The sequence below is a fragment of the Reichenbachiella faecimaris genome (assembly GCF_900176375.1).
GTDB classification, from domain to species: Bacteria; Bacteroidota; Bacteroidia; order Cytophagales; family Cyclobacteriaceae; genus Reichenbachiella; species Reichenbachiella faecimaris.
The window spans coordinates 1,326,446-1,441,788 of sequence record NZ_FWYF01000001.1 but is presented as its reverse complement, the minus strand read 5'-3'; the positions used below and the strand labels follow the sequence as shown (position 1 = coordinate 1,441,788).

The 115,343-nt window shown below is 40.2% G+C and carries 74 protein-coding genes, 4 tRNA genes and 1 pseudogene (2 of these 79 running past the window's edge); 51 read left to right on the top strand and 28 right to left on the bottom strand.

Translation table 11 applies throughout. The features are described 5' to 3' along the window. The 3 genes and pseudogenes from B9A58_RS05955 to B9A58_RS05945 all read left to right on the top strand — a co-directional run. Positions 1 to 541 carry the 3' portion of a TIGR00645 family protein gene (locus B9A58_RS05955; RefSeq protein ID WP_084371490.1) on the top strand. 62 nt of this gene lie to the left of the window's left edge, so only the last 541 of its 603 coding nucleotides appear in the window; its start codon lies beyond the left edge, outside the window; it ends in the stop codon at positions 539 to 541. A 124-nt stretch (positions 542 to 665) separates the two neighbouring features. Further along, a pseudogene (locus B9A58_RS05950) lies at positions 666 to 1,167 on the top strand (NUDIX domain-containing protein). A 34-nt stretch (positions 1,168 to 1,201) separates the two neighbouring features. Further along, positions 1,202 to 2,542 carry an MATE family efflux transporter gene (locus B9A58_RS05945; protein ID WP_245826996.1) on the top strand — a complete coding sequence of 447 codons (1,341 nt, stop codon included), beginning with the start codon at positions 1,202 to 1,204 and terminating at the stop codon, positions 2,540 to 2,542. On the opposite strand, the gene B9A58_RS05940 is transcribed toward B9A58_RS05945, so the two are convergent. Together B9A58_RS05940 and ffh are read right to left on the bottom strand one after the other, a co-directional pair. Beyond that, positions 2,529 to 3,215 carry a class I SAM-dependent methyltransferase gene (locus B9A58_RS05940; protein ID WP_084371488.1) on the bottom strand — a complete coding sequence of 229 codons (687 nt, stop codon included), beginning with the start codon at positions 3,213 to 3,215 and terminating at the stop codon, positions 2,529 to 2,531. The genes B9A58_RS05945 and B9A58_RS05940 overlap by 14 nt on opposite strands. Before the next feature lie 3 nt (positions 3,216 to 3,218). Next, entirely contained in the window at positions 3,219 to 4,547 is a 1,329-nt protein-coding gene (gene ffh, locus B9A58_RS05935; protein ID WP_084371487.1) for a signal recognition particle protein, read from the bottom strand. A gap of 192 nt (positions 4,548 to 4,739) precedes the next feature. Here ffh and B9A58_RS05930 point away from each other — a divergent pair, with 192 nt between their 5' ends. Next, entirely contained in the window at positions 4,740 to 5,207 is a 468-nt protein-coding gene (locus tag B9A58_RS05930) for a hypothetical protein (protein WP_139793762.1), read from the top strand. A 584-nt stretch (positions 5,208 to 5,791) separates the two neighbouring features. Here the strand turns inward: B9A58_RS05930 and B9A58_RS05925 are convergent. Then, positions 5,792 to 11,170 (bottom strand): DUF4832 domain-containing protein, encoded by a 5,379-nt coding sequence (locus tag B9A58_RS05925; RefSeq protein WP_084371485.1) that lies wholly within the window; start codon positions 11,168 to 11,170, stop codon positions 5,792 to 5,794. 434 nt (positions 11,171 to 11,604) lie between these two features. On the opposite strand from B9A58_RS05925, the gene B9A58_RS05920 reads away from it, so the two are divergent. The 6 genes from B9A58_RS05920 to B9A58_RS20330 all read left to right on the top strand — a co-directional run bounded on the left by B9A58_RS05920 (position 11,605) and on the right by B9A58_RS20330 (position 19,081). Further along, positions 11,605 to 13,584, top strand: coding sequence for a DUF4832 domain-containing protein (locus tag B9A58_RS05920; RefSeq protein WP_084371484.1), 1,980 nt, complete (start codon positions 11,605 to 11,607; stop codon positions 13,582 to 13,584). A gap of 43 nt (positions 13,585 to 13,627) precedes the next feature. Then, positions 13,628 to 15,139, top strand: coding sequence for a DUF4832 domain-containing protein (locus tag B9A58_RS05915; protein WP_139793761.1), 1,512 nt, complete (start codon positions 13,628 to 13,630; stop codon positions 15,137 to 15,139). A gap of 1,062 nt (positions 15,140 to 16,201) precedes the next feature. Then, entirely contained in the window at positions 16,202 to 17,554 is a 1,353-nt protein-coding gene (locus B9A58_RS05900) for a Gfo/Idh/MocA family protein (RefSeq protein WP_084371480.1), read from the top strand. A 62-nt stretch (positions 17,555 to 17,616) separates the two neighbouring features. Then, entirely contained in the window at positions 17,617 to 18,498 is an 882-nt protein-coding gene (locus B9A58_RS05895) for an EamA family transporter (protein WP_084371479.1), read from the top strand. A 266-nt stretch (positions 18,499 to 18,764) separates the two neighbouring features. After that, entirely contained in the window at positions 18,765 to 18,932 is a 168-nt protein-coding gene (locus B9A58_RS20335) for a hypothetical protein (RefSeq protein WP_176214691.1), read from the top strand. Further along, positions 18,923 to 19,081, top strand: coding sequence for a hypothetical protein (locus B9A58_RS20330; protein WP_176214690.1), 159 nt, complete (start codon positions 18,923 to 18,925; stop codon positions 19,079 to 19,081). Before B9A58_RS20335 ends, B9A58_RS20330 begins: the two co-directional genes overlap by 10 nt. 232 nt (positions 19,082 to 19,313) lie before the next feature. On the opposite strand, the gene B9A58_RS05885 is transcribed toward B9A58_RS20330, so the two are convergent. The 5 genes from B9A58_RS05885 to B9A58_RS05865 form a co-directional block, all read right to left on the bottom strand. Further along, the gene (locus B9A58_RS05885; RefSeq protein ID WP_084371477.1) at positions 19,314 to 21,407 is read right to left on the bottom strand and encodes a glycoside hydrolase family 36 protein; all 2,094 of its coding nucleotides are present in this window, start codon (positions 21,405 to 21,407) and stop codon (positions 19,314 to 19,316) included. Further along, positions 21,379 to 22,371: an amidohydrolase family protein gene (locus B9A58_RS05880; protein ID WP_221407818.1), complete on the bottom strand. Its 993-nt coding sequence runs from the start codon at positions 22,369 to 22,371 to the stop codon at positions 21,379 to 21,381. The genes B9A58_RS05885 and B9A58_RS05880 overlap by 29 nt, the downstream gene beginning before the upstream one ends. A gap of 79 nt (positions 22,372 to 22,450) precedes the next feature. Next, a complete protein-coding gene (locus B9A58_RS05875) occupies positions 22,451 to 23,272 on the bottom strand; it encodes a class II fructose-bisphosphate aldolase (RefSeq protein WP_084371475.1) in 822 nt (273 codons plus the stop codon). Continuing rightward, on the bottom strand, positions 23,269 to 24,216 hold the full coding sequence (locus tag B9A58_RS05870; protein WP_139793760.1) for a carbohydrate kinase family protein: 948 nt from the start codon (positions 24,214 to 24,216) through the stop codon (positions 23,269 to 23,271). The genes B9A58_RS05875 and B9A58_RS05870 overlap by 4 nt, the downstream gene beginning before the upstream one ends. Positions 24,217 to 24,262: 46 nt before the next feature. Then, positions 24,263 to 25,411: an SIS domain-containing protein gene (locus tag B9A58_RS05865; RefSeq protein WP_084371474.1), complete on the bottom strand. Its 1,149-nt coding sequence runs from the start codon at positions 25,409 to 25,411 to the stop codon at positions 24,263 to 24,265. 184 nt (positions 25,412 to 25,595) lie between these two features. On the opposite strand from B9A58_RS05865, the gene B9A58_RS05860 reads away from it, so the two are divergent. Further along, positions 25,596 to 26,369, top strand: a complete 774-nt coding sequence (locus tag B9A58_RS05860) for a DeoR/GlpR family DNA-binding transcription regulator (protein WP_084371473.1) — start codon at positions 25,596 to 25,598, stop codon at positions 26,367 to 26,369. A gap of 144 nt (positions 26,370 to 26,513) precedes the next feature. On the opposite strand, the gene B9A58_RS05855 is transcribed toward B9A58_RS05860, so the two are convergent. Next, on the bottom strand, positions 26,514 to 27,467 hold the full coding sequence (locus B9A58_RS05855) for a PKD domain-containing protein (RefSeq protein WP_176214689.1): 954 nt from the start codon (positions 27,465 to 27,467) through the stop codon (positions 26,514 to 26,516). A gap of 414 nt (positions 27,468 to 27,881) precedes the next feature. Between B9A58_RS05855 and B9A58_RS05850 the strand changes: the two genes are divergently transcribed. Continuing rightward, complete coding sequence (locus B9A58_RS05850; RefSeq protein WP_176214688.1) at positions 27,882 to 30,905, top strand: SusC/RagA family TonB-linked outer membrane protein; 3,024 nt, start codon at positions 27,882 to 27,884, stop codon at positions 30,903 to 30,905. A gap of 3 nt (positions 30,906 to 30,908) precedes the next feature. After that, positions 30,909 to 32,378: a RagB/SusD family nutrient uptake outer membrane protein gene (locus tag B9A58_RS05845; protein WP_084371470.1), complete on the top strand. Its 1,470-nt coding sequence runs from the start codon at positions 30,909 to 30,911 to the stop codon at positions 32,376 to 32,378. A gap of 252 nt (positions 32,379 to 32,630) precedes the next feature. Here B9A58_RS05845 and B9A58_RS05840 read toward each other — a convergent pair. Beyond that, positions 32,631 to 32,704 (bottom strand) — tRNA-Pro (locus B9A58_RS05840). Positions 32,705 to 33,596: 892 nt separating this feature from the next. Between B9A58_RS05840 and B9A58_RS05835 the strand changes: the two genes are divergently transcribed. The 3 genes from B9A58_RS05835 (at position 33,597) to B9A58_RS05825 (ending at position 35,492) form a co-directional block, all read left to right on the top strand. Further along, positions 33,597 to 33,809: a hypothetical protein gene (locus B9A58_RS05835; RefSeq protein WP_084371469.1), complete on the top strand. Its 213-nt coding sequence runs from the start codon at positions 33,597 to 33,599 to the stop codon at positions 33,807 to 33,809. A 132-nt stretch (positions 33,810 to 33,941) separates the two neighbouring features. Then, entirely contained in the window at positions 33,942 to 35,270 is a 1,329-nt protein-coding gene (locus tag B9A58_RS05830) for a sugar porter family MFS transporter (RefSeq protein WP_084371468.1), read from the top strand. Between the two features lie 42 nt (positions 35,271 to 35,312). Continuing rightward, positions 35,313 to 35,492 (top strand): hypothetical protein, encoded by a 180-nt coding sequence (locus B9A58_RS05825; RefSeq protein ID WP_084371467.1) that lies wholly within the window; start codon positions 35,313 to 35,315, stop codon positions 35,490 to 35,492. A 125-nt stretch (positions 35,493 to 35,617) separates the two neighbouring features. On the opposite strand, the gene B9A58_RS05820 is transcribed toward B9A58_RS05825, so the two are convergent. After that, a complete protein-coding gene (locus tag B9A58_RS05820; protein WP_176214687.1) occupies positions 35,618 to 39,667 on the bottom strand; it encodes a hybrid sensor histidine kinase/response regulator transcription factor in 4,050 nt (1,349 codons plus the stop codon). A gap of 543 nt (positions 39,668 to 40,210) precedes the next feature. Here B9A58_RS05820 and B9A58_RS05815 point away from each other — a divergent pair. From B9A58_RS05815 to B9A58_RS05790, 6 genes are all read left to right on the top strand, one after another. After that, complete coding sequence (locus B9A58_RS05815) at positions 40,211 to 41,305, top strand: carbohydrate binding domain-containing protein (RefSeq protein WP_176214686.1); 1,095 nt, start codon at positions 40,211 to 40,213, stop codon at positions 41,303 to 41,305. A 41-nt stretch (positions 41,306 to 41,346) separates the two neighbouring features. Continuing rightward, entirely contained in the window at positions 41,347 to 44,478 is a 3,132-nt protein-coding gene (locus B9A58_RS05810) for a SusC/RagA family TonB-linked outer membrane protein (RefSeq protein WP_084371464.1), read from the top strand. Between the two features lie 19 nt (positions 44,479 to 44,497). Further along, positions 44,498 to 46,024: a RagB/SusD family nutrient uptake outer membrane protein gene (locus tag B9A58_RS05805; RefSeq protein ID WP_084371463.1), complete on the top strand. Its 1,527-nt coding sequence runs from the start codon at positions 44,498 to 44,500 to the stop codon at positions 46,022 to 46,024. Positions 46,025 to 46,237: 213 nt separating this feature from the next. Beyond that, a complete protein-coding gene (locus B9A58_RS05800) occupies positions 46,238 to 48,091 on the top strand; it encodes an alpha-1,3-galactosidase-related protein (RefSeq protein WP_139793759.1) in 1,854 nt (617 codons plus the stop codon). A gap of 116 nt (positions 48,092 to 48,207) precedes the next feature. Continuing rightward, positions 48,208 to 49,119, top strand: a complete 912-nt coding sequence (locus B9A58_RS05795) for a sialate O-acetylesterase (RefSeq protein WP_084371461.1) — start codon at positions 48,208 to 48,210, stop codon at positions 49,117 to 49,119. Between the two features lie 212 nt (positions 49,120 to 49,331). After that, positions 49,332 to 51,521, top strand: a complete 2,190-nt coding sequence (locus tag B9A58_RS05790) for a carbohydrate-binding protein (protein WP_139793758.1) — start codon at positions 49,332 to 49,334, stop codon at positions 51,519 to 51,521. A gap of 583 nt (positions 51,522 to 52,104) precedes the next feature. Here the strand turns inward: B9A58_RS05790 and B9A58_RS20475 are convergent. The 3 genes from B9A58_RS20475 to B9A58_RS05780 all read right to left on the bottom strand — a co-directional run bounded on the left by B9A58_RS20475 (position 52,105) and on the right by B9A58_RS05780 (position 54,839). Next, the gene (locus B9A58_RS20475) at positions 52,105 to 52,416 is read right to left on the bottom strand and encodes an NAD-dependent epimerase/dehydratase family protein (protein WP_084371459.1); all 312 of its coding nucleotides are present in this window, start codon (positions 52,414 to 52,416) and stop codon (positions 52,105 to 52,107) included. A 4-nt stretch (positions 52,417 to 52,420) separates the two neighbouring features. After that, positions 52,421 to 52,510 carry an NAD-dependent epimerase/dehydratase family protein gene (locus B9A58_RS20780; RefSeq protein ID WP_221407817.1) on the bottom strand — a complete coding sequence of 30 codons (90 nt, stop codon included), beginning with the start codon at positions 52,508 to 52,510 and terminating at the stop codon, positions 52,421 to 52,423. Positions 52,511 to 52,649: 139 nt separating this feature from the next. Further along, on the bottom strand, positions 52,650 to 54,839 hold the full coding sequence (locus B9A58_RS05780) for an RICIN domain-containing protein (RefSeq protein ID WP_176214685.1): 2,190 nt from the start codon (positions 54,837 to 54,839) through the stop codon (positions 52,650 to 52,652). A 421-nt stretch (positions 54,840 to 55,260) separates the two neighbouring features. On the opposite strand from B9A58_RS05780, the gene B9A58_RS05775 reads away from it, so the two are divergent. Beyond that, positions 55,261 to 59,223 carry a T9SS type A sorting domain-containing protein gene (locus tag B9A58_RS05775; protein ID WP_084371457.1) on the top strand — a complete coding sequence of 1,321 codons (3,963 nt, stop codon included), beginning with the start codon at positions 55,261 to 55,263 and terminating at the stop codon, positions 59,221 to 59,223. 246 nt (positions 59,224 to 59,469) lie between these two features. On the opposite strand, the gene B9A58_RS05770 is transcribed toward B9A58_RS05775, so the two are convergent. The 8 genes from B9A58_RS05770 to B9A58_RS05735 all read right to left on the bottom strand — a co-directional run bounded on the left by B9A58_RS05770 (position 59,470) and on the right by B9A58_RS05735 (position 67,997). Beyond that, a complete protein-coding gene (locus tag B9A58_RS05770) occupies positions 59,470 to 60,912 on the bottom strand; it encodes a glycoside hydrolase family 32 protein (protein ID WP_084371456.1) in 1,443 nt (480 codons plus the stop codon). A 684-nt stretch (positions 60,913 to 61,596) separates the two neighbouring features. Next, a tRNA-Pro gene (locus B9A58_RS05765) sits at positions 61,597 to 61,670 on the bottom strand. A 139-nt stretch (positions 61,671 to 61,809) separates the two neighbouring features. Further along, a tRNA-Arg gene (locus tag B9A58_RS05760) sits at positions 61,810 to 61,883 on the bottom strand. A 35-nt stretch (positions 61,884 to 61,918) separates the two neighbouring features. Then, positions 61,919 to 62,005, bottom strand: a tRNA-Ser gene (locus B9A58_RS05755). A gap of 200 nt (positions 62,006 to 62,205) precedes the next feature. Then, positions 62,206 to 62,556 (bottom strand): arsenate reductase (glutaredoxin), encoded by a 351-nt coding sequence (arsC, locus tag B9A58_RS05750; protein ID WP_084371455.1) that lies wholly within the window; start codon positions 62,554 to 62,556, stop codon positions 62,206 to 62,208. 4 nt (positions 62,557 to 62,560) lie between these two features. Further along, entirely contained in the window at positions 62,561 to 63,907 is a 1,347-nt protein-coding gene (locus B9A58_RS05745) for a 1-acyl-sn-glycerol-3-phosphate acyltransferase (RefSeq protein ID WP_084371454.1), read from the bottom strand. Next, positions 63,904 to 65,193, bottom strand: coding sequence for an MFS transporter (locus tag B9A58_RS05740; protein WP_084371453.1), 1,290 nt, complete (start codon positions 65,191 to 65,193; stop codon positions 63,904 to 63,906). Before B9A58_RS05740 ends, B9A58_RS05745 begins: the two co-directional genes overlap by 4 nt. A gap of 20 nt (positions 65,194 to 65,213) precedes the next feature. Next, on the bottom strand, positions 65,214 to 67,997 hold the full coding sequence (locus B9A58_RS05735) for a response regulator (RefSeq protein WP_084371452.1): 2,784 nt from the start codon (positions 67,995 to 67,997) through the stop codon (positions 65,214 to 65,216). Positions 67,998 to 68,309: 312 nt separating this feature from the next. Between B9A58_RS05735 and B9A58_RS05730 the strand changes: the two genes are divergently transcribed. From B9A58_RS05730 to B9A58_RS05710, 5 genes are all read left to right on the top strand, one after another. Beyond that, positions 68,310 to 70,742, top strand: a complete 2,433-nt coding sequence (locus B9A58_RS05730; protein ID WP_176214684.1) for a TonB-dependent receptor plug domain-containing protein — start codon at positions 68,310 to 68,312, stop codon at positions 70,740 to 70,742. 66 nt (positions 70,743 to 70,808) lie between these two features. Next, positions 70,809 to 71,813: a hypothetical protein gene (locus B9A58_RS05725; RefSeq protein ID WP_084371450.1), complete on the top strand. Its 1,005-nt coding sequence runs from the start codon at positions 70,809 to 70,811 to the stop codon at positions 71,811 to 71,813. Positions 71,814 to 71,947: 134 nt separating this feature from the next. Beyond that, positions 71,948 to 72,106, top strand: a complete 159-nt coding sequence (locus B9A58_RS20325) for a hypothetical protein (RefSeq protein ID WP_176214683.1) — start codon at positions 71,948 to 71,950, stop codon at positions 72,104 to 72,106. A gap of 165 nt (positions 72,107 to 72,271) precedes the next feature. Beyond that, positions 72,272 to 74,671 (top strand): ABC transporter permease, encoded by a 2,400-nt coding sequence (locus tag B9A58_RS05715; protein WP_139793757.1) that lies wholly within the window; start codon positions 72,272 to 72,274, stop codon positions 74,669 to 74,671. 84 nt (positions 74,672 to 74,755) lie between these two features. After that, positions 74,756 to 77,200: an ABC transporter permease gene (locus B9A58_RS05710; protein WP_084371447.1), complete on the top strand. Its 2,445-nt coding sequence runs from the start codon at positions 74,756 to 74,758 to the stop codon at positions 77,198 to 77,200. Positions 77,201 to 77,263: 63 nt separating this feature from the next. Here B9A58_RS05710 and ilvC read toward each other — a convergent pair whose 3' ends face one another. The 4 genes from ilvC to B9A58_RS05690 form a co-directional block, all read right to left on the bottom strand. After that, the gene (gene ilvC, locus B9A58_RS05705; protein WP_084371446.1) at positions 77,264 to 78,745 is read right to left on the bottom strand and encodes a ketol-acid reductoisomerase; all 1,482 of its coding nucleotides are present in this window, start codon (positions 78,743 to 78,745) and stop codon (positions 77,264 to 77,266) included. A 272-nt stretch (positions 78,746 to 79,017) separates the two neighbouring features. Next, the gene (locus B9A58_RS05700) at positions 79,018 to 79,881 is read right to left on the bottom strand and encodes an AraC family transcriptional regulator (protein WP_084371445.1); all 864 of its coding nucleotides are present in this window, start codon (positions 79,879 to 79,881) and stop codon (positions 79,018 to 79,020) included. 246 nt (positions 79,882 to 80,127) lie between these two features. Continuing rightward, positions 80,128 to 81,375: an ATP-binding cassette domain-containing protein gene (locus B9A58_RS05695; RefSeq protein WP_084371444.1), complete on the bottom strand. Its 1,248-nt coding sequence runs from the start codon at positions 81,373 to 81,375 to the stop codon at positions 80,128 to 80,130. Positions 81,376 to 81,429: 54 nt separating this feature from the next. Then, positions 81,430 to 81,837 carry a hypothetical protein gene (locus tag B9A58_RS05690; protein ID WP_084371443.1) on the bottom strand — a complete coding sequence of 136 codons (408 nt, stop codon included), beginning with the start codon at positions 81,835 to 81,837 and terminating at the stop codon, positions 81,430 to 81,432. A 260-nt stretch (positions 81,838 to 82,097) separates the two neighbouring features. On the opposite strand from B9A58_RS05690, the gene B9A58_RS05685 reads away from it, so the two are divergent. From B9A58_RS05685 to B9A58_RS05600, 18 genes are all read left to right on the top strand, one after another. After that, the gene (locus tag B9A58_RS05685) at positions 82,098 to 82,952 is read left to right on the top strand and encodes a universal stress protein (protein ID WP_084371442.1); all 855 of its coding nucleotides are present in this window, start codon (positions 82,098 to 82,100) and stop codon (positions 82,950 to 82,952) included. A gap of 191 nt (positions 82,953 to 83,143) precedes the next feature. Beyond that, complete coding sequence (locus B9A58_RS05680) at positions 83,144 to 83,578, top strand: sll1863 family stress response protein (RefSeq protein WP_139793756.1); 435 nt, start codon at positions 83,144 to 83,146, stop codon at positions 83,576 to 83,578. An 84-nt stretch (positions 83,579 to 83,662) separates the two neighbouring features. After that, on the top strand, positions 83,663 to 85,648 hold the full coding sequence (locus tag B9A58_RS05675) for an aconitate hydratase (protein WP_084371440.1): 1,986 nt from the start codon (positions 83,663 to 83,665) through the stop codon (positions 85,646 to 85,648). 25 nt (positions 85,649 to 85,673) lie between these two features. Next, positions 85,674 to 86,135 (top strand): hypothetical protein, encoded by a 462-nt coding sequence (locus tag B9A58_RS05670; protein WP_084371439.1) that lies wholly within the window; start codon positions 85,674 to 85,676, stop codon positions 86,133 to 86,135. A gap of 90 nt (positions 86,136 to 86,225) precedes the next feature. After that, a complete protein-coding gene (locus tag B9A58_RS05665; protein ID WP_084371438.1) occupies positions 86,226 to 86,588 on the top strand; it encodes a response regulator in 363 nt (120 codons plus the stop codon). Between the two features lie 9 nt (positions 86,589 to 86,597). Next, positions 86,598 to 87,989, top strand: a complete 1,392-nt coding sequence (locus tag B9A58_RS05660; RefSeq protein WP_084371437.1) for a sigma-54-dependent transcriptional regulator — start codon at positions 86,598 to 86,600, stop codon at positions 87,987 to 87,989. A gap of 73 nt (positions 87,990 to 88,062) precedes the next feature. Continuing rightward, the gene (locus B9A58_RS05655; protein WP_084371436.1) at positions 88,063 to 89,514 is read left to right on the top strand and encodes an ATP-binding protein; all 1,452 of its coding nucleotides are present in this window, start codon (positions 88,063 to 88,065) and stop codon (positions 89,512 to 89,514) included. A gap of 144 nt (positions 89,515 to 89,658) precedes the next feature. Beyond that, the gene (locus tag B9A58_RS05650; RefSeq protein ID WP_084371435.1) at positions 89,659 to 90,174 is read left to right on the top strand and encodes a Dps family protein; all 516 of its coding nucleotides are present in this window, start codon (positions 89,659 to 89,661) and stop codon (positions 90,172 to 90,174) included. 70 nt (positions 90,175 to 90,244) lie between these two features. Beyond that, a complete protein-coding gene (locus tag B9A58_RS05645; RefSeq protein ID WP_139793755.1) occupies positions 90,245 to 90,505 on the top strand; it encodes a YtxH domain-containing protein in 261 nt (86 codons plus the stop codon). Positions 90,506 to 90,588: 83 nt separating this feature from the next. Next, on the top strand, positions 90,589 to 91,536 hold the full coding sequence (locus B9A58_RS05640) for a mechanosensitive ion channel family protein (RefSeq protein ID WP_084371434.1): 948 nt from the start codon (positions 90,589 to 90,591) through the stop codon (positions 91,534 to 91,536). Positions 91,537 to 91,758: 222 nt separating this feature from the next. Further along, complete coding sequence (locus tag B9A58_RS05635) at positions 91,759 to 93,660, top strand: tetratricopeptide repeat-containing sensor histidine kinase (RefSeq protein ID WP_084371433.1); 1,902 nt, start codon at positions 91,759 to 91,761, stop codon at positions 93,658 to 93,660. A 3-nt stretch (positions 93,661 to 93,663) separates the two neighbouring features. After that, complete coding sequence (locus tag B9A58_RS05630; protein ID WP_084371432.1) at positions 93,664 to 94,380, top strand: LytR/AlgR family response regulator transcription factor; 717 nt, start codon at positions 93,664 to 93,666, stop codon at positions 94,378 to 94,380. A 180-nt stretch (positions 94,381 to 94,560) separates the two neighbouring features. After that, positions 94,561 to 96,222 carry an alpha/beta fold hydrolase gene (locus B9A58_RS05625; protein ID WP_084371431.1) on the top strand — a complete coding sequence of 554 codons (1,662 nt, stop codon included), beginning with the start codon at positions 94,561 to 94,563 and terminating at the stop codon, positions 96,220 to 96,222. A 193-nt stretch (positions 96,223 to 96,415) separates the two neighbouring features. Further along, entirely contained in the window at positions 96,416 to 97,198 is a 783-nt protein-coding gene (locus B9A58_RS05620) for a hypothetical protein (RefSeq protein ID WP_176214682.1), read from the top strand. Between the two features lie 73 nt (positions 97,199 to 97,271). Continuing rightward, on the top strand, positions 97,272 to 97,817 hold the full coding sequence (locus tag B9A58_RS05615; RefSeq protein ID WP_084371429.1) for a YceI family protein: 546 nt from the start codon (positions 97,272 to 97,274) through the stop codon (positions 97,815 to 97,817). 5 nt (positions 97,818 to 97,822) lie between these two features. Beyond that, positions 97,823 to 98,686, top strand: coding sequence for a DUF5777 family beta-barrel protein (locus B9A58_RS05610; RefSeq protein ID WP_084372025.1), 864 nt, complete (start codon positions 97,823 to 97,825; stop codon positions 98,684 to 98,686). A gap of 127 nt (positions 98,687 to 98,813) precedes the next feature. Further along, positions 98,814 to 99,671 (top strand): hypothetical protein, encoded by an 858-nt coding sequence (locus tag B9A58_RS05605; RefSeq protein ID WP_084371428.1) that lies wholly within the window; start codon positions 98,814 to 98,816, stop codon positions 99,669 to 99,671. Between the two features lie 297 nt (positions 99,672 to 99,968). After that, positions 99,969 to 102,482 (top strand): BspA family leucine-rich repeat surface protein, encoded by a 2,514-nt coding sequence (locus B9A58_RS05600; RefSeq protein ID WP_084371427.1) that lies wholly within the window; start codon positions 99,969 to 99,971, stop codon positions 102,480 to 102,482. 348 nt (positions 102,483 to 102,830) lie between these two features. On the opposite strand, the gene B9A58_RS05595 is transcribed toward B9A58_RS05600, so the two are convergent. Further along, positions 102,831 to 103,046, bottom strand: a complete 216-nt coding sequence (locus B9A58_RS05595; protein ID WP_084371426.1) for a hypothetical protein — start codon at positions 103,044 to 103,046, stop codon at positions 102,831 to 102,833. Positions 103,047 to 103,295: 249 nt separating this feature from the next. Between B9A58_RS05595 and B9A58_RS05590 the strand changes: the two genes are divergently transcribed. The 5 genes from B9A58_RS05590 to B9A58_RS05570 all read left to right on the top strand — a co-directional run bounded on the left by B9A58_RS05590 (position 103,296) and on the right by B9A58_RS05570 (position 112,580). Next, complete coding sequence (locus tag B9A58_RS05590; protein WP_084371425.1) at positions 103,296 to 107,969, top strand: cadherin domain-containing protein; 4,674 nt, start codon at positions 103,296 to 103,298, stop codon at positions 107,967 to 107,969. 370 nt (positions 107,970 to 108,339) lie between these two features. Next, positions 108,340 to 109,347, top strand: a complete 1,008-nt coding sequence (locus B9A58_RS05585) for a glutamine synthetase beta-grasp domain-containing protein (RefSeq protein ID WP_084371424.1) — start codon at positions 108,340 to 108,342, stop codon at positions 109,345 to 109,347. Next, entirely contained in the window at positions 109,287 to 111,014 is a 1,728-nt protein-coding gene (gene glsA, locus B9A58_RS05580) for a glutaminase A (protein WP_176214681.1), read from the top strand. Before B9A58_RS05585 ends, glsA begins: the two co-directional genes overlap by 61 nt. Before the next feature lie 4 nt (positions 111,015 to 111,018). After that, complete coding sequence (locus B9A58_RS05575; RefSeq protein ID WP_084371422.1) at positions 111,019 to 112,224, top strand: ammonium transporter; 1,206 nt, start codon at positions 111,019 to 111,021, stop codon at positions 112,222 to 112,224. Between the two features lie 53 nt (positions 112,225 to 112,277). Continuing rightward, positions 112,278 to 112,580: a hypothetical protein gene (locus tag B9A58_RS05570; RefSeq protein ID WP_084371421.1), complete on the top strand. Its 303-nt coding sequence runs from the start codon at positions 112,278 to 112,280 to the stop codon at positions 112,578 to 112,580. 323 nt (positions 112,581 to 112,903) lie between these two features. Here B9A58_RS05570 and B9A58_RS05565 read toward each other — a convergent pair whose 3' ends face one another. Further along, positions 112,904 to 115,343 carry the 3' portion of a hybrid sensor histidine kinase/response regulator transcription factor gene (locus tag B9A58_RS05565; RefSeq protein ID WP_084371420.1) on the bottom strand. It continues 1,901 nt past the right edge of the window, so only the last 2,440 of its 4,341 coding nucleotides appear in the window; the start codon falls outside the window, past its right edge; the stop codon is at positions 112,904 to 112,906.

Below are 115,343 nucleotides of genomic sequence, written 5' to 3'. Positions count from 1 at the left end.
GGTGCAAGCCCCTATGTATGGAGGCCTGATTATAGGCGCATTTCTCTACATGGCTAAGTTCTTTCAAGAACTGGCTCACATGTACCATCAAGTGGTAGGTGGTGATATCGAATCCAAGGTTATGCTTACCCTTTTGAGTTTAGTTGATATTTCAATGGTAATGAACCTAGTGGTAATGGTTACAATCGGGGGATATTCAATTTTTACCAGTAAGATTGATGTGGATATGCACGATGATAAGCCGCTCTGGTTAGAAGGTTTGGATGCAGGGATGCTGAAAATAAAATTGGCGACTTCATTGGCTTCTATTTCTGGGGTGCAGTTGTTGAAGACTTTTGTAAACTATAGGGAAGCTGCAGAGAAAGCAGGTTCTGAGGGTATTATTATAGAAATCGTAATTCACATGGTATTCATTTTCTCAGCACTCCTATTAGGTTATACTGAAAAAATCATTCATTCTTATCCTCATGGTCTAACAGGTCATGGCCACGTTGATGAAGAGGAAGAACATAAAGAAGACGAACATAAAGAGGAAGTTTAATATTTTCTGACTGAAAAAATTGAAGTCCCGATTTATCGGGACTTTTTTTGTTACTATGCTACAAGACAACACTCAAAATCCTTGGAAGAAAATTTCTGGTAAGCAGGTTTATGACAATTCATAGATCTCAATAGAAGAGCATCAAGTGATTAATCCATCTGGAAATCAAAGCATTTACGGCAAGGTTCATTTTAAAAATAAAGCTTTGGGAATAGTGCCTCTTGATGAAGAATTAAATACTTGGCTGGTTGGGCAATATCGCTATACGCTATACATTGGACGAATATTCATGGGAAATCCCAATGGGTGGAGGGTCACTTGATATTGATATCTTGGAATCTGCTAAAAGAGAACTCAAAGAGGAGACGGGAATAATGGCGAAAAGTTGGGTGAATATTCTGCGCATCCATACTTCCAACTCTGCTACAGACGAGGAGGGATTTGTATATGTGGCTCGTGACTTGACTTTTGGAGAAACTGAATTTGAAGATACAGAAGATTTGAAAATAAAGAAACTCCCACTTAAAGAAGCCGTTAGGCTGGTGATGGAAAGTGAAATAACTGACAGCTTGAGTATAGCAGGGTTATTAAAAACTAAAATACTGATTGATGAAGGAAAACTTTGATTAGAGCTGATTTGCAAACAACAACCCCAAACGATTGACCTTAAAAGAACATTTCCGAACGAATATCACCTTGGCTTATCCTGTGATGTTGAGTCAGATGGGACACATATTAGTGTCTGTAGCTGATAGTATGATGGTAGGCCGATTGGGTACTGTGCCGTTGGCATCCGTGTCGTTGGCTAATAGTGTGTTTTCAGTGATTATGCTATTTGGGCTTGGTGTTTCTTATGGTATGACGCCATTGATTGCCTCGGCTGATGGGGCCAATGATAAGCGCATGGGAGCCAAATTCTTTAAGCATGGCGTGTATCTCAATTCTGCTTTAGGAGTTGTGCTTTTGGTGATCGGTTTGGTAGTTGGAGAAGGCTTGATTTTACTAGATCAGGATCCTGAGGTTTTGGCTGGCGCACTGCCGTATTTTAATACTTTGGTTTTTAGTCTTGTACCCTTGATGGTTTTTCAGGCATTTCGCCAGTTTGCAGAAGGACTGTCTATGACACGTCAAGCCATGTATATCTCTGTATCTGGCAATGCTTTGAATGTTTTCTTTAACTATGGGTTGATCTATGGAGAACTGGGAATGCCAGAGCTAGGGCTGGTTGGTGCTGGTTGGGCGAGCTTAATCTCGCGAGTCATCATGGCCATTGCGATGGCCACCTTTGTGCTGACCTATAAGCCATTGCGTAGATATGTAGTGCTTTGGTCTAAGATTAAGTTAAGGCCATTCGTCATGCGGAGAATTCTGAATATTGGCATACCTTCAGGCTTGCAGTATATTTTTGAAATCGGGGCGTTTAGTACGGCTGCTGTCATGGTAGGATGGATAGGAGCAGAGGCACTAGCCGCGCATCAAATTGCATTGAACTTGTCTGCCATTACTTATATGATTGCGACGGGAATTTCTGCAGCTGGAGCTATCAGAACTGGAAATCAATTGGGAAGAAAGGACTATCCTACACTTCGAACTGCAGGTATGACCTGCTTTGCTATGGCAGCTATAATGATGGCATTTTTTGGGGCAGGGTTTATATTTGGGAATACCTATTTACCTACCTGGTACATTGAAGATGCTGTGGTGATAGAGATGGCTGGCAGTTTATTGATCATAGCTGCTTTTTTTCAAATCTCTGATGGGGTACAGGCTGTTGGGCTGGGTGTGTTGCGCGGCATTGCAGATGTAAAAGTCCCAACTTTTGTGACACTATTTGCCTATTGGTTTATGGCAATTCCTTTGGGCTATGTATTCGGAATATACTTAGACTGGGGTGCGATTGGTATCTGGGTGGCTTTATTGATTGGACTGACTTTAGCGGCAATTATGCACTTGACAAGATTTCATGTCTTGTCAAATCGTTATATCCTTAGAAACCAGTAATCCGAGCTAAGTATTGGTCGAATTCATCAGTCATCAGAATTTCAGTTTTAAGCCCGAGGGCTTCAGTTTCTTTAATAAGCAAATCAGAATCAATATATAACCAGTCGAACCAATCACCTTTTTTGCCTTTATATTCGTACTGGTATCGAATTTCTCCAAAGTAATGATCTGGTTTTTCTAACCCATCAGTATAGAGATAGGTGATGTCTGAGGAATCTAGAATAAGTTGGCCTGCTGGATTGAGAAGATTTTTACAGTGATTGAAGAAATAGGGTAAGTTTTCCAGCTTTCCTGCTAAGCCTAAGCCATTCATAAGAAATAGCAGTGTATCGTATTTTGCTTGGTGTGCAAAAAAATCCTCGTCTACTATTTTCTGCATGCCCGAATGCCGCAACGTTTCGATACATCCAGGGGAATGTTCCAGCGCAGTCGCATCCATTTCGAATGCCTGCATGAAAAGGGCGTGAGCGCCCGCTCCTGCACCTACATCTAGGATTTTTCCTTCACATGAAGTAATGGCGAGATTTTCCAGATCTGTAAAATCTTGATGATCTCTAAAGAAAACCTCTACAGGCATTTCTTCTGGCGCACCATAAGAATTATAGGTTTTTAGGACTACAGAATGGTCTCCTTTATAAAAATCAAAAATTGCTTCGCCGTGTACGTCTTTCAAAGCTTATTTGAACATGTTCATTCCTGAGAGCGCTCTTTTGGCTCCTCCCATCTTATTCATGGTCTTCATCATTTTGCGCATCTGATCGAATTGCTTGAGCAGTTGATTGACTTCTTGAATCGAGGTGCCACTGCCTTTAGCAATTCGCTGTTTTCTGCTACCATTGAGCAGGTCGGGCTCTTCCCTTTCTTTGATTGTCATGGACTTAATAATGGCCTCAATTGGCTTTAAGGAATCATCATCAATATCTACGTCCTTGATTGCCTTACCTACACCAGGAATCATGCCCATCAAATCTTTTAGATTACCCATTTTCTTGATTTGTTCAAGCTGGGAAAGGAAATCATCAAAACCGAATTGGTTCTTACGAATCTTCTTCTGGATTCTTTTGGCTTCTTCCTCATCAAAGGTGTTTTGTGCCTTCTCCACAAGAGAAACCACATCGCCCATCCCCAGTATTCTATTGGCCATCCGGTCTGGGTGGAATACGTCCAGCGCATCCAACTTCTCACCTGAGCTAATGAATTTGATAGGCTTGTCCACTACTTTGCGGATGGTCAAGGCAGCTCCTCCCCGTGTATCACCATCTAATTTTGTAAGCACAACGCCATTGAAATCCAGACGATCGTTGAAGGTCTTTGCGGTATTCACAGCATCCTGACCAGTCATCGAATCCACTACAAATAGGGTCTCTGCCGGGTTAAGGCCTTTTTTGAGTGCCTCAATCTCATTCATCATTTGTTCATCTACAGCCAGACGGCCGGCAGTATCGACGATGATGGTCTTTTTATTATTTTCTTTAGCGTATTTAAGTGCATTTTTAGCAATCTTAAGTGCGTCTTTGTTGTCAGGCTCAGCGTATACATCAACTTCGATTTGCTCACCCAATACTTTCAGCTGATCTATAGCTGCAGGTCTGTAGATGTCGCAAGCAACAAGCAGTACATTTCTGTTTTGCGCTTTAAGGTGACGAGCCAGCTTTCCAGAAAAAGTGGTTTTACCAGAACCTTGAAGACCTGAAATTAGAATGACATTTGGGTCGCCCTTGAGGTTGATTTCCTCAGTGCGTCCGCCCATCAGCTCAGTCAATTCCTCAGAGACAATTTTCGTTAATAATTGACCTGGAGATACTGCAATTAATACATCTTGTCCGAGTGCTTTTTCCTTGATGGAATCTGTGACTTCTTTCGCTACTTTAAAGTTAACATCAGCGTCTATCAGTGCCCGTCTAATTTCCTTGACGGTCGTAGCCACGTTAATTTCAGTTATCCTTCCTTGCCCCTTCAGGTTTTTAAAGGCCTTGTCGAGCTTTACACTAAGATTATCAAACATAGTTCTTGATTCGTATTAATTATTCTGCAAAACTAATGATTCCCCTTCAATGATAGAAAGGGAATGTTAAATGTTCTGTATGGAATGTTTTGAAAACAAATATTTCTGGTCTGTGTAACTTTTTTTGAACTTCATCAGTATTATACAAAAGATTGTACCTTGTATAACATAGTAATGAAAACGAAAAAGCTCATGAATAAATTTATAATACTTGCTGGCCTATTGATTGGATTTCAATCGGCTGATGCTCAAAATGGTAGGGTACGCGAAAGTGACCTTGAAGGTGTTTGGAAAATGAAAATTTCTCTGGATGAGGATGTTTTCGAACAAGAAATTAGTGATGAAGACAATGCTTTTGCCAGATTGATACTTAGAGCAACTGGCAACTTGGTCGAAGGAATTCTGGATGAAATTGATATCGAACTAGAATTCCGTGATAATCACGAATGTAGGATATATGTATCTGCCTTTGGTGAGGAGGAAGTTGAATACTCGGAATGGTATATTAACAGCAGGGGAGAGCTATATATAGATGACTCTGACTCATTTCAGATGGGAGACGACGAGTACTGGATTTTCGAAGATGGTGTTTTAGTCGCCTATGAAGATGGAAGGCCCTTAGATGATGATGCTGCGGTTTACATGGTGAGGGTGGAGTAATAAAACATATTTCTTATTTAAGAATAGACTGAGGCACAAGCCTCAGTTTTTTTGTTAAAGAGGTTGATAAGTGACCAACCCTTAAACTATCGAACTAATATCTCAAAACACAGCCAATAGAAGCTTTATGGCAGCATTACACACACTAAATACACATCTGTTACAAGTACAGCATATTTGCATCAAGAAGTCAGCCAGGGCGATAGGCCACAAAATCTTAACCTGTGCCTATTTTATACTTCTTGACATGAACCAGAACTCAGTGAGCAAGCACTAGAGGAAAGAAATGAAGTAAGAATCCAACGATTACAATCCAAGTTGACCATCTCAAGAAATCTGCGTCCAATAGTTAAAAGGTCGTCTTTTTTTAGTGGCATTGTGACCTCGCAAACAAAATTGATAAAAGACGCTAAGCATCAACGATTGTTGCCTGAGAGCACGTAGAAAAACTTTTCTTTAAGAAATGTGCTTGGTAGATCTATTTAAACGACGTAAAAGGGACTTTAAAAAAAAGGCCGTCTAGAGCATTTGCTCAGACAGCCTTCTGGTTGTGTGGTTAATAAATTAACCGCACATTATTAATATTATTTTACTAGTAGTTTGTGAGTATACACTTTACCATGAGCCTGTATTCTCAAAATAGCTATTCCTTTAGGTACGTGTGATATGGCAATTGATCGTGCGTAATGACCTTCCACAAACACTTCACTTTGGGAAAAATGCTTTTGACCATCTAGACCGTAAATCTCGATACTCACTGATCCTTCTTGATTGATTTGATAAGCTATATTAAGATTATCAAATACAGGATTAGGATATGTATTATATTCAAAGGTCGATTCAATGACCTCCTGCTCTACGCTTATTGTGCCCGAAATTTTAATTCTTGCCCCAGCCTGATACACTTGCTTGCCTTTAATAACACCAGCACTATCGAGCACGAAAAAGCCGATCTCTTCGTTGGTATGATTGGTTTCAAAATCGGCCGACTTTTCCTCTTCTACCTTGAACTCAACCACATCTTCGTCCAGATTATCGTACCTCAAAGCACAGGCATCACTACCGTATGAAGTTTGCATATGCGCAAAGAGTAGAGGGTCGTCGTAAGTGTTGGTCAGATATTTTTCGAAGAAAATATGATCATAGTTCCGGGACGTACCATTTACCTCATAAGTTCGGCCAATATTGCCCACACCTTCAGATAGCGCTAGCCATGCTACTGTTTCCAGAGCATGTTCATTGTCGCTACCCTCTTCTTCTTGCACTTTCAAGTCAAATGCTTCATTATCAATCCAGCGAATACGCGTGGTAAGTGCTGCGGCATCATTGTATGTCACCGTTTGCGCAAATACCAACGGCGTTGTACTAAAGCTCTCTGTAAAAGCGACACTGGCCCAATCGTCGTCCGAAGAGGTAGCCCCTGCCTGCAAAGTTACGCCTCCATCTAACTCATAAACACCCGCTTCTACCACCAGATAGAAGAAATTTTCTTCACTGTGTGAGCCGTTCAGATAGTCCCATTCATCTATTTGATATTTAAAAGAACTGGATGTAACATCTTTAACTCTCAAAGTAGCTGGTTGTCCATTTTCGTAGCTCAATGGACTCATGATTACCACTGGGTTAGTGTAGGTATTAGTCAACGAAACTGAAGTCCATTCACTACCATCGACCTGATCGTTGGTAATCTTGCCCACTTCACCAATTGTCAATTCTAAAGGCGTAAGTACATAGGCCAACATATCTCCATCAGCAGGAAGTTGTGCCACGATGTTACCTCCACTAGTATTTCCATATCCAACACTTACAGTCAGCGTGGTGCTGGCAATAGCTGCTCTAGGAACACTGATTTTTCTTTGGTGCAAGCCACCTCCAAGGTCAGTGTCTTGTATAGCCACACTATTTGCGCTGCCAGTCCAACCCCATCCATTACTAGTTCCGGAGTAATCATACAACGTCCCATTCTGTACCAAAAGGTCTGCACCAGAGGCATCCCATGCTGGTACATAATAGCCTGTGGTCGCATTTTCATCACTATTGATAAAAAGGTCATAGGTGGAGGCAAGGTTACCTCCCTTGACAGTAATGTAAACGCTATCCTGATCATCCGTAATGACTATTTCCTGAAGGTCGGACACATAAGAATTCGATACCGTATGTGGCTTCATCCCACCAGTACCCGGTATGTATGCCCCTAGATCAATTCCAATAATATTTCTATAACCCGAGGTAATGATGTCATCGATCACAAGAGTGGACATAGAAACCCTGGGAATGGCAATCTCTCTTTTGTTGACATCAACGGTCAACTGAGTATTGATCACATTAATAGCCGAAGGGACACTTGTCCAACCCCATTCGTTGCTACTACCAGAATACTGGTAAAGTAGGCCATCTTTGATTAGGTAATCTGCTCCCATGGTCGTCCATGTGGCATCTATATATCCTGTAGTTGTGTTATTATCGATATTGATAAAGGCCTCATAAGTATCCGTCACATTTGATCCTTCTACTGTGAGGTAAATATTGATTCCATCATCGGAAATAGTATAGGTTTCTAGTTCTGGGATATAGGCTTTCACGGTAACGTAACTCTCCATTCCAGATTCAGGTAACCTTGCGGTTTCTGCAAAACTAACTGTACTCTTATAAACCAATCTGATGGTAGCACCAGACGATGTCAAATTCAAACCTGACTTAGGGACAGATATTTGTCGCTGAGAAATATTTGGGTCAATCTCTGAGTCTGTCACTGTAATTGTAACTCCAGTAGTGTTCCATGCCCAAGAAGTTCCATCGCCACCGTAGCTATATAGAATCCCGTTTTGAATCAAGTAATCTGCTCCACTTACGCTGGCTCCATCGGAATAACCAGTACCTGCACTGTTATCAGCATCAAGTAGTGCATCATAGGTCGTAGTTATTACGCCACCTTGAACCGTCAACGTGAGATTAGTAACATCATCGGAAATGATCAGGGATTCCAGATCCTCAACATATGGTGTTTCTATAGCGTATCTGGCCAAGCCTCCAGACGCTGGTAGTTTGTGCACAACCGTACCTGAATTTATTTTTCTGTATCCAATATCTACAAATGATCCAATACTGAGTTCATTCAATAAACTTTTAGGAATAATAATCTCCCTTGTACTTGAGTCCGAAGCCGTTTGAATAGTTGGAGATGCACTAGCAACAGTCCAGGCCCAGGCATTTGGGTTTCCTCCATTATTCGCCTTTGACGTCACCGAATCATGCTCATAGATCACCCCAGAAAGAAGTGCGTAATCCAGTCCCGTGGTAGACCAAAAACCTGGATCTATCAAACCTGTCTGTGTACTGCCGTCAGTATTCATATACATATCATAATTTGATGTGACATTTGTCAAATCACCTTTTACTAGTACATAGATGTTAGTTTGATCATCAAAAGCCTTAAGAAGTTTAAGTGTTCCAGAGGTTTGCACCAAAGGATCTACATAGGCCCAATCAGCTGAGCTGCCATCGGCAGTGATCGCAATCGCAGGCCTTGGTACGGAAACAGCATAATCAAGCGCATAAGAAAACAAGTTTCCGGCTGAAGGAGCCTTGCCTGAACTCACTTCACTAACCAAATTCTCATAACCCACTTTGACGGTTTCGTCTAATCCGTATAAAAGATTTTTAGGAATCTTTACCTCAAAAGAGGTCGAGTTTTGGACATAGGTGATTGAGCTGGCGATTTCAACCCAAGACTCATCAAATTCAAAACGATAAAGTTTGTCGGCAGACAGTTTATAATCAGCGCCTTCTGACCACCCCTCATACCCTGTGTAACTTTGTCCATCGGCATCTATATATAAATTAAACCCATTCCCCAACGTTCCCGCCGCAGAGACAAACAAAGTATCCGCAATATCGTGTGCTTTGACTGCACCTACGGCTCCTGTGCCTATACCAATAGCGTCTACATTTGACCAATCTGCCAAACTTCCATCTACTACTATAGTAGGTACTGATGGTGAGCCAGCACTTGTAACTTCGGTCGATAAACTCAAATCATTGTATCCTGTAGTCGGCTCCCAGGTACTCTGATTTGCAAAACGAATGCTATAATTAACATTACTAGCCAAAGATGACGACGCATCCGGAAGGTTTAAGAATAGTTTGTAAGTCCCAGTCGGTACCGAAGCTGGTACTACTAGCGATTCGTTGAACACGGTATTGCCAGACAACCACATACGAACATCAGATGCAGGGCTTTCAAACGGGATACTATACTCGGCAGACGTGATCGAGTCTCGCAGTACCAGGTAAAGCGGTCTTAATCGAGCCGGGGCTGCATAACCCTGATTGGTAATATCTAGCGAAACAAAAAGCTTACTACCTGCAGCTACTGATCCTTGTATTGAAGCCGCATTCAATTTGATCCGATAGCCTAATTCATTTTCAATATCATCCAGACATCCCTGAGTTTCCCATTTATCCAACACATCTGGCTGATAGAGGCTATTCAAATATGTATACTTATGAAGGGCCAATCTTGCCTCAGACTTGGCGCAATCGTTTTGATTGGTCGGCAAACAGGTTTCACCACCTTGGATGACATAGTTGCTATCGTCGGCCACCCAGCTGATGTCGTCTGTGGTCACGAAAGTTCCCTGATCATCAAAAGAATCCGTGTATGCCAAAGTAGAACTAATGGTAGAACTTGAAGCATTCCAGGTAAACCCGCTACCACTTCCAGTATGCTGATTTAAGGTCACAGACGCATCTAAATACTTCTGTATCAGATAGTCTGCCCCTGATGAAGTCCAAAAGGTAGCGTCTGCCCATCCTGTACTTATATTTTCGTCGGTATTGATCAAAATATCGAATCTCAATTTCCCTGACGCGAGATAGCCACTTTCGGCTACTCTGATGTAGAGATTGGTACCATCGTCCGCCATTTTAAATTCCTGCACGGTTCCATTGACAAAAGTCACCAAATTAGGTAGGGCATCCCATCCACCAGAAATACTGTTTGAACCCAATACATATTGAGCCAACGGATCCGAATTAATTGGCAACTGGCTTTGTGTACTATTCGCCCAGAGTGTAGTATCAGCAGTTCCGTAAGTATCCCACATTCCTCTATAGCCAACAAACAAGGTGTCGGCAAGGCTAGAAAAATCACTCTTTGGTATGGTTATTTCATGTACTCTACCATCTGGCGTGGAAAGAACACAGTCATTGTGATGACCCAGGCGTGCTTTCACCAGTGCGGGATTATATGCCTCCGAAGCGGATATTGCACTGGTACTTTCTCCGATAGCCTCCAAATATCGTCTCTTATAATCGGGAGTTCTCAATTGTACAGCAACACCTGCAGGCACATTGTCCAACAGTGAGGTGATTACCTGAAACCTTTTTTCATAGTCAGCAGCTGAAATCGACCCTGCATTTCCGAAGTTATTGGTATAATACCATTCTCCCCAAGTCCCAATCAATCCCGCCTGGACCACAAGAATTATGTCCTGATTGGCAGCCAATATAGACTTGACAGACTGAAGGTGCCCATCAATACGCTCTGGAGTAACATTCAGGTCTAATGAATCTTGAATGTTGCTATACGCAAATCTTACGATAGCTTTCATACCCTTTTGTCTCAAAAGATCAAAATCCGTTTGCATTTTGGTCTGATAAGCCTGGCTAATGGTATCTACATTTGCAAATTCGTGAATGTAAAACAGTCTTAAGACAAGCGAAATGTTCTCAGACAAAAAACCGTCAAGTTGCGCTGAAGACAATTGAGCGTATGAGTTAACAAAGACAGATGGAAATCCGTTGTGCGACTCGGTGTGTTTGTAAAATCCTCTTTCTGGATTCAGAATGGCGTCAAGATCCTCAGAATAGGAGGATGATTTTAAGGTTTGACCATACATTTTCTGCGTACTTAAATTAATAAGGTTGAGGAAAACAATAATCAATAGTAGTGTTTTTTTCATGTGAGTTTACTTTAAAAGGTTAGTAAAAAAAGTAAATATAATTAAAAAGAAAGAAATAAAAAATATATAACTTTCGTTTAGCTTTTTTGTAGGTGAAGAAAAATAAAATAAAATATTTAGTCGTTTATTTATTTCAAGATGTGTGATCGCCTGTTATCTGGCACTAAAATGGACTTTTGATGTAATAGGGGCTATTTTATGAGTGCTGGCGCAACCTTGAGAGATTTAGCTATAAATCACTTATGGATAATTTGTTTGTTACTATGCGTTACTATTTCGAGTCAATAGTTTTCGATTTAATTTATTTCGCGAGATAATTGACTTGACAAACCATTAAAAGAAAGTAAATAAAATAAATAAACTTGTGAAAACTTATTATATTGCGTTTATAAGTAAGATTATGTTGGTTTATTATAAGGTTAGGACTATTCGTTATGAATTTCAGAAGAGTTAGGAAATATCTATCTGCGTGCTTGTTTTTATATGAGACTTTTGCGGGCACATACGGCTACACGCAAAATATAATCACTCAGTATGTGTCATCATCATCTGAGATTGCTAATCCGGAAAGGGGCTGGTATGATGACTATTATAGTTTTACTGGAGGAAGTAATCTTTCAGGTGATTACATTCCACTAGCTGTCGACGAGCTAACAAGGAACAGAGTTGAAGACAATATTACATTAATTCTACGCCTGTTTTACCTTCATCAATTTTTAGATGAAAGTGAGGTAGGTGCTGTGTATTTGGAGAAAATGCAAGATGATTTTGATGCTATAAGAAGTGCTGGAGTGAAATGCGTTATACGCTTTGCTTATAGCGCATCTCAAGATGCTGAGATTTGGGATGCAACACCCGAAATTGTCCTAGCGCATATTGCTTCACTTAAACCTGTGCTCACTGAGAACAGTGATGTAATTGCAGGCATTCAAGCTGGATTTATTGGTGCCTGGGGTGAGTGGTATTACACTGAAAATTTTGCTGGAGCAAATTTCATTGCTTTTGAGGAGGATCAGCAGAACAGGCGAATGGTGATTGAAGCACTTTTAGATGCTGTCCCTGAAAATATTGCTGTGCAAGGAAGAACACCAGCTATTATTCAAAATGCCACACAAAGTGATCAGCCTATTTCTGATGATGAGGCTTATGACGGCACTAACAAATCAAGGATTGGCCATCATAATGATTGTTTTTTAGCCAATGCATCCGATTATGGTACATATACAAATTTGGACGAGGATATTAGCTATTTGAGCCAGTCAACAAAATATACCATTTCTGGAGGGGAAACTTGTGATGCTTCTAATGAGTATAGTGATTGCGAATTGAGTGTTCCAAGAATGAAGGAATTGCATTGGACCTATCTGAATAGGGACTACAACAGGCAGGTCTATACCAAATGGAGAGAACAAGAATGTCATGACGAAATCAACTTAGCGTTGGGTTATAGATTGAGTTTGAAGCAGGCTGAAATCTCGGAAACCATAGATGTAGGAGGAACGCTGAATTTCGAGTTTGTATTTGTCAATGAAGGGTATGCAGCCCCTACCCAAAACAAGGATATACAACTGGTGCTAACCAGTTTGTCTTCAGGGACAAGAACAGCAGTTGATTATGGCGGAAGCAACACTGATATAAGGCATTGGCAACCAGGCGAAACTTCATTGTCTGGATCAGTGGTAGTCCCAGCATTCTTGGACAACGGCAACTATATGGTAGGTATTCGATTCAAGGATCAGACGATGAGCTTGGCGGACGACCCTGCTTATTCTATACAGTTGGCTCATTTTGGTGAGTATGATACCGAATCTGGTGTAAATGAATTAAATCTCATTGTATCAATTGGAAACGGCGGAAGTGAAACGCTCCCAATTACGCCAGGTAATTTAATTGCTGAATCTGGCGATTCAGGAGAAATTTCCTTGACTTGGAATGACCTTTCAGACGATGAAAACTCCTTTCAGTTGATAAGATCTCACGGCGACACGGAAGAATGGTTTGAAGTGGCCGTGATAGATGCTGATTTGACTACGTGGAATGATACAAATTTAACTACAGGAACAACTTTTCATTATAGAATAAGGTCAGTGAATGAATATGGTTATTCACCTTGGTCTGATCTAGCCAGTGCCACCACTTCAGCTACCATAACGTCAATAAGTCAGAATGATCTTGATACACTATTGTTGTATCCGAACCCTTCTGACGATGAAGATGTTTATATTCATTTTAAAGACCATGCGGTCAGACAAGTTACTATTCATGATATGAATGGAGTGAAAGTTTTGGAAACTAAGACAAATAAGAAGAAGCTGAAGATTGATCAGGAAGGAATGCGAGTAGGTACTTATATCATTTCAGTTCTCGATAGCAATGGTCGGACTCGGATCACCAAACTTATTCTGACCGAATAAAAGAAAGGGTTTTCATTGTTTACCATAAGCATTCTTGAATTTCGTGAAAAAACTATTAATAACTGGAGTTACAGTATTTTTAATTGTATGTGTTTCGATAGGACAAAATCTAAAGCAGATAACAATCGATCAAGATATATCTGGTGTACAGCCCATGACTGGGATTGTGCTTTGGCCAACAAATAGTAAAATCAATACAGATGTGATCTCACTGGAATATTCGTATATGAGCTATGCGGAAGTGGTTGTTGCGAAGGATACTTACGATTGGATCGTGGTGGAAGAACTGTTGGATGAGATCGCTAGCCGAAATCATCAAGCTGTTTTGAGATTTAGGTTCTCCTACCCTGGAAAGACAACCACGGTGCCTCAGTATATTAAAGATCTCAGTGACTATGAAGAAACCCAGGGTATTTCTGAAGGAAACACTACATGGTTTCCAGATTGGACTCATGAAGAATTGCAACGATGTATTTTGGACTTCTATGAGAAATTTGCCGCCAACTATGATCAAGATCCGAGGTTAGCATTTGTGCAGACGGGATTTGGCCTCTGGGCTGAGTACCATATCTATGATGGCCCTTTTGTCTTGGGTGAGACTTTTCCAAGTATGGAATATCAAGAAGAATTTTTTAATAAAATGGCATCTGTTTTTGTGAGTACAACTTGGAGTATTTCAATTGATGCGGCTGGTGCAGCATATTCTCCTTTCGAAACCAAATCTGAACTGAAGGACATTAACTTTGGCCTTTTTGATGATTCTTTTATGCACAAAGACCACGCGAATTATAATGAATCAAGCTGGAATTTTTTTGATAGAAATAGATACCAATGGGCACCTGCTGGAGGGGAGTTCAGCTACTATTCAACGTACGATCAACAAAGTGTACTGATTCCTGATACAGGGGCATATGGAGAGTCCTTTGAAAGTGCTGTTGAGCGTTTTCATATGTCCTATATTTTGGGCAATGATCAGACGCAATATCAATCTATCGAACGCATAGCAGAGGCCAGTAGATATATGGGGTATAAGTTTAAGATAAATTCATTTAAATCTGGTGAGGGGCACTCAGTAGTAGAAGTAGAAAATGTAGGTGTGGCACCTTTCTATAGTGATGCTTTTGTTACAGTGAATGGAGTGAGGGCTTCTGAGAGCCTTAAACTACTGTTGCCAGGTCATACCATTGTATGCAACGTAGCCGCTGGAAGCAACGATCCGGTACTAACTATTGAAAGCGATCAAATTTTAGAAACGCAGACTATATCTTATTATGGAACAGAGAATACGCCGTATGCGTATGAGCCTTCAGAAGTATTAGGAGTCAATGAATTATTGGATTCGAACTATTCCATATCTATGGATAGCGGGCGAATAAAATTAACAGCAAAGCAAGGTTTTTTTAAGGAAGTATATGTTTACACGTTGCACGGTAAAATAGTCTTTAAAGAGAATGAAATAGAGTCTAAAAGTTTTTTTTCATTCAAGCTTAATAGTCCAGAAGGGTTATGTATTTTGATGACAAATCTGGGAAATATGAAATTGTATACCAATTGATTTCTCTTTTGCCAGCTGTTTTATATTGTCAGTTGCGTATTTCGACATGTCTTTATTGCACATCATCTAAGTGCAGCATGCCCAATTCTTATCTAATGCAATTAGCCGATCCTGCAGCAGCAGCAATTTTGGCGATGTCCAATAAAGACCAGCCACTATCCCAACCAGCAAACAATCTCTAGCGCAACAGTGCTCATTATTAATTCAAGCTCAATTTTCACATTAACTTTTTGCGAGGACGTACATGCATATAATCTATTAGAACCATCAGTTACATAGGCATGATCGCAATGCGTCAAAATCACCTGTTTTGCCTGCTCAAAGTTCTGGTGATGAAAAAAGTCTAAAATTTCCTTGCTACTCAGATGTATACCAAAAGACTTGGCAGTCAAGGCCTTGTAAAGATGAGAACCAGTGCAGTCCAGAAAAACTTTTACTCATGCCTTTTGGCCAGCTGAATGATATTCTTATGACCATCGGGATGAGCGCCTTACGGCCAGGAGCCATTACATACAGCGATGCTCTTATTGTCCAGTAACAACTCTATTTTCAAATAGAATTGTTGTTGATTAGTGTGAGTGATTTCAGAACCTGTTCCAAGTAGTTCGGTATGATCAAAATCGTCAGAAGTTTTGTAGGTCTAGCAAGTCCTAGACCACCGCTCAATATTAGGCCATCCACTGCAATCGATGGGTAATGGTTTTGACATTGATCCTTTATCCATTCGCCAGATACGAATCTCCAAAATCCTATTAAAGTCACATCAATCCCAATTCCGCCAATGCCATTGCGACAGGATCCCTTTGCCATCAGGAAATCTTTGCTCAGTGAGTATTCTGTTGGGAGTCCCTTTTGTTACCTTCTTTATAGTAGCATATATATTAACGGCGAGGTTAGGGCACACTACTTATTAAGCCATTTGTTTTTGCATTAACGGAAGATAAGTTCATAGTTGAGCGAAACGATTCGTTATTTACTTAATTACAAAGCAAACAAAATATTTAAAACTTTCATAAACTTTCGTTAAATTGCTTTTAGTTTATTATTTAAAATACTTGATATATGAATAGAAGGGAGTTTATGGGTAAAGCAGCCGCTACTACGGCTTTGTCAATGGTGGCGCCAATGGCATCATTTTCGAAGCAGCGTGAATCTCAACTTAAATTGGCCTTTATTGGTGTAGGTGCTAGAGGGGCAGGCCAACTTAGTGTAGCCCTACAAAGAAAGGATGTGGTAATTACGGCGGTATGTGATATTGATCGGGATGCGTTGACTAATGCACAGGAGTTGGTAAAAAAGGCAGGGCAAAAGACGCCTGTTGCTTATGGAAAAGGGGAGTTAGATTACAAGAACCTGTTGGAAAAAGAAGATGTGGATGGGGTTATTATTTCTACTCCATGGACATGGCATACCAAAATGGCAGTGGATGCCATGAAGGCGGGCAAGGCAACTGGATTGGAAGTAGCAGGCGCATTTTCGATAGAAGAATGTTGGGATTTGGTAGAGGCATATGAGTCTACAAATACCCCGTTTATGATACTAGAAAATGTGTGTTATCGTAGAGATGTAATGGCAGTTTTGGGTATGGTAAGAGAAAATTTGTTCGGTGAAATTGTTCATTTACAAGGCGGATATGAACATGATCTCAGAGCGGTCAAATTTAACAACGGTAAACAGCTATATGGCGGCGGAGTAGAATTCGGTGACAAAGGCTATAGCGAAGCCAAATGGAGAACTCAGCATTCTGTTTCACGAAACGGTGAATTGTATCCAACGCACGGACTAGGCCCGGCCGGGCTATATATCAACAATAATAGAGGCAATCGCTTTGTGTCACTGACTTCCACTGCTAGTAAGGCCAGAGGTTTACATGATTATATTGTAAATCATCCCAACGGAGGTGCCAACCATCCTAATGCCAATATCGAATTTAAACTTGGCGATATTGTAAATACTATGATAAAATGTGCCAATGGTGAGAGCATTATGCTTACTCATGATACAAGTTTACCTCGCCCGTATTCATTGGGTTTTAGGGTTCAGGGTACTAAAGGGCTATGGATGGATATAAATAATTCTATTCATATTGAAGGGAAAAGCAGGCCACATGAATGGGAAAATGCAGATAATTACATGAAAAAATATGATCACCCATTGTGGAAGAAGCATGAAAACGATACTCAAGGAGCTGGTCATGGTGGAATGGACTTCTTTGTCCTTCATGCATTTGTAGAAGCCCTAAAACAAGGCAAAGAAATGCCTTTGGATGTGTACGATTGTGTCTCTTGGTCCTCCGTAACTTGTCTGAGTGAACAATCTATTGCAAGAGGAAGCGAACCACAGGAATTTCCTGATTTCACGAACGGAAAATGGGTTCATAGAAAGCCAATCTTTGGCTTCGATGATGCTTTTTAGGTGTAAGCAAATATTTAGTTTTAGATTGGAGAGTACTTTTTTATCATTTAATAATCAACAAAATGAAGGCGGGTTATTCGAAATTATGGTTTACGTATGCCATTATTACCACTGTTTTTTGGGGGATTTGGGGTGCTTTTACAGGCATTCCTACCGAAAATGGGTTTCCCTCAACATTGGTGTATTGTGTTTGGGCAGTGACCATGGTTCCGCCAGCGCTTATCGTGCTGAAAATGGTAAACTGGAAATTGGAATGTGACAAGAAATCGATCTTTTTAGGTGTTGCAATAGGTTTGCTGGGGGCAGGTGGTCAGATGCTTCTTTTTCATGCAGTGAAAATCGGACCCGCTTATCTTATTTTTCCGATTATTTCATTGTCGCCAGTTATTACCATCGTGTTATCTTTCTTTTTTTTAAAAGAGCGTACTGGGAAATGGGGAAGTCTGGGGATTGTTTTCGCACTTATCGCATTGCCGCTTTTTGAGTATTCTCAAGGTTCGAAAACGGACATCAGTGAGTCAGCTTGGTTCACAATGGCCGTACTGGTTTTGACCGCTTGGGGCTTGCAAGCCTATGTAATGAAGGTCTCTAATGAGTCCATGAAAGCCGAAAGTATATTTTTCTATATGATGCTCTCAGGCTTGCTTATTATACCAGTAGCTTTATTAATGACTGATTTCCAGCAAGATATCAATTGGGGAGCTGATGGTATGTACTTGGCAGCAGGAATTCAGGTATTGAATTCCGTAGGCGCATTAAGTTTGGTTTATGCTTTCAGGTATGGCAAGGCCATAGTGGTTTCACCTCTCACCAATGCGGGTGCGCCCCTGATGACATCAATAATTGCGATGATTTTCTTAAGTGTAATGCCAGGTAGTATAAAGCTGGGTGCCATAGGCCTGGCAGTAGTAGCTGCTGTTTTGTTGGCGGTTGATTCAGAATAACTGATTACGAGACAATAGATGGCAAATGTATGTTAATTTTTTGCCGAGAAATTTACTGGCACATAATCGAAACTTTTTTAAAGAAAAATTCTGTTCCCAGTTTTAATATTTTGATGTAAATCGAAAGTAATTTAACATGTGTATGCATCATTTTCAATTAAATCTTATTATTGACTTTCGTAAAACTATTAATATGATTTCGTAAACTAATTAATAATTACAAAATATTGTTAATAATAGAATTATGGGAAAAGTTTTTTAAAATTTTGATTGATAGAGATTTCTCAGATTGGGATGCTGTGCTGGTATTGGCAGAAAGAAATTCTGACAATACAGGAGTTGTCTCAATGGTAAAAGCCGCATCAGACTTAGCTTATATTTATTTCTATGTAGAAGGGGATATGCCCTGTATGGATTTGCACAAATGTATCTAAATAGTGATGGAGGTGCAACTACTGGCTACTCACCGGAAGCGCACGAATCTGCTGGAGCAGATGGTAGGGAAGAGTATGGTTATCTGACAAACGAGGGTGAAGATTACACTAGTCTTGAGTTATCTAAGCAATGGTTAATTATTGATTAACACTATCATTTTCTAAATTGGTAAAAACCGAAGGGATTTTTTTTCGGTTTTTTGTGATAGAATCGCAGCGATTTTTTCTTGAATTGGCAGATGTTTTTTTTAGAAAGTCATTTTAGTGTGATAGTTAGGTGAGTTGAAGTTGGTTTGTGAAGTAGCTAGAGAAGTCAAATGCTTGGATATCTTGCCGTTGTAAAAGTAACTGTGTATCATATATTTCTTTAAGGATAGAATATTATTCTATGGGTTTGGCTTGAACAAGGAGGTAATCAGAAAACGCTAAATCTAGCGAAGATTGGTTGATATCTACCATTCCCAGTGGCTGGTCATTTGCGTAGTCGTAAAGTTCATATGTTGTTCCTGTAGCTAATCCTCTAAATTCAACCGGACCACTCCAATTTTCATTGTAAAATGAAAAATACAGATAGTCTCCTTTTTTTATTACATGAGTTTCGGGGAGATCATAGCCAATGTCATATAAGTTACCCAAATATCCTTCCTTGGATAGCATCATTTTATCGTATAGAGCAAACCATTTTTTCCAAATGAGTTCTTTTTCTGGAGTCAGTACATATTGACCCTGTTTTGTGTTGGGGTTGTCTTTTGGCCAGGTAAATTTAGTGCCAAGCACGGCACCTACGCCAAGTGCGGTTGCAAAATTGGTGTTGAATTTCCCATCAGTTTTGACTTGTTCTACATGGTCTGCGTAGTAGGCGGTCTGGGGAATCAAAGCTTTATATGTTTTGCCGCGATGTCTAATCTGCCAAAGCGAATTTGGGTCTGACGCAACGGCTTGATTCATAGAGACCATATTGTAGAATGACATGCACGTACCACATGGACAATTTTCAATTACCGCATGAGGTTTTATTTTTCTGGATTCATCATAGATCATTTGAAAGAAATTTGGTAGCCCTTCTACTGATTGTTCAGGATAGTCTAATTCGCTCGCAGGATTGTGGTCTGGAAGTACCGCATTCATGTGCTGACCATCCATTTTGAGACCATCAAAGTCCCATTTGTTTAGAAAAAGATCTAGTACTTTTTGGGTGTGGTCTATGACAGTTGGGTTGACGGGCGAAAGGTAGTAAGCATCCCACCATGTAATGAACTGTGGAGACCAGTCACTTTGAAACAATCGCATATCAGGCTGTTCTGCGAGCAACTTACTTGTGGGGTCGGCGGCTAAGGGTGTCCACCAAATTTTTGCTTTGAGTCCCATGGCATGCATGCCATCTACTAATTCTCTAATTTCTATATCCCCTCTAGGATATTTTTTTGGATTGGCGTTCCAATCCCCTTCTGCTATTTGAAAACCGTCATCAAGAACTGCCCATTTGATACCAAGTTCTTTTACCTTGGGTAGCGTACCCAGGACTTCCTGAGCGGTAAAGGTTCTTTCATATCCCCATGAACACCAGATGGATTCAAATGCTTCACCTTCTGAGGCCGCCATTTTAATGCCCTTGGACTGCATTAGCTCTGAATAGACTGACAAAGCGTTGTAATAATCTCCAGAGTGAACCATAACAAAGGTCTCGATAGTTTTGATCGATTCTCCAGCTTTAAATATAGTGGGGTGCTCGAACTCTTTCGTTACTTTTATTTTCACATTTTCATTATTTAAAGGGATTTCTGTGGGTAATGACACCAATTTGGGAACAGGGGCTAGATGACCTATGGCAATACCAGCATCCTTTCTCCAGATATCGGTTACTGGTATTCCACCGCCATAGTCACTGTCATTCATGCCCATATAATTTCTTTGGTAGAAGCCAGGGGCTAGTGGCAATACCCAGTCCTTTCTTTCGCTAGTAGAGCTCCCCTGAAATGCCCAGAACGGAGGGGTGTCTTGTTGATTGAGAATTTCATAATTATGATTTGACCAGGCACGCACTTGGAGATCACCACCTTGATTGGAATAGGTCACTTGAAAACTTAAAAGATCTTCGAAACCATCATGTGCTGTGATGGTTACTCTCTTCTCAACTTTGAAATTTTCCCCTTGTGCAAGACCGGTTATTATCCATTGTTTGCCGGATTTTTCACCACTAAGTATGTTTTCAACCCAATTGGTCAGTTTGAATTCACTGAGCGTAAGAGTGCCAATCTGTAGCGTCTCTGAACTTGAAAAATCAGCAAGAAAAGGCTTGGCTTCGCTATGTAGTGAAGTTACCTTAGTTTGCATCAGGTCGTTGACATTCAAGACCAGTTTGCCATGTTTGATTAGTCTTGGTTGTTCACTACACGCAGTAAAAAAAATAAGGATAAAAACTGTAGGGTAGAAATAGGCTAGGAGTCTAATCCAGGATTTTCTTTGCATTTTCATAATATAGTTTTTTTAATGCCTTATTACTGAGATTAAGTCCATTTAGATCCCAATGATAGTTGAACAAGTCTATTTCGTAGAAATGTTCATCAGCAGATTCTAGGATTCTGAAAGTGATTTCATACATGGCAGGATTAAACCCCATATCTGTGCCGTAAAGAAGCTTATTTTGATTCTTTTCAATAAATGCCTTCGTGTAGCGAGGCACAACTGAGGTTTCCGCATATCTCGCAGAGATATCCACGTATAAGTTTGGGTATTTGGTCAGCAATGATCCAATAATACTCAAGTCATAGCTGCAGTTGGCATAATGGCAAGCAATGAATGTTGTATTTGGGTTTTGTTTGACGGCATTTTCAAGTGTAAAAATTAGTTCGTTGTGAAGCAGTATATCTGGTTTTGATTGATCAATGGGCCATTTGGCTGCATTCATTAATCCATCGTTGTGGTTGTTGATCGGTTCGTACATCCAATAAGGCTCTGCCACATGAATGTTGATGGGCATGCCTAGTTCTCCACATTTTTGAATAATTGGCTGCATTCGAGGATCATCTATATGCATGCCATATGCTGGAGTTGGCTTGGAATAAACTAGTCCCTCACCCTTGTCTCCCATTTCGCCTACGCCTCTGGCACCCAGTTTGAAGCAGCGTTCTAGTTCTTCTATGGCCGACTGACTCCAATTCGGCAAATTGTAATTGGTGAAATCAATACCACACCATAATTCAAATTGTTCATACTTGGAATACATGGTGTACAAACTATCAAATCTTGCGCCTGTAGAGAAGGTGAGTAAAATGGTTTTGGTAATGCCTTTTTCGTTCATTGTAGAGATCCAGGCCTTAATTTCCTCTTCGGTATTGGCATAAGTGTGAGAATGCATGTCGATTACTGGAAACTTGGCCTTGGATATCTTTGTGATTGGCAAATTATGAATGGGAACAGGTCGGTAATCTTTTAGCAATTGGTTATTATTCTGGGAATATCCAGAATGGAAAAAAAAGGCCAAAATAATTAACAACAGGCTCCTCATGATATTTATGTTAGTTGAAGGCTATGACTTTTAGTTTTTCCATTACCAGCTCTTTGGCTTGATTTGTCGCAACAGGAAAAACCTGTCTTAAATCTATTTCATCTGAATGAGCTAAGTAATTTTTCAGACCTTTCATAAAGGTATTTTTTATTTCTGTAGCCAAGTTGATTTTAGTAATTCCTCTTTTGATCGATTCTTTTAGCTGATCATGAGGAATGCCTGAACTGCCATGTAATACAAGAGCAGCTGTAGTGGCCTGATTGATCTGCTGAATCAGGTCTAGCTGCAATTTAGGAGTTTCTTTGTAAAAGCCGTGAGCTGAACCAACTGCTATGGCAAGAGCATTTATTCCAGTAGCGTCTACAAATGCTTTGGCCTCTTGGGGTTGAGTAAAAATCATTTTTTGTTCTTGTCCAAGTTTGGAAATATACCCAAGTTCTGCCTCTACATTGATGTCATATCCTGAGGCATATTCTACTATCTCTCTGGTGATTCTAATGTTTTCCTCGAAGGATTTTTCGCTGGCATCAATCATGACAGAGTCGAATCCAGCATCTATACAAGATTTGACCAAATTTATGTCATTGCCGTGATCCAGATGTATCCAGGCTTCTACCCCATATTGTTCTATGGCCGCTGTAGCTATTTTTTTAGACACGCTCAGTCCCATATATTGGATTGAGCTCTCTGATAGCTGCAATATGATTGGAGTATTTAAAGACTTTGCGGCCATGAGCACGCTGGACAAAGTTTCAAAATTATAAAAATTTGTAGCGAGCAAAGCTTTGCCATTTCTTTTATTGTCTGCGAGTTGATGCTGTAGTTTTTTCATGTCAATTCAAATGAGAAATTTTCTTTAGCGATTTTGACCACCTGTTGCTTGCTTTGAAAGGCACCAGTCCCTCCTGAGCAAGAGGTATTTACGGCACCAATAATATTGCCTCGCTGAAGGCAGGTTAATAAATCCGAGCCCTTTAAGTATAAGTCAATAAATCCGGCATCAAAACTATCGCCAGCACCTATGCAATCAACTACGTTGGTATTTAGAAAAGCGGGTTTGGAGATAAGCTTGATCCCATCCCAGAGATGCGCCCCATTATCTCCATCCTTGATTACAATACTTTTATGTTTGCCTTCTAATTTTCTAAGTCCTTCTGCTATAGTTTCACTTTTGGTGAGAAAAAGAAACTCCTTGGCGTTTGGTAAGAAAATATCAACAAAGGGAAGAAGCTCTTGGAGGTTTAAATTCCATTTTTCTGCAGGATCCCATTGAGGATCTAATGACGTAGACAGTCCTAAATTCTTGGCTTTTTCGAATAAAGCAACAACGTCTGGTTTGAGTGCTTTTTGTAGAAATATGGAACTCAAATGTAGATGATCGAATTTTACCAGTATATTTTCGGTAATTTCTTCTGCTAGCAAATGTTCCATGGCTCCTGGATAAGTGATCATTGCTCGATCCATATTATAGTTCAGTACCATGGTAGATCCTGTATTGTACTTATCCGATGTGATGATATAATCCGTAATTACTCCTTTTTCAGAAAGTGATTTTCTGACAGTACGGGCAAATTCGTCATTTCCAACCTTACCGAGAAAACTCACTTGAGTTCCAAGCGTACTTAGATTGGAAGCAAAAATGGCTGAACTACTTCCTAAGGTAAAGGTGAAATTCTTAGCTAGTTTTTCCTTCCCAATTATAGGAAGGCCTTCTATGTTATCGTAAATGAGATCTACGTTCAATTCCCCTACAACTAATACCTTGCTTTTTTTCATCTCCATATTGTTATTGACATTCATATGTTACAGTCGCTGAAGATACTTAATTGTTGTAAATGGTTACACCCTCTACTACTCTGGATATGGCTCCACTTTCTGAAGGGTTATCAGGCGATAAGCCGAGCTCTACTGCCTTATAAAAACCTAATACCTGGGCGAGGATTATAGAACAGATAGTTAACATTTCTTCGTCAAGTAGGGCTTTAGAATTGAGTACAATTGCCATATCAAGCTCAATGTCGACTAAAGGCTTTTCCATAATCCCGATTTGCAGCATTGATTTTTTACCCTTATCCATAGATTTGATTAGGTCTTTTTCATACTTAGTCACATAGTCAGAATTTGAAAGTAGGTAGACAACTAGAGTGGAGTTGTCAATAACGGCTTTGGGGCCGTGTCGGAAACCAAGAAATGAATCATGTTTGCAAATAATTTTTCCATCCGTCAATTCTTGTAGCTTTAGATGGGATTCTTTGGCGGTGCCATACAATGGACCTGATCCTAAAAACACGGCTCTATTGAAGTTGTAACTGGCTGCCTCTTTTATTTTGTAGTGAAACTTGTTTAGAATGATGTCGCCGTAGTGTGCGAGTGTTTTTACTTTGGCTTCAAGGCTGAGTATTTCCTTGATTCGAGCCGTAAGCAGTCCTGCAAGCAACATCCCTGTGTAGCTACTGGTCATAGCCAGGCTTTTGTCATTGGATTCGTTGGGAAGTAAGATCAAATGTTTTTTGCCTTTGGTGGTATGATTGGCTAGTTCTCCGTCAGCGTTGCAAGTAATGATAAGGTGGTAGCATTTTAGGCAGTGCTTGTCCGCCAGTTCTACAGTTGCGTTGCTTTCAGGACTGTTGCCTGATCTGGCAAAGGATATGAGAAGTACTGGGGTTTCGCTGGAAAAATAGTCTTTCGGATGTGAAACCAGATGTGTTGTTGAAATGGATTTGGTGATTACACCAGTTTTATTTCTAAAAATTCCCTCAAGAGATAGCCCAATATATGCGCTGGTACCTGCTCCAGTAAGGATTATATTTTGTGAGTTTTGAACTGCTTCTTCTAGAAAGGATTCTAATTCTTTTTTTTGATCAACTATGAGTTGCCAAATTTTGAGCCAAAGTTGCGGTTGTTGGCAGATTTCGCTGGCTGTATCAACTCCACGAATTTTTTGCAGTTCTTCTTTTGTGTAACCTAACATTCATTTCCTTATTTAATGTGTTTCATTTAGAGCATTATATGCTGCACAAATATAATAAATAGACGCGATCTTTCAAATACTTATTATTTAATAATTATATCCTTATTTTACCTTATAGCGAGTAATTGTTTTGATAATGAAAGTGTGTATGTATCTTAGTGCTAATTATGACTAATAGAAGAATATGAGAAATAAGCATGCGACCGTTTCCAGAAGAAAAAGCATTTTGCAAATGGTCAATGAAAATTCGGAGGTCTTCGTTGATGAGCTGAGTAATCTCTTTAGTGTCAGTGAGGTTACAATTCGAAATGATTTAGATCAATTAGAAAAAAAGCAATTACTTATCCGTGCTCGTGGAGGCGCAATGAAGTTTGAAGGGAGGGTTGGTATTGATTTAGAGTTGTCGTCAAAGGATAAAATTCATTTAGATGAAAAAATAAGGATAGGTAAGAAGGCGGCAGAATTGGTGAAAGACGGGGATATTATATTGATTGATTCAGGAACAACGACGGCAGAAATGGTGAAAAATTTGGATGGGATAAAAAACCTGACCGTAATTACCAATGCGATAAATATTGTGATCTTGCTGATGAATAAGCCCAATGTCAATTTGATTATACCAGGCGGCTTTTTGCGACAAAATTCTCAATCCCTTGTAGGGCCAATGGCAGAAAAGGGACTAAAAAACTTGAATGTAGATAAGGTGTTTTTAGGAGCAGATGGGTTTGATACAAGTATAGGGTTGTATACTCCTAATTTAGAAGAGGCTCAGTTTAACGAAAAAATGATCCAGATTTCAAAAGAAATTATAGCGTTGACTGACTCAACCAAATTCTCCAGAAGAAGTTTTGCTTTCTTTTGCGACGTGTCAGATGTGACTACAGTGGTTACAGATGCAATTGAACCACAAGACCGAGCAAAACTTGATGAGCATAATGTTGAAATACTACTCGCGTGATTTCTGATTGATTGGGTCACAAAGAAGTAGGAGTAAAAGTTCTCCTTTAGTGCATCTAATAGCTTGTTCTAAAAAAATAAAAAAAGTGAACCCTGTTTTAGGTTGGGCTCACTTTTTTATGTTGGCTATTGTATTGCTTTTTTGCTAATTATCAACGCCTTTAAATTCGTATCTAATAGGTAGCGACTCTTCATTGTCTTGCTCTGGAAAATGTCCTGAGAAGCCACCTGCCCACCAGTCAGCTGGTGCGTCTGCTTTATTGTCCCATTCATCTATAAATAGCTGCATTTCATCATTGACAGTAATTCTGTCTGGGAGAAAGCTTAGATCAATAGAGAACTCAAGAGCAAATCCACTGCCCACAGCTTGCATGTCTGAGAATGCGATCATATTAGGATCCAGGGTAGGTTCGTCACGAGCGCCAAAGTCTACATCAGCATCAGCCAAAAAGACGCCATAAAACATTCCGCTTAATTCATTTCTAGCGTTTTCGTTACCAAAAAATCCTTCAAACAATACGTCGCAGCCTACTTTAACAGCCTTTGGGTATACGCTAGCAATATACCCAGTAGTGTCTGATTCGCCTGTGGCGTCGAAATCAAAATCTAGATAAAGATCAAAAAATGAGGTCATATCGGCTGTGCCTTCTATGTAAACAAACAATTTGTCCTTCGAGAGATTGTCTATTTTTACACTTGTAAGAGACCCCGTGCCTATGCTGGCAATTGCAATCACATCATCCCAATCTGAAAGATCACCATCAATATTGATGTTGATAATTTCCAAAACTGAGGACTTTGTTTCTGATCCAGTCTTATTAGTCGCTGTAAGCTCGACTAAGTACGTTCCATTGGATTCATATGTGTGACTAGGCGACTCTTCTGATGAAGTATTACCATCGTTGAAATCCCAGCTATAACTTTCGGCATCTGCAGAGGTGTTCGTGAATGCAACAGTTTTTCCATCTATGGTTACCGTAAAATCTGCTGTTGGAGCGGGAGTGGTTTCTTCTGAATCGTCACCGCAGGAGCTAAATAACATAATCGCACAAAAAGTGGCGCTCAATAATGTTGCTTGGACAAAAGAATTTTTTTTCATAATACTACTTTTAAATTGTTTGTATTTTTTTTCCATATTATATAATTACTTTACGAAAGTACAATGAAAAATAAAAGAAAGCAAACGAAAATAATATTATTTGTATTGAACCCTCTTAATTGAAGCATGCAAACTCTTCTCTTTTAAGCGTCTAAAAGTTTTTTATCGCGTTTTCCTTATTAGTTCTCTGTTTTTACTGATTTTGAAATTGTAATGACAATATTGAGATTAAGTTTAAACCATTGAAGAGCTTATAGGGGTCAGGAGATCAAATTACGGCTTTAATTTATGTATTCCATAATACGTAAGATTATTTCGTTATAATTTTTTATAAAGAATTATATGAAGGATAAAATAATTTTTATATCTTGCGAATAACAAGTAATGAAAGTATATGAAAGAAAAATTTACAAAATGTACAAAATAAGATTTTTAGAAATGGGCAGGCTCATAATTGTGGTTCTCCTTGTTGGTCTTTCCTTACCGGCTTTCTCACAGCAGGTAATTAAAGGAACAGTAATGTCTGGTGATGATAACACCACCCTTCCTGGAGTTACAATAATCAAGAAAGGGACTGGTAGTGGTACGACCACAGATTTCGATGGTAACTTCAGCATAGAGGCATCTGCGAACGAAACGCTGGTATTTTCATACGTTGGTTATATGAGCCAGGAAAAGGTAGTAGGGGATCATATGAACTGGACTATTACTCTGGAAGTTGATGTATCAGCGTTGGAAGAGGTGATAGTCACTGGTTATTCTCAGAAGACAAAAAGTGAAATTTCTGCTTCCGTGGTCACTTTAAATAGTAAAGACATCCAGTCTTCTGTCACTTCCTCAAACTTAGGGAGTATGCTTCAGGGGAAAATAGCTGGTATGACTGTGAATAGTGCGAGTGGTGCACCTGGAGCAGCACCAGACATAAGAATTAGAGGGATCACTTCCATTAATGCAGATAAGCCACCACTTTTTGTGATTGATGGAATGATTGGTGGAAATTATGTGCCTACGAATGTGGAAACTGTTACAGTTTTGAAAGATGCAGCAGCCATTGGACTCTATGGCTCAAGGGGGGCTGCTGGAGTAGTGATTATTACCACAAAAAAATCAAAATCAGCAATCCCAGAGTTTTCTCTGTCTAGTCGAATGGCATTGAAAGAGGCAACAAGAGGAAACTTCTCAATGATGGATGGTGAGACTCTTTATGATACCCAAGAGAAGATGTGGGGAGATGACAGAATTGGTTTTCTAAAGCTACGCCCTCAAGATTTGAGAGATCAAAACTTTGATTGGCTGGATGCAGGATTTCAAAAGGCCTTATTGCAGAACTATACATTTTCTGTACTGGGTCAGACCGAAAAGCTCAAATATGTTTTTGACGTAGATTATTTTGACGAAGAGGGTACTTTTCGGAAAACTGATTATGAAAGATTGAATCTTCATACCAATATTGGCTATTCTGGTTCAGAAATATTTTCTATTAATACAGACGTAAATGTTCAATATTCAAAGTCTAATTTTGAACACTATAGTTGGTTTGAGGACGCTTATTGGAGTTTGCCTTGGGATAATCCATATTATGAGGACGGGCGTACTATATTTTTGAATGGGTCGGACTACGATCCTGTAGCTTATCCGTGGTATGGACAATTCAGAAGAAATTTCTTGCATTCTCAGGAATCAAATAAATTATCATCATCAGACCTCAATACCTTTTGGAGTACCAGGATGGTACTGAATATAACAAATTGGTTGAGTGTCGAAACACGTACTAGATTAAATTCTTTTAATTCAAGAACTGATACTTATTACTCAAACAATTCCCACGAGGGGGTGGCCAACAATGGGGAAATAACTGTTCGTCAGTCGGAGGGGTATGGTGCATTATCCACTCATATTATCCGAGCCTCGCAAGATTTTGGAAATCATCATATAGCTGGATTCATTGCGCATGAAGGAGATATCTACAATACACAGAACATAGGAGTGGATGCATGGAATCTCAGTCCTGGTATTGAAGTGCTATCTGGAGCTTCTACGAAACAGTTCATAGAGGGGAGAGAATTTACTTCAAGAGGGATTTCTTACATGGGAGAGCTGACACATGGATTCAAAGACAAGTTTTTCTCAACAGTTGTCTATAGAATAGATGGCTCTTCAAATTTTGCATCAGATAAAAAATACGCAGCATTCCCAGCAGCTTCTTTTGCTTGGGTAGTATCCAAGGAGTCTTTCTTGCAGAATTCATCTTTTGTAGATCTACTAAAACTTAGAATTAGTTATGGGTTGGTTGGTAATGACGGATCCTCAGCTTTCGATGAAATGAACGAATTCCCTTTTCTAGCCACCTACAATATTTCGGGTCAATATAACGGACAACCAGCTGCATCACCTTTAAGTGCTGGGAATGATAAACTAGGCTGGGAAACCACCACTATGCTCAATTTGGGCATGGATATGTCTATCATCAGACGAGATTTATTTATGAGTATAGATGTCTATAATAAAAACGTGGATGATATGCTGTTTAATAGACAATTAGCATTTTCGGGAGGAATCGAAAGAAGATGGGAAAATATTGGATCCATGAATAACAAAGGTGTTGAAATTGCACTCAACTATCAAAAAAGTTTTGGAGAGTTTAGATACGAGGGGAGTTTCAATCTAAGCTATAATAAAAACGAAATAACGAAAATAACGGATACTGAAGACGAACAAATCCTAAGTGTCAATGGGGTGCAACAGATTAACAAGGTAGGCCAAGAGGCATTTACATGGTACATGCCTAAATGGTTGGGAGTCAATAGTGACAATGGAGCTCCAATGTGGGAAGAAATTGTATATGACAATTCCGGCAATGAGGTAGAGCGGAGGGTTACTTCCGTATATTCAGAAGCTACTTTTCAACCAATTTCCTCGGCATTACCGAAATTTTCTGGAGGATTTACCAATAGGTTCAGCTACAAAGGACTTTCTTTAAGCGTCTTGCTTACCTATCAAGGTGGAAATAAAATTTATCATTCTACTCGTGAATTTGTTGATGCCGATGGAGCCAATACAGGTATAAATTTCATGAACTTGATAGATGGTTGGAGTCGATGGGAAAAGCCGGGAGATCAAGCGACTCATCCTGTACTTGAGCGTGGGGATACGGATGGGTCTCATTTTACCTCGTCAAGATATATTGAAGATGGAGATTACGTGAGAATTAGAAATATCACGCTCTCTTACAACTTGCCGAAGGCAGCATTTGCCTGGGCGAAAATCAGAAGTGCAAATTTGAGTGTTGGGGTTGATAACTTGCACACTTTTACCGAATTCTCTGGTGTGGATGCTGATGTAAATATGACCAATTTGTCGTATGCCCTGCCAGGCATGGCTTACAACAAGTATCCTATCAGCAAACAATACATAGTTGGATTGAATATAAAATTCTAAAAAATGAAAAAAACTGTATATATAATAGCTGGTTTAAGCTTAATATTCCAGTCGGCTTGCGAACTGGAGATTGAACCAACTGATAAACTTTCTACGGAAGTGCTTCTGTCCATAGATGATGGAATTGATGTGGCAACCAACGGAAACTATGATCTACTGAAGGTGACGCAGGGCTTTCGTGGTGCTGGCCCCAATCTTAACAACGCATACGTGCGCCATTTGTATCAAATGGGTGAATTTAGTGGAGATAATGTGATGTATACGCAATTTTCATCTGACCCACTATATTTAGTATTTACCAGAAACCATGTAAATACACAAGAGAATTCTGCATATATCTGGTATATCGCCTATAAGTTGATGTTAGGGGCAAATTCCATTATTGAGAATTCGGTGGAAGGAGAGAGTGGAGAGACGGATCATATTATTGGGGAAAATTACTTCTTGAGAGCATTAGTAACATTTGATCTGTTGAGATTCTTTGCCCAGCCCTATTCGCACGGTAGAGACAACCTTGGTGTTGTTTTAAAAAAGAGTGCAAGTTCACCAGCCGTGCAATCCAGGTCGACAGTAGGAGAGTGCTATGATTCGGTGGTAGGAGATCTATTGAAAGCCGTAGATCTAATGGGTCAAAGTAAGCATAGAGGAGTTGAATATGCGTCAAAAGAGGCTGCTTGGGCATTGTTGAGTCGTGCGTATTTGTATATGGAAGATAATGACAAGGCTATAGAATTTGCAGATAATGTGATAAGCTCAAGTAGATTTAGTTTGGCTGGCAATGGCGTGTACTTAGATAACTTTGCCAATACCCAAAACTCTACAGAGTCAATTTTTATTATCAAACATATCAACCCTGATGATCATAAAGGAAAACAAGGGTCTATTGGGTCTATGTATTATGATGATGGAAATGGTACAGGGTGGGGAGAGGTATTTGTCTCTCAGACTTTTCTTGATTTGATACAGCAGCATCCAACAGATGTGAGAAACGACCTTATTGTCATCAATGGAAATTTAAAAAATGGATACCCAATTCGATACATTACTAAATTTTCTGGGCAGGAGGGAGTGGTCAACTTGGCATCACCCCAGTATCTGAGACTATCAGAAGTCTACCTCAATAGAGCAGAGGCATATGCCAAAAATGGAAATGATACTGATGCGCTCACGGATGTAAATGTAATAAGAGCAAGAGCGGGCCTCACTGGAACGGCATTATACACCTTAGCAAATCTAGGAGGACGTTCGGTTTTGGATATTGTTCTCGAAGAGCGACGACTGGAGCTGGCATATGAAGGGCACAGGGCAATAGATCAGTTTAGAAATAAAAGAGACTTAGATCGAAGCTATGAGGGAATTCACTTAGCAGAAGGAGAGACAACTCAAACAATTCCCTGGAACGATCCAAGGAATATATTTTATATCCCTCAAGGAGAAATTAGCTATAATCCGGCTTGTGAGCAGAATCCTTAATCCATGTTCAATCTGAAAGGTAATTGTAGAAGTGTAATAAAATAAGTGGATACAAAATTCTACCCGTAACACTATTTTAGGACGGGACAGGTGTCGGATAAAAAAGGAAGTTCAAAAAGCTTCCTTTTTTAGTCTGCAGGAAACTTTTATTAATATAACTATCTGAAAAAGATCACCAGAAGAAGTGTTTTAAAATGCTTTGTAGCTGCATTAAAACCAAAAAAGCCCAGCAAATTGCTGAGCTTTTAGAAGTCGGGATACCAGGATTCGAACCTGGGTCCCCCTGGTCCCAAACCAGGTGCGCTACCGGACTGCGCTACATCCCGAACTTGTCTGTTCAAAGTTTTATATTCAAAATTCAAAAATAATTTTAAACATTGAATTCATAATTTTGAACTCGGCAGTGATCCGCTCAGAATTAAAACAGCACATTTTAATTAGCAGATAATCAAATATTTGAAGTGACTTGAAGGTTCTGGGTACAAAATGGGTACAACATGTTAATATTAATTCAAAGCATAAATTAAGTTTGAGACTTTGTCGGGATTCAAACACATTTCTTTTATGGATTGAAAATTAGTTAGTTGTACAGAACGGGTTTCGGGTGCAACAAACGTACAATGTAAATAAGATTAAATATGGTGTTTTGTTCAATCGCGATGAAGATTTCTGGATTGTTTTTTGAAAATAATTGAGAATGGCAGCAAGAACAAAGCAATTTTTTTTTAATCGTATAAATAAGATTCCACGAGAATGGGTTAATATGCGTATGAGCCAAAACGATCTTAAAATATAGTATTTATGATTGAAGAAAATGTAGTAAGCATTGCCATAGGTCAAGGGTTGTTCTTAGTTGTGACGCTCTGGATTTTGAGGGATATAAAAGTACTAATAGTCCAGTTCGTTACAATACGGAAAAAGGGGAAATGAAAGGGTTCTACTATTCCTTACTTTTTACACGACATATTTTAGAGCCTTCACTTTTGTTGGACTTCGGGCCATGTTTTACTCTCATAGTATTGGAGCATTTCTATTTCATGGAATAGGTGTTTATACTTATACACCGATAAGTTTGATTTTTATAGGCTATAAACTGGCAGATTTGTCGAATGAGGAAAACAAATTTATGTATCCAATAAGCCTTTAACCGGTTATTACAAGTCTGATACACTTGCTCTTTTCATAAGTGTTGTCGCCATTGTATTGCTAGTTCCTTACATGATCCTTCAAATTGCTGGAATAGGTAAGTTGTTCGTAGGGTTTATAAATGGTGAAATAGGGTATGTCTCTTGTATGATAATTTGCACGTTTATCGTAGAGCTATATATATACAAAGGAGGAGCTTTGGCTGATGCAAAAACAGACATGGCTAAAGGTATATTTATGTCTTTGGATCAATTCTGCTTGCTTTTTGGTTGGATTCTTTACTAGGAATGTAAAAATTGTTGTCTCGGATAAAACCGAGGATGAAGTATTGATTGATACTACCAAATTTTTTGACAAACAGATTAAGTCCATGCTTAGAATGAATGAGTTATTTTTTAATACATTAATCACTTTCGAATGAACAAAAAACTTATCCTTGCTTCCGTGACAGCCTCATTGGCTGGCTTTCTTTTTGGGTTTGATACTGTAGTAATTTCAGGAGCCAATCTTCCAATAAAAGAATTATGGCAAACCTCAGAATGGTTTCATGGGACATTTATTATGTCTATGGCATTGTGGGGCACAGTTGTTGGTGCTTTAATGGCCGGTATGCCTACCGATAAATTTGGTCGTAAGACAACCTTGATCTGGATAGGTGTTTTATATTTTATTTCAGCCGTTGGGTCGGGGTTGGCCCCCGACCCCTACTCGTTTTCGATTTTTAGATTTATCGGTGGCCTCGGAGTAGGCGTTTCCTCCATTGCTGCTCCAACCTACATTTCAGAAATTTCATCTGCTAACAACAGAGGGCGCCTTGGTATTCTGTACCAATTTAACTTGGTATTTGGTATTTTGATAGCGTTTATTTCTAACTACCTGCTACAAGGGGTAGGAGGCGATAATGATTGGCGATGGATGCTGGGGATAGAAGCCGTACCTGCACTTGTTTATACCTTAATGGTACTTGGGGTGCCTAAGAGCCCGAGGTGGCTGATCATTTATCAAAATGATTCAACTGCCGCAAGCAAAGTTCTTTATGAACTAGCAGGATCACCAGAGCAGGCCAATCTCATGTTACAGGATATAGAAGAAGACCATCGTAAAACCAAAAATGACCAATCATCAGTTTTTGCTCCTAAGTACAAGCGTTCATTGATACTGGCATTTTTGATTGCCTTTTTCAACCAGCTGTCGGGGATCAATTTTATTCTTTATTATGCTCCTGAAATTTTACAAAAAGCTGGATTTGGCTCGTCGGATTCACTTTTGAGTTCAATTTCTATTGGAATAGTTAACCTGGCGTTCACCTTCTTAGGGATGGTGCTTATAGATAGGGCCGGACGAAAACAATTGATGTATATAGGGTCATTAGGTTACATAGTTAGCTTGTTTATGGTGGCTTATGGGTTTTATGCAGAATTAAGTTCTGTATTCAAATTGGTATTCATCTTGACATTTATCGCCTCTCATGCCATAGGGCAGGGATCTGTAATATGGATATTTATCTCTGAAATTTTCCCCAACCGGGTTCGGGCCTATGGTCAAGCCTGGGGCAGTGGTACCCACTGGGTGTTTGCTGCTTTGATCACGCTTTTTGGAGCGGTCTTGATCAATGCATTTGAACCTTGGGTGGCCTTTATTTTTTTCGGATGTTTTATGATTCTTCAGTTGCTATATACCCATTTTATGATGCCAGAAACAAAAGGGAAGTCTTTGGAAGAGCTGGAAAAGGAATTGGTTCGGTAACACACAATATAGTTTGATAGTAAAAGATTAAATAGTGCAGGTATGCCGATAAGGAAAATCAAAGGAGCCATTCAAATTTATGAATGTAGAGGGACAGAATTTTTATTGAATCTTCTTGGCAAGAGTAACAATGGGGTAAGATGTGCTGAGTATTGGATGGGAGCTCATGATAGTGCTCCTTCTCAAGTTGAAATTGAAGGAGTTAATCTGAAGGGAATATAGACAAAGGAATATACTTAATTTACTTTCTTAACTTGGTAAACAGCCCTGGTCAGGGTTGAAATAGCACAGACAGAGTTTAGTTGTATAAGTTAACACTTAATCTGATTGATTTTCTGTTGGTGATTTTATTTTGAGGCGTATTGTTTTGGGCTTACACCAAATTGTTCTTTGAAGGCCCTCGAAAAGTACGATTGGTTTTCAAACCCTACTTGCCTCATTATCATTGACACTGAGCTATTATCCTGAGCCAGGAGTTGTGCGGCCCTTTTAAGTCTGATTAACCTGATGAAGTCATTAATAGAGTAGGAGGTAAGCGCTTTAATCTTTCTGTACAGTTGTGATCTGCTCATTCCTATTTCTTCACAGAGCTTTTCAACTCCAAAATCGCTGTCCTCCATGAATTTCTCTATGATTTCAATCGTGTTCGTCAAGATTTTTTCATCAAGGGTTGTTACGGTTATCTCTTTTGGAGAAAGGCTTAAATCATTCTTGAATAGATTTTGCAATTTCTCCCTTGAAGATATCAAGTTATTTATTCTTGCCAGAAGGAGTTGAGTGCTGAATGGCTTGGTAACGTATGAGTCTGCACCTACGTCATATCCATCTATTTGCTGCATTAGAGAGGTTCTTGCCGTAAGAATAATCACAGGAATATGAGAGGTATGTATATTTGATTTGATTTGACGGCACATGTTCAAACCGTCCATTATTGGCATCATCATATCACTGACCACAACATCCGGTAAATGTTTAATTGCTGTCTCTAGGCCTACCTTGCCATTTTCTGCTTCCAGAACCTGAAAATGCTTTGATAATTGTTGGATCAAGTATTCTCTAAGCTCGGTATTATCCTCAACAATCAAAATAGTTTTGTTTTTGACACTGCTTGTTGACTGATCATCGATTTCAGAGTCATTCATTACATAATGAGGTAGATTTTCACTATTTGTGAAATTGCTAATTAGCTTTTGGGGCTTGAAGTGTGCCTTCCCAGGTTTTAACGCTATATAAAAGCAAACGCCATTCTCCTTGTTTTCTAACCATATTTCACCGTCGTGTTGCTTAATCACTTGCAGCGCAACAGATAGTCCTATTCCGTGTCCTTTTATATCCTTGCTCTTGGTTGTATAGAATTGTTGGAATATGTGCTCGACATCTTCTTCAGGTATGAGGTTCCCAGTATTGAAAATTGAAAAGACAATTTTACCATTAGATTCGATTTGAGCCTTGATTTCGATCATACCTCCTTGTGGAGTGAATTTAAAGGCATTGCTCAAAAGGTTGAAAAATACCTTTTCCAATTTATCCCTGTCAAAATAAATGAGATGTTCCTCGTAATCAGATTCGAACCTGAAATCTATATTTCTTCCAGCCGCCTCGGCGCTAAAGAATAATTGAATCTCTTTAACAAATTTAATTATGTTTCCTTCGGCGGCTTTAAGAATTGAAGCTTCTTTTCCGAATTCAGTGAATATCATGATTTCATCTACCAGATGGGCCATTCGCTCTGTGTTCCTGCGCACTATCTCAAGCTTTTTTCGATCTGCCACATTGAGTGATGTGCTATCCATAACATCCGTTACGGGGCCTTTTATGAGGGATAATGGTGTGCGCAATTCATGCGATACTTCTGTATAGAAGTTTATTTTCAATCTATTGAGTTCCTCCTTTTGATCACGCCGCATTCTTTCAAGTTTTATTTGCCCCATCTCTTTTACTTGAATGATTGAATACCTTCTAAAAATGAGGAGAACAATTACCAAGAGGATCAAATACAGTATCAAGGCATAAGTAGTGGCCCAATATGGTTTCAGTACAGTTACTTGAAACGATAAATCTTCTGATGCCCAGATGTTATCGCTGTTTGCTCCGGTGAAGGTGAATGTATAGTTGCCAGGCTTAAGTTTGGAGTAATTTCGGGATGTTTCTGACCCTTGAAAACTGAGCCAATCTGAGTCAACGCCGGTTAATTTGAATTTCAATTGGTTATTCTCAGGAGAAGTATAATGAAGAGCTCCAAACGAGATAGTGAAACTGTTAAGTTCATAGGGTAATTCAATTTTTCGAGTAACCAGAACACTTGAATCTAAAATTTTATGTCCTTGAATTGGCTTCAGATCATTAGCAGACTCATTGTTTATTTTTAGTTCTGTTAGTGTAAGTTTCGGTGGTATCTCATTAATTCTTATTTCTCTTGGATCAAAAACATTGAACCCTTTTGTGCCTCCAAATATCAATTTACCATTGTTAAGCTTGAGTGCCGACCATACTTTAAAAGCATTACTCTGAAGTCCGTCATTTACATCAAAACCGACGATTGCTTCATTATTGGGATCAAATCTTGTTAGACCATATCCACCCATCCAGAAATTCCCGAGATCGTCCTCAAGAATCGTCTCGATTTCATTATTTGGTAACCCATCTTTTGTGCTATACACCTTGAATTTTAGGTCACCTGGGTCTTCACTTCCCGATAATAACTTTGCTATACCTCCACCCAGCCCTGAAAACCAAAGATTGCCATGTTGGTCTTCCATAATAACGGAAATAAAATTACTTGGAAGTGAAGATGGATTGTTGGGGTCTGAAAGAATCTGTTTTATGGCATATTTTTCATTTTCTAGTGTTATCCGGTTTAGGCCATTCCGAGTTCCAGCCCAAACCACTTTTTTACCGTCTTTTTCTCCTTTTTCCACATATATGTCTCTAATAAAATCATCAGTGATTGGTATATCATCCTTAGATCCATAGGCGTGAAATTTCCCATCATAATAATTATTATCACCTGGGATATATTGAATCAAACCAGATGTACTGCTAAGCCAAACATGCCCCTCATAGTCCTCTACTATTTTCTCTACGGAGCTATAATCTTCAAGCAGAGGCAAAAATGTTGGCTTTTCACCTTTCAACAGTTTCCTTTTGTTATCGGGTGTAAGAACTACAATACCTCCTCCCCATGTACCAACCCATAAACCGCCTAATGGATCCTCATAAAAGGATGAAACACTTGCTCCATTAAAAGGGGCTTCTTTTGCAATAGATAATTCTTTAATTACACCACTCGGATTCATAACATTAATTCCATTACCTCTTAACCCGATCCAAATCAGATTCTGAGAGTCTTCGTAAAATGAAATTACCCTTTCACCACTGAGGCTGTTCTCTTCCCATGGCCGGTTGGTGTACAATTCAAATTTTTTAGCTCGCAAATCCAGCTTATTCACTCCTCCTCCATAAGTTCCGATCCACAAAACCCCAGAATGATCTTCATATATACAACTTACTTCATCCAGAGTGAGACTTCTTGGATCGGATTTATTTGCTCTGAACTCTCTGATAATGTGTAAATCATGGCTCATTTCAACGAGTCCGTATCCTCTTGTTCCAAGCCAGATAGTGGAGTCATGTGCTTGAAATATGTCTATGATTGGGTAATTCAATATGGTTTGAACACCAGAATCAGTTAATAGATGTAGCCCAATTTCCGAACCGACCAGGATTTGTTCATTGATTGAAAGGATAGCGTTTACACCACTGACTAGATTTATTAGTTTGCTGTAAAATTTCGTATCTTTTTTCTTTTCAAACACTTCAGCTCCGGATGAAAATAGCAGTGATCCATTAGCCATTTCTGTTATTGCAAATACGCCGTAAGGGCTACTGAAAACTTTCTCAAAGTATACTGAGTCTCCTTCTATGACCATGAGGTCCAGACCGGTTGAAGTTCCAATCCATATTGATCCATTTTTCGTTTGATAAATCGAATTGATCACATCACTACTAACTGATTGATTATCAGCTCTTCGATAAGTCTTGATAGTTTCCAGCTTTGGAACATAATGATTTAAACCACCTCCTTCGGTACCAATGAGCATGCTACCATCTGTCAGTTGTTCAAGGCACATTACCCTGGAGTTCGAGAGAGTGTTGGAAGTATTAAACTCATTTTTTAGAATCTTAATATTTTTTCCATCATATCGGCAAAGTCCACTGTATGTGCCAAACCATAAAAAGCCGTACTTGTCCTGAACTATCGTATTGATATCGCTGTGTGGTAACCTATCGTTGATATCATCCGATAAAAACCTCAAATCATAAGCTTGCTGAGCTGCAGCTTGATGACTTACCACAAATAGCGCCCAGACGAATAAATGTAATTTTTTTAAGCCCATTAATTTATGTTTCTGGAAAGTACATGTCATTTCATTTTCACTTTGACTCTGGGTGAAATGCCCATGGTTGGATAATTGGGGTTAACTAGTCTTTGGATGATTATTCGTCTAAAATAATCAGAACCACTTAAACCTCACCAATGAAAAATATGATATACGAATCTTTCATCAATTTAGGAAATGTCCCATGGTAGTGAATAATGAGAGATTTTGATCATTCAAGTCAATTAATTACTCAATCAGTGTTAAAGTATGACCAATGAGCAATACTAATTGAACTTGAGAGTCAAATGAATCACAAAAGTCAAGAATACCTTTGAGGTACTAATTAATTCTACTGAATTCTGATGAAAACACTCAGGATATTATTTTCCGTACGAAATACGGTATTTCGGATGGGTCGAATTAGGAGCAATTTCTAATGAGTAATCACAGAGGATTTAGTTTGAATTACATTGGTGAAAACACTACTTTCTTAAAATTTATTTTATTATGCTAAACTACTACTTAAAAAAACGAGCATTACTGAAGCTTTTTACAGGCATGATGTTGCTACCTCTAATTATCTCGTGTGTCGATGATAATTTTAAGGAAGAAGAGGCACTTAAAGAACTGATGGCTACAGTCTCATCAGAATTTACAGTTGCCGATGGAGCCGAGCTTACTTTTGTGGATCTTTCTTTTGGGGTATCGAGTCGTGTTTGGACATTTCCTGGAGGAATTCCTGAAACATCCACAGAGCCGGCGGTTAATGTGGCCTTCCAAGAAGAAGGAGAGGTACAACCTACTTTGGAGATTACCTATTTTGATGGAACGAAAGAAGTCAAAACCTTTGATATTACTGTTTTCCCTGTTCTGATAGCCGACTTTGAGCCATCAGCAACAAGAATTAAGGTTGGCGAATCGATCACTTTTACCGATGCATCCATAGGAAGCCCTACTAGTTGGTCTTGGGAGTTTCCGTCTGGTAACCCTGCTATTTCTACAGAACAAAATCCAACTGTTACATTCAATATCAACCAGCCCGTTGAGGTCATGTTGACTATTACTAGATCGGCAGATGGAAATGAGGTATCTGAAACGAAAATGGTTCAAATTGGTCCTCCTGAGTTAATTCTTAACGGTGACTTTGAAAATGGTGCTGTGGTAGGCTGGCAGACATGGAATGGAGACGCATTCCCATATGATGGCATTGAAATACCAGGTGCTAATGGTACAGCCACGTCTTCATCTTTTACCTATACCGATACATGGTCCTTCGCTCAGATAATAAGCCGTGACTTTGCTGATTACAAGGTTAGTCTTGAACCAGGTAAGGATTACATTTTGAGCATGTACGTTAAGGCGGGCGCAGATGGAGTCTCGCTGGGTACTTTCAGGGTTGTGAACCATCTACCGGAATGGTCTGGTGCATGTCAAGCTTGCGTTGAAGAAGGTTATACCGAATACTATCCTAATGGCAGTTCGGTTTCAGGAATTCCATTTGTTTTGACAACAGATTGGCAACAAGTTTCTATTCAGATCACAATTCCAGATGATGGAGTTTTGAGAACCAATGCGTTCCCTGATATCATCTTTGGTGCGGATGTCACTACGAAGGTCTTCATTGATGAAATTTCGTTGAAGGTTGTTGACTAACCCGACACATTAATAGGATTAAAAAATTTTAAAATATTGACATGAAAAAGAATATGAAAAAAGGCCTTCTGATCGGAATTATCATGCTTATTAGCAACATGATAGTTGCTCAATCAAAAGTTTCAGGAACAGTGGTGGATGACAAGGGTGAGTCCCTTCCGGGAGTTACCGTACAAGAAAAAGGAACTACCAATGGTACGATATCCGATGTAGATGGTAAATTCTCATTGAATGTTGCGAGTGATGCTACCCTCATGTTTAGCTCGATGGGTTTTAAGAATCAGGAGGTTTTAGTAAATGGCCGTACCATATTTAATATCAATCTAGCTACCAGTGTTTCAGAGTTGGATGAGGTAATAGTGGTCGGTTATGGTACGCAGAGTCGTACTGAGATCACCGGAGCAGTTTCAACTTTGAACACGGATGTTTTAAAGAATCGTCCTTTAGTCAATTTCGAAGATGCGTTGCGGGGTCAAATACCAGGACTCGATGTAAGCTCGACGGGAGGGCAGCCAGGTGCTGAAACTAAAATGAATATTAGAGGTATCGCTTCAGTTTCAGGAAGTTCACAGCCATTGATCGTGGTAGATGGATTCCCACTCAATGAAGTTTCGAATAGCGCTGGAGGGGGCTTAGATGAATACTCAGGTAAAGTAGGTGCTTTTGCATTTATCAATCCGGCAGATATCGAATCAGTGGAGGTCTTGAAAGATGCCTCTGCCACAGCCATCTATGGTAACAGAGGAGCTAAGGGAGTCATCTTGATAACCACTAAGAAGGGGCGCAAAGGTCAATCAGGCATTACGTTTAGTTCATATTTTGGTGTACATCAGATGAAAAAGAGGTTGGATGTGATGGATTTTACAGAATATGTTGATTACCAGCAAACGCTAAATCCGGGTAACAGATTGTTTACATCTGAAGACGGTGAACTCTTTGAATTCCCCGAGGCAGACAAAATGAATGTTGATTGGCAGGACGAAATTTACCGTAGAGGTGCTATTCAAAATTATACAATTGGTGTACAGGGCAAATCTAAGGAGACTAGTTATTCCCTGTCAGCGTCCTACACAAAGGATCAATCAATTCTGATCAATACCAATTTTGAGAAAATCACTTCAAGATTGGCGTTAGATCATCAGTTTAGTGATAAGGTGGCCGTTGGATCTAACATCACCTACAGTCGAATAATAAACAATGGTCCTCCAACGGGAGGGAGAGAAGGTACTGCTGCCGGCTTGACCATCAGTGCCTTGACTGCGGCTCCTTTCAGAATGGACAATAATACAGCATCTCGTTTTAGACGAGCGGGTGTTAATCCGTATCAAATTGATCAGGATGAGCAAAGCAATATTGGAGGTCCAAGAAACCTTGCTGATAATACTCAACTAGATAAAATAATTAATAGAGCTATTGCGAACCTATATGTGGATGTCGCATTTACTGACTGGTTGTCTTTTAAATCCACTTTAGGTTTAGATTTCTTTACCCTTGTAGACCAGCAATACTATGCAGCTGCCACTCCCTGGGGAGCGCTTAATAATGGAGTCGGTACTTCAGCGACGGTAAATGCCAGAAATCTCCTGAATGAAAATTACTTCACGCTCTCTAAGCAAATCAATGACCATCGCTTTAATCTCGTGAGTGGATTTTCATTTCAGCAAAACATAAGTGATTTCACACGAGCAGAAGGAAGAGATTTTCAGAATGAATCGCTTGGCTACAATTCTCTTCAGTCTGCTGCAGAATGGTTTTCTTCCACAAGTGCTGACAAATGGGCACTAATGTCCTATTATGCCAGAGCAAACTATACTTATGACAACCGTTATTCTGCCACATTTACCGTACGTCGCGATGGAAGTTCAAGGTTCGCTTTGGATAAATGGGGTACATTTTATTCAGGGTCGGCGGCTTGGAATGTTCATAATGAGTCATTCATGAGTAGCAATAATATGATTTCCAACTTGAAGTTACGAGGAAGTATCGGTCAGACGGGCAATGCCAGTGTTCCGCTTCAAGGTGCCTTGCTAGATCAGCAATTCTCCAACTATACATTTGGCGGTCAGTTTGCGAATGGAGTGGCACCAAGCTCTCTTGAAAACAGAAATCTTACTTGGGAAACAACTACTCAGTATAACATGGGGCTTGATCTGGGTGTTTTTGATAATTCACTCTCGTTCACTGCTGAATATTTTGTAAAGAAGACAACTGATTTGTTACTGTTTACACCACTTTCGATCTCTACAGGATTTGAGAACGGATGGTTAAATATCGGAGAAATAGCCAATACAGGGATTGAACTGTCGCTCGGTTACGATTTGAGAACTCAAAGCGGCCTTACTTGGAATACTAGCATAAATATGACATCCATTCAGAATGAAATAAAAGCCCTTGGGGGTGATGGGCAGCCGATTTATATAGATGTGAATTTTGATGGCATCTACAGTGATGAGGTGATATTAGAAGTAGGGGGTTCCATTAATGACTTCTTTGGTTACAAATCGGATGGTCTTTACTTACCGGAGGATTTTGATTCCAATGGAGATTTGTTTAGCGGTGTTCCAACTGCCGGATCCGGAGAGCAACCTGGGGATATTAAATTCAAGGATATCTCCGGCCCAGATGGAACACCCGACGGCTTAATTGATGGGTATGATCGTACAAAAATTGGAAACTCACTTCCTAAAGCATACGGCTCTTGGAATAACAGCTTTGGGTTCAAGGGATTTGAGCTAGATATTATTCTTCAATATTCTTATGGAAATGATGTGTTCAATGCCACTAAAACAAAAGCTGGGATATTTTTTGGAAATTCAGAAAATCAGTTTTCAGATTGGTTGAACAGATGGACACCTGAGAATCCAAACAGTACGCAATACGCCGGAATACCAGTAAGACAACCTGCAGACTTCTTGATTGAAGATGCCTCTTTCATTCGACTACAGATGGTTCGGCTGGGATATAATTTACCTTCAAAGTGGATTTCTAACTACGGAATTAAGAATGCTAAAATGTACGTAGCTGCCAATAATTTGGCGGTATTTACCAATTACTCAGGTTACGACCCAGAGGTCACTACAAATCAAAGTAGTGCTCCATTCGTCCAAGGTATTGATTACGGTGCATTTCCAAGGGCCAAGACATACATGGCTGGCATAAACATTCAATTCTAATAATCTAAAGTTGTTTAAAATGAAAAAGATATTAATAGTGATAATAGCGGTGGTCTTGGTTTCTTCCTGCCAGGATGCATTGGAAATTCCTCCTCAAAGTAATTTGGAATTGGGAAACTTTTTTGCCTCGGTAGCAGATTTTGAGCTTGCCCTTGGTGGTGCTTATGATGTGGTAGCCTCTCATCAGGGGCCTAGTAATGGTTTTGGGAGTTATTTCAGAGGACTGATGATGATGGGGCGCGCGGGAACTGACGAAATGTTTGTGGCGCAGTATGATGATCACAAATACATCGGAAATTACACATATACTCCGTTTTCACGTGTGCCAGCAGACACCTATGCAGACCAGTACCGAGGTATTTCCAGATGCAATGTTATAATAGGTAAGATTAATGAAAACGTTGTTTCCATGTCGACGGATTCCCGGAATAAAATTCTTGGTGAGGCAAGCTTCCTTCGAGGGTTCTATTATTTTCAATTGGCTCGGTTTTTCGGTGGGGTACCCATCATCACCGAGAGTACAAATATTAATGAATTTAAGAACGTCCGATCCACTTTAGCTGAAACGTACGAAAGGGTTATAGCTGATTTTAAAACGGCGGAAGAAAATCTTCCAGTGACCAATGAAGATGGAAGGGCTACAAAATATGTCGCTAAAACTTATCTCGCCAAAGTTTATCTTCAAATGTCGGGAGTGCCTTTAAACGATGCATCTGCTGCGGCACTGGCCGCAAGCTATGCCAAGGACGTAATTGATAATGGGCCTTACGATCTGGAGCCGGTATATGGAGATATATTCGAGTTAGATAATGAACATGGTATAGAGTACATTTTCGATGCTGAATACATTTCAAGCAATAACGAAGGAGGACAGGTAGGTACCTGGGACGGAACTCTTGGTCCGTGGGAAAATAACATCTCATACAAACTTGGTCGAGCTACTGTAGAGTTATTCGATTCATATGACCCATTAGACTTGAGAAGAGCTCGTAACGTCGTTGATTATTTAGTTATAAACGCTAATGGAGATACTGAACCCATCACTGATGGAACCGTGTACGCTTATAAGTGGCGACATGATCCTGATCCTGCCACCAGAGGATATTCCACTGAATGGCAATCTCCTTTCAACTTCCCATTGACAAGATATGCAGATGTGCTACTGACATATGCAGAAGCCAAGTGGCGAGATGCGGGCTCATCTGCGTCCTATTCTGATGCAGAGGCTCTTTTAGCAATAAATCAGGTTAGAAGACGAGGTTTTGGACTGGATATCAATTCACCTCAGTCCGTAGATCTAGGCAGTATTAACGAGCAAGCATTACTCGACGAACGTAAGTGGGAGCTGGCTTTTGAGGGTCATAGATGGGTGGATTTAGTTCGATTTGGTAAACTGTTGGAAACCGTACAGGCGTTAACTAGTGAAGGGAGTCAATTTGCAGCGGCAAACATTCAAGAGTATCACATATTATATCCTATCCCGGCTAGGGAGATTCAAATTAGTGGGGGAGATCTAAAGCAAAACCCTGGCTATAGTACTGAGTAATTCAAAAGTTTTGCAGGAGAAGAAAAGTCCCTTTTCTCCTGTTTTTTTGATTACAACTTTTTACTCAAATAATTTCTATTGTACTGAAGATCATCTCCTTTTCTTAAATCTGAGCATTGGGGAGTCTTAAGGTTTCAAAATTAAAAGTTGGATGATTCCAATCTATTCTTGAGACTCATTGATAAGCACAAAACCAGTAACTGGAAAAAAAACATGTTTAGATTATTAAAATTCAACTTTCTTGTTGTTCTTTTTTGTATTGGGTGTACCTCACAGCAAAATGACATAATAAAACTTAACCCAGGCCTATCAGATGATTTTTCCGTATTCCTGAAGGATAAATTGGCTGCCGTCAAAAATGGCACTGTTAAATTAGAATTTGAAAAGGGTACTTACCATTTTTATCCGGAAAATGCCACAGAGAAGTACTTGGCTATATCCAATAATGATAATGGGGATAAAAAGATCGCCTTTCCCTTCTTCGACTATTCAAGTATAGAAGTAAACGGAAACGGGTCTGATTTCATATTTCACGGGGGAATAGTTCCGTTTGTGTTATTTGGTCTAGGTGAAGCACAATTGAAAAACTTCAATATTTATTGGGACAGGCCATTCACCTTTGAAGGTGAAGTCATGGAAAATGATCCGATCAACAACACATTCACGCTCAAAGTCAGTGAGGAAAATGACTATGAGATTATAGGTGATCAGTTGTACTTCAAAGGGTATGACTGGAAACTTAAACTAGGTGAAAACATCGTTTACGAAAAAATGTCCAAACGTCCCAGTTACTATACTTCCAAATTCGAACATGCTTGGTATAGTAACCCCTTAACAGCCGTGGAGAAATCACCGGGAGTGGTTGAATTCTCAAATTATAAAGCACAGGAATTACCTCCTGTTGGTTTTATATGGGTAGATAAGGGGCCACACGGACAGAACCGAAAATATCCAGGTTTGAGTATTCAGAATTCAAAAAATGTACACCTGGAGAATATAAATGTATATGCAAGCGGTGCAATGGCGCTAATTGCTGAAAAATCTGCGGACATTTCCTTAAAAAAATTCAATGTCACCCTACCAAAGGGCTCGACCCGGATGATTGGGGCTTCAGCCGATGCTACTCACTTTGTAGGTTGTAGAGGTTTAATCAAAATTGACTCCTGTCTTTTTGAAAATATGCTGGATGATGCCTCCAATGTCCATGGTACTTATATGAAGGTGGATGAGGTGGTTGATTCCAAAACTGTCAAGTCAAGCTTTGGGCACTTTCAACAGGAGGGTTTTACATTTGCCTCAGAAGGTGATACGTTAAGATTTGTGGCCAGAACAGATCTCTTGTCGATTAGGGAGGTTACGGTAAAATCTGTTAGGATGGATTCGGAGAACGATTACAAAATTTCGCTGAACGAAGATATTTCGGATTTAAAATTGGAGAACACGGTGCTGGAAAATCTGTCCTACTTGGCTTCAGCAAAAATCACAAACAGTATTGTTCGTCAGAATAGAGCCAGGAGCTTGCTCATATCAACCCCCAAACCCGTGGAGATTACGAACAACTACTTCTCCTCCATGATGGCAGGTATCAGGATTTGTGGAGATGCCAATTATTGGTTTGAATCTGGCCCAGTTACGAATGTCCTTGTTAAAGGAAATACTTTCGAAGATTTAGGTATCGGTGGGCACAATCCTCAGGCAATTCTTCAGGTGGACCCTATCATAGGGAAAGATTATCGATCAAATGGGTTCTTTCATAAGAACATTGTTTTCACCGATAACACCATTAAAACCTTCGACCGACTGTTGGTGTATGGTCTCAGTATTGACACGCTCACTATAACTGATAATAAGATCATTCAGACCAGTTTGTTTGAGGCTATCTATCCCGATCTCTCACATTTTGATATTCAGAATTGTACTAATGTGTTTATTTCAGGCAATACATACAAGGGCCTGGGCGAGGCAGAAATTAGCTTGAAAAATTGTGGTGAAGTCAAGATCGACAAACAAATAGGCTTTAATGATGTAGTGATGGAAAACTCAAACAAGTATTTCTATCAGAACTAGTGATGACTATTAAAAGTCATCGACTCTTTTTTTTTGTAGTTGCTTCGAATCTTCTGCTCGGCCTCCTACGATTACACTTGGTATTTTCTTGATACACGAAAACAGATATAACAAAAATGAAATTAAGGATATTAATAATTGTATTGATCATTTACTGTGGCACCCAAGCTTCGGGTCAGGATAAAGATGTGTTGAGGGTTTTTTTCCTTGGCGGACAGTCCAACATGGAGGGGTATGGATCGAACGACGACTTGCCCGATAGCCTGAGAGGTGCGGTTAATAATGTCTGGATTTTCCATGGGAATCCGATCCGTGATGACAATACTTCAGGCGGTATTGGGAGGTGGGATAGCTTAAGACCTGGGAATGGTGCCGGGTTCAGTAGCAATGAATCTGTCAATGAGTTATCTCAAAAATTTGGCCCTGAGCTTTCCTTTGGTTACCGAATAAATCAGCTATATCCAGAGGATAACATTGCTATCATTAAATATGCACTAGGGGGATCATCTATAGATAGTTTGGCCTCAAGGGACTACGCATCATGGGAAATGGACTATCGAAGCAACTCGGGGATAAATCAGTTTGACCACTTTCTGGCTACAGTTAATAACGCCATGGGTAATCGTGATATTAACAACAATGGACTTGAAGATCTATGGATACCAAGTGGTATCATCTGGATGCAAGGTGAAAGTGATGCAACTGTTACTGAAGGTATCGCTGAGCACTACTACTACAACCTTAAACGTCTTATGGATCTAATGAGAGCAACTTTCCATGATGATGATTTGCCCGTGATTATTGGAAAAATATCTGATTCGGGTCTTGCCGAAAATGGTAAAGTCTGGAAGTACGGTGAGTTAGTTCAGCATGCTCAAGAAGAATTCGTTCGAAATGACCGAAATGCTGCCATTGTCAGAGAGACAAGGAATTATGACTACTCTGACCCTTATCACTATAACAGTGACGGATATATCAATATCGGAATTGAGTTTGCCAATACGGTATATCTTCTCGATAAGAAATAACCTTAATTACGATCTACTGACTAAATCCGGATAATGGCTGTAGCCAGATTAAGGACATGATTAACAATAATGAGAGCGACCATTTTAGCGATCTTAGGGATTATTTTTACCTCCAGCTTATTGGGTCAGGTAGTAGATATAACGGCCTATGGCGCTACACCTGACCAGCCTGGCGATGATGATAAAGGAGCCATTCTAAATGCAATTGAAGCGTGCAGAGGTCTCGAAAATCCAGTGCTTTTTTCCCGATGGGGAAATATCACATCAACTCTCAGGATCAAACAGGTACCTATTTCTACATAGATGTCATTGACAACCTTACAATAAATGGATCAGGGAGCACAATAGAGGTTCTTGGCATGAATTATAACCCCAACTTATTTGAATTCGTCCAGTGTAAGAATCTAGCTGTTAAGGACATCAAAGTTGATTATCAGGACCCGCCTTTTTCTCAAGGGACCATTGTCGAAGCTGGTTCTAACTTTATGGTAGTCCAGATTTACGAGGGTTTTAATCCTGATGGGAAACGAATTGAAGCATATGCAGAGTATGATAGTATTTCCGGACAAATGGCCAATGGAAACGAACGATATGGTATTACCGATTGGCAATGGGAAGATGAGGAAAAAAACATCATTAGAATTACCAGCAACTACAACGGCTATAAGACTGGTTCATGGATAGTTTTACGCCACACCCTTTATACAGGATATTCATTTATTACCTCTACAGGATGCAAGGACGTGCTTTATGAAAATATCACTGTACATGTTTCTCCCGGATATGCTTTCTTAGGTACCAATGGAGCTGAAAATATTATTCATTTAAATTGTCGCATTGAGGCTAAGGAGAATTTCTGGGTAACGACTAATGCCGATGGATCTCATAACCTGGATGTGAGAGGCACACTCAGTTTTGACAATTGCTATTTCGAACATATGAGTGATGATGGTATCAATTTGCACGGATATTTCCTTGATGTGGTGGAAGAGTTTGATGAACACAGCATCCAAATAAATGGGTCTAATCCATCATGGTATCAGGCAATAGGGTATCGGGTAGGGGATACTATTGAATTCATTGACAAGAACGCGCTACACAGTTTGGGATATAATATCATTTCAAATATTTCAAATAAGAACGGGAATTCTATGCGATTACAGCTGGAAAAACCTATTCCTGCCCGATCAATAACCGACTTGAAAATTGCCAATGTGTCTATGGTTGGGAAGTTAAGGGTTACCAATTCTACTTTTAGAGCAAACCGTGCGAGAGGGATTCTTGTAAGTACAAAAAATGCATTAATAGAGAATTGCACTTTTGAGCGGAATTTAATGTGGGGGATATTATTTGATGTCTCAACGTATTGGAATGAATCCAAGATTGGTAGGGATGTTGTCATTCGGAATAACACCTTTGATGACTGTGGTTATTTCCAATCGGGAACCGACTATGGAGTAATTAATTTTCATCCTGAAACAGCCACCACGAATGTCAGGTGTGAGGTATTCAATGATATCGAAATAACCGGAAATACATTTAAGAACATTCAGGTTCCGGCAATTTATGCTCAAAATATTGATGGTTTAATGATAACTGACAATGTTATCGAAAGTGGGGAGCCGGGAAGGAATTTGATTCGTTATAAATATTGTAGTAATGTTATTGTTGAAAACAACACTGGTACAGAAATCGAGGATTTGGGAGGTGAATGCACTTTGGATGTGGAAGTTGAGTGTTTCAATATTCCAGGTAGAATAGAGGCAGAATATTATCATGACATGTCAGGTGTAAAAATTGCTGATACTCAGGGTGATGGTCGTGGTATGTTTTTAGGATGGACTGATCCTGGTGATTGGGTGATGTACAAGACTTGCATTGACTCTTCGAGCTGGTACTCGGTAAAGTTTCGTACCTCCAGTCAATCTCAGGATGGTATAATTAATATTTCTGATCAAGATGAAAACCTATTAGGAACCATCCTTACGCCTAAAACAGGAGGGTGGAGTATTTATTTTACTGTCGATACAGTTCTGCAGATCAATTCATCCATAAATCAGTTGTTTTTGCACGTAGTGAGTGGCACATTCGATCTTAATTGGATTGAATTTGAACTGACCGATGAGCCTACATACCCAGAGCCAATTATGAGTCTGTCGGATGAGCAAAACTTGGTCATATACCCAAATCCTTGTCAAAATGAAATCCGAATTTCAAAGAGTTTTCCAGATGATAGTACATTGAACATCTTTAATCTCAATGGTCACAAAGTTTTTTCAGCCCAAATCAGTTCAATAACCGAAAGAATAAAGTTTGATCTTAAACCAGGAGTATACTTGATTATGATTAGTGATAAAGTTGGAGTGATTAAAACACAATTAATCAAAAACGGATTGGATTGATTATGTTTTAGATTGGTGGCGAAGGTGAAACTTCAAAAAAGGAATATGGAGGCACAATGAACAAGATGTTTCCTGACTGATACACCAGCGACGACCAAGTTAATACTATAACGAGTTACACGAAAATGCCGAAAGCTGAACAGATCAAGCAACGTCTAAATCTCCTCCAAACCCGTTTAAGCTAGCTCTCTTTGATCATTTATTCCAGAAGTCATTCGATCCAATTAGTATTCTATATAATTCAAAGGTAGTATCCAAAAAACTGTGTGAGTGAGGTATGAGGTTTAAAACTGTTTTCAAAATGCTTCCCGCCATTCTCATTTATTAAATATTTGATGATGAATACAAGTAATACTTTCTCGTAATTGATCATAAATATGAGAAAGTGAAAAAATGCTATGAAACTTTCATGACTAATTCATGAAGATTAAAAATAGACCAAAACCAACTCTATTAGATATTACGATCTTAAATGGCGACAGAGTATGACCGTTTTATTAAACATAATAAAAAAGGCACTCCCCCCGGAGTGCCCTTAACCCAAAACTATTTTTGTGTGTCACTTTTCTTTGTCGAGATTTTTTTACCATTGATAAGCCGTACGCATCATGTCTTCAATGCCCAGTTGCGCAGTCCAACCCAACTCGAATTTAGCATAGCTAATATCAGTAAATATCTTTTCTATATATCCTGGGCGTCTATCGACCAGTTCATAATTCAACAATGGATTCACCACCGATTTGCTTGCAGCAAAATGAACAACGGCATCAATTTTTTGTGTTGTGAAGAGTTGATTGACCTCGGCTTCATCTCCTAGATCTATTTCAACAAACTCCGGTAACTGATTGGTAATTGTTTGAATTTGCTGAAGGACTTCTTTTCTGTAGTTTGGCAAATTATCAAACTACTTCATCATCCGATTGTTGCAGCTCAACCACCGTATGTGAGCCTATATAACCTGTACCTCCAGTGACAAGAACTTTTTTCATGAACTTAATAATTAGAAACCCCCTTAAACAGTAATATGTATTTTTTTCTAAAGTTTTTCGTAAATTCGCGGCCTTCAAAATCTGCAAACATCCGCTTGAGCCGCTGGTTTTCCTCTTCGAGTTAGTTAAGTCAGAAATTTCATTTCGCAGTTTTGCTAATTCTAAATCTTGCTATTCCTACTTCGTTTTCAACGCTGACGAAATAGATACCATCACCAATTCCTTCCAGATCCAGATTAATTAATTCATAGTCATCGAGGTGAACGACAGTTTTGACAAGTCGGCCGTTTATATCCGTAACTTGAACGCGAGCGACACCTAATCCCTCAAATCCAGATATTGTGACCTGATCAGTAACTGGGTTGGGATAAATATTTATCGATTCTTTCAATTCAGCAGATTCAACACGCCCGCTTGCGAAACGGAATCCTGATCCAAGTATAAGCGCCCACCTTTGTAGATCACTGGTTGGATTGTATGCTATGGTTTGTACATTAGAACTTCCCGAAGATTGGCTGAGCGCCTGCCCCTGGCAATGAAGTGGTCTGAAAATATAATTGCCGGCACCATCTGATTCAGCCTTCCATTTCTGATTGTCCTGCCCATTATCCGACCATGAGAGTAATTGGGTATTGTTAGCGCAATCGGCATTGCTAACATCTAATTTTCGTGCACAACAGGCCAATTCAACACTGTAAACATTGTCGCCAATGTGCGTAAAGTCCCATCTCTGATCCAGATATACATCCGCACCGACCACAAGCGCATTCCAATTGTTCCATGAGGTAGAAGCCAGGTTAAGGCTGCTTGAGGTATTTCTAACTTCATACCGACCATCTGGAATCAACTGGGTAGATTCAGATGTCAATGTCCATTTTTGCAGATCATCACTTGTATTATATGCTTGAGTTACGACGTTCGAGTTTCCTGATGAAGCACTCAAAGCTTGGCTTAGACAATGGAGGGGCCTGAAAATGTAATTTCCCGAACCATCTAATTCGGCTTGCCATTTCTGGTTATTCTGACCATTATCAGGCCATGAAAGTATTTGGGTATTGTTTGCGCAATCAGCATTGCTTACATCTAATTTTCGTGAACAGCACGATAACTCCAGGCTGTAAACGTTATTGCCCAGGTGGACAATATCCCATCGTTGGTCAAGGTAAACATCATTGTAAACAACAGCGGCATTCCAGTTATTGGCATCCGTTGAAGCAAGGTTTTGATTATTTGCCACATTGTTAATGGCATATCTACCATCGGCGATAAGCTGGTTAGGGTTGGTACCCGTAAATGAGATGGTCCTATAAGTAAGTGTCCGTTTTCCGTCTGTTTGAAAATTGGCTCCATAATATAGAGTTACCGTTTGTCCTCCCTCTGCGCTATTGGCACCTATGATAACAGGATACCAGGTTCTAGAGCCTGCGTCAATCAGCAATCGGGCATTTTCCCAGGTAATTCCATCATCACTGGCACTGATATATAGTTTTTCATCCCAACCATGCCAAGCCATGATAAATTTTTGTAGATAAGAATTCCAATGAACTGATGGATTCCCACCTGGTGCCTCAAGAAGATCTGCTATGGGAGTCTCCGCTCCACCCAATCCTGCTGTGCTAAAGGAACCATTATTCCATTTAGTCCATGTTCCGGGAGCTCCATATCTATCTGACGATCTTGCCATGCTAATAGCGGTTGACCCAATTGCCGGGACATAATAACAATACCAGTTGTTGTCAAGGTGGTTATAAATAACGCACCCGTCACCCAGTCCAGACCATGCGGGATCGACAGGTTTTGTAAGGGTATGGCCTATGGCCTTGATGCCTGAGGTCCAGGTAGCCCCATTGTCATAAGAATAACTTACGCCAACTGACTTATAGGCATGTCCAGTGTTGCGTGGATACCAGTGACTCTCGGAATGAAAAAAGCCGATCAAAGTGTCATTCCTTTGATGAACTCCGATAAACCATTTACCACCGTCGTCAAAACCGTTTGATGTGCCATTGTATGGTTCTCGTCCTCCAAATACGGGAGTGGATGGATTCAACTGATTTTCATGGTTTTGGAGTAAGGGAGAATTTGCGATGGTTCTGTAGTTCTGATAATGAGCCCAAAAGGCATAGTAGTCAGAACCAATTTTAAGCACATTCAAATTTCCATCTGGAAAATATCCATCATCTGAGGATGGAAACATGGATTGACTCAAAGTAGATGTCGGCCCCAGACTGAATTGCCAGGTTTGAGCTGCAATGGGGTTTGAATAAACTAGAATTAAAAGCATTAAGATTTTTAATGGCTTCCAAACGTTGTGTTGATTTGGTTTCATTTTAAGAAGTATTAGGTTAAACATGCCCTAGTTAGAAACTTTGGGCCTTCTGCAAAGTGTGCTTTTGTCCTTTGTTTCTAAGTAGGTTTACTGGTATTAATTTAGAATGAACCTGAATCAAGGGGTTCTCCTGATTAGTCAAAAATTGACATTGAAAGTTCAAAGAGAGGAATTGCTCAATTCGTGCAAATAGTGACCGGAAAGATTTACAAAGACCATTATCCCACACCCAGAATCTTAGCATCACCCTATTGGACTCACTGCCCTACGCAGTAAAAAAGTTTTAGCAATCAGTGCTAATAATTGAACAACACAGAAAAGCCCACCGACGATAATTCCAATAAGCTTGTCGTATTGAATTTTGGTCTTTGCAAAAGGTTTGCAGAAGGGCCATTCATGTTAATTCATAAATGCCTAGCGTATGAAAACATTATTTAGCTTATTATTAATGGGGTCTTTTTGGTTTGCCAGTGCACAAACTGAGGAGCCTTTAACGATCCTAAGAGAAAATTTTGACGAGACCACCTCTTTGCAGGGTTTGGAGCCAGAATTAGACTTCAGACACAGCGATAGCGGGTGGACTGGTAGCGCCTCACTTGCTGGAGGAGAACTTACCTCTTCTACTAGTAGTGCCACTTTTGCCGCATTATCCATTCCGATAATAGGGGATCATGAAACGAGAACCGTTGAAGCCAGGATAAGAATACCCGCCGATGCTGATTCCATCTCCATAGGTTTTTCGGATGCCAAAGCCGCTCTTACTGCATCGAACCAAAACATCTTTTGCACATTTTTCCCTGATGGAACTGCGGATCTATATGCCGGGGCAGCCAATACAGCTGATGGAACCTTCACCCGTGGTAATAATGGATATAGCACGGTAAGGTTTACATTAAATGCTGATCAGGATTTAATGACCATCCATGCTGGAGCCAATACAGCAGATGAATTAGTAGGTTCGGTGGCCATACCATCGGGACTGTATTACAGGTTGATAAATTCGTTAGTAATCACTTTTGCCGCTTCAGATCCAACAGTCGGAGTTAGGTATCTGGAAATGAAAACGCTTTCCCGACCAGAGCCCTGGAACCCTGATCCGGCCACTTTTACTGGGACCTCTACTACCATAAGTTATTCAGAAGATTTTGAGGATGATTTTCAAGACGCCCTCGATGCTCTTGGAGCAGGGGATGTTATCAATCTGAATTCAGGAACCTATATTATCAACGAAATGCCAACTGGCAGGGAGTCTGCAAATCAAGTGTTTCTCTTATTAAGCAAGAATAATGTATTGATTAATGGTAATGGAGCCACATTGCTCTTCTCAAGCAGAAATGTTATGACAAAGGGTATCATGGATATTTATCGATGTGAAAAGGCCAAAATCATAAACCTGACCATCGATTTTGAGGATAGTTTTCTACCATATACCCTCACAGAGGTCAAAGCCGTAGATGGGGATACTGTTTATGCGGATCATTTGGAAGGGATTGCACTAAATGATGTCAAGTATCACACTGATAGCGTTAGTCAAATTTGGGGTTACGCTATAGATCCATCGATAGATGGTAGAATATCAGAAGGGACTAAAGTGACTTACGAGCCAAGCTTAATCGACTTAAGTGCTAATTCTAATAATACTGATTATAAATTTAACATCAATGGGCAAGAAGTTGAGGTAGGCGATCGGTTTGTAAGACTGCTCCGCGAAAGTGGTGCTCCGGGTTTTTACGCTGGCTTTTCAAGTGAAATTACTTACAACAATCTTACATTTTATGCCGGGACATCAACGCCTTTCAGTGGTAATTTTAACAACGCGATCAATATCTTGGATTGTACAGTAGATATAAAGGAAGGTCGCGCTCTGAGTATGGATGCAGATGCCGTACATATGCAGTCCATGCGCATTGGGCCGTGGGTTCAAGGTAATATCTTTAGGGGTCAGGCTGACGATGCAATCAATTTTTATACTAAATATTATACCTACTCAAAAAATGGTTCAGTTATAACTATCAACGAAGGACCTAATTTGACCATAGGGGTTTTAAGTCAAATAGCGCCAATTCAATCCGGTGATAGAGTCGTTTTCATTGATGTGACATCAGGAGCTTTACAAGCTATCTATGAAGTGGCAACGTATGATGTTGGAACTCAAGAAATGACGCTGACGGGTAATCCCACCTTCTCATTTGCAAATAGTAGATTAGCGATCATGGACATGACCGGTAATTTTTATATTGCCGACAATAGCCTGACAAATAGCCGAAGATTTGGGATTTTTCTGAAAGCATCCAATGGGATAGTAACCCGTAATTATTTTGAGGGCTTATCCAATGCGGCAATTACTTTTCACAATGAACTCGGTGATTATATAGAAGGTGATTTTTCATCTAACGTGTTTGTTGCCGATAATGCCATTTACAATTGTGGCTTTGACTCAGAATATAATTCCTGGATTGGCACTAATGATCTACCCGAATGGGCAGGATCCATATCTTTCTTTTCGCGAATAATTAATGGGGGGACCATTACTGAACCAGCAAGGGAAGGTCATGATGGTATTTACATCATAAATAATAGTATCGGCAGCTGGGGAGTAGGAAAAGCTGTGGCGGTGGATAATTCCAAGTATGTGGTCATCGCGCATAATATTAATAATGGATCTGGAATTGGTGCAGGTGATATTTTTGAAGATACCGCCAATACTGACAGTGTAATAGTTGACTCGGCTTCAATGCAAGTGTGGTCTGATCAGGGAGAAGGGTCCAGTTTGCCTGATGAATTCGAAATTACCAATTACCCAACTACGGTAAACCCTGATGGTTCTGCAACGGTAACGATCGAATACTCATCCAGTGAACTCCGTCATTTAATTATTGAGTTTCAGGAAAATGGAGATGATTACACAAATCACGGTTACGATAGAATTAATGTGAGTGGGTCTGGAATAATACACGTCAATTTACCAATAACGAACGACCCGGCAACTGGAAGTGGCTACCGTTTTGCGGGATATCTGACTAAATTAGATAGCGGTTATGCTGAACGAATATCTGGCACTGAGGACGCCACAGCTTCTGTAACAGTATCGGCTTCTGCTTTGTCGGATGACGTGGATATCACCGATCACTCAGCTACGGTAGAGGCAGATGGTACAGGATCGGTAACGATCGATTACGAGTGTAGTGAGCAGCGTGATTTAATTGTTGAGTTTCAGGAATATGAATTGGATTATACCAACCATGGTTTTAAGAGGATTCCTTTGGACGGGGCAGGAACAATAAATGTGGTTCTACCAATAACAGGCAATCCACCACCTGGGGATGATTACCGCTTTGCTACATACTTGACCACAGTAGGTGGCACGTATGCAAATCTCATAACTGGAGCTGAAGACGGTACAAATGAGGTACCTGTAACATCCTCTGCTTTACCGGATTCGGTTGTTGCCGTCCATTATCCAACTACGGTATTGGCGGGTGATACAGCCACGGTTACGATCGAATACACTACCAACGGTAGCGCACGCGATATAGTTGTTGATTTTCAGACAGATGATGGAAGCGTAAACCATGGGTACGTGAATACACTTCTAATTGAGACATCAGGAACTATAAGTCTTAGTGTACCAATAACGAACGACCCGGCAACTGGAAGTGGCTACCGTTTTGTTGTGTATTTGTCTACAGTAGAAGGTGGTTGGCAAGGCAAGATTGGAACTGAAGTAACTAAAACTCCGGTAACAGTTTCAACATCCGCTTTAAGTGATGCAATCGTTGATGTCATGGAATACCCAGCATCTGTTCAGTCTGGAGAAACAGTTAGTGTAGTGGTAGAATACACCACCAATGGTAACCCACGTGATTTAGTTGTTGATTTTCAGACAAATACTGGCTCCCAAAACTATGGGTACGTGAATACCCTTTTGACAGGTACATCAGGAACAGTAAGTATTGATATACCATTAACGAACAACCTACCAATACCTACAGGAAGCAATTACCGTTTTTTAGTGTATTTGTCTACCCAAAACGGGGGGTGGGGTGGCAAGGTCGGAACTGAAGAAACGGAAGGTTCGATAACAGTGGCCTCTGGTGCCAGAATAGCTTCTGAGGAAGATCAGGAGGTTTTACTGGACGAAGTGAAGACATTTGAAATCTATCCCAATCCTATAGAAAATGGCCATTTGAACATCAATCTGGGTGAAGATGTCATAACAGACAGTTTAGAAATTTTTGATCTGATAGGTCGTTTGTCTTTTGTAATGGAAGAGATAAATCAGTCTGAAATTACCATTGATGTTTCTGCTTTTGAAAGAGGTATATATATCGTTCGAGTCAGCCAGGAAGGAAAGGTGGAAAGTGCAAGGTTCGTTATAAAATAGTTCTGAACCAGCTTTGGCCGTTTCCTGAGGCGGCAGATTGGGCAGTTCAATGAAAATGGGTCGGAAGTTATCCGATCCATTTTCTATTGATTCGCGAAGTTGGTATCTACTACTTCAAACAAGGGTTTGCAGCACTTTTCTATTAAACAGTGAGATAGATTTATTGTACTAGAGAATCTTCAAATTACATGTCACTAGCATGGCTTTGACAACCATATCATAAACGAGATTTTACGTCTCAATTCTTTACCATGTTCTCGCCAATTCATGAAATTCCATGGATATTAACTGGATATCTCCGTCTGAAAACAATTCTATATTATCGTGATCAGGAGAGAAAGCGAATTGTTGTGTGTATGAGAAAGTACCTTCATTGCCAAATACTTCAAGTTGTCCCCAGTCAACCAACAATTTTATGCTAATATGATTAGCGTCATCCGGTAACAGTTCATTGGACAATAAGGTCTTATTATATAGGTCATATATAATATATCTGTTGGCCACTTTTATTCCCAAATTTAAGGCGGTACTGCCTGTCAAATCAAATTCAAGAGATAGCTCAAATTTTTTAGAGTGAACTCCTTTCAATAAATTGGTTCCTACTTTTATCAGTTGACTGTCCCAAACCTTTGTGTTTTCATAAATAGTAGAAATTTCATTGATAGGATTTCTGGTTATTCGTATTTGTTCGTTCAGTGTTTTGAGACCCAGGGATACGGGAAAAGTAGCGTTTCGTTCCCAGACGATTTCACCTATTCCGCCATTCCAGTGATCCATCCAGGCTATTTGAATAATTCGCGGATCATTATTAGGCAGGTTTCCCATCGGAAAGGTCTGAGCGGCATAAAAGTCCGGCCCCACATCCATCATGAAGGTTTGCTGACTTTCATCTTTCCGAAAAGTGGTTCCATCAAACTCACCGACAAGGTAAGAACCGTTAGCATCCAATAATACCCATTTCATGTTATTTTCATCACCATCCAGGGGTAGCTGGAACATATCAGGGCATTCATATCCGAAGTTTATATTACTTAGATAATCCCATTGTATTAAATCAGAGGAACCGTAAAAGGTCGTGCCGTTTTCATAGATAGCCAGTATCCACTTTGATGAAGGTTCGTGCCAAAAAACACATGGGTCACGCGGAATCGCGTCATCCGTCAGGTTTCCAACCGGGTTTCCCTGATAATCCTGCCAAGTCTTACCGTTGTTATTGCTCCATGCCAAACAAGTACCCTTACCGGTACCTGTATATATGGCAATGATAGCTTCTTTCTCAGAGCCGGTTATTTTCATAGCCGTTTCCCCTGAAACCACTACCGCACTCCCCGAGTACACCTCATTGCCTGATACATTTCGCTTTGCATCGGGAGGTAAGAATGAATTTTGAGGGATCAATGCCACCCCCTGATCTTTCCAGTGCAGTAAATCATGACTTGTAGCGTACCCTCCATGTCTTATCTTATTTCCCCACTGGTAAATCATGTGGTATTTTCCTCCCTGATAAACGAGCCCATTGATATCATTCATCCATTCCGATCTGGGGCTAAAATGATACTGCCCCCGATAGTTTTCTTTGTAATTAATGCTATCGTTGTGTGGGTAATATTGAGCATTTACAAAATTTGAAATACTTAGAAAGATGATTGTGAATAGGGCTAACCCACTGCCTTTATTGTACATGTTCATGATTTTCTTTTGTTATTGTTTTTACTGTCCAATCTATAAGCCGAAGGTCTAAATATCCATGCACTGGCCTTTTGGAAAAAGCTCAGTTGGCTGATAGTGTTTGCTATGCTTCTACCAATTTAATGACAGATTGATAAATGATTGTCCGAACTCCGTATGGAACAAAATAATGAACAGTCAGTGCCAAAGATTGAACAATCAGTACAATGCATTGATTCATGCTGACAAACACGACCAGCAGTAATATGAATGTCCTGCGTTATAGCCTGCCCCGATGAATGTCGGGGTTAGTATAGCTTGGGTTTAGGAGCGGGTTAATTTTAGGGCAAGGGCCAATTTCATCATCAAAACCCATCACATCATTTTTTGGCGGTAACGAGCACTCTTTTCAGCTTTTAAAGGGTAGGGTTGTGGGCTAGAAAAAGGTGAATGTGTCCGACCGTAAAAAATATATGTCAATATCATTTAAAAATCATTAATCCTACAGATGCATTTAACTTTAAGCCAGACCAATTTGTATTGTAACCTATCCCCTTGAACAAAATGAATTAAAATTGACATTTGTTTATCTCCCAAGGCATTCAACATAACTCAAAATTATATACCCTGATCCGTCATATGGGTCTAGTACTTTCAGATGGCTTAAAACCAAAAAAGCCCAGCAAATTGCTGAGCTTTTAGAAGTCGGGATACCAGGATTCGAACCTGGGACCCCCTGGTCCCAAACCAGGTGCGCTACCGGACTGCGCTACATCCCGATAAATGAATTGTCACCGGTATTATTGACAATTTTCGTGATCCGCTCAGGACTCGAATCGAATCGTCCAACCGCTGAAACCTACTGCTTAGAAGGCTTTTGCAATTCAAGATATTCATCTCGTCAATCACGTCACTTTGTGATCCGCTCAGGACTCGAACCTGAAACCTACTGCTTAGAAGGCAGTTGCTCTATCCAGTTGAGCTAGCAGACCATCAATATTATAAGAAGACTTTTTCTTCTTTCTTGCGGAGAGAGGGGGATTCGAACCCCCGGTACGATTTCTCGCACGCATGTTTAGCAAACATGTGGTTTCAGCCACTCACCCACCTCTCCAGTGGATACCAAACTAGTAGAAATGGATCGAAATCTCATCTCTTCGGAACGTTTTTCCCCTCGCTTTTTTGGTGCTCCTCAAAAACGAGATGCAAATATAGCATAACATATTTTAGAACTACAACGGCTATTTAAAAAAAGCCTGAGAAATTTGAAATATTTTCTAATGGGGTTAATTCCAATATAAATTACGCAGTAAATCAATCGAACCATAGAATCTCGATCACATTTTCAATGGGGCGTCCGATGGCGGCTTTTCCGTTTTTCACCACCACTGGTCGTTCGATCAGAATGGGATTGGAAACCATTGCATCAATCCACTCTTTGTCACTCAATTCTTTGCCTTTATATTCTTCTTTATAAATTTTCTCACTCTTTCGAATCAATTCAAGAGGTTTGATCCCTAGCATGGCTACTAGTTCAGTGATTTGTTCCCTGGTGGGGTTGGATTTGAGGTACTCAATAATCTCAATCTGCTCATTTTTCTCTTCGAGCAAGGCAAGCGCTTGCCTGCTTTTTGTACATCTTGGGTTGTGATATATTTTAGTCATGCGATTATAGTCTTTTTAAATAGATCGTTCTGGCTTCGTCTAGTTCGTCAAAAATAGAAACTTTCAGTTGTTCGAGTTCTTTTAATAGATCCTTTTTCGAATGGATCAGGTTATGAATTTTGAGAAATGAAATCCCAGCGCGAAAGAAATGATAATAGTGAAGAACGTAATAGCCTGATAGCGGAAGTGATGCCAAATAAAGACTTAATAGAAGTGGGTCAGGTGATAGTCTGATGTCAAATAAAAAAAACGAAAGAGAATAATATAGAGGAAACACCACTATGCCAAGACTCATCATGATGGGTGCATAATATTCGGGTTCCTTGGTGAATTTTTGGGCCAGCCAATAGGGGGTGCGAAATGGAATCAAGTTTTGAATAAGCCCATAGAGATATAAAGGAAAGCCTGCTATTAGATATATGGTTCCAGAGATTAGAATGCTGATCTTTTTTAGTTTGTTTTTGAGTGGTTTCGTTCGCCTGGCAGTGGTTTGAAATTCATCTAGCAGCTGACTACAACGATCTATTTTTGTCTTGATGGTTTCAAACTTATTAGGAAAGGAAACTTTGAAATACTGAATAGCATTGGCTATCTCCTTAGTCAATTCAAACTCATCGTTTTTAAATGACTCAGCTCTTTTTATTAATTGATCCTTATAAATCCTCTTGACTTTAAAAAATAGATCTTCTTGTTCTTTGTCTTCTGTGGTAATGGTAAGGCTTTCGAGTGATTCCCTGACTTTTTCGGTCAATGCTTGTACGCCAGCTACCTCGTCCCTTTCGTAGATGGCTTCAAAGTCCTTGGTATAAATGAGCTCTCCCGTGTTCACATAGATTTTACTCCTAAACTTAGATGGATTGCTATAATAAAGTCCAATGGGAATGATTTTAACGCCTAATTTGAAATGGTTCTTCTTTTCCACGCTCAACGCAATGCGTGCACCACCTGTCTTTATTTTTCGAAGTTTCAGTTCGTGATAACTGGTGCCTTCTGGAAACAACATCAAGGAGTTGTTAGCTTCTAAGAACTTATAGCAGTCACGAAACGTCTTTTCATTGTCAATTTTTTCTCCTGGAGCCACGTCCTTATCTCGATATACTGGGATAACCCTGAAGTAGGCAAATATGGCATTCACGAAGGAGTTGACAAAAATGGAAGCGTTCCCCAAGAATCCTACACGCTGTCGAAACAGTGTGGCCAAAATCAATGGATCCATAAAGGTGTTGGGGTGATTCCCAACAATGATCAAGGGGCCCTCAGTGGGTAAATCAATGGCTTTATGAACAGACACTTTCCGGAAAAATATCCGAAGAGCCACTTTGACTACTATTTTGAGAAAATTGTAAATCAAGCTGTGCCTTTATTAAGTTTTGCTCTTGATAAGATGATTAACCCTATCACGAAAAATAAACCCATAAATAGCATAGAATTGCGCATCGTGCCAGTCAATTGAAGAATGTAACCAAATCCCAAGGTGCCTAATACAATGGCGAACTTTTCTGTGACATCATAAAAACTGAAATAAGAAGCTGTGTCTTTAGTGCCTTCTGGGATCAGCTTCGAATAAGTGGATCTTGAAATAGATTGAATGCCACCCATCACTAAACCAAGTAAGCCAGCTAATCCATAAAAGACTGTCTTATCTGCAATGAAATAAGCCAGTATACAAATAAAGAACCAGATCATGACAGCTAATGAAATGGATATTTTATTGCCTTTTTTGTCGGAAATGGTGGCAAACAAATAGGCTCCACCTACAGCTACCAATTGTATAATCAATATCACAATGATCATTTCGCTGGATTCCATTCCAATCTCCTCAGCGGCAAACAATGGTGCCAAAAGCATGACCGTCTGCACACCCATGCTGTAGAAGAAGAAAGAATATAGAAAACGGATGGAATTCACATTTTCCTTTAAACTGCTAAATACTTTTTTTAATTCATTGAAACCTGAACGCAAGACTTCCCCCGTAATCTTCCCATGCGTGCGATTGTCCTTGAGTGCTGAGAAGGCAATATGAGCAAAACCAAACCACCAGATGCCAACCAAAAGAAACACAAAGCGAGTGGCGCTTCCAGCTCCATCAAACCCGAAGGTCTCTGGGATGGATACTAAGACCAAGCTAACAATCAGTAACAATACACTGCCAATATATCCCATGGAAAAGCCTTTGGCACTTACTCGATCCATTTGGTCTTCAGAAGCTATTTCTGGAAGAAAGGCGTTGTAAAAAACGACAGATGAAGCGTAGCCTAAACTTGCAGTAATGGCCAACAAAATCCCATATTCTATGTTGCTTCCTTCAAAGAAATAAAGTCCTATACAAGCCAAAGAGCCTAAATAAGTGAAAAAGCGCATGAATGCCTTTTTTGACCCTCTGTAATCTGCCACACCTGACAGTACAGGGTAGAGTAAAACGGCAATCAAGAACGAGAAAGAAATGGCATAAGAGTATAGTACTGAGCTATCTATTGAGCATCCAAAAAAACGAACCACGTTCCCACCAAAAGCTGCCTCAGTGGCACTGTTGTAATAAATGGGGAAGATGGCCGTGGTTACGATTAGGTTATATACTGAGTTGGCCCAGTCGTAGGAACACCAGGCGTTGATGGTCTTTTTGTCGTTTAGAATCATGGCCTGAAGATAAGAAAAAATCAGACCTTCTTCGCCATCATTTCTTCAATACTCCTGTTAAATTTTTTGTGGAATTGTTTTTTGAAATTTGTCACGTTCTTCATGCCAATGGCCTTGGCAGCCTCTGTAGGGTTTTTGAGACTCTTGTTTTTGATCAATTGCTCCAAATAGTGCCATCTGATTTCTTTGATATATTCGTGCGGAGTGAGGTCAGTCAATTTTTTAATCATTCTATAGACCTTTCTTTCGCTGGCAGCCATTTCATCTGCCAATACAAGTACGGTTAGATCTGGATTGTCAATCTGTTCAATCACTAACTTTTTTACTTTTTCAAGTAATTCTTTTTCAATATCGTTTATCAAAGGTCTGTCATTGACAATAATGGTATTACCACCTTCCTTGGCCCACTTTTCTTTTTGGTTTAGTAAATTTTTGATCCTGAGCAAAATATCTTTTTTACCAAAAGGCTTTTGAAGGATGTTGTTGATGCCTCTGGTCAATACCTGAAACTGATCATCTGCAGTATTTCTGGCAGAAACTACCAAAACAGGAATTGACTTCCAATCTTCATTTTCCTGCATTTTTTCCAGTAGTTCAAATCCATCCATCCACGGCATCATCAAATCTGTGATTACCAAATCAATAGACTGATTTTTGAGTATTTTGAGTGCCATTACACCATTTTCGGCTTCAGTTACCTCGTAGTCTTGTTTGATCAGTTTGGCAATAAATTCCCGAACCTCTGGGTGGTCATCTACCAGAAGTAGTTTGGGTTTGCTACTATCTTGACCATTGGCAGATAGACTCACCGTTTGCCCTTCCTGGTATGTTTTCTCCCAGAGTTCGCTCCATAGTTTGTTTTTGGTTTGAATATATTCTGAGGTTTCTGGCACTTCAGGGTTCAAGTCTTCCAATGTCATGAAAGGTATTGTCAACGTAAAAGTAGATCCTTCTCCAATCTTGGATTTAACGCTAATCTTCCCACCGTGAACATCAATGAGTTCCTTGACCAGAGAAAGACCAATACCTAACCCTTCATAAACATGATATTTGTTCGTAGGAGACTGATAGTATCTATCAAATAAATAGGGGAGACTATTTTCAGGAATGCCCTCACCAGTGTCTCTGATATATATTTTGAGATCATGGTTTATGGTTTCGACTTTGACCATAACGGAGTCTCCCTGATGCGTATGTTTCAAGGCGTTCGTAATCAGATTGAAAATAATCTTTTCAAACTGATTGGGGTCAATAGAAATGCCGACTTCATCTGTTATGGAAGACTCATAAGTCAAATTCACTGATTTGAATTCGGCTGAGGATTTAAACATTGATACCAAGGCAGATAAATAAGAATTTACAGGTACGTCTTTCAGCTTTAAGCTGATTTTACCTTCCTCTAACTTGGTTAACTCATTGATTTCATCTGTAAGAAAGAGTAAGCGCTGGGCATTTTTATTGGCCACTTCCAAGTTTTGTTTGGAGTCCGAAGTAAGGTAAGACTCATCGTCTTGCTTGATTTGTTCATAATTACCCAAAATCAAACTGAGTGGGCTGCGCAGATCATGGGAAATGTTGGCAAAGAATCGTGATTTAGCAAAGTCTAGCTCTTCCAACTTTTTAGCTTGAGCAGAAATTTGACGATTCAATCTTCTTCTTTCTACTGCCCGCATATAAATGATAATGGCAATGATCAAAAGGAGCACAGAGGCTGCAGCTGCCAGTATAATGATGGTCTGTTGGCGTTCCACAATTTCGCGAAGAAACATGGTTTCCGCTTCTTTCTTTTCTGCTTCGTACTGTGACTTTAAGCTTTCAATGGTTCGCGTTGTTTGTTCATTAAAAATGGAGTCTTCATTTTCTTGATTCAGCTTGAAGTAAAAAAGGGCCTTCTCATAGTCTCCTCGTCCTTCAGCTATGATGGACAGGTTTTCATGAATTTTGCGAATGTCATTTTTCAAGTTATTGCTTTTGGCTACCTGCAAGCTTTCTTGGGAGTAGTATTCGGCAGAATCCAAATGGCCCTGCTGCCTATGTATGACAGCGATATTGTATAAACTAAAGGCTAGAGCTCCTTTATTTTTTATTTGGTTTATGGCATCTATAGATTCATGAAAATAGCCCAGCGACCTGCTGAGGTCGCCTTTTCTCATCGCCAACTCTGCCAGATCTACAGCAATGGTAACCAACCCTTCGTTGTCGTTCAGGTTTTTTCTAATTCCTCTGGTTTTTAAGTAATTGAGTTCTGCTTTGTCATACTTATCCATTCGCAAATAGGTTCGCCCAAGGTTTAGATAGATGTAGGCAAGCATGCTTTGGTCATTGAGCTCTTGTGCAGAAGCAAGTGCCTTCTCGAAATACTCCAATGCGCCATTGTAATTGGTTTGGTAGATGTAGATGTTCCCAATGTTGATATTGGAGTACCCAATCTGCTCAAGGTTTTGTGCCTCTTCAGCTGCTTTGAGCGCTTCTACAAAAAACTTAAAGGCATTAGAATAATCACTCTTGTTTCGATAGGCAATGCCCTGAAAATTCAGACTTTTGATAATGCCGCTCTCGTAGTTGTAGCTTTTGGATAGCTCATAGGCTTGCTTCCCAAAATACAAGGCAGAATCGCTATTAACGTTTCGATATTGCCAACTCAGTTGAGCCAGTATTTCGGCCCGTTCAACTCCAGAAGAAATGTGGAGAGAATCTTTGAGACTATCAATACTCTTCTTGGATTGAACAGTCTCTGCCAATGATGCATTTGTCCACAGACAAAGCAGTGCTATCCACCCATTTAAAATCAGAGACCTTTTCATGTCAACCTTTAAATTCCTCCCAAATGCAACTTCGAATTTAATGTATTTTGAATTAAAATGAATAGGAGAAATTGTTCTTCAATAGGTCCCATTTAATTTTTATTAAAAAGTCAGGATTTGATCTGACGAAAAAGCCTTTGATGATGACGGACTTGATATTGAACGTTTATCTTTGCTCGCGAGAAATTTTAATTTAGTTGGTTATGGCTCGAATGAATTTCGGGTGATAACATTTTTCATTTTTTTATGCTTTACAACGCATTAGCCAAAAGACTAATTCTATTCATTGTAATATGCTGTGCTTTCTACCAGATGGCTCTTGCACAAAAGCAAACTCAAATTCGAATCATTGACGCACTGAAGCAATTGGAGACAGCTCACAGTGTATCATTTTCCTACAACCCTAAATTGCTAGAAAATCTTTGGGTAGATCCTATGAGTGATTTTGAAAATTTAAAGTCTAGTCTAGACGAATTGTCAAAAGCAGCACCATTACGATTCGATAATCCAGGGTCTGAATTTTATAGTATTATCCCTATAAGGTCAAATGTTTCGTTTGAAGTTTTAGATAGACAAACAGGAGAGGCTATTCCCGTGGTTTTTGCAAAAGTAGGGTTGAAGGATTATGCATATCTCTACCCAACTCCAGTGAAATTTGAATTAAGAAATGCCTTTGTCACTGACTCGATTGAACTCTCTTCACGTTTTTATAGTGCCCAAAAAATGACTGTTGAAGACCTAATCGAATCGAATAATCAAGTATGGCTAGAGCCAGACACACTCTATCTGGAGAACGTGACGGTCATGTCCTATACCATTTCTGGTATCAATGCGAATATTGAACAGCAGAGTATGGAAATAGATATGTCAGATCTGGGCCTTATTGCTGGAGAAACTGATGGCGATATTTTGCAAGTATTGAAGACGATACCAGGGATTAAATCACCTACAGGGAAGGCAGGAGCGCTAATGATGAGAGGCAGCACGTATGATCAAAACCTTATGTACTTTGACAATATACCACTGTATCACACTGGGCATTATTTTGGTACTATTTCTCCTTATAATCAGGCAGTGGTTGATAAAGTTGATGTACACAGGGGGAGCTTGCCAGCCAAGTGGAGTGGGAAAGTAGGAGGATTGATAGATATTCAAACCAAGTCTGAGATTCCAGAGAAAGTGAAAGGAGGTGCCTTGGCCAATACTATTTATGCGGGCGGGTATATAAACTCGCCTATTGTGAAAGACAAAGTAAGTCTCTTTGTATCCGCCCGAACTAATTATCCCGAATATTCTTCTGCGAAAATGGAAGCCTACTCGGAACTGAATTTACAGGGCAGTAGAGTGGGGTCTATCCAGACTGGTAAGGACAATAATCTGGATCGCTTTGATGTGAGGTTTAATGATTTGAATGGAAAGTTGATCTATAAACCAAACGGCAAAAATGAAGTCACTTCGACCTTACTCAGAATTTCTGATGACTTTGGTTTTACCATATTGACACCTGATGAGGACTTGAAGGAAACGGGAGATTCTAAATTATTCAATTGGGGAATGACAACACAGTGGACGAGCAGTTTAACAGATCAATGGAACACTTCTTTGAGCCATACTTATTCTGTTTTTGAGTTATCACAGGTGAGTGTTTCAGAGCAATCAGGAAATGAAATTTCCAACAAGAATGCCAAGAATAGCATCAGTGATAATCGGGTCAGTTTAGATATGGATTATAAAGTCAGTGAAAAGACAGATTTCAACTTTGGGTATTCTTTCGCACAACAAAATGTGATTTTTGATGAGACTGAAGTAGAGACTGGGATGACAAAAGATAAACATACTGATGATGAAGGATTGACCCATTCTGCTTATATGAGTGCAAAACGGCACCTAGGCCAAAAGTTCATTTTGGAGGGAGGCATGCACATGGATCATTTTTCCGTTACGAGTGAGTTATTTCTTGACCCACGTTTCATGATTTCATGTTTTTTGACGAAATCCTTCTATTTGAAATCGTCGGCAGGTAGATCTCGTCAATACTTATTCAGATCTTTTTTGAATGATTTTGATGATTTCCGACTAGGTAATCAGTTTTGGAATCTGGCAGATTCGAACCATGGCGTCCAAACAGGCAAGCAGTACATGATAGGAGGGCTGTTTGATAAATCTGGATGGCTTTTTGATTTGGAGCTATATATAAAAGATACTGATGGTCTAGAAAGACAAGTGGATCCAAGAACTCTGGAAACTGGTTCACTCCGCACGATAGGTATGGATTTGTTGTTGAAAAAAAGGTTTCAGGCATTCGATCTGTGGGGTAGCTATACACTAAGTCATGCAGAGACAGACTTTTCAGAGATACAAGATGCATATTTTGATCAGACACACGTGCTCAATCTGATGTTGCTCATTCCTAGAGATCGATGGAATTTATCCTTAGCCTGGGGGCTCATGTCCGGAATGCCAGTAGAAATCCCAACGCCGCGAGGCCCTGGCCCTGACCAACCGACAACTATAGATACGCCATACGACGACAGATTTCCCATTCAGCATCAACTTGATTTGTCGGCCACCTATCAGTTTTCCAAACCAGAAGCAGCATGGAAAGGAGTGGTTGGCCTTTCTTTCATTAATCTTTACAACAAGGAAAACCTAATCAACATATTCCAGAATGGTGTGAAACCTGACAATCCTTATAGATATGGCATTGGATTTTCGCCTAATCTTCAGTTGAGTATTTCCTGGTAATTTTTTTCTGAATGAGTGGGGTTGATGGGTTGTTGCTCGTCTAAGGATCAACTAATACTTATTACTATGAATTGGAATAACAAATTGTTGATTTTGGCTATATGCCTAAATCTAGTAAATACGGGTTGCTCAGAAGAAGAGGATACCATGGATGAAACCACGGCAATAGGCGACTATACTGGCACTGGAAGTGTAACACAAGGCTTGGGAACTACCACGGTGTCTAACTTATTTCCTGATGGGCAAAGAATAGCCGCTACGGGTACCATCACGGCAAGTGATGATACGGAGTGGATTTTGCCAGCAGAGGTCAATTTTACAGACGACTCCTTTCCATTCGCCTCAGACTTGTCTAATAGCTATGGTAACAGCTATAACTCGGCCTCAGAAGCTTTAGCAGCTTTGGATGGTTCAGACATTATTGAAATAGATGGGAGTGGAGAGGTGATTACTGGATTCATTTTCGCAGACAACTATTTTGAGTTGTATGTAAATGGAGAGCCAGTAGGCAAAGATGCCGTGCCATTTACAGATTTCAATTCACATATTGTAAGATTTCGTGTAGAGCGTCCATTTACACTGGCTATGAAACTGGTAGATTGGGAAGAAAACCTAGGCCTAGGCTCAGAGAAGCAAGCTACCGATTACCATGCAGGTGATGGCGGAATGGTGGCGTTTTTCCAAGATGAACAAGCTGCGACCATAGCCATTACGAATTCGACATGGAAAGCACAAACCTATTACATAGCCCCAGTGCAGGACTTGTCTTGTCTGTCAGAGGATGGTCAAGCCAGATTGTCGAGCAGCTGTAGTACAGCAGATGCTGAGGATGGATCCGATTTTTACGGGGTACATTGGGAATTGCCTAGTGATTGGATGAAGGAGAGCTTTGATGACTCAGAATGGCCATCTGCCACTACCTACACCAATAATGAAATAGGGGTGGATAATAAAGAGTCTTATACAAATTTCACTGACATATTCGATAAACCTGCTGATGACGCTGAGTTTATCTGGAGTAGTAATGTCGTACTAGACAATGAGGTATTGGTGAGATATACAGTAGACTAAATTAGATTTTTTTGGCGGATTCCCTCTTGTTCTTTGAGCTGGAGGGAATTTTAATTTACTGTATGGGTGTCTTAGATTTTATTATTCTGAAAAAGTCATTAACATTGATGCTCAATTTCAAACAATCAATCAGTATGAGTGCTAGTACTAAGTCTACTTTAAAATTAATTGCTATTGTGATCGTGCTACTGATGGTAGCCATGCAACTCAATTTCATCATCATTCCTTTCTTAGCCGCTTACAAATTTTGGCTGATGGTGGTGGCGGCAGTACTACTGCTATTGGCTTCCTGATAAAATAGCCGTGATACCGAGCAATTGTATTTAAAGCTGCCAGAACGGGTAATCTGGCTGTCGCATGTTTTTTGAGTGAAAAATATTGACTAAATTTTAGTTGAATGCAACTTTTTTGAATTGACATTCATCCTAAAAAAAACCAAAAGTCAAAACTCAAAGCTCATGTTCAAAAATTATCTAAAGGTTACACTGCGTAACCTGCTCAAAAACAAAACTTTTGTTTCAATCAATATAATAGGGCTAGGATTGGCACTGGCCTGCTGTATAGTAGCGTACATCAATTCCAAGTTCAACTGGTCTTTTGATGAATGCCATGCGCAAATCGACTATATCTACAAGGTGCACAGTGTACGTGACGATAAAGGGGATATTAGAGAGTATGGACGAGTTCCTTTTCCTATAGCAGACGCTGTCAAGAATGATATCGTTGGGGTGGATCGTGTCTTTAGATATGAAAGTCATGTATTTACTGCCAGAGATGTGCAATTGGATAAGGTGTTCAATACCAGTGTTACTTATGTGGATCCAGGGTTTCTAGAGTCTTTCACCTTTGATTTAATCAGTGGTGATTTGGATGCCTACCATCAACTAGAAAATGCCATCGTTACGCAAGAGTATGCCAGTAAGTTCTATGGTGATGAAGATCCAATTGGAAAAGTATTGACCGTATTTGATGATACGGGCATGAGCTTCAATTTTACCATTGCCGGAGTGGTAGAAAAGGCACCTCAAAATTCCTCTGTTCATTTCGAACTGTTGTTGAACTTCGAAAACAGATACAGGATGTATGACGACAATGTAAAAGGCAATTGGGAAGCCATGGCTCAAAATACATTTGTATATCTGAACAATCCAGATCAGGCTGCTGCCATTGAATCACAATTGGATAAATACATTTCTATACAAAATGAGGCTAGACCAGACTTTATTATTACCAAGTTTGTATTGAGCCCAATGAACAACCATGCACAGATTTCACAAGAAATCCGCTGGGATAATCTTAGAAATGCTGCCCCAGCTGCTGCCACGTTAACCCCACAATTGATGGCACTGTTGATCTTATTAGTTGCATGTTTCAATTTTACAAATACGGCTATAGCTACATCTAACAGAAGGCTGAAGGAAATTGGCGTCCGAAAGGTATTAGGAGGCAACAGAAGGCAATTGATTCTACAATTTTTAGCTGAAAACCTTACGATTTGCTTTCTGGCGATAGTTATGTCGCTTGTGATTGCGCAGTTCTTAGTGCCTGCTTACAGTGCCATGTGGGAAGGTATGGATTTGGAAATGAGTTTTTCTGAAGACTATGTGCTCTATATTTTTCTAGTTGGGTTATTGATATTCACCACCTTGTTGGCAGGATTTTACCCATCACTTTATGTAAGCAAATACGATCCTGTGAGTATTCTAAGAGGTACTTTGAGTATTGGGGGTTCTGGTCGTCTAACAAAAGTTCTCTTGGCTTGTCAGTACACATTTACGGTTATAGCCATGTTTGCCAGTGTGGCCTTTATTCAAAATGCGCGTTATCAGGATTCATTAGATATGGGATATGATCGAGCGCAAGTACTGGGTGTGAGTGTCCTCAATGATAACGAATATCAAAAGACAATCACTTCCATGTTGGCCAATCCTGATATTGAAGCTGTAGCCAGTGCGAAAAATCATATTGGAAGGGGTAATTATGGAACGACCCTACTAAATGATGATGCAGAAGTAGATGCCAACATGCTGGATGTGGGGATAGGTTATCTGGAAGTTATGGGACTTGAAATTGTGGCAGGACGCTCTTTCTCGAAAGAACTGGAAGCTTCAGATAGTGAAGGATCACTAATTATTAACGAAAAGGCAGTAGAGGCATTTGGTTGGACTGACGCTATTGGTAAACGAGTAGCCGTGAATGACACCACGACTTTGACGGTAGTTGGCGTCATCAAAAACTTTTATATGTACGGTTTCTGGGCACCTATAGAGCCCGTTGGCATCACACTCAAAAGCTTAAGATTCGAAGATGATGGCACAAATAGTTTTGTGGTGGCAAGAACCAACGTGGATAAAATTAGAAATGTATATGATGACTTGGAGTCAGATTGGAATAGTAGAATCCAGACCAAAATCTTTAATGGGTTCTTTCAAGATGACTTTCTCAGGCAAGCCAAAGAAGTCAATGACAATATCATGATGATATTTGCATTTTTGGGAATTGTGGCTTTTGTGCTTTCTTGTTTGGGACTTTTTACCTTGGTTTCTATCAACCTAATGAAGAGAGTAAAAGAAATTGGTGTTCGAAAGGTACTTGGCAGCAGCATTGGTCATATTGTATATCTTATCAACAAGGATTACTTTTTGTTATTGTTGATTTCTTCTTCACTTGGCGTGACGTTTGGATATTACCTTATAGACGGACTTATCGCACAGATATTTACCCACTATAAGGCGATGGATGTGATAACTTTCGCTACTCCTATTTTGATCATTGTACTGATTTCACTGACTATTGCCAGTTTAAGAACGTTCAAATTTGCTCAAGTCAATCCAGTGACTGCACTGCGGTATGAGTAAAAGATATATGATTGATGAACATGTAAAGGTTCGGGAAATTTCCCGAACCTTTTTTGTTATTTTTAGGCAAAAACCAATCGCATCATGTTCAAGCACTATCTCAAAATAGCCTTTCGCAACCTCACACGCAACAAAGTCTTTTCTATCATCAACATCCTAGGCCTAGCGGTAGGTATGGGCGTTTGCCTGCTCATCTATCAATACATACACTTTGAAATGAGTTTTGATGAATTTCATGAGAATGGGGAGAGAGTTTATCGATTGACACGAGAGGATTTAAGAGGAGGTGAAGTCATAGACCGTGGCATCAGCGTGCAAGAAAATTTAGGTCCGTTGGGGTTGGATGCTATTCCGGAAATTAGAAACACGGTACGTATTCATGATTCATTTGAAGATTTGGTGTTTACTACAAGGAACAAAGAGAAGGTTTTTCAAGAAGCCAACTACTGGTATGCAGACTCTACATTTTTTGATGTTTTTACTTTTCCACTTAAATACGGCAATGCTAAAAATGCACTAGCTGAGTCTCATCATATCGTGATAACTGAAGAGATAGCACATAAATACTTCGGAGATGTAAATCCGATAGGTAAAGAAATTGTTGTTCATGCGAATACGCTGAGTGGAACTTTTGTTGTGACAGCGGTATTGAAATCGCTACCCACAAATAGCCATTTGCAGTTCGACTTTCTAATGCCAATGGAATTTCTCACGACCAATTTTCGTCCTTTTCGAGAAGGTAATGGATGGGATTGGTACAATTTTGCCACATACATTGAACTGGATGGCAAATCCAATCTTTCATCAGTGGAGTCCAAATTTGAACAAATAATTTTGGATCACATCGGTGAGGAGTTGTTAACGCACGAGGAACATGTGAAGATTCATTTGCAGGCCGTATCTGATATACACTTGTATTCAGATTTTCCCGACGAACTGGTGCATAATGGCGGGAATAAACAACAAATACAATTCTATGCCTTAATCGCAATTTTCATACTGGTGATCGCGTGGGTCAATTATATCAATTTGTCCACTGCTCAATCTCTAAAAAGAGTTAAGGAAATAGGCGTACGAAAATCTATTGGGGCTTTTAAAAGACAATTGGTAATGCAATTTATGACTGAAAGTCTAGTGCATAATCTCATAGGCGCTGTGGTAGCGATAGGTTTGGCTCATTTATGCCTACCAGTTCTCAACGAGTTTATTGGTCATACCTTATCATTTAGTTTATTCTATTCCATTGAGTTTTGGGTGATTTATGCTTTAGTGATTCTACTGGGAGCATTGTTGGCTGGGGCGTATCCTTCTTTTGTGGTGGCTGGGTTTCAGTCGATTGGTTTGATGGGGTCTAAAAATAATACCCGAGCTGGAAGCGCAACTTTCCGAAAAGGGTTGATTGTTTTTCAATTCATTATTTCCATTTTGTTGGTATCTGGAACTTACCTAGTTCATCGTCAGACTAGCTATATGATGAAGCAAGATCTAGGAGTGAACATGGAAGAGGTATTGGTGGTGAATGGTCCTCGAGTGGTGCTCGAATTGGATCGCGACATTCAATTATCAAAATTTAAAAATTTCAGAAATCAGCTGACCGCTCATCACTCCATCATTGATGTTTCAGGTTCGAGCCATACACCCGGACAAAAATTTAGCTGGGTTGGAGAAATCAGAAAACTCGGAACACCTCGAGAGGCGTATAAAAATGGCTACGTGGTTTTTACGGACTCGCACTTTGCAAATACCTACGATCTACAATTTGTAGCGGGAGGCGGATATGAATCGCACATGACCTCCTATGAAGATGGTTTGATTATCAACGAAGCGGCAGTTCGAGCTTTTGATTTAGGGACTGCGGAGCAAGCTTTGCGAGAGCAATTGATCGTGAGTATAGGAGATACATTAAGCATTTTAGGTGTGGTAGCGGACGTTCACTGGCAATCGCTAAAAGATGCGCATTACCCTATGGTATTCGCGTTGCACCAATTTGACAATGTGGTTTTTTCAGCCAAAGTGAAAACTAAAGACATGCAGGAGACACTTGCCCTGGTTCAGACAGCTTATCAAGAGAATTTCCCAAATGATCCCTTTACTTATCATTTCCTAGACGAATCCTTCAATCGCCAATACCAAGCCGATCTCCAGTTCGGCAATCTTTTTGCTGCGTTTTCAGGGTTAGCCATCTTCATTGCTTGTCTAGGATTGTTCGCCTTGGTGTCTTTCTCAGCCACCTTGAGAATGAAAGAAATAGGCATTAGGAAAGTACTGGGAGCGAAAATCGGCCATTTGATGATGCTATTGTCGAAAGAATATTTGTACCTGCTACTTATCGCGAATGTACTGGCACTCCCTACTGTCTGGTATTGGGGTAGCGAATGGCTTAACAACTATGCATTCAAAATTGACATGAATATCGACCTGTTTGTTATTCCTGGGCTGATGCTTCTTGTTGTTTCCACTTTTACTGTCAGTTACCAAACCTTCTCTACAGCCAAAGCCAACCCCGTGGATTCGCTGCGGTCGGAGTAGAAACGAAAAACCCGTCAGGTTTTCAAAACCTGACGGGTTTAATATTAATGTTTTAGCGAAAGCTTATCCTAAAGCGATCTGCTTCATGGCCGTCATAGCGCCTCTGAGTTCACCGCCCACGTACTCTATGTCGTGGCTTCTCAATACTTCATTGATCTGAATCAAAGTCACATTGTCTACGCCATTGTCGATGCCGTCATTGTAGTCTTTGCCAATGATGTTGGTGTCTACTGACTTCATGAAGTCGGCCAATAATGGTTTACAAGCGTGATCGAAGAGGTAACAACCATACTCAGCCGTGTCAGAAATTACTCTGTTCATTTCGAACAATTTTTTTCTCGCGATAGTATTGGCAATTAGTGGGGTCTCGTGAAGAGACTCGTAGTAGGCAGATGCACCTTGGATGCCCGCTTCAGTCATAGTCTCATAAGCCAACTCTACACCAGCTCTTACCATGGCCACCATCAACAGGCCTTTGTCATAGTACTCTTGCTCGGAGATGTCAATATCTGCAGGAGCCGTTTTTTCGAAAGCAGTCTCACCAGTAGCTGCTCTCCACTTCAATAGGTTCTTGTCATCCTCAGCCCAGTCTTTCATCATGGTAGAAGAAAATTCTCCAGACATGATGTCGTCTTGGTGTTTTTGAAACAAAGGTCTCATAATGTCTTTCAATTCTTCTGAAACCTCGAAGCATTTAACTTTTGCCGGGTTCGAAAGTCTGTCTAGCATACCAGACACACCACCATGCTTCAAGGATTCAGTGATTACTTCCCATCCGTATTGGATGAATTTCGCAGCCCATCCTGCATCAACGCCTTCAGCCACCATTTTGTCAAAGCAAAGAATTGATCCAGTTTGCAACAATCCACAAAGGATGGTTTGCTCACCCATCAAATCAGATTTTACTTCCGCTACGAAAGAAGATTTCAAACACCCAGCTCTGTGCCCACCCGTAGCAGCAGCATAAGCTTTGGCTTGCGCCCAACCTTTTCCTTCTGGGTCGTTTTCTGGATGTACGGCTACCAGGGTAGGTACGCCAAATCCTCTCAAATATTCTTGTCTTACTTCAGAACCTGGAGACTTAGGAGCTACCATGATTACAGTTAAATCTTCTCTTACGATTGTGCCTTCTTCCACGATGTTGAATCCGTGAGAATAAGATAGTGTAGCACCCTTCTTCATCAAAGGCATGACAGCATTGACCACAGCCGTATGTTGTTTGTCTGGAGTCAAGTTGATCACCAAATCAGCAGAAGGAATTAGATCGTCGTAAGTACCTACTGTAAAACCAGCTTCTGTGGTGTTTACATAGGAAGCTCTTTTCTCGTCGATCGCAACTTGTCTCAATGCGTAAGAGATGTCCAATCCAGAATCCCTCATGTTTAATCCCTGGTTCAACCCTTGTGCACCAGCACCTACGATCACGATTTTCTTTCCTTTGAGTGCGTCTACGCCGTCTGCAAATTCAGATCCGTCCATAAATTCCGCTTCACCCAGTTGATTCAACTGCTCTCTCAGCGATAACGTGTTAAAATAATTTCCCATATCTTTTTTATTCTTTATTGCTTTATTTTCCTTTTGTCATTTCAACAGAGGAGAAATCTTATTAAGCTCGATAAGATTTCTCACCATAGGCTCGAAATGACAAAGAATTTTGATTGTCAATTCTCGATATTCCTATCAGTGTTGCTTCAATCCCATAAGAGTTACTCGCAGAGAACTCTGATGCTCTTAATCAAGAGGCAATTCTCACTTTACAAAGATGGCGGGCCTTGCGCCAATTATTGTGGTGAAAAAATGAAAAGTTTAGGTAATTTTCAACGATTCTCTCTGTAGTCTAATGGTGTGATACCTTCAGATTTTTTGAAAAATTTGGTGAAATATGACTGATCCTTGAAATTGAGGTGATCCGCTATTTGTGTGATAGAGTAGTCCGAATACTTCAACAATCGTTTGATTTCTATAATTTGCTTCTCTCGAATGAGCTCTTTTGATGTTTTTGAGGTGCGTTCTTTGACTAAGTGGGTCAAATGATTTTCACTAACATTCAGCAGGTTTGCGTAGTCCTTGATACTTAAATTTTGATGGTATTTTTCCTCGATCAGTTCACGAAAGCGTTTGACCAAGACGTGTCCCTTTTGTTTGACACCCTCTAAATACTCAGGTGGATAGAGTCGTTCACAACTGCAAAGGATCAACTCCAATAACGCATGTGATAATTCATAACTGCCCTGGTCGGTTTTGTTCATTTCCTCGCATCCTTTTTTGAATAAGGACTCTAAAAACGCCTGTTCTGTTTTGTTTTTAATCAATAGAGGCGGATTGTCTTGTTTTACATTAAAGAAGAAAGGATATTCCAAAAGCTTATTTTGATTGCTTTTATCAAGCAGATAGAATTCGCCTGTGAAAAGGAAGATATAGCCAGACACGTCTTCTGAGAGTTCTAGTTTGTGTGCTTGCCCCGGGCTCAAAAAGAAAATGCAAGGTGGCTTGATCTCATAGCTGTTATTGTCAATGATATGCACGCCAGATCCCTGAGTAAGAAATAACACCTCGAAAAAATCGTGACAATGTGGATACTCCACTTCAAAGTGGCGATTGGCATCAAATACTTCAACCTGGTAGGGTTTCTCCCCACCTGCTTTAAATTTTTCAATACTATAAACGGGTATGCCTTTCATCGCGGGTAAAGATAGTCACCACGAAGAAATCCTCATTGGTATGTCTCAAAAGTTGTTCGCCATTGCGAACATCGTGAAGCAATCTTATGAATAGATACGTATTCGAACAATAAGATCACTTCGTTCCACTCGTGATGACGGATGATTTGACTTTTGAGTCATACTCAATTTTTTCAGTCGTTGCTGCAGCTCATTCTAAACGGATGCCCCGAATGCTCCCTCTTGTTGCATCAGAGAATGACGATGTTAGTGCAGGCTGCTACTGACTCCCTCAGACCCGCCATCTCCCACCACCAACTCAAAACTGTGAGTAGGGTTCAATCCTGGCTCCATTCTATGAGATACATAAATGATTGTGGTTTCCCCTTCCTGAGCAATACGATTGATTAGGCCAGTCATAAGTGATGCACTTTCATCATCCAGATCTACAGAAGCTTCGTCTAAGATGAGCAGGGGTGGATGCTTTACCATGGCTCTTGCAATCATGATCATGCGCTGATGGCACATGGATAGGTCGATGAATGGATGGTCAGCTAAATGTGCAAGACCAATGAAATCTAACCACTCATGAGCTAGTTTGATTTGCTGGTCAGAGGGTATGTGATAGAGTCCCACGGAGTCAAAAAATCCAGAAATAATCATATCGCGAACAGTTTGCCTTCTTTTAAACTGAAAGGTCATATTGGTAGTAAAGTATCCTACCTTTTGTTTGATGCCCCAGATGGTTTCACCACTTCCTTTTTGCTTGCCAAATAGTTTGATGTCTTGGCCATAAGCCTTTGGGTTGTCGCCAGTGATCATGGTAAGTAGGGTAGTCTTACCACTGCCATTGGGCCCATAGAGGTGCCAAAACTGTCCTTTGTTGATGACCCAGCTGATATTTTTTAGAATGCATTTATCGAGGTATGAGACGCTCACCTGATTGAAAGAAACCAGTGGATTGTCAAAAATCGATACCTCATGCAATGGATTGGGTAGTGGATATTGAATCTCAGTTTTGGTTTGAACTTTAACTGGCTCAACTAAACTTTCTTTTTTTAGTTCTTGACTTTCATAAGTGAACTCCTCCGTCAAAAATGGCAGACGATCATCATCACGAGAATAGATATTTATAATGCCAGAGAGATGTGATTGCGTTTCTAGTAAATCAGCAATTCTTTTCCTTGCCATGGTATCTAGATTGTCCAGCAGGTGATCAAGTATGAGTGCTTCTGGTTTTTGATTCAACGTGTACTTAAGAAAAGCCTGTTTTCGCTCTCCTGAGGACATGGAGTTCAGGGTCTGGCCATTTTGCTTAAGGATGGCCTCATTGTCATGGATCAGTTCCTCATCAATGAATTTAAGAATGGTTTTGGGAGAAATGATGCGAACATGAATTCCTTCGAGCCACCTGAAAGCATCACAGTATTTCTTGTCAAGCAGCCCATTCATCAAAGGCTGACGTTCAGGCGCTTTCGAAAGTTTTATGTTCCAGAGGTGATTGATTTGCTGCATAGTAAAGTAGACATTTGTCTGACGCAAATATGCACGGATCACGGAAAATTCTCCTTAATCTTTGATTTTGATCCCAATGATTTGTGGCAAAACACCTTCTACACCTTTGAATTGGATTAGAATTGTATCTCCCATACGCAAGGAGGAATATATCTTTTCGATTTTCAAAGTGGTATGGGATTGTATATTGCTGAATCGATAATTATATACACTGGACCTTCCACGCACAAGATCGATTTCTATTTGAGTGTTTTGTGGGTCAATCTCTTGGATCAAATCTTCGCGAATAACAAATCGCAATTTATTGGCATTGTTGGGTTGATTGATTTCTGTCAGACTCACGCCAGATGTGTACACGATCTCTCTTTCGCCCCAATAAAATTTTAATCTATCATCACTTCTAAAGCCAGTGCATAAAGTCAAAAGTACGAATGGAATTAAAGCGCGAACTATATTTTTCATCTTCAACGAATAATTTGACTACTAAAGTAAGGACTTTCCAAGTCCCAAATAAGTGCTGACGGACGGATAGCGGCTATCTAGTGACAAACGATGAACTGGGCTGGCTGTGGAGCATTTTCCTCAATTGAGTCGTGAATGGAACACTTGATTTTATGGAATGCCTCGAAAGATATCCTTCAGAGTGGTTTTTTAGTTGGATTGATTTTTTCAATACAAAATTTGATACCCACCACTGGGATCATCCAAAATAAAAAGACACTATGATGAAAAACATAAAGAACTTATTAGTTCCAATAGATTTTACAGAAGAATCAGTGGCTGGTTTGAAGGCCGCCAATCAGTTTGCAACAAAATTTAAGAGTCAGGTGCATGTTGTGCATTTCTTGCCCTATCATCCAGTAGTGACTCCTGTTTATCCTGGAGATGCTTCCATGATAGTGAATTCGGCTGTGCAAGAGCAACAGATGGAGAGAGAAAAGTCTCATGTGCTGAAAAAGATTAAAACTGAAATGGATTTGTATTTGAGTGAAGGGCTCAGAGGACGAATTTATATTGTGAGTGATACGCTCAATTCTGGAATGAATGATTTGCTAGATGATATTGAGATTGATTTGATTATTTCTGGTACTTCTAGGGATAACAATCTGCTTGAGAAATTTTCAGGTAACAATACAGAAAAAATGATTCGTAAATCAGGTATTCCTGTACTTGCGATTTCGAATTATGCAGACATCAACTTGAACAATGTACTGATTGCAACTGACTTGAGTACTGAACTACCAGGCCGATTGTACGACATGTGTAGACTACTGGAAAATCATGGAGCTACTATACATTTTGTGAATGTAGATACCACACAGCTACTCAACGAGGCTGATACTCTTCCAAAAATGACAGCTTTGGTCAAATCAATCGGATTAAGAAATTATAGAATTCATATTGTTTCCAACAAAGCTGAAGTCAATGGAATACTGAATATAGTAGATCAAATCCACCCGGGACTGATTCTAATGAAGACTTATCAAAAATCTAACTTCTGGACCTTCTTTGAGGGAAGTTTGGCCGAAAAAGTAATTAAGGAGACAGATGTTCCCGTATTGGTAGAACAGGTTTAATCCGGTGTGGAAAATTATCCCCACAATCATTCTGACTGTTGAAATTAATACTCTTCAACTAATGGAAATTTTGTGATTAAGCTCCTCAAAGCAAGATTAAAATAGAGGAATGGTTTTAGCGACTGATTAAGCAATTATCATTTGAAAGAGGAAAATCCTCATTAATAGCAAGCACTAAATACGACATGAATATGAACTTTAATAATAGAAATAACAACCTGCATTTTATCTCATTGGCTTTCCTTATCATCCTAGCCAGTTGCTCTACGAATTCTAAGAAAACAGAAGCAGCGGAGACCATGGAAGAGGTAAAGGAAGAAGCTCTTAAAGCTAAAGAAGAGTTGAAAACAGAATACAATGAGGTCATCAAAGCAGTAGATAAGAAAATTGCTGGTTTGGAAGAAAGGCTGGAAGGAGCCTCGGATGATGTTAAAGATGACATTACTGCGACTTTGGATAAGCTTGGAGCTCAAAGACAAAAAATGGCAGATGAACTGGCCGAAATGTCTGAGACCTCCGTGGAAAATTGGGAAGAAGTGAAAGATGAGTCTGAAGATGTTTTGATTACTTATCAGGCCAAAATTGATAGCCTCACTTTAGAAGCTGAAGAATTATTTAACAATTAATTCCCTTTTTGTAGAGTAGACAATGACCAGGTCATTTGACTTGGTCATTTCTTTATCCATTTCTATCATAAAAAATTAGAAGTAATGAAAGAACCTATGAATATCACAGAGCAATTGATCAAATCACATTTGGTTACCGGGGCGATGACGCCAGGCACTGAAATTGGTCTTCATATAGATCATGTATTGCAGCAAGATGCGACCGGTACATTGGTGATGCTGGAATTACAGGCCATGGGCCTGACTGAAGTAAGGGCAGAAAAAGCAGTGCAATATGTTGATCACAACTTGCTTCAAACTGATTTCAAAAATGCAGATGACCATGCTTTTCTGCAGGTGGCCGCTCAGAAAATGGGTTATTATTATAGTCGTGCAGGCAATGGTATCAGTCATGTGGTTCACATGGAGCAGTTTGGCGTACCAGGCAAAAGTTTGTTAGGTTCTGATAGTCACTCTTGCGCAGGTGGAGGCTTGGGGATGTTGGCGATTGGAACTGGAGGTTTGGACGTGGCTATGGCAGCGGCCGGAGAACCTTATTATGTACGAATGCCAAAAGTACTGGGTGTAGAAGTGACTGGGAAATTATCTGATTGGGTCAGTGCCAAGGATGTGGTGTTAGAGATGCTAAGTCGATACGACGTCAAGGGAGCCAAAGGCTATATTATAGAATATTATGGTGAGGGATTAAAAAATCTGAGTACATGGGATCGTCACGTCATTGCCAATATGGGAACGGAAATGGGGGCAACCTCGACAGTATTTCCATCAGACGAAAGAACAAAAGAATTTCTATCCCAACAGGGTAGAGCCAAGGATTGGGTCGAACTAAAAGCAGACGAAGGCGCCACTTATGATCTCACTGATCATATTGATTTATCAAAGGTAGAGCCTATGATTGCTTGTCCGAGTAGCCCAGGAAATGTAGTGCCAGTAAGTGAAGTGGCTGGGAAGGCAATATCACAGGTGGTAGTGGGTTCATCAGCCAACCCTGGCTATCGAGACTTCTGGATGGTATCACAGATCGTCAAAGACAGACAAGTTCCTGCAAATATTTCTTTGGATATTAACCCGTCTTCGAGACAAACCATTCAAACTTTAACCATTGATGGTGCTATGGGTGATTTGATGGGGTCGGGAGCGAGATTTCACCAAACAGGATGTATGGGATGTATTGGTATGGGGCAAGCACCAGCTAGTGGCAAGATCAGCTTGAGGACGATGCCTAGAAATTTTCCAGGACGGTCGGGAACCAAAGATGATCAAGTCTATCTATGTAGTCCAGAAACAGCTGCCGCTAGTGCGATCACGGGAAAAATCACAGATCCGCGTTCATTGAAATTCGACTGCCCAAAATTCAAAGAGCCTAAAGTGGTGAAATCTGGACTGACAGTCATTTTTCCTCCTAAAAAAAATGATAGTAAAATGGATCTTGAAATGGGACCAAACATTAAGCCTATTCCGAAATTCGGACGTTTGGAACCTGAGTTTCAGCTTCCTGTTTTACTGAAAATGGGAGATAACATTTCCACAGATGAAATTCTAAAAGCTGGAGCAGAGGTCTTGCCTCTAAGGAGTAACATCCCTGCAATTAGCAAATACGCTTATCAGGCCTTGTCGAAAGATTTTTACAAAAGAGCCAAATTGAGAAGAGAAGGCCATATTGTAATCGCTGGTGAAAATTATGCTCAGGGTTCATCTCGTGAGCACGCTGCTTTGGTGCCGAAGTATCTTGGACAGAAAGCAGTAATTGCAAAGAGTTACGCCAGAATTGGATGGCAAAATCTGATCAATTTTGGAATCATACCATTCGAATTTGAGGATTCTTCTGATTACCATGATATAGACGAGAATGACGTACTTCTTTGTACGAATCTGAGAGAAGCTATTCAGACGGATAAGCCAATATTGATTAAAAATATTACAATCAACAGGGAGATTCAAGTCAAAACCCGATTAAGTGAAAGACAAGTACGAGTGCTATTAGCTGGTGGAATGATCAATGATTTGAAAGAACGAGCTGATCGCTCCAAGCTTAAAGGCGTCAAGACGAAGGCACTGGCAGGAGCATAAGAATCAATACAAAACTGAAAGACAAATGAAAAAGTTAAATATTAAGATAAAGCAATTGATTAGCGAATTGAAACTCGCTGAAATTCTGTATAGAAAGACATCAATTCGTGTGACAGATCAACCAGTTAAAGACCAACTAGCGACCTTGGCAGACAACAAAGTCAAATTCATGATGAGCATAGTCAATCAGTTCGACGTGAAAATGGAGGAACTGATGTACGAAGTGTCAGATACGATTCGTCCAGATTGGGAAAAATTGGAAATAAAGATGGATCACCTATTACTTCAAGGTTGGGAAAAGGATATTCTTGACAACTGCATTGCAAGAGAAAAGAATTTATTGAGCGCTTATAAAGAGTTGTCTCAAGATGCTATTTACGACGATTTTATGACAGAGCTATTTACGAGTCAGTTGTCCGAAACTTATGATTTTATTAATGAGTTGGAAGAAACCAAAGCGATTTATCTGTCCATTTTTTCACTCTAAATGGTCATTAGAATGCTAGGGCATTTTTGCTGCATAGATGGTTTTGAATTAACTTGAAATATATTACACACATTAAAAAAAGGATTCTAGATGCTCAGGAAGGCCCTCATTGTAGATGATGAAGACGATATAGGATTGATGGTATCCAGAATCTTAACAAAGGAAGGTTTGCAGGCCGAGCATGTCAATCGGATTGCTGCAGCCAAGGACAAAGTTCAGGATGGAGAATATCAGGCCTATTTGCTGGATTTGAACCTTCCTGATGGAACGGGATTTGATTTGATTCCGCTGATACGTGCGCAGTCTCCCAATGCTCGCGTGATTGTGATTAGCGCACATGATGGAGTGTATGAGATGGAAAGGGTAGCACAAGAAAAAGTACATACCTTTATTAAAAAACCATTTACTAAAAGCCAAATTATTGAAGCTATTCAAGGGCTAGAGGTCCAATAGAAAACATATATGAAAAGAATCCTCATAGTTGATGATGAGCCAGATATTTGTCTTTTGCTCAAAAAGTATTTCACCAAAAAAGGTTATGAAGCATACAGCCAACCCAACGGTGAAGATGCCATCAAATGGCTCAAGGCCAATGAGGTAGATTTGGTGATTTGTGATTTCAAATTGCCAGATTATACAGGGTTAGAAATTCTTCAGAAAATCAAAATCATCCGTACGGATATTCAGGTTATCATTATTACTGGTTATTCGGACGTTAGGATAGCAGTGGATGCTTTAAAAAAAGGGGCTTATGACTATGTCACAAAACCACTTTATCCAGATGAGATTCTTGTGACTGTAGAGCAGGCACTCCACGCCAAACAAGAACAAACAAACACTCCTACAAGACAAAAACCTTCTAATAAAGAAACCAAAAAATCGACTGTTTCTCCCACTGATTATATTTCAGGTACCAGCCATCAGGCGCAAGCTGTGATGAAGCACATTGACCTGATAGCAGCTACTGATATGTCCGTAGTGATAGAAGGAGAAACTGGAACTGGAAAGGAATATGTAGCCAAAGCTATACACGAGCGAAGCCACAGAGATCAAAAACCTTTTGTGGCAGTGGACTGTGGTGCCTTACCCAAGGAGTTGGCGGCCAGTGAGTTATTTGGACATGTCAAAGGAGCCTTCACAGGTGCCATACAAGACAAGAAAGGCTGTTTCGAACGAGCCAATGGAGGAACCCTCTTTCTTGACGAAATTGGAAACTTGAGTTATGAAAATCAGCTCAACATGTTGCGTGTACTACAAGAACGAGTAGTAAGAAAAGTAGGAGGGGCTGAAGAGAAAGCTGTAGATGTACGTGTCTTGGTGGCCACCAATGAAAACCTCAGAGAAAAAGTGAAGTCAGGTCAATTTCGTGAGGATATTTACTTCCGTTTGAATGAATTCAAAATAGAACTTTCCGCTTTGAGAGAGCGGCCAGATGATATTGAAGTGTTTGCACAACACTTTCTCTCATTAGCCAATCAGCAATTAAACAAAGAAGTAAAAGGCTTCTCGCAAGATGTAGTTCAAACGTTCAGAACCTATAGCTGGCCGGGCAATTTGCGAGAACTAAAAAATGTAATCAAAAGGGGGGTGTTGCTCTGTACGAGCGATAGGATTGGAGCAGACTGCTTACCTCAGGAAATTCTCACGCCATCTGTTCATGACGAAAACATGGATATGATATTTAATGATAGCATTCCATCAAGTTTGAAGGCTGTAACTGAGCAGGCAGAAAAGCAGGCCATATTGCTTGTGCTAGAAAAGACTAATAAAAATAAAAGTAAGACTGCTGAATTATTGGGCGTGGATAGAAAAACACTGTACAATAAAATGAGAGCTTACGATATTGAGGCATAAATAATTGACTGGGTATGCCTTAAATTACTACAGAGGTTGAACTTATTCCCATAGAAATCTAACTTAGAGAGAATTGGAACAAATCGAAGGATTGAATGAAGGTACTGTAGAGAGATTGCTGAAAAGTATTTTGGATAGTGCCTTTAATGGTATCATGACCTTGAAGGCTATACGAGGCCAAGACAAAAAAATCATCAATTTTGAGTGGCAATTTGTCAATGATGTAGCAGAGGAAATTCTCGGATTTGATTCGGATGATTTGCTTGAGCATAAACTGCTCGACATCCTGCCTCATAACAAATCCGATGGTTTATTCGAAAGTTACAAGACTGTAGTTGAAACTGGGCAGTTGATGACTTTTGAACAGCACTACGCTGGCAACAATACTGACAAGTGGTACAAAATTGCTATAGTCAAAATGGGAGATGGTGTCACAGTCACCTTTCAGGATGTATCTGATTTGAAAGAAGCGATTTTGGAAGTAGAGGCTAGAGAGAAAAAATATCAAAAACTGTTTGACGAGTCTATAGACGCTATTTTTCAAGCAGACGCCCGATTTCGCTTTTTAGATGCAAACAATTCTCTACAACATCTATTCAGATATTCATTAGATCAGCTGATGGATCTCACGCTCAGGGACTTGATTTTGGATTCAATAGCATATCGAGATTTTAAAAAGACCTTAACAGATCAAAAGCGGGTAGAGGAATATGAGGTGGAAATGCACGATGCAGCAGGTTACAAAAAGATTTGTATTGTCAATTGTGTATTGCTAATAGACCCTGAGAGCAAAGAGAAGAGTTACATAGGCGTGATCCGAGACATGACCAAAAGAAGGCAAGCAGATAAAGAGCTTGTTCAGGCGGAAAAGCTTTCCATGACAGGAAAAATTGCGCGTACCATCGCTCACGAAGTGCGTAATCCATTGACCAACCTTACACTAGCACTAGACCAGCTCAGAGATGAAGTGACGGATGAAATTGAGGATGCAAATCTCTACTTCAGTATAATCAAAAGAAACTCAGACCGGATTGGTCAGCTCATTACTGACTTGCTCAATTCCTCCAAACCCAAAGACTTAAAGCTTGTGAGGCAGCCGCTCAATGACGTGGTGAATCAATCAATTGGTTTAGTCAGGGATCGTCTGAACCTTCAGAATATGGAGTTCCACGAAAATCTGGGACAAGACCTGCCAGAAATTGCACTAGATGCAGATCAGATGAATATAGCCCTACTCAATTTATTTATCAATGCGATAGAAGCAATGAAACCTGATCAAGGCCAGCTAAAAGTCTCTACCGCACTGGAAGGAGACCGAGTGGTGGTACATGTATCTGATAATGGCAAGGGGTTGAATAAGGAGGATTTGAGTAAATTATTTGAGCCTTTCTTTACAGGAAAGACTGAAGGGACCGGATTGGGACTCACTACCGTTCAAAATATCATTCGAAGTCATAAAGGAAATATACGGGCAGAAAGTGAGGTAGGTAAAGGCACCACCTTTACGATAAGCTTTCCTTTGTGATTGGGGAATTAGTTTCCCACATGTAAGTTAATATCCACGACATTTATGATTTTCTCTCCCGATTGGCAGCTTAAAAGCCATTTTAAGCCTTGGTATGTTATTCGCAACTCTTCTGATAAAACGATTTAATAAAAACAGAAGATTATGGATAATAGCCTACTAGATATACAAAAACCGAAAAAGAAATCATTTGCCTCACTAGGCTACACCAAGCTCGAAACGGCAGAGTTAGTCGACGCGATGAACAGGCTGCTGGCTAATTATGCCGTACATTATCAGAAACTGAGAAACTTCCATTGGAATGTAAGAGGACGTGATTTTTTCGACATCCATGAAAAATTCGAGGAGCAGTACAAAACAGTCAGTGAGGTGGTAGATGAAATTGCAGAAAGAATCCGAATTTTTGGCCAGATGCCACTCAGTTCATTGAGAGAGTTTCTCGAAACCTCAAATATCAAGGAGTCAGGGACAGATCTGACAGGCCTGGAAATGGTCAAAGAAATCATCAAGGACTATCACATACTATTGGAGCATTTATTTGCTACGATCGAAGTAGCAATCGAAAATGGCGACAGTGGCACGGAGGAAATGATGAAAGGTTTTGTGAAGCAAGTGGAGAAAGACCACTGGATGCTGACAGCATTCACCCATCAGGGATGATAGATCCTATTAAGAAATTCAATTTAAAGGCCTCAAAGGTATTGAGGCCACTCACTAAAAATAGATAAACATGAAAGCATTAAAAATGATATCAACATTCATTATTGGAGCAGGAGCAGGGATAGCTGCAGGATATTTGACAGCACCAAGAAGTGGAAAAGAATCAAGAGATAAATTGGTGGACGAATCAAAAGAATATAAAGATGCTTTAGAAAAGGCGGCTACTCAAAAGTTGTCGGAGGCAAAAAGCATGCTCAACAAGACCATCAAAGAAAAGGCTGCGCAGGGCAAAGAAATTTTGGATCAAGTAGCAGATAAAGCAGTACGCTGAGTGAAGAAATAGTGGGTGAAAGCAAGTCTTAATAAGGGCTTGTTTTCACTTTTTTCCTTTCAGTTTACCCAATCACGAAAATAATGGAATTCAATTTGAATAAGGCGATAGAAATTTTAAGCGGCAAACTTTCAGGCTGGCTAGAAGCGCTCACCGCCATGTTGCCTAATATGGTAGTGGCTCTTTTTGTACTCATAGTAGCCTATATAGCTGCCAGAATGTTTAGAATGGCAGTGGGACGTTTGATGCGAAAATTTGCTGCAAAAGAGGCGATCACTAGCCTGTTTGCCGCTTTGGTTTATCTGGTTGCGTTGGGCGTAGGTCTTATCGTCGCGCTCAATGTCTTGCATTTGGAACAAACAGTTGCTTCGTTGCTGGCAGGTGCGGGTATCATTGGCTTGGCACTAGGTTTTGCTTTTCAGGATATTGCTGCCAATTTCATTTCAGGGGTGCTCTTAGCTTTCAGAAAGCCTATTCAGGTTGGAGATATTATCGAGACCAAATCCTTTATCGGCATGGTAGAGAAAATAGATCTCAGAGTGACCATGCTTAGAACCTTTCAAGGTTTGCATGTGATCATTCCAAACAGAGATGTATTCCAAACGCCTGTGACCAACTATACCAAAACTTCTGATCGAAGAATAGATATGGAAGTAGGTGTCTCCTATGCCGAAGATCTCAGGGAAGTAAAGAAAATTGCCATTGATGCAGTTTCTGAATTGCCTTATTTGCTATCGGGTCGAGAAGTAAACTTGCATTACAAAGAATTCGGAGACAGCTCGATCAACTTTATTCTTATGATCTGGGTGCACTACCCAGACGAACCTGGATTTCTAAAGGCCAGAAGTGATGCAATTATAGCCGTGAAAGAGGCATTCGATAAAAATGGAATTACCATCCCATTCCCAATTCGCACGATGGATTTTGGTATCAAAGGAGGAAAGACCTTGACAGAAATGAATTTCCACACAGATACCAGGAAGGTTATGAAAAATGGTCAATCAAAAGATTCACAAGAAATGACTGGCTAATGTTGAAGAACAGATGGTGAGCAAGGAGCCTTGACTTGAGTAACGTTGGGGCTTTTTTTATGCTTTGAAATTATTGAAACTCATTTATCATGTAAATTTTGAATGATTCTAAGTCTTGTCATTGAAAAAATAATGAATATTGTGAGAATAAGTTGGAAGGTTATGGTAAAGTACCATGTACTTAATTTTCAACTTTTTGGTTTAAATGCTGCTTGAAGAGAAATGAACATAAGTATCTCCATTTGGTTTTTTTTGATCGTATGGTTGGTCATTGCTGTGCCTGCAAAATCTCAAAATTCGGATAGCTTACGTCACCTCATTTCTTTGCAAGAGAAAGACACTACTGAGGTAGATGCTCTAAATCGTTTGGCTCAAACTTATTACTATTCAAAAGACGATTCCACACGAGTGCTCGCCGAACTGGCCAATAAACTCGCTTCTGAAATCAAGTACACCAAAGGCCGTAGTCACGCTTTTCACCATTTGGCCACTTACTATAGCATCAGAAGCGAATTGGATAGTGCTTTGGTTTACTATGAAAAGTCTATAGAAGCGAAGAGTGGCACCAAAGATTCATTACTGATAGCTGGGACATTAAACAATCTGGGTGCTACCTATTACAAGAAGGGTAATTACACGGCTGCACTCAAAGCCTATCAGCGAGCCTTGAAACTTAGGCTGGATAAAGGTGATAGTGCAAGGGCTGCATATACACTTGGTAATATTGGGCTAATTTATTTGGATCAGAAAAATTATGACCTTTCGCTCAATTATTTTAATCAAACTCTGGATATTCAGAAATCTATTTCCGACCTGGATGGGCAAGCGGCAGCTTTATCCAATATTGGGACTATTTATTTGGGGCAAGAAAATTATGGGGAGGCATTGATTTTTTGTAAAAAGGCCTATGACATATTTTCATCAATAGGTGAGAAGTGCCAAAGCCTGACACCTGCCTCTAATCTTGGTCGCGCTTACCTGATGCAGAATCAGAAGGAAAAAGCACTGAAGTATCTAGAATTGGTCTATACGGAAGCTAAAGATTGCGACAACCCAGTCTTAATAAGTCTGGCTTCTTTAGAAATTGGGATAATACATGCGGAGAAGAAGTTGTTTCAACAAGCCGAGCGTGAAATGCTAGAGAGCTACCTGATAGCCGAGCGGCATGAGCTCAAGGAAAAGATGCAAAAGTCTGCGCATGAGCTTTATGTGCTTTACCAATCAATAGGTAATACTTCTAAAGCACTTGAATTTCTTGAAATCAGTGATAAGATCAAAGACCAAATGTTCAATGAAGACCTGACGGAACAACTCACTCGAATGGAACTGAATTTTGCCTTTGAACAGGAACGCGATTCTTTGGAATTTCAAAAGCAATCTGAGTTGGTTTCTATCCATGCGAAACTCAAACAACAGCATCTGATCCAGTATGCCACTATAATAGGGCTCATGCTGGCGATTATAGCTGTTATTGTGATTTTTAGGTATTATATATTAAGTCAAAAGGCCAAAAACAAATTGGCTGAGGCACTGGATGAAAGAGAAGTATTGCTTCGGGAAATTCACCATAGAGTAAAGAACAATCTACAAGTGGTAAGTAGTCTTTTGAATGTTCAATCAAAATATTTGAATGATGAATTGGCTAAAAAAGCCGTGCTGGAAGGCCGAAACAGAGTGCAGTCGATGGCGATTGTTCATGAGAAACTTTACCAGTCTGACAATCTTTCAAACATCAATGTAAAAGAATATTTAGAAGAGCTGGCCAATACCTTATTTAAATCCTACGATATTTCAGAAGATCGTGTGAAATTGTCGAGCAAAATTGAAAACGTTGAACTCACCATTGATACTACCATTCAGATCGGATTGATCATTAATGAGTTGATTTCGAACGCATTGAAGCACGCCTTTCCTGAAAATAAAATTGGAGCAGTGTGTCTTTCGCTACGCAAGAAGAACAATGTTCATGAACTGGAAGTCTCTGATAATGGTGTTGGTATTGCATCACCTGACGACCTGCTCAAATCTTACGGCTATCGGATTGTTCGATCCATTTCCAAAGGCTTGAATGGTAATATTTCCATTCAGCATGAGAAAGGAACCCGTTTCCTATTAACTTTCTAACAGATGAGCAATAAGATACAAATATTAGTAGTAGAGGACGAACCCATCATTGCTGATGATATTGCCATTTGCCTAGAGCAGATGGGTCATGAGGTGGTGGATATTTGCAATACAGCCGATCAGGCATTGAGCATACTTGATCAACAGGAAGTGGATTTAATCCTACTAGATATTAAAATCAAGGGAAAAAAGGACGGAATCCAATTGGCACAATTGATTCGACAGAAAGTAGCTACACCTTTTATTTTCATTTCATCACTATATGACAAAAACACTGTAACACGTGCTAAGAATGCCGAACCATCTGGATATGTCGTGAAACCGTTCAAGGATGCTGATATTGAAGTGGCTGTAGATATGGCATTGGCTAAAACCAAAATTACTCCAGTCAGTGAACCAAAAGCCCAACAGCTTAATCTTTTCATAAGAAAAAGTAACTCAATTGTCCCACTCAACTTCAATGAGGTCTTTTATGTGGAGGCGTCAGATAACTATTCCGTCTTTTATACCAAGGAAGATAAGTATGTGGTTTCGCAAACGCTTAAGAGCATAGAAGATATTCTTACTGATCAAGGGTATGGGAGAATTCACAAAACCTTCTTGGTAAATTTGAGAAAAATTGATCGCATTGAAAACAATGTGGTTTTTGTAAATGGAAGCCCCTTGCCAATAGGCAAAGTCTATAAACGGTCGTTCATGAATCGTTTGACAGTCTTCTAAAGGCGTTGACTCAATAAATATTCCGTTTACCCTAGACTGCTGTGTAATTGCTAGACTTAGTTTTATTTTTGCTGTGCTATGATAATCGATATTTACATGTCATTCCTAATTCAAAGCATGAGAAAAAACGGTTGAAAACTGCGTTGAATAAATAATTATTCATCAAACTCAATTGTATTCATGAAACCTGCTACACAATACACCAAAAGTGGACGTATCAATATTGCCTATCAAATCTTTGGCTCTGGCCCAGTTGATTTGGTATATATCCCTGGATGGGTGTCGAATATTGACTGGATGTGGGCTTGTCCAGAGCTGGTGCATTTCTTTGAAGAATTAGGTAAAATTGCCCGTGTCATTCTATTTGATAAACGAGGCACTGGCCTTTCTGATAGAGTGGTAGAGCTGTCTACGCTCGAAGAAAGAATGGATGATATCCGGGCAGTGATGGATGCGGTAGGTTCGGAAAAAGCCATCTTGTTTGGTCATTCGGAAGGAGGATCTGTATCCGCTTTGTTTGCCGCCACCTATCCCAAAAGAACAGTCTCTTTGATCACATTTGGTGTTTTTGCTAAACGCCGCTATGATGCCAATTACCCATGGGCACCTACTGATGAGGAAAGGCAGAAGGTGTATGACATGATCGAAAACAGCTGGGGGAGTGGGGATATGAATTTGGAATCGCTGGCGCCTTCAAAAGCTGATGACGAAGAGTTTATGGATTGGCTGGCGAATTACTTCCGTTCGGGAGCTAGCCCTAGTGCTGCCATGGTTCTCACAAAAATGAACACTGAGGTAGATATCATAGATATTTTAGGTTCTATAGATGTACCCACGCTCATGATGCAGCGCACCAATGATATAGATGTTAAAATCGATGAAGGCAAATTCATAGCCGAGCGAATCAAAGGCGCAAAATTCGTTGAGTTTGATGGTGATGATCATCTGTTTTGGGTGGGCAATACACAGGAAGTTCTAAGAGAAATGAAATCCTTTATTACCGAAATAGAGCCAAATGACAGCAGAGAAAGACAATTAGTCACTATTCTGGCAGCGCGCATTATTTCTTCGGACAACAAAGAAAATCAGGTCAAACAGACCCTAGATCGGTATATCAATCAATACAAAGGCAGATTCATTCAGTACAATGCCCAAAGGTTTATCGCTACTTTCACAGGGCCAAGCAAAGCTGTTCATTGCAGTTTGGATTTAGCGAATGCTTTACGGAAATCCGATGTTCAGCTGGCCGCTGGTGTCCATATCAAAGAATGCTCATTGGGAGATTCTCAATCCATTGGTGAACAGACAGAGGATTTTGTAGACTCTATCATTAAACAAATTCAGCCCAACGAAATTCTAATTACACAAACGGTTAAACATTTGCTATCGGGAGCAGGTTTGACGCTGAATCCCCACCCGGGTATATACGCTTCTTTTTTTGATGAGTCATTGTCGTTATATAGCGTCAAGAATTATTTTGACGATGACGAAGATATTGTTCCTATTCAGAAGAGTACATGGCCTCAAAATTCTTCATTGCTCGAAAACGTATTGCAAAGCATAGAGGAGCATTTGAGTAATGAATCTTTTGGCGTAGACACCCTTTGCAAAGAGTTGGGAATTAGCGAACGGCAGTTGCAGCGCAAGCTGAAAGCTATCACCAACAAATCCCCAAATCAGTTGATCTCTTCAGTGAGGCTACATAGAGCAAAAGAGCTGATTCTCAATCAACAACTTAATATTTCAGAAGTTGCCTTTCAAACTGGATTCTCCAGCCCATCTTATTTTTCTAAGTCATTTAAAAAGGAGTTTAGCTTAAGTCCTACTGACCTGCTTCAGTAGTCTTTTGAATGCTAATGTCGGAATTGTTATAACCTTGTCGGTTTTGTTATTGCGCCATGTCGGAAATGTTATGGTATTCGACGGAAATGTGCCAGTGTACTGATGGGTTACCCTTCAGCTTTGCAGAAATAAATTTGAGTATCAAATCCAGAGGAATTGAATGGTCAGCTGGATTGCCGAAATAATTTCTGTTATGAATATAAAAGCTGCATGGAGAGCGACCAGTTGTTTGCTCCTGTTAGGTATTTCATCTTGTGCCTGGGATCAAATGGAGTCAACATTTGATTGTTCTATTTCACCCGTTCAGGTCGAACTGTTAGAAACAAGCGAGACAGCCTGTGGTACAGCCAATGGTGCATTTAGCCTTGGCGTTTCTGGTGGAGAGTCTCCATATACTTTCTCATCAGAAGCAGGCGCAAGTGCAGAAGGTTTATTCGAAAATATAGGCGCTGGAAGCTATACAGTGCAGGTTACTGATGTGAATGGCTGCTCTGATGAAATAACAGTAGAAGTGTTGAATTCGGACGGCGTCAATCTTGATAATATTTTGACAACAGACGCAGGCTGTCAGACCTCACAAGGCACAGTAGAAATCACCGCTTCTGGAGGAACAGAACCCTATCTCTATAGTATTGACGGAGGAAATACACAGAACAGCAATACCTTTTCTGGACTTGCGGGAGGTACGCATAATATAAGTATTGAAGATCAGGAAGGATGCGAAATCACAACCAGTGTGAAACTGACGTCTGGAGTGAAATTTAGTACTGTAGAAGGAATTATTAAAAATAGATGTACGAGCTGTCATGGTTCGAGTGCATCTCCAAGCTTTGGTTCTTTTGAAGAGATAAGCAACAAGGCCAGTCGTATTATGGCCAGAACGAGTGCTGGAACTATGCCTCCGAGTGGCTCGCTTCCTCAAAGTGAAATTGATGCTATTGCCTGCTGGGTCAATGATGGAGCGCTTTCTAACTAATCAATCATACTAATTATTTAATCCCTGTCTGGCTTCAGAATTGGAAAGGGACTCTAACTAAAAATCTAAAAACATGAAGAATGGAATTTTGACACTATTGATCGTGGTTGTAACGGGTGTACAAACTATGGCTCAACCCCTTATAGACAGGGAAGGCGTGGCTTCTTTTTTCTCAGAGGCACCCATGGAAGACATCGAAGCTGTCAACAAAGAAGTACTTGGGGCAATAGACCTTCAAAAAGGAACATTGGCTGTTTCAATGTTCATGAAGAAATTTCACTTTGATAAGAGTTTGATGGAAGAGCACTTTAATGAGAACTATCTGGAATCTGAGCAATTCCCAAAGGCAACTTTCAAAGGAGTGATAAAGAATTTCGCCAATCTAAACTTTTCAAAAGAAGGAACTTTTGAAGCTGAGGCCGAGGGAGAAATGGAAATCCATGGCGTGAGCAAACCTTTGACTACTGTAGTGAAATTTGAAATTTTCCCTTCATCGCTAAAGGCCGCTACGGAATTTTCTATTTCAATCGCAGATCATGACATTGACATACCAAAGCTGGTGATCAAAAATATTGCAGAGGTGGTTGAGGTTAAGGCAGCCTTTAATTTCAAAAAATGACGACTATGAGACCATTAGTGATAACACTTTCATTTCTTGTCTTTTCTATGACTCTTGCTGCGCAAGATGATTTGTTGGCTAGTTTGGAAGAAGAACAAGCAGATGAGACGACATGGATCGAAGCGACTTTCAAAGGGACCCGTGTGATCAACGGTCATTCTATTGAAACCAGAAAAAAGGGAGTTATGGATTTCATGATCTCTCACCGCTTCGGCACCATCGACGGCGGTACTTATGAGCTGTTCGGGCTAGATCAAGCGTCTATTCGTATTGGGTTAGAATATGCTGTAACTGATCGACTATACTTTGGCTTAGGACGTAGTTCTTTCGAAAAAACCTATGACGGTTTTGTGAAGTATCGTTTGCTTAGGCAGTCGACTGGCAGCAAGACCATGCCACTATCTGTGACCTGGTTAAGCGCTGCTGCGATCCGAACCTTAAAATCTCCAGATCAAGACTTGAGCTTTCAAGACAAACTGGCTAATACCAATCAACTGCTGATCGCTCGCAAGTTTGGTAATGGCATCTCGCTGCAGTTGATGCCCTCATGGGTACATAGAAACCTGATCCAAGAGGGAGAGCTGAATAATGATATTTTTGCCTTAGGTGTAGGTGGTCGGATCAAATTGTCTCAGCGCGTAGCGCTGTGTGGAGAATATTACTATCAATTTCAGCAGTTGAATGAAGGAACTACAAATGCCATAGCCATTGGGTTTGATATTGAAACTGGAGGCCACGTATTCCAGCTTCAGTTTACAAATGCCACCGCTATGGTGCCCAAAGGATTTATCACTGAAACAACCAATGATTTCTTTGATGGAGAGATCCATTTTGGATTCAACATCTCAAGAACCTTTCAGGTGAATTAAAAAAAACGCGCTTTCTAAGACTTGATGTAGACGAGGTGATTTCATACTCACAAGGGGTATGCTATGTCTAATTCAAACACAAGTCGATGAAATAAATCAATAACAACCATTTTAAAATTAAAAATCAATGAAAAATCTATTTAACCACATGAATGCCATGCTGCTGTTGGCAGCATTAATTACCTTCTCAGCGTGTGGAGACGATGAAAATGATGAGCCTTCAGTAGAAGCCAACTCGATGATCAAGTTATACAACGACGCCACTTTAGGTGACGTCCTTACGGATGCGAATGGGGTTACGCTATATGTTTTTGCTAAAGATGTAGCTGGAAGTAGCAATTGTACAGAAGGGTGTTTGGATAGCTGGCCTATTTTTTATGCAAAGGAAGCGGAAATAAGTTCAGGATTAGAAAGCGCTGATTTTGGAGTAATTACTCATGCCAATGGTGCTAAGCAGACCACATACAAGGGCTGGCCGCTTTATTACTATGCCCCTGCTGGCGATGGAGAATTGGAAGCAGCTAACAACACATCTGGTGAGGCAATTGGTGGCGTATGGTTTGTGGCTAAGCCCAATTATACTATCATGTATGCCAATGCTCAGCTTGTGGGTAATGACGGTAAAAACTACACCTCTGACTATGCAGAAGGAGACGGCTCAACCGCTTATTTTGTGAATTCACAAGGACGAACCATTTACACTTTCGCTAGCGATTCTAAAGACACCAACAACTTTACAGCCAGCGACTTTTCTAATGATGGCGTATGGCCAGTATATACTAAAGAACTGGATGCTGTCGTATCATCTATTGATATGGCTGATTTTGGTACAATCGATGTATTTGGAGAGAGTCAAGTGACTTATAAAGGATGGCCTTTGTACTACTACGGCCAAGACACTGAAAGAGGGGATACAAAAGGAGTAAGTGTGCCTAGCCCAGGCGTTTGGCCTATCGTAAATAAAAATATTGCTGCAGCTGAATAGACAGAGTAGCAATATTCGGTTCAAGTAAATAGTGCGAATGAGCATTGAGTTGATCAATGCTCATTCTTTGTTTTATGGAATTGACAGCAATCCTCCAATGTCGGATTTTTACATGTTTTAGTCGGAACAATAGCAGTATTCGTCGGTTTTATGATAGTCAAAAAGAGAAGGTCAGAATACTTTTGTGAAAGCAATAATCATAACAATGGATAGAACGATTGGTTACTCTAGCAGAGGGTATACCAGTCGTTTTTTCATAATAAGCCTTTCCAGCTTTCAACTTAGACCAACATCGACATGATTAATAAACTGATAATTGTGAGCTTTTTATTTTGTTTGCTAATATTCAAAGTTCACGCACAGGAATATGGATGTTACTCACCGGCGCTTACACCTGAGGAACAAGAGGTATATAATCGCCTTGCGAAACAAGTAAACTCAAATCCTAATGCCAGGATTAAAACCGACGAACCAATAAGTCTGGCCGTCACAGTAATTATTGTTAGGAAAAGCGACGGTACAGGTGGCGTAAGCGAGCAAAAAGTAAATTCTGGAATCCAAGAAGTCAACGACCTCTATAGTAATGCAGGGCTGTCTTTTTTTGTAAGCGAATTTGTATATATAGACTCAAATACGTTTTACAATCTTGATGTGGGTACGGAACGGACCCCCATTTATGAAAACTTCCATAGGCCACAGACCATCAATGTCTACATGGTGAACACTTTAACCCGATTTGGACAAGCGCTTTGTGGGCATAGTACTGCTCCTGGTGCAGAAGATATGATTTTAATGAAGAATTCATGTATGGGGGTGGACAAGGTATTCTCACATGAATTGGCTCATTATTTTAGTATTAGACATACTTTCGAAAATGGTTCGGGCGATGAGTTAGTTGTGCGGCCGGGTGGATCATCGAATGGCACACTCCCGCCCAATTGCGAAGGGGCAGGGGATCAACTATGTGACACACCTGCAGATCGGGAGTCCTTACAAAACAACGTTAATCCCAGCTGCGAGTATACCGGAACGGCCACTGACGAAAATGGAGATGCATTTGCTCCACATACCAATAATATCATGAGTTACATGCGTGCAGATTGTACAGATAGCTTTACAGACGGGCAGTATAGTTTGATTAGTGCCATTTATGCCAATCGTCGGAGTTATTTATCGACCGATTTAAGTATTATAGGTTTTGAACTATCAAAACAAACAGAGCCAGCCATCATTGATGTGGAGAGCCAAACAGTTTTGATTTTGATGGAAAAGGGAACAGATCTTAGTTCGCTTCAGCCTGTGATTCATGTGGCTCCCGAATCTCAGATTTCTCCAGAAAGCGAAGTCACTTTGGATTTTAGTGGGCCAGTAACCTACACAGTCACTAATTCGAGGGGAGAAAGTCAGGACTGGACGGTTAGTGCTCAAATACTCAGCCCATTTACTACAGTTTGGCAAGTAGAAGCAGGAGAGACCATTACGCTCCCATTAAATACTGGCTACGATTATGATTTTGAGTATGCCTGGGTTTTGGCCGGAGATACCCTAGAGGCAGATACACATACTTCAGTAGATGGTGATTTTTCAACCACTCTGAGTACTGCTGGCGAATATGAGCTGAAAATTTTGGGAGACTTCCCACATCTGAAAGAAGGTTATCCTGTTGATAAGTTAATTGACCTTACCCATTGGGGGCATGTATTTTGGATAGAGATGACAGGAATGTTTTCTGAATGGCAAGGTACAGGATTTACCGCAAGTGATGTGCCCATTACACGTTTGGTTACCAACATGAGTGGAATGTTTAGGGATGCGCCAAACTTTGATGAAGATATTAGTGAATGGAACGTTGGTAAAGTCATTCGAATGAATGAAGTATTTGAAGGTGCAACATCATTTAATGGAAACATTAGCAGCTGGGATGTAAGTCGGGTACGCGAAATGAGAAATATGTTCAAAAGAGCCAACACTTTTAATCAAGACATCAGTAGCTGGGACGTTAGTCAGGTAACAAAAATGTCAGGTACATTTAATGGAGCCAGTTCTTTCAATCAAAACATAGGCACCTGGAATGTTAGTTCGGTCACTACCGTAAATGGAATGTTCATTGGGGCTACAGCTTTCAATGCGGATATAAGTTCATGGAAGGTGGATAAAGTGGAAAACATGGCCTTTATGTTTCAAAGAGCCGAGTCTTTCAATCAGGATATTTCGGAATGGGAAACTTCGTCAATAACCAATTTTCAGGGTATGTTCGAAAATGCAAGCTCATTTGATCAAAACCTAGCTAGTTGGGATGTGACATCTGCTACCAATATGAAAGCCATGCTTAATGGGTCTGGTTTGTCCATACAGAACTACGGTCAAATATTAATGAATTGGTCAGAGCAGGAGGTTCAGAGCGAAGTAGAATTGGGTGCTGAAGGTCTCAGCTATTGCAATGATGCTGACAATGGCAGAGCGATACTGACCAACGAATACAATTGGATCATAAATGATGATGGAGCGGATTCAACGGCCTGCACGGAAGAAGAAGGAGATACTGATGAACAAAATGATGAAATATTAGGATTTGATGAGCCAAACAAAAAATGGAGCATTTTTCCTAATCCAGCACATGATTTTTTACATATAAAGACTACAGAAAATGTGGAGGTTCAATTGGTGAATCTTGGCGGACATCAGGTCATACCAATGCAGAAAGGAAACCATTTGAAAATGAATTTACAAACAGTAAAGCCAGGTATTTATGTACTTGTCATTGAAGGATCACAAGGTATCATTTTTCAAAAGATCAGAAAAGAGAATTAACAATCTGTGCCTGTCGGAAATGTGCTTGGTTTTACCGGAAAAGTACTAGTGAAGAGGTAAGGTCATTTTTAGCTTTGTGTTATATAATATAAAAGACTATTCACAACAACAAAGACGGCTGGAAATCATGTAAGAAATGGTATTCTAGTCTTCTTTTCATAATCGCCCAAAGAAATTAGGTTAGAGTTAAGGTTGCCAACTCACTCTAGAGTTGGTAGTATAATGAGGGGTTAAAGGCGACTGGTTTTCCAGTTGCCTTTTTTACTGTTGTACCGTCAGTATTATTTGTTTTCGATTCACCAAATCCCTGTCGGGAATGTTATGAGATACGCCGGATTTGTGCTAGTGCTAGGATGTCCTGCTATCTACATTTGTAATGATTAACATAGCAAAGTAGCTAGCGACCGGACAGGCACTCAGTTCAGCGGTTCGGTCGCTTCCTTTTTGTTTAGGATCACGAATATCCTTTTTAATCAATCTGTATACACCTTTTTTATAGCTGATATGAAAAGCACCGTTCATATCATTCTTCTCATGAGTTTTCTGATCATTCAGAAAGCTCATGACGAAGAGCAGCAATTTATCGCTCTTAGTAATCAGGGCTAGAGGCTCTCTAGATACCCATTCCTGATAGTCAATTCAATTTTGTTAGAAAAATACCATCAGATTCTTCATGTGATTCTGTCTGTCGGAATCTTTATGGTATTTGCCGGATTTGTGCTAGTTGCTCGATAGACAAGAAATCTAATTTTGCTTCTATTAATTATTGAAATAATTATAAAAATAAATAGAGCTATTTAATCACTAAGAATTATGACAAAGCAACTCCGATTACTCGCATGCATATTATTTGGATTGTCTATCCGACCATTTATGGTGCAGGCACAGACTGAGCCATTCATCACCACGTGGGAGTTTTCTTCTACGGATGATTTTAAACTTCCGTGTAATGACACTGAAAGCTTTGACGACACGTATGATTTTCAATATTCCTTTGATCAAATAGATGAGTCTGGTCAGGTGATCATCAATGTGATAGACGATGGTTCCCATTTTACGACAGAGGGAGATGACTTGGTTATTTCAATACCTACACCTGGCAGGTACCGACTTCAGATCAGTGGTAAGTTTCCTCGCTTTTTTGGCTATACCAAAGCACAACTTCTAGATGTAGTGCAATGGGGGGATATTGTGTGGCTCAGTATGAACAGAAGTTTTTCTGACTGGCCCGGAACGGGATTTAGTGCTACGGACGCACCTGATCTTAGTCAGATAGAGACTATGGAAGTCATGTTTGGAGGGGCGGAGTTTTTCAATGATGACTTGAACCACTGGGATGTGAGCCATGTCAAGAACATGCAGGGATTATTTGCAGACGCTACCCGTTTCAATAGTGACATAAGCGAGTGGAAAGTAGTTTCAGCTACCAATATGAGAGATATGTTTATTCGTGCCAGCACTTTTAATCAGGACATCAGTGACTGGGAAGTAGGTTTGGTAGAGAATATGCAGGGCATGTTCGTAGATGCTGATGCTTTTAATCAAGATATTAGTGATTGGGATGTAAGGAATGTTCAGAATTTGTCGTTCATGTTTCAGCGTGCCAATGCTTTTAATATAGATATTTCAAGCTGGGAACTTGAATCTGCCACCAATATGAGGGGGATGTTTCAGGATGCTATTTCTTTCAACCAAAACTTGGGAAATTTGGATGTCACTTCAGTGGGGAATATGTTGGCAGTTTTTGATGGAGCCGCAATATCTCGTGACAATTTCTCTAATACCCTCATTGGGTGGTCTAACCAGGAAGTGCAAAGTGATATCGTACTAGGCGCAGATGGATTAATTTATTGTGGTGCAGGAGACGCAATTAATAAGTTGGAAACACTTTTTAATTGGATCATTGAAGGTGCAGGTGAACTGTGTAATGACTTTTGCTCAGAGGCTATCACAGTAGCTGTAGGACAGACCGTATCTGGCAATACAACATTTGCGACTAACGATGCTGCTGTGGCCCCTGCTTGTGGATCTAATTTTGTGGACGAAACTGATGAACAGGGTGCTTCAGTAGGGGTCTGGTATCGAATAGTAGGTAATGGAGAAACAATTAAGCTAAGCACATGTGATTTTGCCGACTTTGATACCAGCATCAGTGTGTATGCTGGGTCTTGTTCAACAGGATTAGATTGTTTAGCAGGTAATGATGATGATGATGAATGCTCAGGCAATCGATCCACCGTGAAATTCAATTCTCTAGAGGGGCATGAATATTATGTTTTGGTAGATGGATATGATAGTGATAGTGGTGAGTTTGATATGACAGTGAGCAGTCAGCCTACCATTCCGCCTCCTGCCAACGACAACTGTAATGAAGCTGAGCAGCTGACCGTCTTTGCGGAAGTAGAAGGTACTCCCTCTTCGGGTACGAATGCCAACGCCACGATCTTTACAGATTATAATGATTGTGATCCTTATGCCAATATCAATGACGTTTGGTATCAATTCAATTCTGGATCTAATGTAGAGGTGTCCATAACTCTGGAGTTAATAGATACAGATGCTACAGGGCCATTGGAGGCAGCTTCTTACATGCAAATTGAAGCGTATGATGAATGTGGAGGGGAAGGTATCAGTATTTGTGAATCTGATGGCACCTTCAGTATGGTGGTAGAACCGAATACGGATTACTACCTACAGCTCTGGAATGAAATAAACAGCGAAGGTACATTCACTATCCTCATCAAGGACGGGCCTAACACCGCAGCCGGTGTTAGTTCTACCACAGTTTCATTGAGTCGCTTTGCGCTCAACGGCAGTGAAGTAGAGCGCGTTTCTGTTGATGATGAAGAAGATCACGATCAGTTGTTGAGTATTGTATCGGGAAATGATGAGGGTATCTTTACTATAGATGAAAATACTGGACTGATTACTGTGACAGATGAGTCTGCACTTCAATCATCAGCGACTACCAGTTTTGAACTTACCGTGCAGGCCGCAGATCAGGGGCCTGGGTCACTCACGTCTACAGGTACAGTCACCATAGATATCATAGACAATGAGTTTCCGGTCATTGCTAACCAGAGTACTTCACTAGACGAAAACACAATTAATGACACAGTAGCAATGCAAGTTATAGCCAGCGACGATGACGGGATCATTTTCTCTATTGTAGATGGCAATGTTAACAATGCCTTTGCTATAAGTGGTTCTGGCCAAATCACCGTGAATGATGAAACAGTATTAAATTTTGAAGAACAGTCGGTTTTCGAGCTCCAGGTGAAGGTGCAAGATGACGATGCAAATTTACCCTTAGCCAGTACGGCTATTGTTACCATCACGCTCAATGACATGAATGAAGCACCAGTATTGAGCATCCCACTTGATATCAATATCAGTGGTTTCCTGCCAAATGGCTCTGTTATTAGAACCATGACTTTTCAGGATCAAGACGCTGGGCAGACACATACTTTTGCGATCACTGCGGGAAATGACGATGGTATTTTTAACATAGATGCCGCTTCTGGAGAAATCACAGTGGTCAACAGCGTGGCATTGGAGGCACTGGACAATGACACAAATATCACCCTGGTAGTAGCGGTGACAGATGATGGTACGCCCGAGCTTACGGGAGATACAGATGTTCCGATGAGAGTATTCAAAAATGCGGCTCCACAGATTATATCGGCTATATTCACAATAGATGAAAATGCAGCCAATGGTACGGAAGTAGGTATAGTAGATGCTTCCGACAGCGATGGGGATGATATTAGCTTCTCTATTGTAGGGGGCAATGGTGCGAGTATATTCTCCATAAGAACGGATGGACAGATTCAGGTTATTGATGAAAGTGCATTGGACTTTGAAACACAATCGTCTTTTGGGCTCATCGTGCAAGCAACCGATGATAGTCAGGGCAGTTTGTCTGTAGAAGAATCTATTACGATCAATCTGACCAATGTCAACGAAGCGCCAATAGCTCAGGATATGAGTTTGAGTATGAGTGCCTTTGTGCAAAATGGCTATGTGTTGGGCACACTGCTTGCCACCGATCCAGAAAATGATGAGCTGACTTTTACGATTATATCAGGAAATGCTAATGGTGTATTTGCTGTGGATGCGAATACTGGCGTAGGCACTGTAGCAGACGCCAGCCTAATCAATGTAGAAAGTACACCCAAGTACGAATTGGGAATAGAGGTGAGCGATGGAAGCTTATCAAAGATTGTCACAGCAGAGATCTTCGTATTTGTCAATCAATTCCCAAGCTTGCTTGCTAAGGAATTTGCAATAGATGAAAATTCTCCAGAGGGTACCGTAATCGCTATTTTGAGTTCTGACGATTCAGATGGTATCGGTTCTTTTGAAATTTTGTCTGTCGGCGAGGAGGGATTTCTTTCCCTGGACTTTGAGACGGGGGAGTTAAGTTTAGCGTCATCTCAGGTGCTTTTTAGGGCAGCTGGTGCTGCTGGTGGGTCGTTTAGCCTAGACTATGAGAGTGTTCAGGAGATTGTGCTTGAGGTAAGAATTACTGATGAAGGGATAGGATCTCTGCAAACAGTAGAAACGGTGACGATTTCAATCAACGATGTCAATGAATTTGAACCAGTCATTTCTAATGTTGATATCAATGCCTTGGATGAAAATGCAGTGGCAGGTACTATAGCAGCGATCATTACCAGTACAGATGAAGATACTTTTCAAACTCTATCCTATATGATCACGGCGGGAAACACAGGCAATGCCTTCCGAATCAATAACAATGGAGAGATAGAGGTTAACACTTCATCCGCATTGGATTTTGAAACGAAGTCGAAGTTTGAACTTACTGTGGTGGTAAGCGATAATTTGAATCCGGTCAAAACAGCAAGTACGAGCGTCGAAATCAATTTGACAGATGTAGATGAGGTAGTTCTGAGTAATGCCACTGACGTTATTGGTTTTGTTTTGACTGAGCAAACGGGCGTGGCAAGTATTGATGCAGATGCGCTTAGCATTGCTATCGAAGTGGGTTCAGCAGCGAACCTTTCAGCATTATCTCCTACGGTCACCTTATCAGCTGGAGCTACTAGCTCTCCAGTAAGTAATGCTGTCGTTGACTTTACCAATCAGGTGACTTACACCGTCACAGCAGAAGATGGGACCACTCAGGACTGGCTCGTTTCCGTAAGCCAAGTTGCAGACGACGAAGAAGAAGACAAGGAAGACGAGGAAGACGAAGACGAGGAAGAAGGAGAAGAAACAGTTTTAGGTATTGAACCAATGCAGGATGATTGGGAAATTTTCCCAAACCCTACGCGCAGTGTTTTGCACGTAAAAACCACAGAAAAGGTAAAGGCCTATCTGATCGACCTTAAGGGCGTAAGAGTAACTAATGAATCTGTAGGCAATGATCTGGAATTTGATTTAAACGATCTAAATCCGGGAACCTATCTATTAATGATTCGAAATGAAAAAGGCTTGTCTGCAGAGCAGATTATCAAACATTAAGTATAAAGATGCTGATTAGAAAGCTTCTAAAATCGCTTAGAAGTGTAAGGGTGTGGCTGGTATGGGTCGCACCCTTCTTTTTTTAAAATATCACTCGTCGAAGTAGACAGCTTACTGGACGATTCTGTCAATTAATTGGACTATTTCTTGTCGGAATAGTGTTAGCGCGACGGAATTGTAACAGGCCAGGGTGTCGGGAATTTGATCTTATTTGCCGGATTTGTGCTAACAACACGTAAGTACCCTCATATACTTTTGCATTCGGATCACAACAACTAATTATCCAAAAATAATATCGAATAGTACAACTTGACAAAGAAATAAACAGCGCTTTCTTGAGAAAACTATTTGCAAACAAAACAATTCAAAAATGGAAATCTATAAGTGTGAGTACATCTGGCTAGATGGTTATGAACCAGAAGCCAACATCAGAAGTAAAACAAAAATCGTGGTCTCAGACGAAGTACCGTCTGTAGACAATCTATCACTTTGGTCTTACGACGGAAGTTCGACCAAACAAGCAGAAGGAAGTTCTTCAGATTGCGTATTGAAACCTGTAAAAGTATGGAAAGATCCAGCACGCATCAATGGTTATCTAGTCATGTGTGAAGTGTTAAATCCTGACGGAACACCGCACAAAAGTAACAAGAGAGCAACCTATCAGGATGTCAAAGATTTCTGGTTTGGCTTTGAGCAAGAGTATGTCATTATGCACAACGGAATGCCTCTAGGTTTTCCTGAGGATGGGTATCCAGAGCCACAGGGCAAATACTACTGTGGAATTGGTAGCGAGAATGTAGTGGCAAGGGACTTTGTAGAAGAACACCTGAATTTGTGTCTAAACTGTGGACTCAGCATCACTGGTGTGAATGCAGAGGTAATGCTGGGACAATGGGAATTCCAGTTATTGGGCAAAGGAGCAAAAAGTGCTTCAGATGATTTATGGCTAGCGCGTTTCTTGCTTTTTAGAGTAGCTGAAAAGTATGACGTGAAAATCGAATTGCATCCTAAGCCTGTAAAGGGTGATTGGAATGGTTCGGGTATGCATACGAACTTTTCTAACGAAATCATGAGAACCACAGGAGGAGAAGAATACTTTAAAATGATTTTGGACAGTTTGGAAGCTTCTCATGCGGATCATATCGCTGAATATGGCTCTATGAACAACGAAAGACTTACAGGTCTTCATGAAACGCAGTCTATCGACCGTTTTTCATATGGTGTAAGTGATAGAGGAGCATCCATTCGTATTCCAATCTCAACGGTAGAAGATGGATGGGTAGGCTATCTGGAAGACAGACGTCCAGCGTCCAATGCATGTCCTTATCGAGTTACAGCGAAAATATTGAATACGGTTCCAGAAGAGGTTATGGTTTAGACGAAGGTCTGATCAATCAGCTAAGTGGGGGTAATGAAAATTACCCCCTTCTTTCTCTTTTTAAAACTAAATCAATTGCTATGATAACAACCACTCAGATTATAAATAATGAGGCAGATTCTCTATTCAATATATTGGATCAAGGTAAGAAGAAGTCGATTGAACACGACAAATTCTTAGATCAGCTGGCTCGCACAGGCATTTTATCTGACGACCCAAGGATCAAGGAGCTGCTGAATGACTTCAAATTACATAAGAATGGTAAGGGAATTACCGGAATATCTCAAACCGAGTTCAATGAAATTTTGAAGCAAAACGCGCTGGTCAAAAAATCATTGACAGAGAATGCAGTAATTCCTGATTTTGAGTCATTCTGTGAGCAGATCAGAACGATTTACCTTAAAACACTGAAGAACAAATCTGGAAAAGTAGCTGATTACATTCCTCAATTAGCACGCGTAAATCCAGATCAATTTGCTATTTCCGTTTGCACAGTAGACGGCCAGCGATTTTCTATTGGTGATTCAGGTGTGAATTATTGTTTGCAATCCTCTTGTAAGCCAATCAATTATTGCCTAGCACTAGAGGAGCTAGGTGCAGATGTAGTGCACAATCATGTAGGTCGAGAGCCCAGCGGTCAGTCATTCAATGAATTGGCACTGAATTCAAGAGGCCTTCCGCATAATCCTATGATAAATGCTGGTGCAATGATGAGCTGCTCTTTGATTGATCGCAAGAATAATATAGCAGACCGCTTTGATAAGGTGAGCAAAACATGGAAAGCCCTATGTGGAGGCAAAGATGTTAGTTTTAATAATTCTGTATATCTCTCAGAACGACAAACGGCAGATAGGAATTTTGCTTTGGCGTATTTCATGAGGGAAAAAAATGCTTTTCCCGAAAATACAAACTTGACTGAGACCTTAGAATTCTACTTTCAGTGTTGTTCTATAGAGTCTAATGCTTACGATCTGTCAGTTGCGGCGGCCACATTGGCCAACGCCGGAACAAACCCATTGACAGGAGATACCATTTTTCAGTCCTCAACGGTTCAAAATTGTCTATCACTCATGCTCAGCTGTGGGATGTATGATTTCTCTGGCGAATTCGCCTTTAAAATTGGCCTGCCAGCTAAAAGTGGTGTGTCAGGGGCTTTGATGTTGGTCATTCCAAACCTAATGGGTATCAGCATCTGGTCGCCTAGGCTGGACGAAGTAGGAAACAGCGTACGGGGCGTGGAGTTTTGTGAGCGTTTGGTTGAACATTTTAGCTTTCATCAATACGATTCCTTGACTGGCCATTCGGCTAAAGTAAATCCGCGAAAAAGAGAGAATGAACTGATTGCTTCAAAAGTAATGGAATTGATCTGGTCTGCTAGTCATGGGGATATGGATGAAATATTCCGATTGGAAGCCGAAGGGGTGAGCCCTGATGTGGCAGATTATGATGGACGCACACCCTTGCATTTGGCAGCTTGTGAAGGGCAGATGGAAGTAGTCAAATATCTGATTAAAAAGAAGATTCATTTGACTCCCAAGGATCGATGGGGAAATACACCTCTTGATGATGCAAAAAGATTTAAAAACAAAGAAATAGAAATCCTATTGGATAAGGCTATCAAAGCACACAAGAGCAGGATAGCCCATACGCCAATACTAGAAAATTAATATCATGATGGATACAGGAAATACCGCATGGGTGCTCATCTCCACGGCACTTGTCATGCTTATGACGCCAGCAGGTTTGGCGTTATTTTATGGAGGATTATCAAATAAGAAAAATACTATCAATACGGTAGGAATGAGCTATGTGGCTTTTTGTTTGGCCACACTCGCTTGGGTAGTGGCGGGTTATAGTATTGCTTTTGGCCCTAATGGACATCCAGTTTTTGGCTCGTTGGAAGTTGCATTTCTGAAAAATATATCACCTTCAGATTTGGTAGGGACGATTCCAGAGCTAGTTTTTGTAGCTTTTCAAGGCGTATTCGCAGCGATCGCAGTGGCAATTATATGTGGATCCATAGTTGGCCGATTCAAATTCAGCAGTTGGCTTATCTTTTCCACTCTTTGGGTGTTATGTGTATATGCACCACTGACCCGGATGATCTGGGGAGATGGGTTCCTAAGTAGTCTTGGTGAACTAGATTTTGCGGGAGGCACGGTTATACATGTGAATGCAGGAATAGCTGGCTTGCTTTTGGCTCTTTTATTAGGAAAAAGAAAGCAACAGACTGCGGAGGATCCATCTTCTGCAAAACTCAATATTCTCGGATCGGCATTGCTTTGGTTCGGATGGTTTGGTTTCAATGCTGGCAGTCAGCTGGCCGCAGATGGAGTAGCAGCCAATGCTTTATTGGTAACTAATGTGGCTGCTTGTCTAGGTGGAATCGCTTGGATGGCAATCGAATGGCAGCAAAAAGGAAAACCGTCAATCATTGGGTTAGCCACTGGTGCTATATCAGGTCTGGTGGGCATTACGCCTGCTGCAGGATATGTGGGCGTGGATGGTGCTTTGATTATTGGTCTTGTTTCTGGGTTGATTGGATATTATAGTGTAGTTCACTTGAAAAAAGCTTTGAAATATGACGATACACTAGATGTGTTCGGTATTCACGGCGTTGTTGGGATTTGGGGATCTCTCGCCACAGGGCTTTTCGCCAATCCCATGATCAATGGCGAAGCAGGTTTATTTTATGGCAACCCATACCAGTTTGTGGCGCAGCTCTTGGCTGTATTGGCTACCATATTCTTTTCCCTGCTTGGTACTTATGTTGTTTACAGATTTACCAAACTTCTCACCAGAGGAGTAAGAGTAGAGGCGGAAGTCGAAATCAAAGGGATAGACGTGGCATATCACAACGAAAAAAGCTTTTCCTGACCGATATTAAAATTTAAGAATTTTTGAAAACAAGAATCCAAAATAAAAGAATTATGAAGAAGTACATTTTTTTAACACTCATACTTAGTGTATTATTTACAGCGAATACAATGGCTCAAAAGAGTTGGCTCATGGGGCCAGCAGCCAAAAATTCTAAGCCTTGGGAAAACACCAATGAGCACGTAGTAGTGGTCTCTTTAAAACTGAATAGACTAAAAAAAGGGCCAGCTGCGAAAAACGTAAAAGTCTGGGAAGCAGAGAGCGAAGCGACTCCAATTTTAAGGAGTAATAGGGCAGATCTAAAGGGGCCAGCAGCCAAAAATTTAAGACCAGAGAGAACTAGAAACAATAATTAACTAGGTAGAAATTGAGGGTAGGTGACATGTGCAAATCCTGCCCTCAACTTGTAACAGAGTTTAGTTTTAGGTAAGGCCTGACAATTGGGTAAGTTGTCAGGTTCTTTGCTTTTTAAATTAGTAGGAAAGATGAATTCATCTTTTTCTTACTAAGAAACAAAACCGTTCTTCAGAATGAGGTCAGTCCTAAACTTCAACATGAAGGGGAATGCTGAGCCTTTACATGGATTGCTCTTGAGGTTGATTTCACAACCAAAAAGGTTTAGAGATTGTCAATCTCGTGAGGCTTTTCCTCTGGAACCAAGGGCTATTTTAGAGGGTCATCAATCGACCAGCTTGGTAGTCTTTAGATAACCAGAACTGGAGCTGAAATTATCCGGTTCTTTGTATTCTTTGGGTGATTTACCAAATTGACTTTTAAAACATTTGCTGAAGTATTTGGGATCACTAAACCCAACGGCATAAGCGATTTCGGAAATATTCATATCGCTGGTATTGATGTAGGATATGCTCTTTTTAAGACGGATACTTTTTATAAACTCGCTAACCGATAAGCCAGTAATCGCTTTAAGCTTTCTAAGCAAATTGCGTCGGCTCATATTAAAATGGTCACTAAAATCATCCACACTTAGGTTGGCATCATCCAGATTTTCATTAATGACATCTATAGCCTTTTTAAGGAATTTTTGATCTGTTTCCTTTGGTGATAGATTTTGAATATCCAAAGAGGTCGATTGATTGAATTTCTGGATCAGTTGCTCGCGCGTATGCGTTATATTTTTCAGCTTTTGCTGGAGGATTTTGATGTTAAATGGTTTGGTTATATAGTCGTCAGCTCCGGATTTGAAGCCTTCCCACTGTTTTTCTTCACCAGAATAGGCAGTTAACAGCACAATAGGGATGTGATTGGTTTGTTCGTCCTCTTTTAGTTTCTGACACATCATAAACCCATTCATCTCAGGCATCATCACATCACTGATGATCAGGTCAGGAGTGATTTCCAATGCTTTCTCCAATCCCATGACACCATTAGAAGCTTCTGAAACCTGAAAGTCCTGATCCATCGAGTTTCTAATATAGTCTCTGATGTCTGCATTGTCTTCTACAATCAGTAGCATGGGTTTTTCACCCAGTGGTATATCGGATAGCTGATCAAACGGAACCTCACGTTCTTCCGAATATGATTCGGTTTCAGGGATTGAAGACTGTATCATGATCCTATCTTCGACATCTGCGGTCACAATTTCAGAAGCATCCAAATGTCCGCTTCCAATTGGGAAATGGGCTCTAAAACAAGATCCTTGATCAATTTGGCTGGTCAGTTCTATTTTGCCGTGGTGTAGGTCAATATACTGTTTGATGAGTGCCAGTCCAATACCTGAACCTGCCTGATTTAGATTCGAAGCATTATTGGCCTGATAGTAGAGGTCGAAAACTTTAGGCAGTTGATCAGCTGGAATGCCTCTTCCTGTATCTGAAATCGATAATATCATAGCCTTTTCATCTTCGCTCATGGCTAGCTTTACCAGAACATGCCCTTCTGAGGTATACTTGAAAGCATTTGAAAGCAGGTTGGTAAGAATTTTTTCCATTTTTTCCTGATCAAACCACAGGTCATAATGTTGGTATTCGGACTCAAATCTGTATTTGATTCTTTTTCTTTCAGCCATGAACTTAAAAGTGTCAAACACTTCCTGAATACAGCTAATGATGTCATTTTTCTGCGCTTGAAGCTGTATGTTGCCCGATTCTATTTTTCTAAAATCAAGTAACTGGTTGATGAGTCTAAGTAGCTTAAGGGCGTTGCGATGCATCACACCAAATTCTTTCTGAGATCGGTTCTTATTCTCATAGGTCGAAATGAGTTTTTCTAGAGGGCCTATGATCAGCGTAAGGGGTGTTCTTAACTCATGAGAAATATTCGTAAAGAAGCGTAGTTTTAGCTCATTGAGTTCCTGTATTTCCCCTAAGAGGGATTGAATTTTAATAGCCTGTCTTTCGAGTTCGCCATTTTGGTCGATTAATTTCTTGTTGTTGTCAGTGAGCCTGTCGTTCTTTATTCCGATCTCTTCATTTCTGCTTTTCAGCAATTCATTGATGGATCGTATTTCGATAGTTCTTGCTTCAACCTCCTTAGTCAGTTCTTTCTGACGCTGCTTGAGTTGATAAAGTCGAATACGGATGAAAGCAACAATAGTGAATGCAAGAAGGAAAATAGTGGCAAACCTAAACCAGGTAGTTTTCCACCAGGGAGGAGATATGATCACCTCAATGGATTCTCCCGTTTCGTTCCAAATGCCATCATTGTTGGCTGCTTTCACTTTGAAGGTATAGTGCCCAGGGTCTAGATTGGTATAAGTGGCGCTGTTCTGGTTGCCTACATGATTCCAGTTTTTTTCGAACCCTCTCATGATATAGGCATATTGATTTTTCTGCGGTTGCCAGTAATTGAGTGCAGAAAACTCAAACGAGAATACGTTGTGCTTATAGTCCAGATGGATTACTTGAGTTTGGTTGAGGGGCTTTTTTAAAATTTCTGATTCTCCAAATTCCACCTTATTGTTGAATAATCTAAAACCAGTAAATAGTACCTGAGGAACAACCGGATTCAGATGGATTTTTTCGGGATAAAAGAAGTTGAAACCGTTTTGACCACCAAAATAAAGCATCGAACCCTTACCCTTATGACAGGCCATGTCTTTGAAATCATTGCCCTGTAGACCATCTTCTTTAGTATAGGTATGCATCCGAACAGTATCCTGA

Bases quoted from the DNA above. Each gene is read 5' to 3' on its own strand.
- B9A58_RS05820 (WP_176214687.1), bottom strand. From the start codon at position 39,667: ATGGGCTTAAAAAAATTACATTTATTCGTCTGGGCGCTATTTGTGGTA.
- B9A58_RS05870 (WP_139793760.1), bottom strand. From the start codon at position 24,216: ATGAAAAAAAGCAAGGTATTAGTTGTAGGGGAATTGAACGTAGATCTC.
- glsA (WP_176214681.1), top strand. From the start codon at position 109,287: ATGTCCTTATCGAGTTACAGCGAAAATATTGAATACGGTTCCAGAAGA.
- B9A58_RS05635 (WP_084371433.1), top strand. From the start codon at position 91,759: ATGAACATAAGTATCTCCATTTGGTTTTTTTTGATCGTATGGTTGGTC.
- B9A58_RS05850 (WP_176214688.1), top strand. From the start codon at position 27,882: ATGTACAAAATAAGATTTTTAGAAATGGGCAGGCTCATAATTGTGGTT.
- B9A58_RS05610 (WP_084372025.1), top strand. From the start codon at position 97,823: ATGAGACCATTAGTGATAACACTTTCATTTCTTGTCTTTTCTATGACT.
- B9A58_RS05825 (WP_084371467.1), top strand. From the start codon at position 35,313: ATGCCGATAAGGAAAATCAAAGGAGCCATTCAAATTTATGAATGTAGA.
- B9A58_RS05585 (WP_084371424.1), top strand. From the start codon at position 108,340: ATGGAAATCTATAAGTGTGAGTACATCTGGCTAGATGGTTATGAACCA.
- B9A58_RS05645 (WP_139793755.1), top strand. From the start codon at position 90,245: ATGAAAGCATTAAAAATGATATCAACATTCATTATTGGAGCAGGAGCA.
- B9A58_RS05780 (WP_176214685.1), bottom strand. From the start codon at position 54,839: ATGAAACCAAATCAACACAACGTTTGGAAGCCATTAAAAATCTTAATG.
- B9A58_RS20780 (WP_221407817.1), bottom strand. From the start codon at position 52,510: ATGAAAAAAGTTCTTGTCACTGGAGGTACAGGTTATATAGGCTCACAT.
- B9A58_RS05590 (WP_084371425.1), top strand. From the start codon at position 103,296: ATGACAAAGCAACTCCGATTACTCGCATGCATATTATTTGGATTGTCT.
- B9A58_RS05900 (WP_084371480.1), top strand. From the start codon at position 16,202: ATGAATAGAAGGGAGTTTATGGGTAAAGCAGCCGCTACTACGGCTTTG.
- B9A58_RS05830 (WP_084371468.1), top strand. From the start codon at position 33,942: ATGAACAAAAAACTTATCCTTGCTTCCGTGACAGCCTCATTGGCTGGC.
- B9A58_RS05805 (WP_084371463.1), top strand. From the start codon at position 44,498: ATGAAAAAGATATTAATAGTGATAATAGCGGTGGTCTTGGTTTCTTCC.
- ilvC (WP_084371446.1), bottom strand. From the start codon at position 78,745: ATGGGAAATTATTTTAACACGTTATCGCTGAGAGAGCAGTTGAATCAA.
- B9A58_RS05855 (WP_176214689.1), bottom strand. From the start codon at position 27,467: ATGAAAAAAAATTCTTTTGTCCAAGCAACATTATTGAGCGCCACTTTT.
- B9A58_RS05865 (WP_084371474.1), bottom strand. From the start codon at position 25,411: ATGTTAGGTTACACAAAAGAAGAACTGCAAAAAATTCGTGGAGTTGAT.
- B9A58_RS05730 (WP_176214684.1), top strand. From the start codon at position 68,310: ATGGCTCTTGCACAAAAGCAAACTCAAATTCGAATCATTGACGCACTG.
- B9A58_RS05650 (WP_084371435.1), top strand. From the start codon at position 89,659: ATGGATAATAGCCTACTAGATATACAAAAACCGAAAAAGAAATCATTT.
- B9A58_RS05670 (WP_084371439.1), top strand. From the start codon at position 85,674: ATGAAAAAGTTAAATATTAAGATAAAGCAATTGATTAGCGAATTGAAA.
- B9A58_RS05885 (WP_084371477.1), bottom strand. From the start codon at position 21,407: ATGAAAATGCAAAGAAAATCCTGGATTAGACTCCTAGCCTATTTCTAC.
- B9A58_RS20330 (WP_176214690.1), top strand. From the start codon at position 18,923: ATGTATCTAAATAGTGATGGAGGTGCAACTACTGGCTACTCACCGGAA.
- B9A58_RS05620 (WP_176214682.1), top strand. From the start codon at position 96,416: ATGAATATAAAAGCTGCATGGAGAGCGACCAGTTGTTTGCTCCTGTTA.
- B9A58_RS05660 (WP_084371437.1), top strand. From the start codon at position 86,598: ATGAAAAGAATCCTCATAGTTGATGATGAGCCAGATATTTGTCTTTTG.
- B9A58_RS05740 (WP_084371453.1), bottom strand. From the start codon at position 65,193: ATGATTCTAAACGACAAAAAGACCATCAACGCCTGGTGTTCCTACGAC.
- B9A58_RS20325 (WP_176214683.1), top strand. From the start codon at position 71,948: ATGAGTGCTAGTACTAAGTCTACTTTAAAATTAATTGCTATTGTGATC.
- B9A58_RS05800 (WP_139793759.1), top strand. From the start codon at position 46,238: ATGTTTAGATTATTAAAATTCAACTTTCTTGTTGTTCTTTTTTGTATT.
- B9A58_RS05860 (WP_084371473.1), top strand. From the start codon at position 25,596: ATGAGAAATAAGCATGCGACCGTTTCCAGAAGAAAAAGCATTTTGCAA.
- B9A58_RS05925 (WP_084371485.1), bottom strand. From the start codon at position 11,170: ATGAAAAAAACACTACTATTGATTATTGTTTTCCTCAACCTTATTAAT.
- B9A58_RS05795 (WP_084371461.1), top strand. From the start codon at position 48,208: ATGAAATTAAGGATATTAATAATTGTATTGATCATTTACTGTGGCACC.
- B9A58_RS05725 (WP_084371450.1), top strand. From the start codon at position 70,809: ATGAATTGGAATAACAAATTGTTGATTTTGGCTATATGCCTAAATCTA.
- B9A58_RS05835 (WP_084371469.1), top strand. From the start codon at position 33,597: ATGATCCTTCAAATTGCTGGAATAGGTAAGTTGTTCGTAGGGTTTATA.
- ffh (WP_084371487.1), bottom strand. From the start codon at position 4,547: ATGTTTGATAATCTTAGTGTAAAGCTCGACAAGGCCTTTAAAAACCTG.
- B9A58_RS05600 (WP_084371427.1), top strand. From the start codon at position 99,969: ATGATTAATAAACTGATAATTGTGAGCTTTTTATTTTGTTTGCTAATA.
- B9A58_RS05575 (WP_084371422.1), top strand. From the start codon at position 111,019: ATGATGGATACAGGAAATACCGCATGGGTGCTCATCTCCACGGCACTT.
- B9A58_RS05640 (WP_084371434.1), top strand. From the start codon at position 90,589: ATGGAATTCAATTTGAATAAGGCGATAGAAATTTTAAGCGGCAAACTT.
- B9A58_RS05690 (WP_084371443.1), bottom strand. From the start codon at position 81,837: ATGAAAAATATAGTTCGCGCTTTAATTCCATTCGTACTTTTGACTTTA.
- B9A58_RS05930 (WP_139793762.1), top strand. From the start codon at position 4,740: ATGAATAAATTTATAATACTTGCTGGCCTATTGATTGGATTTCAATCG.
- B9A58_RS05595 (WP_084371426.1), bottom strand. From the start codon at position 103,046: ATGAGCTTTCTGAATGATCAGAAAACTCATGAGAAGAATGATATGAAC.
- B9A58_RS05710 (WP_084371447.1), top strand. From the start codon at position 74,756: ATGTTCAAGCACTATCTCAAAATAGCCTTTCGCAACCTCACACGCAAC.
- B9A58_RS05775 (WP_084371457.1), top strand. From the start codon at position 55,261: ATGAAAACATTATTTAGCTTATTATTAATGGGGTCTTTTTGGTTTGCC.
- B9A58_RS05735 (WP_084371452.1), bottom strand. From the start codon at position 67,997: ATGAAAAGGTCTCTGATTTTAAATGGGTGGATAGCACTGCTTTGTCTG.
- B9A58_RS05810 (WP_084371464.1), top strand. From the start codon at position 41,347: ATGAAAAAGAATATGAAAAAAGGCCTTCTGATCGGAATTATCATGCTT.
- B9A58_RS05695 (WP_084371444.1), bottom strand. From the start codon at position 81,375: ATGCAGCAAATCAATCACCTCTGGAACATAAAACTTTCGAAAGCGCCT.
- B9A58_RS05680 (WP_139793756.1), top strand. From the start codon at position 83,144: ATGAACTTTAATAATAGAAATAACAACCTGCATTTTATCTCATTGGCT.
- B9A58_RS05845 (WP_084371470.1), top strand. From the start codon at position 30,909: ATGAAAAAAACTGTATATATAATAGCTGGTTTAAGCTTAATATTCCAG.
- B9A58_RS05625 (WP_084371431.1), top strand. From the start codon at position 94,561: ATGAAACCTGCTACACAATACACCAAAAGTGGACGTATCAATATTGCC.
- B9A58_RS05895 (WP_084371479.1), top strand. From the start codon at position 17,617: ATGAAGGCGGGTTATTCGAAATTATGGTTTACGTATGCCATTATTACC.
- B9A58_RS05685 (WP_084371442.1), top strand. From the start codon at position 82,098: ATGATGAAAAACATAAAGAACTTATTAGTTCCAATAGATTTTACAGAA.
- B9A58_RS05615 (WP_084371429.1), top strand. From the start codon at position 97,272: ATGAAGAATGGAATTTTGACACTATTGATCGTGGTTGTAACGGGTGTA.
- B9A58_RS05570 (WP_084371421.1), top strand. From the start codon at position 112,278: ATGAAGAAGTACATTTTTTTAACACTCATACTTAGTGTATTATTTACA.
- B9A58_RS05715 (WP_139793757.1), top strand. From the start codon at position 72,272: ATGTTCAAAAATTATCTAAAGGTTACACTGCGTAACCTGCTCAAAAAC.
- B9A58_RS05665 (WP_084371438.1), top strand. From the start codon at position 86,226: ATGCTCAGGAAGGCCCTCATTGTAGATGATGAAGACGATATAGGATTG.
- B9A58_RS05700 (WP_084371445.1), bottom strand. From the start codon at position 79,881: ATGAAAGGCATACCCGTTTATAGTATTGAAAAATTTAAAGCAGGTGGG.
- B9A58_RS05920 (WP_084371484.1), top strand. From the start codon at position 11,605: ATGAATTTCAGAAGAGTTAGGAAATATCTATCTGCGTGCTTGTTTTTA.
- arsC (WP_084371455.1), bottom strand. From the start codon at position 62,556: ATGACTAAAATATATCACAACCCAAGATGTACAAAAAGCAGGCAAGCG.
- B9A58_RS05815 (WP_176214686.1), top strand. From the start codon at position 40,211: ATGATGTTGCTACCTCTAATTATCTCGTGTGTCGATGATAATTTTAAG.
- B9A58_RS05605 (WP_084371428.1), top strand. From the start codon at position 98,814: ATGAAAAATCTATTTAACCACATGAATGCCATGCTGCTGTTGGCAGCA.
- B9A58_RS05630 (WP_084371432.1), top strand. From the start codon at position 93,664: ATGAGCAATAAGATACAAATATTAGTAGTAGAGGACGAACCCATCATT.
- B9A58_RS05675 (WP_084371440.1), top strand. From the start codon at position 83,663: ATGAAAGAACCTATGAATATCACAGAGCAATTGATCAAATCACATTTG.
- B9A58_RS05770 (WP_084371456.1), bottom strand. From the start codon at position 60,912: ATGAACATGTACAATAAAGGCAGTGGGTTAGCCCTATTCACAATCATC.
- B9A58_RS05875 (WP_084371475.1), bottom strand. From the start codon at position 23,272: ATGAAAAAACTACAGCATCAACTCGCAGACAATAAAAGAAATGGCAAA.